The sequence below is a fragment of the Ferrimonas marina genome (genome assembly GCF_900129905.1).
Lineage (GTDB): Bacteria > Pseudomonadota > Gammaproteobacteria > Enterobacterales > Shewanellaceae > Ferrimonas > Ferrimonas marina.
This window is the reverse complement of record NZ_FQXG01000005.1, coordinates 179,604-291,058: the sequence shown is the minus strand read 5'-3', so window position 1 is coordinate 291,058 and position 111,455 is coordinate 179,604. Positions and strand designations below refer to the sequence as shown.

At 60.7% G+C, this 111,455-nt stretch carries 92 protein-coding genes and 2 tRNA genes; 58 read left to right on the top strand and 36 right to left on the bottom strand.

What is annotated here, in order from left to right:
- Positions 1 to 173: 173 nt before the first annotated feature.
- On the bottom strand, positions 174 to 341 hold the full coding sequence (locus BUC04_RS23970) for a hypothetical protein (protein ID WP_156480037.1): 168 nt from the start codon (positions 339 to 341) through the stop codon (positions 174 to 176).
- Between the two features lie 102 nt (positions 342 to 443).
- Here BUC04_RS23970 and BUC04_RS13655 point away from each other — a divergent pair, with 102 nt between their 5' ends.
- The 14 genes from BUC04_RS13655 to rlmB all read left to right on the top strand — a co-directional run bounded on the left by BUC04_RS13655 (position 444) and on the right by rlmB (position 15,639).
- Entirely contained in the window at positions 444 to 1,934 is a 1,491-nt protein-coding gene (locus BUC04_RS13655) for a bifunctional ADP-dependent NAD(P)H-hydrate dehydratase/NAD(P)H-hydrate epimerase (RefSeq protein ID WP_073325929.1), read from the top strand.
- Positions 1,931 to 2,398 (top strand): tRNA (adenosine(37)-N6)-threonylcarbamoyltransferase complex ATPase subunit type 1 TsaE, encoded by a 468-nt coding sequence (gene tsaE / locus BUC04_RS13650; RefSeq protein WP_067663889.1) that lies wholly within the window; start codon positions 1,931 to 1,933, stop codon positions 2,396 to 2,398. The genes BUC04_RS13655 and tsaE overlap by 4 nt, the downstream gene beginning before the upstream one ends.
- Positions 2,398 to 3,699 (top strand): N-acetylmuramoyl-L-alanine amidase, encoded by a 1,302-nt coding sequence (locus tag BUC04_RS13645; RefSeq protein WP_234977412.1) that lies wholly within the window; start codon positions 2,398 to 2,400, stop codon positions 3,697 to 3,699. The genes tsaE and BUC04_RS13645 overlap by 1 nt, the downstream gene beginning before the upstream one ends.
- A gap of 8 nt (positions 3,700 to 3,707) precedes the next feature.
- Positions 3,708 to 5,480: a DNA mismatch repair endonuclease MutL gene (mutL, locus tag BUC04_RS13640; RefSeq protein WP_067663895.1), complete on the top strand. Its 1,773-nt coding sequence runs from the start codon at positions 3,708 to 3,710 to the stop codon at positions 5,478 to 5,480.
- On the top strand, positions 5,473 to 6,399 hold the full coding sequence (gene miaA / locus BUC04_RS13635; protein ID WP_067663900.1) for a tRNA (adenosine(37)-N6)-dimethylallyltransferase MiaA: 927 nt from the start codon (positions 5,473 to 5,475) through the stop codon (positions 6,397 to 6,399). Before mutL ends, miaA begins: the two co-directional genes overlap by 8 nt.
- A 93-nt stretch (positions 6,400 to 6,492) precedes the next feature.
- Entirely contained in the window at positions 6,493 to 6,777 is a 285-nt protein-coding gene (hfq, locus tag BUC04_RS13630) for an RNA chaperone Hfq (RefSeq protein ID WP_067663901.1), read from the top strand.
- A gap of 23 nt (positions 6,778 to 6,800) precedes the next feature.
- A complete protein-coding gene (hflX, locus tag BUC04_RS13625; RefSeq protein ID WP_067663904.1) occupies positions 6,801 to 8,087 on the top strand; it encodes a ribosome rescue GTPase HflX in 1,287 nt (428 codons plus the stop codon).
- Between the two features lie 63 nt (positions 8,088 to 8,150).
- Positions 8,151 to 9,272: an FtsH protease activity modulator HflK gene (gene hflK / locus BUC04_RS13620; RefSeq protein WP_067663907.1), complete on the top strand. Its 1,122-nt coding sequence runs from the start codon at positions 8,151 to 8,153 to the stop codon at positions 9,270 to 9,272.
- Positions 9,273 to 9,275: 3 nt separating this feature from the next.
- A complete protein-coding gene (gene hflC / locus BUC04_RS13615) occupies positions 9,276 to 10,151 on the top strand; it encodes a protease modulator HflC (RefSeq protein ID WP_067663910.1) in 876 nt (291 codons plus the stop codon).
- Positions 10,152 to 10,218: 67 nt separating this feature from the next.
- Positions 10,219 to 10,395, top strand: a complete 177-nt coding sequence (locus BUC04_RS13610; protein WP_373277981.1) for a DUF2065 domain-containing protein — start codon at positions 10,219 to 10,221, stop codon at positions 10,393 to 10,395.
- Positions 10,396 to 10,458: 63 nt separating this feature from the next.
- Positions 10,459 to 11,754: an adenylosuccinate synthase gene (locus BUC04_RS13605; protein ID WP_067663916.1), complete on the top strand. Its 1,296-nt coding sequence runs from the start codon at positions 10,459 to 10,461 to the stop codon at positions 11,752 to 11,754.
- Between the two features lie 84 nt (positions 11,755 to 11,838).
- Positions 11,839 to 12,456: a tetratricopeptide repeat protein gene (locus BUC04_RS13600; RefSeq protein ID WP_067663919.1), complete on the top strand. Its 618-nt coding sequence runs from the start codon at positions 11,839 to 11,841 to the stop codon at positions 12,454 to 12,456.
- 57 nt (positions 12,457 to 12,513) lie between these two features.
- Positions 12,514 to 14,901 carry a ribonuclease R gene (gene rnr / locus BUC04_RS13595; RefSeq protein WP_067663922.1) on the top strand — a complete coding sequence of 796 codons (2,388 nt, stop codon included), beginning with the start codon at positions 12,514 to 12,516 and terminating at the stop codon, positions 14,899 to 14,901.
- Positions 14,902 to 15,639, top strand: coding sequence for a 23S rRNA (guanosine(2251)-2'-O)-methyltransferase RlmB (gene rlmB, locus BUC04_RS13590; protein WP_067663925.1), 738 nt, complete (start codon positions 14,902 to 14,904; stop codon positions 15,637 to 15,639).
- A 108-nt stretch (positions 15,640 to 15,747) separates the two neighbouring features.
- Here rlmB and BUC04_RS13585 read toward each other — a convergent pair whose 3' ends face one another.
- Positions 15,748 to 16,494: a DUF481 domain-containing protein gene (locus BUC04_RS13585; RefSeq protein ID WP_067663931.1), complete on the bottom strand. Its 747-nt coding sequence runs from the start codon at positions 16,492 to 16,494 to the stop codon at positions 15,748 to 15,750.
- Positions 16,495 to 16,710: 216 nt separating this feature from the next.
- Between BUC04_RS13585 and rpsF the strand changes: the two genes are divergently transcribed.
- Genes rpsF through rplI form a run of 4 tightly spaced genes read left to right on the top strand, consistent with a single transcriptional unit; the run spans position 16,711 to position 18,149 of the window.
- Positions 16,711 to 17,103: a 30S ribosomal protein S6 gene (rpsF, locus tag BUC04_RS13580; RefSeq protein WP_067663934.1), complete on the top strand. Its 393-nt coding sequence runs from the start codon at positions 16,711 to 16,713 to the stop codon at positions 17,101 to 17,103.
- A 9-nt stretch (positions 17,104 to 17,112) separates the two neighbouring features.
- A complete protein-coding gene (priB, locus tag BUC04_RS13575; protein WP_234977410.1) occupies positions 17,113 to 17,418 on the top strand; it encodes a primosomal replication protein N in 306 nt (101 codons plus the stop codon).
- Between the two features lie 11 nt (positions 17,419 to 17,429).
- Positions 17,430 to 17,657: a 30S ribosomal protein S18 gene (gene rpsR / locus BUC04_RS13570; RefSeq protein ID WP_013344048.1), complete on the top strand. Its 228-nt coding sequence runs from the start codon at positions 17,430 to 17,432 to the stop codon at positions 17,655 to 17,657.
- Between the two features lie 39 nt (positions 17,658 to 17,696).
- Entirely contained in the window at positions 17,697 to 18,149 is a 453-nt protein-coding gene (rplI, locus tag BUC04_RS13565) for a 50S ribosomal protein L9 (RefSeq protein ID WP_067663937.1), read from the top strand.
- A 226-nt stretch (positions 18,150 to 18,375) separates the two neighbouring features.
- Here the strand turns inward: rplI and BUC04_RS13560 are convergent, their stop codons facing one another.
- The 3 genes from BUC04_RS13560 to BUC04_RS13550 all read right to left on the bottom strand — a co-directional run bounded on the left by BUC04_RS13560 (position 18,376) and on the right by BUC04_RS13550 (position 19,680).
- A complete protein-coding gene (locus BUC04_RS13560) occupies positions 18,376 to 19,026 on the bottom strand; it encodes an START domain-containing protein (protein ID WP_067663940.1) in 651 nt (216 codons plus the stop codon).
- Positions 19,020 to 19,388, bottom strand: a complete 369-nt coding sequence (locus tag BUC04_RS13555) for a diacylglycerol kinase (RefSeq protein ID WP_067663942.1) — start codon at positions 19,386 to 19,388, stop codon at positions 19,020 to 19,022. Before BUC04_RS13555 ends, BUC04_RS13560 begins: the two co-directional genes overlap by 7 nt.
- 97 nt (positions 19,389 to 19,485) lie before the next feature.
- A complete protein-coding gene (locus BUC04_RS13550) occupies positions 19,486 to 19,680 on the bottom strand; it encodes a DUF551 domain-containing protein (protein WP_067663945.1) in 195 nt (64 codons plus the stop codon).
- A gap of 112 nt (positions 19,681 to 19,792) precedes the next feature.
- Here BUC04_RS13550 and BUC04_RS13545 point away from each other — a divergent pair, with 112 nt between their 5' ends.
- Positions 19,793 to 21,058 (top strand): GntP family permease, encoded by a 1,266-nt coding sequence (locus tag BUC04_RS13545; protein WP_067663948.1) that lies wholly within the window; start codon positions 19,793 to 19,795, stop codon positions 21,056 to 21,058.
- Between the two features lie 20 nt (positions 21,059 to 21,078).
- The gene (locus BUC04_RS13540; RefSeq protein WP_067663951.1) at positions 21,079 to 22,221 is read left to right on the top strand and encodes a glycerate kinase; all 1,143 of its coding nucleotides are present in this window, start codon (positions 21,079 to 21,081) and stop codon (positions 22,219 to 22,221) included.
- A gap of 152 nt (positions 22,222 to 22,373) precedes the next feature.
- Here the strand turns inward: BUC04_RS13540 and BUC04_RS13535 are convergent.
- Positions 22,374 to 22,460 (bottom strand) — tRNA-Leu (locus BUC04_RS13535).
- A gap of 132 nt (positions 22,461 to 22,592) precedes the next feature.
- Between BUC04_RS13535 and BUC04_RS13530 the strand changes: the two genes are divergently transcribed.
- Together BUC04_RS13530 and BUC04_RS13525 are read left to right on the top strand one after the other, a co-directional pair.
- Positions 22,593 to 23,105 carry an RDD family protein gene (locus BUC04_RS13530; protein ID WP_067663954.1) on the top strand — a complete coding sequence of 171 codons (513 nt, stop codon included), beginning with the start codon at positions 22,593 to 22,595 and terminating at the stop codon, positions 23,103 to 23,105.
- A gap of 57 nt (positions 23,106 to 23,162) precedes the next feature.
- Entirely contained in the window at positions 23,163 to 23,759 is a 597-nt protein-coding gene (locus BUC04_RS13525; RefSeq protein ID WP_067663957.1) for a carboxymuconolactone decarboxylase family protein, read from the top strand.
- Between the two features lie 23 nt (positions 23,760 to 23,782).
- On the opposite strand, the gene BUC04_RS13520 is transcribed toward BUC04_RS13525, so the two are convergent.
- On the bottom strand, positions 23,783 to 24,436 hold the full coding sequence (locus BUC04_RS13520; protein WP_067663960.1) for a TetR/AcrR family transcriptional regulator: 654 nt from the start codon (positions 24,434 to 24,436) through the stop codon (positions 23,783 to 23,785).
- 119 nt (positions 24,437 to 24,555) lie between these two features.
- Here BUC04_RS13520 and BUC04_RS13515 point away from each other — a divergent pair, with 119 nt between their 5' ends.
- A complete protein-coding gene (locus BUC04_RS13515) occupies positions 24,556 to 25,410 on the top strand; it encodes a LysR family transcriptional regulator (protein ID WP_067663963.1) in 855 nt (284 codons plus the stop codon).
- Positions 25,411 to 25,486: 76 nt separating this feature from the next.
- Here BUC04_RS13515 and BUC04_RS13510 read toward each other — a convergent pair whose 3' ends face one another.
- From BUC04_RS13510 to lptF, 4 genes are all read right to left on the bottom strand, one after another.
- Entirely contained in the window at positions 25,487 to 25,825 is a 339-nt protein-coding gene (locus tag BUC04_RS13510) for a cytochrome c3 family protein (RefSeq protein WP_067663967.1), read from the bottom strand.
- 10 nt (positions 25,826 to 25,835) lie between these two features.
- Positions 25,836 to 27,362, bottom strand: coding sequence for a flavocytochrome c (locus BUC04_RS13505; protein ID WP_067663970.1), 1,527 nt, complete (start codon positions 27,360 to 27,362; stop codon positions 25,836 to 25,838).
- A gap of 259 nt (positions 27,363 to 27,621) precedes the next feature.
- On the bottom strand, positions 27,622 to 28,683 hold the full coding sequence (lptG, locus tag BUC04_RS13500; RefSeq protein WP_067664121.1) for an LPS export ABC transporter permease LptG: 1,062 nt from the start codon (positions 28,681 to 28,683) through the stop codon (positions 27,622 to 27,624).
- Entirely contained in the window at positions 28,683 to 29,798 is a 1,116-nt protein-coding gene (gene lptF / locus BUC04_RS13495) for an LPS export ABC transporter permease LptF (RefSeq protein WP_067663972.1), read from the bottom strand. Before lptF ends, lptG begins: the two co-directional genes overlap by 1 nt.
- Positions 29,799 to 30,031: 233 nt before the next feature.
- Here lptF and pepA point away from each other — a divergent pair, with 233 nt between their 5' ends.
- The 4 genes from pepA (at position 30,032) to BUC04_RS13475 (ending at position 35,932) form a co-directional block, all read left to right on the top strand.
- A complete protein-coding gene (gene pepA / locus BUC04_RS13490) occupies positions 30,032 to 31,543 on the top strand; it encodes a leucyl aminopeptidase (protein WP_067663975.1) in 1,512 nt (503 codons plus the stop codon).
- Between the two features lie 188 nt (positions 31,544 to 31,731).
- Positions 31,732 to 32,172 (top strand): DNA polymerase III subunit chi, encoded by a 441-nt coding sequence (locus BUC04_RS13485; protein ID WP_067663978.1) that lies wholly within the window; start codon positions 31,732 to 31,734, stop codon positions 32,170 to 32,172.
- Between the two features lie 21 nt (positions 32,173 to 32,193).
- Complete coding sequence (locus BUC04_RS13480; protein WP_067663981.1) at positions 32,194 to 35,040, top strand: valine--tRNA ligase; 2,847 nt, start codon at positions 32,194 to 32,196, stop codon at positions 35,038 to 35,040.
- Positions 35,041 to 35,209: 169 nt separating this feature from the next.
- Positions 35,210 to 35,932 (top strand): YIP1 family protein, encoded by a 723-nt coding sequence (locus BUC04_RS13475; protein WP_067663984.1) that lies wholly within the window; start codon positions 35,210 to 35,212, stop codon positions 35,930 to 35,932.
- An 86-nt stretch (positions 35,933 to 36,018) separates the two neighbouring features.
- On the opposite strand, the gene BUC04_RS13470 is transcribed toward BUC04_RS13475, so the two are convergent.
- The gene (locus BUC04_RS13470) at positions 36,019 to 36,972 is read right to left on the bottom strand and encodes a DUF2167 domain-containing protein (RefSeq protein ID WP_067663987.1); all 954 of its coding nucleotides are present in this window, start codon (positions 36,970 to 36,972) and stop codon (positions 36,019 to 36,021) included.
- 249 nt (positions 36,973 to 37,221) lie between these two features.
- Between BUC04_RS13470 and BUC04_RS13465 the strand changes: the two genes are divergently transcribed.
- Positions 37,222 to 37,935 carry a Yip1 family protein gene (locus BUC04_RS13465; RefSeq protein WP_067663990.1) on the top strand — a complete coding sequence of 238 codons (714 nt, stop codon included), beginning with the start codon at positions 37,222 to 37,224 and terminating at the stop codon, positions 37,933 to 37,935.
- A 47-nt stretch (positions 37,936 to 37,982) separates the two neighbouring features.
- Positions 37,983 to 38,705 carry a YIP1 family protein gene (locus BUC04_RS13460; RefSeq protein ID WP_067663993.1) on the top strand — a complete coding sequence of 241 codons (723 nt, stop codon included), beginning with the start codon at positions 37,983 to 37,985 and terminating at the stop codon, positions 38,703 to 38,705.
- Between the two features lie 85 nt (positions 38,706 to 38,790).
- Here BUC04_RS13460 and BUC04_RS24240 read toward each other — a convergent pair whose 3' ends face one another.
- Together BUC04_RS24240 and BUC04_RS13450 are read right to left on the bottom strand one after the other, a co-directional pair.
- The gene (locus tag BUC04_RS24240) at positions 38,791 to 42,660 is read right to left on the bottom strand and encodes a S8 family serine peptidase (protein WP_073325927.1); all 3,870 of its coding nucleotides are present in this window, start codon (positions 42,658 to 42,660) and stop codon (positions 38,791 to 38,793) included.
- Between the two features lie 60 nt (positions 42,661 to 42,720).
- Positions 42,721 to 46,608, bottom strand: coding sequence for a putative Ig domain-containing protein (locus BUC04_RS13450; protein ID WP_067663999.1), 3,888 nt, complete (start codon positions 46,606 to 46,608; stop codon positions 42,721 to 42,723).
- Positions 46,609 to 46,935: 327 nt separating this feature from the next.
- On the opposite strand from BUC04_RS13450, the gene BUC04_RS13445 reads away from it, so the two are divergent.
- The gene (locus BUC04_RS13445) at positions 46,936 to 49,005 is read left to right on the top strand and encodes a winged helix-turn-helix domain-containing protein (RefSeq protein ID WP_067664002.1); all 2,070 of its coding nucleotides are present in this window, start codon (positions 46,936 to 46,938) and stop codon (positions 49,003 to 49,005) included.
- Between the two features lie 69 nt (positions 49,006 to 49,074).
- On the opposite strand, the gene BUC04_RS13440 is transcribed toward BUC04_RS13445, so the two are convergent.
- The 3 genes from BUC04_RS13440 to BUC04_RS13435 all read right to left on the bottom strand — a co-directional run bounded on the left by BUC04_RS13440 (position 49,075) and on the right by BUC04_RS13435 (position 50,512).
- Positions 49,075 to 49,500 (bottom strand): VOC family protein, encoded by a 426-nt coding sequence (locus BUC04_RS13440; protein WP_067664005.1) that lies wholly within the window; start codon positions 49,498 to 49,500, stop codon positions 49,075 to 49,077.
- A gap of 67 nt (positions 49,501 to 49,567) precedes the next feature.
- Positions 49,568 to 49,729, bottom strand: a complete 162-nt coding sequence (locus tag BUC04_RS23965; RefSeq protein WP_156480039.1) for a hypothetical protein — start codon at positions 49,727 to 49,729, stop codon at positions 49,568 to 49,570.
- Between the two features lie 147 nt (positions 49,730 to 49,876).
- Positions 49,877 to 50,512: a peroxiredoxin-like family protein gene (locus BUC04_RS13435; RefSeq protein WP_067664008.1), complete on the bottom strand. Its 636-nt coding sequence runs from the start codon at positions 50,510 to 50,512 to the stop codon at positions 49,877 to 49,879.
- A gap of 210 nt (positions 50,513 to 50,722) precedes the next feature.
- Between BUC04_RS13435 and BUC04_RS13430 the strand changes: the two genes are divergently transcribed.
- Together BUC04_RS13430 and BUC04_RS13425 are read left to right on the top strand one after the other, a co-directional pair.
- Positions 50,723 to 50,799, top strand: a tRNA-Ile gene (locus BUC04_RS13430).
- A 176-nt stretch (positions 50,800 to 50,975) separates the two neighbouring features.
- On the top strand, positions 50,976 to 52,217 hold the full coding sequence (locus BUC04_RS13425) for an integrase domain-containing protein (protein WP_067664011.1): 1,242 nt from the start codon (positions 50,976 to 50,978) through the stop codon (positions 52,215 to 52,217).
- A 489-nt stretch (positions 52,218 to 52,706) separates the two neighbouring features.
- Here the strand turns inward: BUC04_RS13425 and BUC04_RS13420 are convergent, their stop codons facing one another.
- The 3 genes from BUC04_RS13420 to BUC04_RS13410 form a co-directional block, all read right to left on the bottom strand.
- Positions 52,707 to 55,061 (bottom strand): DUF3987 domain-containing protein, encoded by a 2,355-nt coding sequence (locus BUC04_RS13420; RefSeq protein WP_067664014.1) that lies wholly within the window; start codon positions 55,059 to 55,061, stop codon positions 52,707 to 52,709.
- Between the two features lie 9 nt (positions 55,062 to 55,070).
- Positions 55,071 to 55,256 (bottom strand): helix-turn-helix transcriptional regulator, encoded by a 186-nt coding sequence (locus BUC04_RS13415; protein WP_067664017.1) that lies wholly within the window; start codon positions 55,254 to 55,256, stop codon positions 55,071 to 55,073.
- A gap of 169 nt (positions 55,257 to 55,425) precedes the next feature.
- Positions 55,426 to 56,133, bottom strand: a complete 708-nt coding sequence (locus BUC04_RS13410) for a hypothetical protein (RefSeq protein ID WP_067664020.1) — start codon at positions 56,131 to 56,133, stop codon at positions 55,426 to 55,428.
- A gap of 171 nt (positions 56,134 to 56,304) precedes the next feature.
- On the opposite strand from BUC04_RS13410, the gene BUC04_RS13405 reads away from it, so the two are divergent.
- The 6 genes from BUC04_RS13405 (at position 56,305) to BUC04_RS24290 (ending at position 65,646) form a co-directional block, all read left to right on the top strand.
- Positions 56,305 to 58,320 carry a type I restriction-modification system subunit M gene (locus tag BUC04_RS13405; RefSeq protein WP_067664124.1) on the top strand — a complete coding sequence of 672 codons (2,016 nt, stop codon included), beginning with the start codon at positions 56,305 to 56,307 and terminating at the stop codon, positions 58,318 to 58,320.
- Positions 58,320 to 59,726: a restriction endonuclease subunit S gene (locus BUC04_RS13400; protein ID WP_067664023.1), complete on the top strand. Its 1,407-nt coding sequence runs from the start codon at positions 58,320 to 58,322 to the stop codon at positions 59,724 to 59,726. The genes BUC04_RS13405 and BUC04_RS13400 overlap by 1 nt, the downstream gene beginning before the upstream one ends.
- Positions 59,716 to 60,609 carry a hypothetical protein gene (locus BUC04_RS13395; RefSeq protein ID WP_067664026.1) on the top strand — a complete coding sequence of 298 codons (894 nt, stop codon included), beginning with the start codon at positions 59,716 to 59,718 and terminating at the stop codon, positions 60,607 to 60,609. The genes BUC04_RS13400 and BUC04_RS13395 overlap by 11 nt, the downstream gene beginning before the upstream one ends.
- Before the next feature lie 167 nt (positions 60,610 to 60,776).
- Positions 60,777 to 61,676, top strand: coding sequence for a GIY-YIG nuclease family protein (locus BUC04_RS13390; protein WP_067664029.1), 900 nt, complete (start codon positions 60,777 to 60,779; stop codon positions 61,674 to 61,676).
- A 30-nt stretch (positions 61,677 to 61,706) separates the two neighbouring features.
- On the top strand, positions 61,707 to 64,862 hold the full coding sequence (locus BUC04_RS13385) for a type I restriction endonuclease subunit R (protein ID WP_067664032.1): 3,156 nt from the start codon (positions 61,707 to 61,709) through the stop codon (positions 64,860 to 64,862).
- A 175-nt stretch (positions 64,863 to 65,037) separates the two neighbouring features.
- Positions 65,038 to 65,646 carry a GIY-YIG nuclease family protein gene (locus BUC04_RS24290; RefSeq protein WP_067664035.1) on the top strand — a complete coding sequence of 203 codons (609 nt, stop codon included), beginning with the start codon at positions 65,038 to 65,040 and terminating at the stop codon, positions 65,644 to 65,646.
- A 198-nt stretch (positions 65,647 to 65,844) separates the two neighbouring features.
- Here BUC04_RS24290 and BUC04_RS13375 read toward each other — a convergent pair whose 3' ends face one another.
- The 3 genes from BUC04_RS13375 to BUC04_RS13365 form a co-directional block, all read right to left on the bottom strand.
- Entirely contained in the window at positions 65,845 to 67,827 is a 1,983-nt protein-coding gene (locus tag BUC04_RS13375) for a DUF2075 domain-containing protein (protein WP_067664037.1), read from the bottom strand.
- A complete protein-coding gene (locus BUC04_RS13370) occupies positions 67,824 to 68,051 on the bottom strand; it encodes a helix-turn-helix domain-containing protein (RefSeq protein ID WP_067664040.1) in 228 nt (75 codons plus the stop codon). The genes BUC04_RS13375 and BUC04_RS13370 overlap by 4 nt, the downstream gene beginning before the upstream one ends.
- Positions 68,052 to 68,170: 119 nt before the next feature.
- Positions 68,171 to 69,898 (bottom strand): class I SAM-dependent methyltransferase, encoded by a 1,728-nt coding sequence (locus BUC04_RS13365; protein ID WP_067664042.1) that lies wholly within the window; start codon positions 69,896 to 69,898, stop codon positions 68,171 to 68,173.
- Positions 69,899 to 70,114: 216 nt separating this feature from the next.
- On the opposite strand from BUC04_RS13365, the gene BUC04_RS24285 reads away from it, so the two are divergent.
- Positions 70,115 to 70,351, top strand: a complete 237-nt coding sequence (locus BUC04_RS24285) for a cysteine-rich CWC family protein (RefSeq protein ID WP_073325949.1) — start codon at positions 70,115 to 70,117, stop codon at positions 70,349 to 70,351.
- 490 nt (positions 70,352 to 70,841) lie between these two features.
- On the opposite strand, the gene BUC04_RS13355 is transcribed toward BUC04_RS24285, so the two are convergent.
- The gene (locus BUC04_RS13355) at positions 70,842 to 72,164 is read right to left on the bottom strand and encodes a winged helix-turn-helix domain-containing protein (RefSeq protein ID WP_067664048.1); all 1,323 of its coding nucleotides are present in this window, start codon (positions 72,162 to 72,164) and stop codon (positions 70,842 to 70,844) included.
- Between the two features lie 310 nt (positions 72,165 to 72,474).
- Between BUC04_RS13355 and BUC04_RS13350 the strand changes: the two genes are divergently transcribed.
- The 7 genes from BUC04_RS13350 to BUC04_RS13325 all read left to right on the top strand — a co-directional run bounded on the left by BUC04_RS13350 (position 72,475) and on the right by BUC04_RS13325 (position 80,383).
- Positions 72,475 to 72,939: a thioredoxin fold domain-containing protein gene (locus BUC04_RS13350; RefSeq protein ID WP_082766775.1), complete on the top strand. Its 465-nt coding sequence runs from the start codon at positions 72,475 to 72,477 to the stop codon at positions 72,937 to 72,939.
- Between the two features lie 291 nt (positions 72,940 to 73,230).
- A complete protein-coding gene (locus tag BUC04_RS13345; protein WP_082766776.1) occupies positions 73,231 to 75,204 on the top strand; it encodes a cytochrome c3 family protein in 1,974 nt (657 codons plus the stop codon).
- A gap of 48 nt (positions 75,205 to 75,252) precedes the next feature.
- Positions 75,253 to 75,723: a rhodanese-like domain-containing protein gene (locus BUC04_RS13340; protein WP_234977408.1), complete on the top strand. Its 471-nt coding sequence runs from the start codon at positions 75,253 to 75,255 to the stop codon at positions 75,721 to 75,723.
- Positions 75,724 to 75,782: 59 nt separating this feature from the next.
- Positions 75,783 to 76,634 carry an FKBP-type peptidyl-prolyl cis-trans isomerase gene (locus tag BUC04_RS13335; RefSeq protein WP_067664055.1) on the top strand — a complete coding sequence of 284 codons (852 nt, stop codon included), beginning with the start codon at positions 75,783 to 75,785 and terminating at the stop codon, positions 76,632 to 76,634.
- A 12-nt stretch (positions 76,635 to 76,646) separates the two neighbouring features.
- A complete protein-coding gene (locus BUC04_RS23690) occupies positions 76,647 to 77,066 on the top strand; it encodes a hypothetical protein (RefSeq protein ID WP_143165719.1) in 420 nt (139 codons plus the stop codon).
- Between the two features lie 56 nt (positions 77,067 to 77,122).
- Positions 77,123 to 79,201: a TonB-dependent copper receptor gene (locus BUC04_RS13330; RefSeq protein WP_082766777.1), complete on the top strand. Its 2,079-nt coding sequence runs from the start codon at positions 77,123 to 77,125 to the stop codon at positions 79,199 to 79,201.
- A 546-nt stretch (positions 79,202 to 79,747) separates the two neighbouring features.
- Positions 79,748 to 80,383, top strand: a complete 636-nt coding sequence (locus tag BUC04_RS13325) for a DsbA family protein (protein WP_067664058.1) — start codon at positions 79,748 to 79,750, stop codon at positions 80,381 to 80,383.
- Between the two features lie 97 nt (positions 80,384 to 80,480).
- Here the strand turns inward: BUC04_RS13325 and BUC04_RS13320 are convergent, their stop codons facing one another.
- Positions 80,481 to 82,445, bottom strand: coding sequence for a heme lyase CcmF/NrfE family subunit (locus BUC04_RS13320; protein WP_067664061.1), 1,965 nt, complete (start codon positions 82,443 to 82,445; stop codon positions 80,481 to 80,483).
- A 285-nt stretch (positions 82,446 to 82,730) separates the two neighbouring features.
- Here BUC04_RS13320 and ccmI point away from each other — a divergent pair, with 285 nt between their 5' ends.
- Positions 82,731 to 83,567, top strand: a complete 837-nt coding sequence (ccmI, locus tag BUC04_RS13315) for a c-type cytochrome biogenesis protein CcmI (protein ID WP_067664063.1) — start codon at positions 82,731 to 82,733, stop codon at positions 83,565 to 83,567.
- Between the two features lie 58 nt (positions 83,568 to 83,625).
- On the opposite strand, the gene BUC04_RS13310 is transcribed toward ccmI, so the two are convergent.
- Complete coding sequence (locus BUC04_RS13310; RefSeq protein ID WP_067664066.1) at positions 83,626 to 83,934, bottom strand: YqfO family protein; 309 nt, start codon at positions 83,932 to 83,934, stop codon at positions 83,626 to 83,628.
- Positions 83,935 to 84,207: 273 nt separating this feature from the next.
- On the opposite strand from BUC04_RS13310, the gene BUC04_RS13305 reads away from it, so the two are divergent.
- From BUC04_RS13305 to BUC04_RS13285, 5 genes are all read left to right on the top strand, one after another.
- Complete coding sequence (locus BUC04_RS13305; RefSeq protein WP_067664069.1) at positions 84,208 to 84,633, top strand: hypothetical protein; 426 nt, start codon at positions 84,208 to 84,210, stop codon at positions 84,631 to 84,633.
- A 179-nt stretch (positions 84,634 to 84,812) separates the two neighbouring features.
- Positions 84,813 to 86,426: a class II aldolase/adducin family protein gene (locus tag BUC04_RS13300; RefSeq protein WP_067664072.1), complete on the top strand. Its 1,614-nt coding sequence runs from the start codon at positions 84,813 to 84,815 to the stop codon at positions 86,424 to 86,426.
- A gap of 2 nt (positions 86,427 to 86,428) precedes the next feature.
- Positions 86,429 to 87,994 carry an autoinducer-2 kinase gene (gene lsrK / locus BUC04_RS13295; protein ID WP_067664074.1) on the top strand — a complete coding sequence of 522 codons (1,566 nt, stop codon included), beginning with the start codon at positions 86,429 to 86,431 and terminating at the stop codon, positions 87,992 to 87,994.
- Between the two features lie 18 nt (positions 87,995 to 88,012).
- Entirely contained in the window at positions 88,013 to 88,381 is a 369-nt protein-coding gene (locus tag BUC04_RS13290; protein WP_067664077.1) for a cupin domain-containing protein, read from the top strand.
- Positions 88,382 to 88,461: 80 nt separating this feature from the next.
- Entirely contained in the window at positions 88,462 to 88,896 is a 435-nt protein-coding gene (locus BUC04_RS13285) for a DUF3859 domain-containing protein (RefSeq protein WP_067664080.1), read from the top strand.
- Positions 88,897 to 89,242: 346 nt separating this feature from the next.
- On the opposite strand, the gene BUC04_RS13280 is transcribed toward BUC04_RS13285, so the two are convergent.
- The 6 genes from BUC04_RS13280 to BUC04_RS13255 all read right to left on the bottom strand — a co-directional run bounded on the left by BUC04_RS13280 (position 89,243) and on the right by BUC04_RS13255 (position 97,741).
- Entirely contained in the window at positions 89,243 to 89,770 is a 528-nt protein-coding gene (locus tag BUC04_RS13280) for a hypothetical protein (RefSeq protein ID WP_067664083.1), read from the bottom strand.
- A gap of 69 nt (positions 89,771 to 89,839) precedes the next feature.
- Positions 89,840 to 91,411 carry a tetratricopeptide repeat-containing sulfotransferase family protein gene (locus BUC04_RS13275; RefSeq protein WP_067664086.1) on the bottom strand — a complete coding sequence of 524 codons (1,572 nt, stop codon included), beginning with the start codon at positions 91,409 to 91,411 and terminating at the stop codon, positions 89,840 to 89,842.
- A 74-nt stretch (positions 91,412 to 91,485) separates the two neighbouring features.
- A complete protein-coding gene (locus BUC04_RS13270) occupies positions 91,486 to 93,903 on the bottom strand; it encodes a TonB-dependent receptor (RefSeq protein WP_067664089.1) in 2,418 nt (805 codons plus the stop codon).
- Between the two features lie 74 nt (positions 93,904 to 93,977).
- On the bottom strand, positions 93,978 to 94,844 hold the full coding sequence (locus BUC04_RS13265) for a carbon-nitrogen hydrolase family protein (protein WP_067664091.1): 867 nt from the start codon (positions 94,842 to 94,844) through the stop codon (positions 93,978 to 93,980).
- Positions 94,845 to 94,942: 98 nt separating this feature from the next.
- Complete coding sequence (gene pdxR / locus BUC04_RS13260) at positions 94,943 to 96,745, bottom strand: MocR-like pyridoxine biosynthesis transcription factor PdxR (protein WP_073325922.1); 1,803 nt, start codon at positions 96,743 to 96,745, stop codon at positions 94,943 to 94,945.
- Positions 96,746 to 96,820: 75 nt separating this feature from the next.
- Positions 96,821 to 97,741 (bottom strand): LysR family transcriptional regulator, encoded by a 921-nt coding sequence (locus tag BUC04_RS13255; protein ID WP_067664093.1) that lies wholly within the window; start codon positions 97,739 to 97,741, stop codon positions 96,821 to 96,823.
- 105 nt (positions 97,742 to 97,846) lie between these two features.
- Between BUC04_RS13255 and BUC04_RS13250 the strand changes: the two genes are divergently transcribed.
- Together BUC04_RS13250 and gabT are read left to right on the top strand one after the other, a co-directional pair.
- The gene (locus tag BUC04_RS13250; protein WP_067664095.1) at positions 97,847 to 99,307 is read left to right on the top strand and encodes an NAD-dependent succinate-semialdehyde dehydrogenase; all 1,461 of its coding nucleotides are present in this window, start codon (positions 97,847 to 97,849) and stop codon (positions 99,305 to 99,307) included.
- Positions 99,308 to 99,333: 26 nt separating this feature from the next.
- Positions 99,334 to 100,617, top strand: a complete 1,284-nt coding sequence (gabT, locus tag BUC04_RS13245) for a 4-aminobutyrate--2-oxoglutarate transaminase (protein ID WP_067664097.1) — start codon at positions 99,334 to 99,336, stop codon at positions 100,615 to 100,617.
- Positions 100,618 to 100,708: 91 nt separating this feature from the next.
- Here the strand turns inward: gabT and BUC04_RS13240 are convergent, their stop codons facing one another.
- From BUC04_RS13240 to BUC04_RS13230, 3 genes are all read right to left on the bottom strand, one after another.
- A complete protein-coding gene (locus BUC04_RS13240; RefSeq protein WP_067664100.1) occupies positions 100,709 to 101,113 on the bottom strand; it encodes a hypothetical protein in 405 nt (134 codons plus the stop codon).
- Positions 101,114 to 101,274: 161 nt separating this feature from the next.
- Positions 101,275 to 103,791, bottom strand: coding sequence for a choice-of-anchor D domain-containing protein (locus BUC04_RS13235; protein ID WP_067664103.1), 2,517 nt, complete (start codon positions 103,789 to 103,791; stop codon positions 101,275 to 101,277).
- Positions 103,792 to 103,969: 178 nt separating this feature from the next.
- Entirely contained in the window at positions 103,970 to 105,157 is a 1,188-nt protein-coding gene (locus BUC04_RS13230; protein ID WP_143165717.1) for an MFS transporter, read from the bottom strand.
- Between the two features lie 250 nt (positions 105,158 to 105,407).
- On the opposite strand from BUC04_RS13230, the gene bfr (BUC04_RS13225) reads away from it, so the two are divergent.
- Positions 105,408 to 105,872 carry a bacterioferritin gene (gene bfr, locus BUC04_RS13225; protein WP_067664106.1) on the top strand — a complete coding sequence of 155 codons (465 nt, stop codon included), beginning with the start codon at positions 105,408 to 105,410 and terminating at the stop codon, positions 105,870 to 105,872.
- A 34-nt stretch (positions 105,873 to 105,906) separates the two neighbouring features.
- Positions 105,907 to 106,374 carry a bacterioferritin gene (bfr, locus tag BUC04_RS13220; RefSeq protein WP_067664109.1) on the top strand — a complete coding sequence of 156 codons (468 nt, stop codon included), beginning with the start codon at positions 105,907 to 105,909 and terminating at the stop codon, positions 106,372 to 106,374.
- 67 nt (positions 106,375 to 106,441) lie between these two features.
- On the opposite strand, the gene BUC04_RS13215 is transcribed toward bfr (BUC04_RS13220), so the two are convergent.
- Positions 106,442 to 108,619, bottom strand: coding sequence for a S46 family peptidase (locus BUC04_RS13215; protein WP_067664112.1), 2,178 nt, complete (start codon positions 108,617 to 108,619; stop codon positions 106,442 to 106,444).
- 81 nt (positions 108,620 to 108,700) lie between these two features.
- Between BUC04_RS13215 and dnaB the strand changes: the two genes are divergently transcribed.
- Together dnaB and alr are read left to right on the top strand one after the other, a co-directional pair.
- Positions 108,701 to 110,110 carry a replicative DNA helicase gene (gene dnaB / locus BUC04_RS13210; protein WP_067664115.1) on the top strand — a complete coding sequence of 470 codons (1,410 nt, stop codon included), beginning with the start codon at positions 108,701 to 108,703 and terminating at the stop codon, positions 110,108 to 110,110.
- 3 nt (positions 110,111 to 110,113) lie between these two features.
- Entirely contained in the window at positions 110,114 to 111,190 is a 1,077-nt protein-coding gene (gene alr, locus BUC04_RS13205; protein WP_067664118.1) for an alanine racemase, read from the top strand.
- The last annotated feature ends 265 nt before the right edge of the window (positions 111,191 to 111,455 follow it).

Sequence of the window (111,455 nt, the reverse complement as noted above, 5' to 3'; positions counted from 1 at the left end):
AAACCACCCGTCAGGGTGGTTTTTTGCTCTCTGGGAGTGGGCATCGTGCATTGCGGCGATGCCTTTGGTGGGGGAGGTGACAACTGGAGTCGGGTTGATACCGGGGCTGTTTCAGAGGGAGAGGGGGCCTCACACCGCGGCGAAATGCGGTGCGGTTTGTTGCCCGGCCTCAGCTAGAGGTCAAACTCGCTTTCAGCGGGCGGTTTGAGCGCGGACAGCAGGTTGGCGAACACCAACAACACGCAGATGATGGCCATTGCTTCCTTCAGCCAAGCCATTTGCATCGGCATGGATGAGAGGAAAGCGGTGAGGCAAAGTACGCACATCGTGAACAGCATCATGAGCCCATTCCCTGTCTCTGTACTGCATAGTTGCTTCATTCGCTGAAGCTATACAAACTTGAGTATAGATATGAATTTCGAATCTGCCGGAAACTCAGTGATATGCGAGCCGATCTAGTTCAGCTTCCCCGGGCCTTGTTCCGTGCATCGACCATTCGCGAGCAAGAGCCAAGGCTGGCCGAGCAGTTGAATATCCCGCTGTACCAGGTGATGGAAGCGGCTGGCGAGGCGGCCTGGCAGCAGCTGCTGCGGCGTTGGCCACAGTGCCAGGCGCTGGTGGTGTTGTGTGGCGGCGGCAATAACGCCGGTGACGGCTATGTGCTGGCCCGCCTGGCCAAGGCGCAGGGGCGACAGGTTCGGTTGCTGCAAGCCCAGCCGGAGCGGGCACTGACCGGGGACGCCGCCCGTGCCCAACAGGCCTGGTTGGCCTCGGGCGGCGAGGTGTTGCCGCTGCAACAGATCCCGGCCGATGGGTCGCTTTATGTGGATGCCCTGGTCGGTACCGGATTGCGAGGGCCGCTGCGCCAGGAGATGGCGCAATGGGTCGAGCAGCTCAACCGGCTGAATGCACCGGTACTGTCGCTGGATATCCCCTCGGGCCTCAATGGCGAAACCGGCGCTGTCACTGGGCTGGCAGTGAAGGCAACTCACACCATCACCTTTGTTGGGGTCAAGCCGGCCCTGCTAACCGGGGCTGCCCGCGAGTACGTGGGGGAGTTGAGCTTTGCGCCGCTGCAACTGGGTCAGGCTCTGGCGGCCAGGCCGGCGGATGTGCTTCTGGGGTCACCCCGACAGTTGAAGGATTGGCTACCGGATCGCTCAGTGGCCAGCCACAAGGGGCAGCATGGCCGGGTTTTGTTGCTGGGCGGCGAGGCCGGTATGGGCGGCGCCCTGTTGTTGGCGGCTGGCGCGGCCCTACGGGTGGGCACCGGCCTGGTCGCGGCCATGGGCCATCAGAGTGTCGTTGCGCCCATGTTGGCACGTCATCCGGAGGTGATGGTTGAGGCGCTGGAGTCCGAGGCGCTAGCGCAGCGATTGGCCTGGGCCGACGCGATCGTACTGGGACCTGGTCTGGGGCAGGGGGCAGTAGCAGCCCAGTGCCTGCCTCAGGTGTTGGCGCAGTCTCAACCTGTTCTGCTGGACGCTGATGGCCTGAACTGGCTTGCCGAGCACCCTCGCCACCAGGATAACTGGGTGCTGACCCCTCATCCTGGCGAGGCGGCTCGACTGCTGGGTTGCTCCGTGGCGGAGATCGAAGCCGACCGCTTCGGCGCCGCTCGCCGGTTGCAGCAGCGCTACGGCGGGGTGGTGGTACTGAAGGGGCCCGGTACCCTGATCGACGGCGGCGATGGCCCGCAGCTACTGCTGCCTGTGGGCAACCCAGGCCTGGCCACAGGTGGCAGTGGCGATCTGTTATCTGGCATAATCGGCGGCTTACTTTCGCAAGGGCTGGCGCCCATGTCTGCGGCGTGTGCCGGGGTGTTGATCCACGGTGAAGCGGCGGACGATGCCTTGGGGCCGGGGCCCAAAGGCATGCTGCCGTCTGATCTGCTGCCACACATCCGAAACAGGGTTAATCAAGGGGACGTATGAGCCAACATCAGGTGAACCTGGCCGACGAAGCGGCCACATTGGCGCTTGGCGCGCAGTTAGCCGGTGTGATCCGGCCGCCACTGGTGGTTCACCTGGAGGGAGACCTGGGGGCTGGCAAGACCACCTTCACCCGCGGTCTGGTGCAGGCACTGGGCCATGGCGGTGCGGTAAAAAGCCCGACCTACACCCTGGTAGAGCCCTATGAGCTGGGCGACATACAGGTCTATCACTTTGATCTGTATCGCTTGTCAGACCCTGAAGAACTTGAATTTATGGGGATCCGTGATTATTTTGCGGACAATACCCTGGCGTTGGTGGAATGGCCGAGTAAAGGCGAAGGGATCCTGCCGCAGGCCGATGTGCACCTCCATATGCAGTACCTGGAGCGTGGGCGCGAGGCAACCCTGACCGCATTGTCACCCGCTGGAGAACGAATACTCGCTGAACTTGCCTCTGAGGGATGATGCTCGCTCGATTGCTGCAACCGCTTGGTGTGGTGTTGTTGATGCTGGTGCTTTGCCAGTCGGCCTGGGCCAACCAGGTTAACAACATCCGGATCAACCATAGTGCCGATAAGACTCGGGTGGTGCTGGATATGGCGTCCAGCCCGGACTACAAGATCTCGCGCCTGACCGGGCCGGATCGGGTCGTGATCGATCTGACCAACACCAAGCTGGCCACCAAGCTCGATGGCTTGGGTGAGGAGTCGCCGATGATGCGACGGATCCGGGCCAGCTCCCCCAGTGCTACCGGCAATCTGCGTCTGGTGCTGGATATGTCGGTTTCCGCTGGGCACAAGGCGTTCCGCCTGGGCCCCAGTGGCAGCGCGCCCCATCGCCTGGTGGTCGACCTGTCCCCCTCCGGCGGCAACCCGGTGCAGGGCGCCAAGGCCCAGCCCGGCCGCAAGGTGGTGATCGCCATCGATGCAGGCCATGGCGGTAAAGATCCTGGCTCCATCGGCCCCAGCGGCGTCTACGAAAAGAACGTGGTGCTGCCCATCGCGCAAAAGCTGCAGCGTGACCTGGATGCCCACAGCGGTTTTGAGGCGGTGATGGTGCGCAGCGGCGACTACTTCGTCAGTCTCGACGATCGCAGCGCCAAGGCTCGCACCAGCAAGGCCGATCTGCTGGTCTCCATCCACGCCGATGCCTTCTCCACGCCCCAGCCTAAAGGGGCCTCGGTGTGGGTACTGTCGCTGCGTCGGGCCAACTCCGAAATGGGTCGCTGGCTGGAGCGGGACGACAAGCTGTCGGAACTGCGTGGTATTGGTGAGGTGATCTCCCAGACCAGCCAGGATGATCCTCACCTGCAGCGCACCTTCCTCGATCTTGCCCGGGAGAACTCCATGATGGAGAGCCAACAACTGGCCGGGCGGATGCTGGGGGAGCTGGGACGGGTGACCACCCTGCACAAGCGTCGACCGCAGTCCGCTTCGCTGGCGGTGCTGAAGTCACCGGACTTCCCCTCGCTGCTGGTGGAAACCGGCTTTATCTCCAATCCTAGTGAAGAGGCCAAGCTGCGGACCCGCGGTCATCAGCAAAAGCTGGCCAACGCGCTGTCCACCGCCATCGTTGCCCACTTCAGTGAGAACCCGCCGCGGGATTCGCTGCTGGCCCAGCGCCAGGTGCATAAGGTCCGTCGGGGCGAATCCCTGTCGGTGATCGCCTCTCGCTACCAGGTCAGCCTCAGCGCCCTGCGAAGCGCCAACCAGCTGCGCTCCGACACCCTGGCGGTGGGCCAAGAGCTGGTGATCCCCAAGCTGTAGGAGGGGCCATGCCCATACAGATACTGCCACCGCAACTGGCTAACCAGATTGCCGCCGGTGAGGTGGTGGAACGCCCCGCCTCCGTGCTCAAGGAGCTGGTGGAGAACTGCCTGGATGCCGGTGCCAGCAAGATTGAGATCGACGTCGAGCGTGGCGGCAGCAAGGCCCTGATTGTCAGAGACAACGGCAAGGGGATCCCCAAGGCCGAGCTGGAGCTGGCACTGGCCCGCCATGCCACCTCCAAGGTCAGTTCACTGGAAGATCTGGAATCGATCCTCAGCTTCGGCTTCCGCGGTGAGGCATTGGCTTCCATCAGCTCGGTGGCCCGCCTGACCCTGAGCTCACGCACCCAGGACGCCTCCGAGGCCTGGCAGGCCTACGCCGAAGGGCGGGAGATGGCGGTACAGGTCAAGCCCACGGCGCATCCGGTGGGCACCACCGTGGAGGTGGTGGACCTGTTCTTCAATACCCCGGCCCGGCGCCGTTTCCTGCGGGCGGACAAAACCGAATTTACCCACATCGAGGAGCAGCTGCGCCGCATCGCTCTGGCCAAGGACGAGGTGCACTTTACCCTGCGCCACAACGGCAAGCTGGTGCGCCAGTATCGGCCTGCCCGCAACGAGCGGCAGAAGCATCAGCGGCTGGCTTCCATCTGTGGCAGCGCCTTTGCCGAGCGGGCCTTTGCCCTGCGCTGCAGCAACGATGATCTGGCCCTGACCGGCTTTATGGCGCTGGATGACGATCGTGCCCGGGTCTCCGATGTGCAGTACTTCTACGTCAATGGCCGGGTGGTGCGCGACAAGCTGGTCAACCACGCGGTGCGTCAGGCGCTGGAGGAGTGTGGCCTGAGCCAGGCGGCGGGGTATGTGTTGTACCTGACCCTGGATCCGCACGAGGTGGATGTGAACGTACACCCGGCCAAACACGAGGTGCGTTTCCATCAGGCCCGCTACGTTCACGACTTTATCCTCACCGCACTGCAGCAAGGCCTGGTGGCTCGGCTGGAGGCAACCGGTGGTGTCGTGGCCGAACCGGCGGCCATCGAACCGACCCGCTATGAGCCGGTGGCCACGATGGAGGCTCCGACCGCCCCCGGTCAGGTTCGCAGTGAGTCGCCCGTCTATGGCGATCGGGTCAGCCGCGGTTCAGGCGGCGGTGGGCACTATAGCCCTCCGCCGCTGCGTCCCAGCGCCCCCAGTGCCGATGCGGTCAGCGTCTACGGTGAGCTGATGCGCACCGAGGCACCGGCGGCGCAACAGGGCAGCGACTGGCGCTGGATGACCCAGCTGGATGAGGACACCGCACTGGTGGCCCAACAGCAGGAGCTGCGGCTGCTGTCGATGACGGCACTGCACCGGCATCACCAGAAGCAGGCCCTGTTGGCCCGGCTGCCACAAGGGTTGGTGGGGCAGCCGCTGTTGCTGCCGGTCAGCATCCCCGCTGATGTCAACTGGCTGGGGGTATTGGAGCAGCGTCAGGAACTTCTGCGTCGCCTGGGCATCGAAGTGGTGCCCCAGGGCAAACGCCTGGTGGTGCGCACTGCACCGGCGGTGTTGCGCCAGGCGGATCTGGTCAAGGCGGTGAGTGAACTGCTGCAGTGGCTGGAGCAGGATGAGCCGGAAACGGCGGCGCTGGCCCACTGGTTGTCGGGCTGGAGTCAGCCCGAACTGCCGGGGCAGGCGTTATGGCAAGGATTGGCCAGCGAAGAGCAAGATAACCTGGTCAGTCAGTTGGGCATCGCCCTTCCCTGGCGTCACCTTTTGGAGCAAAACGATGAGTGATCCACGCCCATTGGCGATCTGCCTGATGGGACCCACCGCCTCCGGCAAAACCGACCTGGCCATCGCCCTGCGTCAACGTCTGCCGGTGGAGTTGATCAGTGTGGACTCTGCGTTGATCTACAAAGGGATGGATATCGGCACCGCCAAGCCCTCTGCCGAGGAGCTGGCGGCGGCACCGCATCGCTTGATCGACATCCTTGACCCGGCCCAGAGCTATTCGGCAGCCGATTTTGCCGCCGATGCCCTGCGGGAGATGGGCGAGATCACCGCGGCGGGGCGGATCCCGCTGCTGGTGGGCGGCACCATGCTCTATTTCAAGGCGTTGCTGGAGGGGTTGTCGCCCCTGCCTGGCGCCGATCCCGCGGTGCGGGCTGAGATTGAGCAGGATGCTGCCGAGCGGGGCTGGCAGGCGCTGCACGACGAACTTCGGGCGATTGACCCGGTGTCCGCCGAGCGCATCCATCCTAACGACCCGCAGCGATTGTCCCGTGCTTTGGAAGTCTATAAAATATCTGGACAGACACTGACCACCCTGACACGGCAAAAGCGTCCCCCGCTGCCGTATCGAGCCGTTCAGTTCGCCATCTCCCCTGAAAAGCGCGAAACCTTGCATCAACGCATCGAGCAACGCTTTATGGCGATGCTCGAGCACGGGTTCGAACAGGAAGTGCGAGCGCTGCACGCCAGGGACGATCTGCATCCGGGGCTCCCCTCCATTCGTTGCGTGGGGTACCGCCAGATGTGGTCGTACTTGGATAACGAGATTTCACATGATGAGATGGTGGCCCAAGGTGTGGCCGCCACCCGTCAATTAGCGAAACGTCAATTGACCTGGCTGCGAGGCTGGGAGGGCGTTGAGTGGCTGGAGTCTCAGGATAATGTTAATGTAGATAAAGTGTTGAGAAAATTAGCCTTGTAATTCAGTCTGGGCTATAAGTAACTTGCGCCTGCGTTTTCAAAACGCCACTCATACTTTATTGAAAGCTAAAAACAATTTTATAAGGAATTCAGAATGGCTAAGGGGCAATCTCTCCAAGACCCGTTTTTGAACGCACTGCGCCGTGAGCGCGTTCCGGTTTCCATTTACCTGGTGAATGGCATCAAACTTCAAGGCCAGATTGAATCATTTGACCAGTTCGTGATTTTGCTGAAAAACACGGTAAGCCAGATGGTGTACAAGCACGCCATCTCCACGGTAGTTCCGGGCCGCCCCTTCAACATGGGCCACAGCCAACAGGGCCAGCAAGGTGGCCAGGGTAACTACAGCAATCAGGATCACGGTGACAACAACACCTGATCGTCAATTAGGAGTCTGTCTGCTTGTTTGAGCGGTATGAAGCAGGCGAACGCGCGATCCTCGTTCACATCGATTTCTCACAAGAGGGTGAACGGGAAGACCTGGAGGAGCTGAAACTACTTGTCAGCTCCTCTGGCGTTCAGTCTTGCGGCGTCGTAACCGGACGTCGCTCCCACCCCCATCCCAAATACTACTGTGGCGCCGGCAAGGCGGAAGAGATAGCCGCCAGCGTGCAAGCTGAGCAGGCCGACGTAGTGATCTTCAACCACGCCCTCAGTCCCGCCCAGGAACGTAACCTCGAGCAGCTGTGCCAATGCCGCGTGCTCGACCGTACCGGCCTCATCCTCGATATCTTCGCCCAGCGCGCTCGTACCCACGAGGGCAAGCTACAGGTGGAGTTGGCCCAACTGCGCTACCTGTCCACCCGGCTGATCCGGGGCTGGACCCACCTGGAGCGGCAAAAAGGCGGTATCGGCCTGCGTGGCCCCGGTGAAACCCAGCTGGAGACCGACCGTCGACTGCTGCGGGAGCGGATCAAGACCATCCTTAAGCGCCTGGACAAGGTCGCCAAGCAGCGCGAGCAGGGCCGTCGGGCCCGTCAGCGTCGCGAAGTGCCGACCCTGTCGCTGGTGGGCTACACCAACGCCGGCAAGTCGACCCTGTTCAATCGGATCACCGACTCCGGGGTGTACGCCGCGGACCAGCTGTTCGCCACCCTGGACCCGACCTTGCGGCGCATCGAGCTGTCCGAGGTGGGGCCGGCCATCCTGGCGGACACCGTGGGCTTTATTCGTCACCTGCCCCATGACCTGGTAGCGGCCTTTAAGGGCACCCTGACCGAAACCCGCGAAGCGGACCTGCTGCTGCACGTGGTGGACTGCGCCGACGAACGGGCGGCGGAAAATATCGAATCGGTGCAATCGGTACTCGAAGAGATCGAGGCTGATCAGATCCCCACCTTGCTGGTGTATAACAAGATAGATGCGTTGGAGGAGGCAGGCCCGCGCATCGACCGGGACGAAGAGGGCAACCCGGTCCGGGTTTGGGTTAGCGCCCAGGCGGATCAAGGCATGGATCTGCTGTTCGCCGCCCTGACCGAGCGCCTCGGCGACGCCATGCTGGATCTGAGGCTGGCACTGCCGCCAGTGGCCGGTCGCTGGCTGTCCCGACTGCACGAACTCAACGCCGTGATGGCCACCGACTACGATGAACAGGGCCAGACCCTGGTCACCTTGCGGTTGCCTGAACGGGACTGGCAGCGCCTGCTGAAAGCCTCTGACGGCCAGCTCGCTGACTTTATCCGCGAGTAATTGGCTGATAAATTAGCTAGAGTTACAACAATCTAGCGATCCTACACCTATGGAGCTGTATTAATGGCCTGGAACGAGCCTGGTAATCAAGGCAAAGACCCCTGGGGTAACCGGGGCGGTAAGGATCAGGGGCCGCCTGATCTGGACGAAGTGTTTCGCAAGTTCTCCTCCCGCTTTGGCGGTGGGGGCGGCAACTTCAACAAAATGGGCGTGTTGCTGGTGCTGATCGGCGCCATCATCGTCTGGGGCCTGTCCGGCCTGTACAAGATTGAGGAAGCCGAGCGTGGCGTGGTGCTGCGTTTCGGAGAGTTCCACGAAATCGTCGGCCCCGGCCTGAAGTGGAAGCCCACCTTCATCGATGAGGTCTACCCGGTCAACATCCAGCGGGTTAACCGCCTCAACGCCTCTGGCCTGATGCTGACCCAGGATGAGAACGTGGTGACCGTGCAGATGGAGGTGCAGTACCGCATCGAGGATCCGCACAAGTACCTGTTCAGAGTGACCAACCCGGATCAGTCCCTGAGCGAAGCGCTGGACAGTGCGCTGCGTTACGTGATCGGCCACACCACCATGGACAACATCCTGACCGTGGGCCGTGACAAGGTACGTCGCGACACCTGGGAAGAGCTGGAAGGGATCATTGAGCCCTACGACATGGGTCTTCGCGTGGTTGACGTGGCCTTTAAAGAAGCCCGTCCGCCGGAAGAGGTGAAGCCCGCGTTCGATGACGCCATCGCCGCACAGGAAGATGAAGAGCGTTTCGTCCAGGAAGCCACCGCGTACAGCCGTCAGGTTGAGCCGCAGGCCCGTGGTCGCGCCGAGCGTATGCTGCGCGAAGCCAACGCCTACCGTGAGCGTGTCGTTTTGGAAGCCGAGGGTGAGGTCGCCCGCTTTACCCAACTGCTGCCGCAGTACGAGGCCGCCCCTGAGGTGACCCGTGAGCGTCTCTACCTGGAGACCATGGAGCAGGTATTCTCCAACACCTCCAAGGTGATGGTGGACAATAAAGACGGTGGTTCCATGTTCTACCTGCCGCTGGATAAGATCATCCAGGGTGGCGGCAGTGCGCCGATGGTGGAACAGGCCCCGGCCAACCGCCAGACCAGCACCAGCAGCTCCGGCGCCCGTACTACCTCCAGTGACAACAGCACTGGCCGCAGCTCCGTTCGTCAGGGGAGAAACTAAGTCATGAACCCAAGAAACCTGATTATTCTGGTCTTGCTTCTGCTGGTGGGCTTCTCCTCCATCTTCGTGGTGCAAGAAGGCGAGCGTGCCATCGTTAAGCGCTTCGGTGTGATCCAGAAGGACGCCGAGGGTGAGAACCGGGTCTACGAACCGGGCCTCAACTTCAAGATGCCGATCTTCGACCAGGTGTTCACCCTGAACGCCCGGATCCTGACTCTGGACGCGCCGGCGGATCGCTTTGTGACCTCCGAGCAGAAGGACTTGATGGTGGACAGCTTCGTGAAGTGGCGCATCGTCGACTTCGGACAGTTCTACCTGGCCACCCAGGGCAACCAGCTGATGGCGGAATCCCTGCTGCAGTCCAAGATCAATAACGGCCTGCGTAGCGAATTCGGTAGCCGCACCATCCGCGAGATCGTCTCCGGTAGCCGTGATGAGCTGCAGAAGGAGGCCCTGCGTGCCACCCGTACCGATGCCCGTGAACTGGGTGTTGAGGTAGTGGACGTGCGGGTGAAGCAGATCAACCTGCCCCGTGAGGTGAGTGAGTTCATCTACGACCGGATGCGTGCTCAGCGTGAGGCGGTAGCCCGCGCCCACCGCTCTGAAGGTCAGGAGAGAGCCGAGGTGATCCGCGCTGGTGCCGATGCCAACGCCACCGTGATCGTGGCAGAAGCGGAGCGTGAGTCCCGTACCATCCGTGGTGAGGGTGACGGTAATGCCGCGCGTATCTACGCCGAGGCTTATGGTCAGAACCCGGACTTTTACAGCCTGCTGCGCAGCCTGGACGCCTACCGTACCTCGTTCCAGAGCCGTGAGGACGTGCTGGTACTGTCGCCGGACTCCGAGTTCTTCCAGTTTATGAAGAGCAAGCAGCCGTAAGGCTGGCATGAATCTAAGGCCCGGCTTATCGCCGGGCCTTTCTTTTTGTGAGGATAGAATGACCACAATGATGCTGGTGATCGCCGGTGTGCTGGTGATCGAAGGATTGGGGCCGCTGCTGTTTCCCCGCCAGTGGAAAAAAATGCTGACCGAATTGTTCCAGTTGGAAACCCCGGTGCTGCGCCGCTTTGGCGGGGCCATGGTGACCGCAGGATTGGTATTGTTCTACATTTTTTCTACTTAGCCGGTGTTTTGACCAATTGGGATCTGCTAAAATCCCGCTTTAACCACAAACTGCGATCGAAACATGGGTAAAAATGTAGTTGTTCTGGGCACCCAGTGGGGTGACGAAGGTAAAGGCAAGGTTGTCGACCTTCTCACCGATCAGGCCCATTACGTGGTGCGCTACCAAGGCGGCCACAACGCCGGTCACACCCTCGTGATCAATGGCGAGAAAACCGTTCTCCACCTCATTCCGTCAGGCATCTTGCGCGACAACGTTACCTGTTTCATTGGTAACGGCGTGGTTCTGTCGCCGGAAGCTCTGAAAAAAGAGCTGACCATGCTGAAAGAGCGTGGCGTACCGGTGGAAGAGCGCCTGAAGATCTCCGAAGCCTGTCCGCTGATCCTGCCGTTCCACGTAGCGGTAGACCAGGCCCGTGAGCGTGCTCGCGGCAACGACGCCATTGGCACCACCGGTCGCGGTATCGGTCCGGCCTACGAAGACAAGGTGGCCCGTCGTGGCCTGCGCGTCGGTGACCTGATGGACGCTGAGCGCTTCGCCACCAAGCTGAAGGACGTCCTGGCGTACCACAACTTCATGCTGACCGAGTACTTCAAGGCCGACGCCGTGGACTACGACACTGTGCTGTCCGAGTCCCTGGAGCTGGCTGAGATGCTGCGTCCGATGATCGTCGACGTCACCGACATGCTGGACAAGGCCCGCAAGGCCGGCAAACCCATCATGTTCGAAGGCGCCCAGGGCACCCTGCTGGACATCGACCACGGTACCTACCCGTTCGTGACCTCCTCCAACACCACTGCCGGCGGCGTCTCCACCGGTTCCGGTTTTGGTCCGAGCCACATCGATTACGTACTGGGCATCGTTAAGGCCTACACCACCCGTGTTGGCGGCGGTCCGTTCCCCACTGAGCTGGACTGCGATGTTGGCCAGCACCTGGGTGTGAAGGGCCACGAGTTCGGTGCCACCACCGGTCGTAAGCGTCGCACCGGCTGGTTTGACGCCGTTGCCATGCGTCGCGCGGTTCAGATCAACGGCATCACCGGCTTCTGTCTGACCAAGCTGGACGTGCTGGATGGCCTGAAAGAGCTGAAGATCTGTACTGGCTACCAGATGCCGGACGGCAGCGTGCTGGACGTTCCGCCGATGGACGCCGAAGGCTACGAAGCCGCCACCCCGATCTACGAGTCCATGCCGGGCTGGGACGACACCACCTTTGGTGTCACCGAGCACGACAAGCTGCCCCAGGCGGCGCTGGACTACATCGCTCGCATCGAGGAACTGCTCGAGGTGCCGGTGGACATTATCTCTACCGGTCCGGACCGTGTTGAGACCATGATCCTGCGCCACCCCTTCGCCTAAGGGCAGGGCAGAGATCCAGAGCGGGGCCGAATGGCCCCGCTTTTTTTGAGTAAAGAATGGGCAAAGCCCGCCGATACCCCGGTTATGAAACGAATACTCCTTCCCCTATTGCTGTGGTGCCTGCCGTTACAGGCCGCCGAACCGTTGGAAGCGGTGGAGCTGTACACCCAGGATCAGTTGCTGACCATGCTGCGCAGCAACAGCCACCTGGCGCAAGTGCGCCGGGATGACTGTCAATTGGTGGAGGACATCGAGGCGCGTGCCAAGGTACTGAAGGTACCGGCCTACCAGATGTTGTGGGCTGATATGCTTTTGTACGGCGTTTGCGTCGAGCGTGACGTCGACCTGGGATTCGACTTTCTTTACCAGTCGGCCCGCCAGGGCCTGCCCGATGCACTGGAGCAGCTGGGTCGTTACCACATCGAAGGGCGCTTCGTGGTGGTGGACGAACCGCACGGCTTGCGCCTGCTGTACCAGGCGGCTTCACTGGGGCACGAGCGTGCCCTGCTGAGCCTGGCGGCCCACTACGCCCAGGGCAAAGGCAGTCCCCGCGACTACCCCCAGGTGTACCTGTGGCTGCATGAAACCGTGTACGATCGCGCCGAGCAACGTCAGCAGGCCCAGGAGTACAAAGACCAGTTGGCGCAGCGACTGCCACCGAGCGTGCGGGAGCACACCCGCCGCACGGCCTTGGGCCGTTAGGGCGTTAAGCCCTATTTCCGTTATACTTCCAGCGATTTCCATTCCTTTGGTAGACCAATGAGTCAAGACCCCCATTTTCAACGGGAGGCGGAAAAGTACGCCAACCCGATCCCCAGTCGTGAATTTCTACTGGATTACATGCGCTCCCAGACCGCACCGGTGGCTCGCGAAGAGCTGGCGGCCGAGTTCGATCTCGAGGGCGACCAATACATTGCGCTGAGCCGCCGACTGCGTGCGATGGAGCGCGATGGCCAGGTGGTGTACACCCGCAAGGGCCGCTATGGCCTGCCAGAGCGGATGGACCTGCTGACCGGGACCGTGATCGGTCACCGCGATGGCTTCGGCTTCTTCCGTCCCGACGATGGCAGCGACGATCTCTACCTGTCCGAGCGCAGCATGTATTCCGTGCTGCACGGTGACCGGGTGCTGGCCCAGGTGGCCGGTGCCGATCGCCGTGGCCGCAAAGAGGGTCGCATCGTCCGCTTGGTCGAGGGCCGTTCCGAGTCCGTGGTCGGTCGCTACTTCAATGAAGACGGCATCGGCTACGTGGTGCCGGACGATTCCCGCCTGTCCCAGGACATCCTGGTACCGGAAGACGGACGCAGCGGCGCCCGTGCCGGTCAGGTGGTTGTGGTGGATCTGGTTAAGCGCCCGGCGCGCAATACCCACGCCATTGGCCGCATCACCGAGGTGCTGGGCCACGAGATGGCACCGGGGATGGAGATCGAGATTGCCCTGCGCAGCCACGATCTGCCCCACGTGTTCAACGACGCCCTGTTGGCGGAAACCGCCGCCATCGCCGATGAGGTGCTGGAGCAGGACAAGGTAGGCCGCCGCGACCTGCGCGATCTGCCGCTGGTCACCATCGACGGTGAAGATGCCCGTGACTTTGATGACGCGGTCTACGCCCAGCGTAAGAAGAGCGGTGGCTGGCGCCTCTACGTCGCCATCGCCGACGTCAGTCACTACGTGCGCCCCGGCAGTGAGCTGGACCGTGAGGCCCGCGCTCGCGGCAACTCGGTCTACTTCCCGGCCCAGGTGATCCCGATGCTGCCGGAGAAGCTCTCCAACGGCCTCTGCTCGCTGAACCCCAAGGTAGACCGCCTCTGCATGGTGTGTGAGATGACCGTCTCCGCCGCCGGCAACCTGTCGGGCTTCCAGTTCTACCCGGCGGTGATGCACTCCCACGCTCGCCTGACCTACACCAAGGTGGCGGCGATGCTGGATGGCGACGAGGCCCTGCGCGCCGAGTACGCCCAGGTGTTGCCGGATCTCGAGCAGCTGCACCGTCTGTACCAGACCCTGGATGCGGCCCGGGAGAAGCGCGGTGCCCTGGTGCTGGATACCGAAGAGACCCAGTTCATCTTCAACGACCAGCGCCGCATTGAGCGCATCGTGCCGCGTACCCGTAACGTGGCCCATAAGATGATCGAAGAGTGCATGATCCTGGCCAACGTGGCCGCCGGTCGCTTCGTTAAGAAGCACAAGGGTGAGGTGCTCTACCGGGTGCACGAAGGCCCCAGCGAACAGAAGCTCACCACCCTGCGTGACTTCCTCGGCCAGCAGGGCCTGGCCCTGGGTGGCGGCCTGGAGCCGACCCCACAGGACGTGGCCAAGCTGCTGGAAGACAGCCGCGATCGCCCCGACGCCGAGTTGATCCAGACCATGGTGCTGCGCTCGATGAAGCAGGCGGTCTACAGCGCCGACAACCTCGGCCACTTTGGCCTGGCATTGGAGCACTACGCGCACTTTACCTCGCCGATCCGTCGCTACCCGGACCTGGTGCTGCACCGGGTGATCCGCTACCTGCTGGCCAAGCAGGAGAGCCCCGAGCTGCCGCTGCAGAAGCTGCAGGCAGACGGTGGCTTCGGCTACGACGAAGCGCCACTGGCGGAGCTGGGCGAGCACTGCTCGCTGACCGAGCGCCGTGCCGATGACGCCACCCGTGACGTGTCTGACTGGCTCAAGTGTGAGTTCATGCTGGACCACGTGGGCGACGAGTTTGAGGCGGTGATCAGCGGTGTTACCAGCTTTGGCCTGTTCGTGCGGCTCAAGGATCTGCACATCGATGGCCTGGTGCACATCTCCTCGCTGGCCAACGACTACTACCACTTCGATCCGGTGCGCGCCTCCCTGGTGGGCGAGGCCAGTGGCCGCCGCTACCGCCTGGGCGATCCCGTCTCGGTGAAGGTATTGGCAGTGAAGCTGGATGAGCGTCAGATCGATCTGGGTCTGGTGGATGCCGATGCCCCGGCGGGCAAGGGTAAGAAGCCGGCCAAGAAGTCCGCGAAAAAGTCCGGCAAGAAGCCGAGCAAGGGCGGCAAGGCCCAGGCGGATGACAAGGCGGACAAGTCCAGCAAGCGCGGCAAAGGCCGTGGCAAGTCGGACCGCGGTGGCGACAAGCGCGCAGCGGATAAGCGGCCCAAGAAGCGGAACAAGAAGTAGATGAAGCACGAGATGGTGTTTGGCCTCCACGCCGTGGAGGCCCTGCTGAACAAGGCGCCGGAGCGGGTCAAAGAGCTCTGGCTGATGAAGGGCCGTGAAGACGAGCGACTGCAGCAGATCGCCGATCTGGCTGCCCAGTTTGGGGTTAAGGCCCAGATCGCAGCCCGTAAGGTGCTGGACGACAAGGCCGCCTCCGGCCAACACCAGGGGGTGGTTGCTCGCTGTGTGGCGGAGCCTATCAAGGGCGAGCATGAGCTGGATGCGTTGCTGGACGAGGTTGAGACCCCCTTCCTGCTGGTGCTGGATGGCGTGACCGATCCCCACAACCTGGGGGCTTGTCTGCGCAGTGCCGATGCCGCCGGGGTGCACGGCGTGATCGTGCCCAAGGACCGCTCAGCCGGTCTGGGTGGCATCGTACGCAAGGTGGCGGTGGGGGCAGCAGAGAGCATTCCGCTGTTCCAGGTCACCAACCTGGCTCGCACCCTGCGTCATCTGCAGGAGCGCAACGTCTGGATCGTCGGTGCCGCCGGAGAGGCCACCCACGACCTGTATCAGAGCAAGCTCAGCGGCCCGCTGGCCATCGCCATGGGCGCCGAGGGCAAAGGCCTGCGTCGTTTGACCCGTGAGGTGTGTGACGAGCTGATCTCCATCCCCATGGCGGGGGCGGTGAGCAGCCTGAACGTCTCAGTCGCTACCGGGATCTGTCTGTTCGAGGCGGTACGTCAACGCCAGGGCTAATCGGCCCGCAACCGGATCAGAAAAGCCCCCGACCTTCGGGGGCTTTTTCATGCTCTTTGCCTAGCACCTAGCACCTAGCACCTAGCACCTAGCATCGAGCACCTGGCTTTAGCGGAAGGTGTAGAGCAGGTTGACCGTGGAGATCACGTCGGTGTGTTCGGTACCCTCTGGGATCACGTCGGTGTACTTGATATCCATGCCGATCTTCAAAGCCAGGTCGGCCCACAGCTGATTACGGTAGGACAGGTTGAGGTTAGCGACGGTGTTGAGGCTACCGGTCTCAATGGTGGCATCGGCGTTGAAGCTGGTGTACTCCTGCAGCCGATGTTCCAGCTTGCTGGCGATACGGACAATGGCCTCGTCGTCGGTGGCGTTCTGATCCGGGTCTTCGGTGTTGGACAGGTTGGCCTCGTTGTAACGGTAACCAACACCGCCTTCCAGTGTCCATTTGGTGTGCTTGCGGTCCACTGGGTTGTAACCGTAACCCACCGAGGCGATGTGCTGCTGCACGTAGGAACCGAAGCGGTCCCACAGCATGTCGGCCCGGCCAAACACGTAGCGGGTGCCTTCCAGTTTGTAGTCGAGCTGGTACTGAACCTGGTACTGCTCCGCCGAGGTGGTCTCGTTATCGGAGGCGAAGTAGCCGCGCAGGGTGGTGTCGTGACGGGCGTTCTCCATGTCGTAGATCAGCCGGCCACGGCTGTTGAAGCTGGAGGACTCGGTGTTACCGCTGTTGTACTGCAGGCCCAGCTCCAGCTCGGCGGTGAAGTCCGTGGTGGGTTCCTTGTAGTCCGGCGGCACCAGGGCAAACGCGGGCCCGGTGGCGAACAGCAGCAAGAAGGAGTAGTGGCGCATAGAGGCTTAGGGGACTGCCTTGGTGAAAAGGGGGTTGCTAAACAGTGTACTGCCCGTAGCGGCACAGTCAAAACCCGTTCAGGCGACTGGCGAGTGCTTGTACTAAAGTGGGCTTTCCGGTAACATGCGCCGGCTAATCGGCCAAACCCCTTTTTGTTCCTTGCCTCTTAGGCCCGGCCGAGCCATACGAGGCTAATTAACCGTAAGGAGCGATTCATGCGTCATTACGAAATCGTCTTCATGGTTCACCCTGATCAGAGTGAACAAGTACCTGGCATGGTAGAGCGTTACACCGCTACCTTGGAAAAGGACGGTGGTAAAATCCATCGCCTGGAAGATTGGGGCCGTCGTCAACTGGCTTACCCGATCGAGAAGCTGCACAAAGCGCACTACGTGCTGATCAACGCTGAAGCCTCCGCTGAAGCTGTTGCTGAGCTGGAAACCGCTTTCCGCTTCAACGACGCCGTTATCCGCAACATGGTCATCCGTACCAAGAAAGCGGTTACCGAAGCTTCTCCGATGGCCAAGGCCAAAGAAGAGCGTCGTGAGCGTGAAGAGCGTCGTGAGCGTTCTGACAGCAAGCCGGCTCCGCAAGCCAGCGCTGAGTAATAGGATTTCGTGATCACCAACCGCCTGGAGCTCGCAGGCCATGTACTGAGAGCCCCAAAAACCGCCACCGGGATTAACGGCGTTCCCCACAGTTACTTTCTGTTGGAACACCGTTCACAGCAGCGCGAAGCGGGCTTGTCTCGCCCCGTCTACTGCAAGATCCAGGTGGTGTTAAGCGGTCAGGAGTCACAAACCTTACTGAGATTTCTCGAGCCGGGAAGCAATATCCACGTAGGCGGGTTTCTCGCCTGGCAACAGGGCCGAAATGGCCAAAGTCGCCTGGTATTGCATGCCGACACGATAGAACCGATTTAGGAGACTGCCCAATGGCACGTTATTTTCGTCGTCGCAAGTTCTGCCGTTTCACCGCTGAAGGTGTAACTGAGATCGACTACAAAGACATCGCTACTCTGAAGAACTACGTTACTGAGAGTGGCAAAATCGTACCGAGCCGTATCACTGGCACCAGCGCAAAGTACCAGCGTCAGCTGGCTCGCGCTATCAAGCGTGCTCGTTACCTGGCTCTGCTGCCGTACACCGATCTGCAAGGCTAAGCCCTGCATTTCCAACTTACTTAAGTAGAGGTAAAGGTAATGGACGTTATTCTGCTGGACAAGATCGCCAACCTGGGCGGCCTGGGCGACAAAGTAACCGTTAAAGCGGGTTACGCGCGTAACTTCCTGCTGCCGCAAGGCAAAGCAGTTGTAGCTAACGCAGCTAACCTGGAAAAATTCGAAGCTCGTCGTGCCGAGCTGGAAAAGAACATCGCTGACGCTCTGGCTACTGCCGAAGCGCGCGCCGAGAAGATCGCTGCTCTGGAAGCTGTTGTAATTGCTTCTAAAGCTGGCGACGAAGGCAAGCTGTTCGGTTCCATCGGTACCCGCGACATCGCCGACGCTCTGACCGCGGCTGGCGTTGAAGTGGCTAAGTCTGAAGTTCGTCTGCCGGAAGGCGCTCTGCGCGTTACCGGTGAGTACGACATCGCCGTGCAGCTGCACAGCGAAGTGACTGCGACCGCTAAGATCGAGATCGTTGCTGCCGAGTAATTCGTTACTCAGCCAACAAGAAAACACCGCCTCCGGGCGGTGTTTTTTTATGTCTGCTGTAGAGGCGCTAGGTACTGGGTACTAGGTGCTGGGCTCTAGGTACTAGGCGCGAAGAGCGAAGAGCTCGAAGTCAGCTATGGTGCAACGTGAGCGGCAATGGGCAGTGCGTCAGGGGTAGGTTTGGCCCCGGCGGCCCTAGCGACCCAGAGCCTCGTACCTCAACAACCTAGTCGTTGCCTTCTTGCTGCCAGCTCAGGTCTTGAGCGCGGCGCTCCACCGCCTTGAGGATGTCATACAGTCCCACGGTGTTGGCCCGGTTGGCCAGCCAGGCTGGGATGCTGCCGCCGGGATCGGTGTAGACCCAGTAGGTCGCCTGGGTACGGCCATCCTCGCGCCGGCTCAGCGCCCAGCTGCCATCGCAGATCTCCAGCCGCACCACGCCACTGCGCGGCTCCGGGCCTTGTTCGTTGCGGGGGGTCCAATAGCGGTAGTACTGGCCCTGCTCCGGGTCCTCTTCATTGACGATCAACAGGGTGTAGTCACGCTTGCTCACCAACGGTGGGCTGACCCGGTGATAGACCAGCTCTCCATCCTCATCGCTGCCCACCACCTCAATGGCGTCGATGTAGGGCATGAAATCGGGGTAGGCCTCGATCTCGGCGATGGTACGCCAGACCTGCTCCACCGGGGCGTCGATCACCGCCTCCAGCTTCACCTCTTTGACTGCGGTGCCGGGCACCTCGCGGGTCCAGACGCTGTTATCGCCCTTGCGAGACGCGCGCTGCCAATCGTCTCCCGGGGCTGGGGCGATCCGCTCCGCCTGAACCGGTGCCAGCCACATCAATCCAGCCAGCAGCAGGGTGATGGCCCTTACCATAGGATGATCCCTGCCCAGACCACGGCCACCAGCAGCAGCGACAGGAACACCGCCGCCGAGCCGATGTCCTTGGCCCGACCGGAGAGTTCGTGATGCTCTGGGCCGATGCGATCCACCACGGTTTCCACCGCGGAGTTGAGCAGCTCGACGATCAGCACCAGCACCACCACGGCGATCATGAACAGCCGCTCGAGTACGGTGACATCGAAGGCGAAGGAGGCACAGATCAGCAGGATCGCCAGGAACAGCTCCTGACGAAAGGCTTCCTCGTTCTTGTAGGCCGCCTTGAGGCCCTGCATAGAGTAGATCCCGGCCTGAACAAAACGTATCGGGCCGCGGTTTTTATTGACCGGTTGATTCATAGCTGAAGGTGCATTGCGGAGTTTGGCGTAATAGGACCAATGATAAGCCAAAAACAATATGTTAGAGAGACTTTATCGATGCCGGTTCAAGCTGGGGTCAGGCTTTGCCCGGTGGCTCTACCCGCATCCAGTGGGTCACGTTACCGTGGGCTTCCCAGTCGTTTTCCAGGTCCCAGAAGCCCCTGGCCTCCTCGTATCGGACGATCTCCATGTGGTTCATGCTGTCGGGCATCCACACCAGCACCACGTCACCATCGTCGGGCGTTTGCTGGGCTAAATCGATCCATTCCATCCTGCGCTCTCCAAGCCAACGTTTGTCAAAGAATAGCCCAGTCAAAGCCCCACCGAAGATGGGGGAATTGGCTACCCTTTAGGGCACGCTCTCGACATGGGTGTACGCAGTTATGGCGGACGTATCCACATTGGGTGCCCTGGTGGCACTGGTTCTTGCGATAGTTCTGATCCTCAAACGAGTCCCCCCGGCCTACGGCATGATGCTCGGTGCCCTGATTGGTGCCCTGGTAGGTGGTGCCTCGCTGACTGACTCGGTGGCGCTGATGATCGGCGGAGCCCAGGGCATCGTCACCGCGGTGATGCGGATCCTCGCCGCCGGGGTGCTGGCCGGGGTACTGATTGAGTCCGGTGCCGCCACCTCCATCGCCGAAACCATCGTCCAGAAGGTGGGGGAGGCCAGGGCACTGCTGGCGCTGGCGATGGCCACTATGATCCTCACCGCCGTCGGGGTATTCGTGGACGTGGCGGTGATCACCGTCTCCCCCATCGCCCTGGCTATCGCCCGGCGTACCGATCTGTCCAAGATGGCAGTGCTGCTGGCGATGATCGGCGGCGGTAAAGGGGGCAACATCATGTCGCCCAACCCCAATACCATCGCCGCTTCCGAGGCCTTTGATGTGCCGCTGACCTCGCTAATGGCCGCCGGCGTGGTGCCGGGCCTCATTGGCATGTTTGCCGCCTACCTGCTGGCCAAGAGCCTGTCCCAGCGCGGCTCCAAGGTGGCGGAGTCTGAGGTGATCCAGATTGAGCAGAGCGCCTTGCCCGGCTTTGGCCCCGCCATTGTGGCGCCGGTGGTGGCCATCGGCCTGCTGGCCCTGCGCCCCATTGCCGGCATCGCGGTAGACCCACTTATTGCACTGCCGCTGGGGGGCCTGCTCGGCGCCCTGGCCATGGGTAAGGCTAAGAGCGTTAACCACTTTGCCGTGGCGGGCCTGACCCGAATGGCGCCGGTGGCAGTCATGCTGCTGGGGACCGGCGCCTTGGCCGGGATCATCGCTAACTCGGAGCTGCGCGGCGATCTGATTGCCGTGCTGGAAGCCACGGGCTTGCCGGCTTATCTGCTGGCACCGATCAGCGGTGCGGTGATGTCCCTGGCCACCGCCTCCACCACCGCCGGTACCGTGGTGGCGTCCAATGTCTTTGCCAGCACCATCCTGGAGGTGGGGATCTCCGCGCTGGCCGGCGCTGCCATGCTCCATGCCGGTGCCACTGTGCTGGATCACATGCCGCACGGTAGCTTCTTCCATGCCACCGGCGGCAGTGTTCATATGGACATCAAAGAGAGGCTGAAATTGATCCCTTATGAGTCGGCTGTGGGCTTGGTCATCGCCATCCTCGCAACCTTGCTATATGGTGTCTTTGGCCTGTTGGGATAACCGCTTTTGGGATGACCGTTATGAAGATTGTGATTGCCCCGGACTCGTTTAAAGAGTCCCTGACCGCGCTGGAAGTGTGCGACGCCATTGAGAAAGGCTTGAGCCAGGCGCTCTCTCAGCTGGACTGCGTTAAGCTGCCGATGGCCGATGGCGGCGAAGGCACGGTGCAGTCGCTGGTGGACGCCAGTGGCGGCTCTATCCACCCGGTGCGGGTCACCGGCCCATTGGGCGATCAGGTCGATGCCTTCTTCGGCATGATGGGCGATGGCAAGACGGCGGTGATCGAGATGGCCGCGGCCTCCGGCTTGCACCTGGTGCCGCCTTCCCAACGCAACCCCCTGCTCACAACCAGCTACGGTACCGGTGAGCTTATCAAGGCGGCACTGGAGCACGGTGCAACCCACCTGATCATCGGCATTGGTGGCAGTGCCACCAACGATGGTGGCGCCGGCATGGCCCAGGCCCTGGGCATTAAGCTGCTGGATGGGGAAGGGCGCGAGATCGGCTATGGCGGTGGTGCCCTGGCTCGCTTGGCCAGCATTGATGTCAGCGACAAGGACCCGCGCCTGGACGCATTGAGCATCGAGGTGGCCTGTGACGTCGACAACCCGCTGTGCGGCACCACCGGCGCTTCCGCCATCTTTGGTCCGCAAAAGGGCGCGACCCCCGATATGGTGATGCAGCTGGATACCAACCTGGCCCACTACGGCACCCTGATCCAGCAGCAGCTGGGGGTGGAGGTGACTACGGTACCCGGTGCTGGCGCCGCCGGTGGTATGGGCGCGGCATTGCTGGGCCTGCTCGGTGCGCAGCTGCGACCGGGCATTGAGATCGTCATCGATGCGGTGGACCTGGCCTCGGCGGTCAAGGACGCCGACCTGGTGATCACCGGGGAGGGACGTATCGACAGCCAGACCATCCACGGCAAAACCCCATTCGGCGTGGCCAAGACCGCCAAAGCCGCGGGCAAGTCGGTGATCGCCATCGCCGGTTGCATGTCGGAAGACTATGCGGTGGTGCACCAGCACGGCATCGATGCGGTGTTTGCGGTGGTACCGCGCTCGGTCAGCCTGGAGGAGGCGCTGCGCGACGCGGCGCTGAACGTTGAGATGACCGCCCGCAACGTGGCCCACGCCCTGGCGGTGGGTAAGCAGATGGGTTAGCACCTCTGCCAGTAACAATGAAAAAGGGGCCTGATGGCCCCTTTTTCAGTTAACGACATTAAGCAGCCAACCGATGGACCAATGAACCGCTCGCAGCTATTCAGAAACGAAAAAGCCCCGAAGCGTTTCCGCTTCGGGGCTCTCTCTGGATATGGTACCGGGAGGGGGACTTGAACCCCCAAGGTGTCACCACCGGCGGATTTTGAATCCGCTGCGTCTACCAATTCCGCCATCCCGGCTTAGTGACGTTGCATTATATAGAAAGCGGTGGGGGCAGCAAGGGGAATCGGCCCAACTGGGCAAAAACTGCACGTTGCTGGGGGCTTGGGTCTGGTAGACTGCGGCTCACTGATTTGCACGGAGAGCGCACCATGTCCTTTGCCAACGCCCCGCGGGCCTCATTCTGGCGTCGCCTGGCGGCCTGGGTTTACGACTTCCTGCTGGCCCTGGCGGTCTACATGCTGGCCGGCACCCTGCTGTTCGCCCTGTTTGCCCTGCTGGTGGGCACCGGCCTGATCGATCGCGGTGGCCTGGAGCACACCTCGGATGTCCTGCAGCACAGCACGGTGTGGAGCAGCCTCTATTACTCCGGCTGCCTGGCAGCGGTGATCGGGCTGTTTGTCTGGAGCTGGACCCGCAGCGGCCAGACCCTTGGGATGCGTGCCTGGCGCTTGCGGGTGCAGCGTCGCGATGGCGGCCTGATGAACCGGCAACAGAGCCTGTATCGGGTGCTGTATGCCTTTGGCGGCCTGGCAAATATCAGCCTGTTGTGGGATGACGAGCGATTGGCGATGCACGACCGCCTCAGCGGCTCCGAGGTGGTGCAGCTGACCCTGGAACAAAACCGCGAGCTGATGGAGAAGCGGGCGAAGGGTCGAAGCTAACCCCCTGCCATCTCGCGTGTTAACTTGGGGCTTTCACACCATGACAAGGAAAGCCCCATGCCTCTTCTCTCCCCCCTCCCTGCGGATCACAGCCCCGAACTGGCCGACGATTTTGCCCTGTTTGTCCGGATCCTTGGTTTTGTCCCCAACAGCCTTCTGACCATGCAGCGGGTACCTGCCATGGTGTCCGGCTTCGGTACCCTGACCCGGGCGGTGATGGATCCCAACGGCACGGTGGATCCGGGCTTTAAGCGCTTGCTGGCGCATTTCTGTAGTCGCGCCGCCGGCTGCCAGTATTGCGAGGCGCACTCGTTGATCGCCGCGGAGCTGCACGACGTGCCCCATGACAAGGTACTGGCGTTGTGGGAATACCAAACCAGTCCGCTCTACAGCGAGGCGGAGCGAGTGGCGCTGGATTACGCCCTGGCGGCGGGCAGCGTGCCCAATGCGGTGGATGAGCCGCTGATGGCGCGACTGCGTCAGCACTGGGATGAGACCCAGATCGTTGAGATCACCGGGGCCATTGCTCTTTATGGCTTCTTAAACCGCTGGAACGACTCCATGGCCACCGAGATCGAGGCCCCGGCCCAGGCGATGGGGGAGGAAGCCCTGGCCAAGGGCGGCTGGACCGGTGGCAAGCACCGGCCCAAGTAACACCGCCCGATTAATTCAGGGGCCTAGGCGCAGAGGCGTGGGCTGGCCGGCTCACCTTGCCATTGAGCCAGCTGTTGGCTTAGTTGCTCCTGGTCCAGCGGTCGGCAGTCGGAGCGGCCCAGCAGCTGCAGCAGACCGTAGCAGTACTGGCTGTAGAGCGAGGCGTCCTCGCTGGCCCGGGGCGATTCGCTGCACTGCAGCAGCGAGCCACGGACGTAGCTGGCGATCAGTGGCACCCGGTCAAATGCACGGTCCTGGCTCAGGGCGGCGATGGCCGCCTCCAGCTGGGCCATCATCTGCTCGCGCAGGCGCCGATAGTGGCTCAGATGGGGCTCACTGCCCTGGGCGTCGTTACCCGGGTCCTGCCGGAGGATCTGTTGCTGCCCGGGGCGCTGGCAGTTCCACAATAACCAGCAGTGCAGCAACTGGAACGCCACCAACGGATCGGACTGCTGCTGGGCGAAGCGTGCCCGTTGCTGCAGCGCGCGCTCATAGCGGCGACAGCACAGCGCCAGCATCAGATCCGACTCCTGGGGAAAGTGGTTGTAGACGGTACCACGACTGATCCCGCTGGGGGCCACCAGGTGCACCCGACACAGCGACAAGTCCGGCTGTGCCTCCAGCAATCGCTCGGCCACATCGGTCAAGAAGCGGTCCCGTTTGTTCCAGTCAGTCATGATTTTCTCTCTTGTCTGCGCGATCCGCGGGCGGGGTCACAAAGCCAAGATAGGGGGCTCCGAGCCTGTCGTAAATTGACTTAATATCATCACGACATTTGCATTGTTAATACCGGCCCATGCTGAAGATAGAGCTGCTAGAAAGTTTCATTGCCATCGCTGAATGCGGCAACCTGTCGCGGGCAGCAGAGCAGGTGCTGCGCACCCAGTCGGCGGTCAGTCTGCAGATCAAGCGGCTGGAAGGCACCGTGGGCAAGCAGCTGCTGTTTCGTGACAACAAGGGCGTGTCGCTGACCCCGGCCGGGGAGACGCTGCTGGTGTACGCCCGCCAGATGGTGCAGCTGAACGTAGCCGCGCTGGATGATCTGAACCGGGCCCAGCACACCGAGGTGATCCGGCTGGGTTTGCCCACCGACTACGTGGCACGCTACCTCAACGCCTCTATCCTCCAGTTCATTCGCGATTTCACCAGCATCGAGCTGGTGCTGGATACCGACGTCAGCGGCAACCTCTACCGTCGCCTGGAGCAGGGCGAGCTGGACCTGGTGGTGGGCACCCACTGGGAGCATCAGCCCAACGCCGAGCTGCTGTTTGAGCGTCGCTTTCACTGGGCGGGCAGCAAAGGCGGCTCAGCCTGGGAGCGCAGTCCTATCCCGGTGGCGCTCTATCCGGAAAACTGCCCCATTCGCACCCAGGTATTTGCCCGCCATCACCTGAGCATGCCGCCGCTGCAGGTGGTGCTCTCCTCGCCCTCGCCGGAGGCGCTGTGCCTGGCGGTGGAGAACGACCTGGCCATCGCCCCCATTGCGGATTTTCGCATCGGTGAGCAGATGCAGGTACTGGACGATCTGCTGCCGTTGCCCAAGCTGCCGGTGTTCAACGAGTCCATCTACCAGGGCCGTACTGAATTGACCCCGGCGATGCGCCAGCTGATCGAGCTGTTGCGCACCCAGCGCCGGGCGCTGACCCACTGAGTGGGCCTCGGCTCCAAAGAGCACAGAACAAGAAAGGGCGCCTTGCGGCGCCCTTTTTGCGTTTTAACCTTGTGGATTACTGCTTGTGATCCGGGTAATCGAAGGTGTGGCACTGGGCACAGAGGTGCTCCTTGGGCTGGTGCTCACCGTGACACTCGGTGCAGGGGGTTTCTTTGCCAAAGTGCAGGTTGTTGTGCGGGTTTTGCCATTTGTCCTTACCTTCCCGAGCGGTGGCCTCGGCCAGGTCATCGACGTTGTGGCAGCTCAGGCAGGCCTGGTCACTGGGGTACTTTTTGATCCCCTGGTCGTGGCAGTCCTGGCAGGTCAGGCCATCGTGCCAGCCTCGAACCTCGACGGCTTGTGCGGTGGTTGCCAGGCCCAGGGCCAGCAGGGCGACAGTCAGTAGCTTCTTCATTCTGTTCTCCTTAGGCCTTGCGGCTGGCCAGGGTACGGGCGGCGGTCATGCCCATCACCATGCACTCGGGGATGGAGCAGCTGCCCAGGCGGCTGACCCCGTGGATCCCACCGGCTACCTCGCCGGCGGCGAACAGGCCCGGGATGGGGGCACCGGTGAGGGAGTCGATCACCTCGGCATCAGGGGTGATCTGCACACCGCCCTGGCAGTAGTGCACCTTGGGCCAGAGGCGGACCACCATGAATGGGGCCTCCACCTTGATGCGGTTGGAGTCGGCGATGATCTTGCCAAACTGCTTGTCTTCGCCGGCCTCGATGTAGCCGTTGTACTCGGCCAGCTGGGCCTTGAGCGCATCCTTGGGGGTGCCGAAGTGGTCGGCCAGCTCCTCCAGGGTGTCGAACTTCCAGCCGACGTTGTAGCGCAGTACCTTAGCGCAGTTGGGGTGCTTGTTGGCCTGCTCGTAGCTGGTGATCAGCAGTGGCGGCTGGGCTTCGCCCTGGGCATCCCGGTTCTCGATGATGGCGTCGGCGCGGGTCTTGCGGTCGGCGATCTCGTTCATAAAGCGACGGCCGGTGGCACGGTTGACCGCCATGGAGTGCGGGAAGTTGAAGATGCAGTAGTTGGAGACGTAGCCGAAGCCGCCTTCATCCGGGGAGGCCCAGGGGCCGGACTGGATGTGAGCCAGGTGCACCGGCACGCCGCCGAGGCGGAACATCTGCAGCATCGCTTCGCCGGTGGCCCCTTTCATGTTGGTGCTGCCGATCTCGTCGGTCAGGGTCGGATCCTGGGATTGGCGCAGCGGTACGTTCTGGGCAAAGCCGCCGGTGGCGACGATCACGCCTTTGCCGGCCTTGAGGCGCTCGCGCTTGCCCTCGGCCAGTTTGCGCTCGTAGTAGTAGCCATGCTCCACCTCGATGCCGGCCACGCCGCCCTTGGCGTCGGTGACGAAGTTGAGGAAGTTGGCGCGAGTGATCACCTCAACGCCCTCTTTGCGGGCCAGTTTCAGCAGCGGTTGGGTGATGCCGGCGCCACAGCTGACGCTGGTCTGGTAGGTACGGGGCACCGAGTGACCGCCCAGCTGCTGCAGGTAGGGGTGGAACTCCGCCCCCGCCTCGATGCACAGCTCCAGCGCCTCGTTGGCGTGTTCGGCCACGTGGCGCAGCAAGGTCTCATCGGCAATGCCACGGCCGGCGGCCAGCTGGTCTTGCACCATGGCTTCCACGGAGTCGGTGACGCCGTCGCGGCGCTGCATCTCGGTATTGGGCGCGGCGAACAGGCCGCCGTTGATGGCGGAGTTACCACCGATGGTGGGCATCTTCTCCAGGATCACCACCTTTTTGAAGCCCTTGCGCTTGGCCTCGATGCCGGCGGCCAGGCCGGCGAAGCCGGAGCCGATGATGATGATGTCGTATTCGCGGTCGAAGCCTTGCTCCGCCGACGGGCTGGCGGCCAGGGCCGGTGCGGCGGCCATGGCCACCCCGGTGATTCCCAGGCCCTTGATCAGCTGGCGGCGTGTTTGGTTGTGTTGGTCACTCATGGGAGCCCCCTCAGTCATGTTTTCAGCGACTAGGGTAGCGATGGAACCGGTTCCAGAATGCCGGTCGGGGCAGCTATGAGCCTGTTTACCCCAGTCGCGACAGAACTGACGACGGGGGAGCAAAATTGGCCAAATTGTGCCCGCCCCTCCGCTTTGGAACCGGTTCCAAACAGGACTTGGCCGAAGCGCAGGCACAAAAAAGGCCGGCCTGTTGATAAACAGTGGCCGGCCTTTGCCGTGGCTATCGCCTCTGCGTTGTCTATCGCCTCTGCAACAGCACGTAGGCGGCGAGGGCGAACAAAATACTGGGCAGGAAGGCGCCGAGGAAGGTGGGCAGCCCCATCACCAGGCTCATCGGTCCGAAGATCTCGTTGGTCAGGTAGAAGGTGAAGCCGGTGACCACCCCCAACAGCACCCGCGCCCCCATGGTGACGGTACGTAGCGGGCCGAAGATAAAGGAGAGCCCCAGCATCATCATCACCCCGACGGTGACCGGCTGGGCCACCTTGCGCCATAGCGCCAGCTCGTAGCGGGTGGTGTCCTGGCGGTTGGCCTCCAGGTAATCCAGGTAGCCCATCAGCCCCTGGATGGAGAGCGACTCCGGCTTCACCGTCACCACCTGCAGCTTGTCCGGGGTGAGGGTGGATTGCCAGCGGTCCTGCTCCTCTTTGTGGGTCTCCACCCACTCGTCAGTCAGCCGGGTCTTGGTGACGTCCACCAGACGCCAGGCACGGCCATCAAAGGCGGCCCGTTCGGCCTGGGTGACGTGACGCAGGCGGTTGCCCTCGTCGAAGTCGTAGATGGTGACGCCGTTGAGGTTCTCGGCGTCGCGCACCTCGGTGATGTTGACGAAGAGATCACCGTCCTTGGCCCAAGTGCCGTTACGGGCACTGATCAGGCTGCCGCCGGAGGTCTTCTGTGCCCGCATCTCCCGGGCGGTCTGCTCCGCTACCGGCGCCACGTATTCGCCGATCAGCATCGCCATCACCATCAGCGGTACCGCGGTCTTCATCACCGAGCTGGCGATGTTAAGGCGGGACAAACCGGCGGCCTGCATCACCACCAGCTCGGAGCTGGAGGCCAGCATGCCCATGCCGATCAGCGAGCCGAGCATGGCGGCGATGGGGAAGAACATCTCGATGTCACGGGGGACCAGGAACAGCACGTAGAGCACCACGTCCCAGGTGGTGAAATCCCCCCGGCCCACCAGTCGCAGCTGGTCGACGAACTTGATCAGGCCCGACAGCCCGGTCAGCACCAGCAGACACAGCGCCGAGGTGCTGATGATGGTGCGGGAGATGTACATATCAAGGATGCGGATCATTTCGCGCGCCTCCGGGGTAACAGGCTGCGCAGGTAGGCGATCACCTTCAAGCCACTGGGGCGGCTGCGGCCGATCAGCAGCAGGCCGATGATCAGCGCCATGATGTGGATCCACCACAAGCCCAGCTGGGGCGGCAGGGCCTCGTTCTCGATCGCCTTGCGACCGGCCATCAGCAGGCCAAAATAGCCCAAGTAGATGAGGATGGCGGGCATCAGCTTGGCGAACTTACCCTGGCGCACGTTTACCCGGGACATGGGCACGGCGATGAGGATCAGCAGCGGTAGGGCGATGGGCACCGCCAGACGCCAATGGATCTCGGCCCAGGCATCGGGGCTGCCCTCTTCCATCAGCTGGGTCATGGAGTAGGCGGACATCTTGCGGCGCTTGTAGGAGGCCTCCTGGGATTTGATCTCCATCTCGTAGGCACCAAACTCCAGCTGGTTGAACTCCTTGCTGTTGATGACGCCGGCCACCCGGGTGCCATCGGTCAGCTGCAGGCGCTGAGAGCCGTCGGCGGCCTCGACGATACGGCCGCCGTCGGCCAGCACCAGCGCGGTCTGGGGATCGCTGTCTTCCCGTGGCAGCTGGGCTACGAACACCTTCTCCAGGTTGCCCTTGGACAGGCCCTCAACGTAGATCACCCCTTTGCCGTTGGCGGCACGCTGGAACCGGCCCTGCACCAGGGCGGCCAGGCCAGCCTCGGACTCGGCCTTCTCCAGCACCTGGTACTCCTTCTCCTGGGCCCAGGGCGCCACGTAGATGGCGGTGACACCGGCGATGGCGGCCATGATAAAGCCCAGCACCAGGGTCACCCGGGTGACATACCACTCGGAGATCCCCACTGCGTGCAGCACCGTCATTTCGCTTTCGGCGTACATCCGGCCGTGGGCCATCATCACGCCCAGAAACAGGGAGAGGGGAAGAATAAGGGAGAGCAGTTCCGGCAGGTTCAGCGCCAGCAGGGTCACCACCAGCTTGCCAGGAAATTGTCCCTCGGCGGCATCAGCGAGGATCCTGACGAATTGTTGGCTGATAAAGATGGTGACCAGCACCGCCAATACGGCTATCTGAGCTCGGAACGCTTCCCGAAGCAGGTACCTGAGTACAATCAAAGCCTGTGTCCGTTGAGTAAACTTGTAATTTCTGTGGAAACGGAGTGTGATTTAAGTAAGATAGTTACTTTTACACATTTTTAAACAGTCCCAGGGCCAAATCGAGGTAGAAAATGTATGAAAATACAGCGAACTACCCGAGGCTGCGAACCCTTTCCAGCCAGCGCTGGGGCCAGCGAAGCGCGTATTATCTAACAATAATACAGCCATGTCTTTAAGAACCGGGAGATGCCATGGAGTTCAGTGTAAAGAGCGGCAGTCCAGAAAAACAGCGTAGCGCATGCATTGTGGTTGGCGTGTTCGAGCCGCGCCGACTGTCTGCGGTAGGCGAGCAACTGGATAAGATCAGCGACGGCTACATCAGCAACCTGCTGCGTCGCGGTGATCTGGAAGGAAAACCGGGGCAGATGCTGCTGCTGCACCACGTACCCAATGTCCTGTCCGAGCGTGTACTGCTGGTGGGCTGTGGCAAGGAGCGTGAGCTGGACGAGCGCCAGTACAAGCAGATCATCACCAAGACCATCAATACCCTCAACGACACCGGCTCCATGGAAGCGGTCTGCTTCCTCACCGAGCTGCACGTGAAGGGCCGCGATACCTACTGGAAGGTGCGCCAGGCGGTGGAAACCACCCAGGCGGGCCTGTACACCTTCGATGCGATGAAGAGCAAGAAGGACGAGACCCGTCGTCCGCTGCGCAAGCTGGTGTTCAATGTACCGACCCGTCGCGAGCTGCCGGTGGGCGAGAAGGCGATCAACCACGGCCTGGGTGTGTCTGCCGGGGCTAAGCTGTGCCGTGACGTGGCCAACATGCCGCCGAACATCTGCAACCCTGCCTACCTGGCCAGCCAGGCCAAGCAGGTAGCTGAGACCAACAGCAAGCTGTCCGTCACCACCATCGGTGAGGAGCAGATGGCGGAGCTGGGCATGAACGCCTACCTGGCGGTGGGTCGTGGTTCTGAAAACGAATCCATCATGACCGTGATGAAGTACCAGGGCGCAGCGGATGCCGAGCAGAAGCCGATCGTGCTGGTGGGTAAAGGCCTGACCTTCGATTCCGGCGGCATCAGCCTCAAGCCGGGCGCGGGCATGGACGAGATGAAGTACGACATGGGCGGCGCCGCCGGCGTACTGGGGACCATGAAGGCCCTGGTGGAGCTGGACCTGCCGATCAACGTGGTGGCCATCCTGGCGGGCTGTGAAAACATGCCTGGCGGCAAGGCTTACCGCCCCGGTGACATCCTCACCACCATGTCCGGCCAGACCGTGGAGGTGCTCAACACCGACGCCGAAGGCCGCCTGGTGCTGTGTGACGCCCTGACCTACGTCGAGCGCTTCGATCCGGACGTGGTGATCGACACCGCCACCCTGACCGGCGCCTGTGTGGTAGCCCTGGGTAAGCACGCCTCTGGCCTGCTCTCCAACCACAACAGCCTGGCCCACGACCTGCAAAACGCCGGCGATACCTCCGGTGATCGCTGCTGGCGTCTGCCGCTGTGGGAAGACTACATGGAGCAGCTGGACAGCCCGTTCGCCGACATGTCCAACCTGGGCGGTCGCGACGCCGGTACCATTACCGCGGCGATGTTCCTGTCCCGCTTTGCCAAGAAGTACCACTGGGCCCACCTCGACGTGGCCGGTACCGCCTGGATCAGTGGCGGGAAGGCCAAAGGCTCGACCGGTCGTCCGGTGCCGATCCTGACCCAGTACCTGCTGGCCCGCGCCGGCGAGATGGATCAGGATTGATTCTAGGTGCTAGGTGCTAGGTGCTAGGTGCTAGGTGCTAGGTGCTAGGTGCTAGGTACTAGGAAGAGCAGATGTTGGGTTTGAGCGAGGCTTTTGCTTTTCGAACCTAGTCTTTTCCCAGAACCTAGTAACCTAACGTAGAATGCGGAGCTTCAGGCTCCGCTTTTTTATTTCTGATTGGGAACCGAATGGCTAACGCGCTTTTCTACATTCTGTCTGACGCCCGGCTGGAGGCCTTCGCCTGCGAGGTGGTGGCTCGTGCCTACCGCAAGGGCCAGGGGGTCTACCTGCACTGTGCCGATCAGGCCCAGGCCCATCGCATCGATGATCTGCTCTGGCAGTTCGATCCGGACCGCTTTATCCCCCACAACCTGGTGGGCGAGGGCCCCCGTGGCGGTGGCCCGGTGGTGGTGGGCTGGCAGGATGGTGATCACGCCAAGATGGAAAAACGGCCACTGTTGGTAAACCTGAGTCCCGACGTGCCGCAATTTGCGGTACAATTCACCCAAATTATCGATTTTGTTCCGGCTGATGAGCAGGCAAAGGCACAGGCACGCAAACGTTTTGCGGCCTATCGCCAACTGGGGGTGAACCCAACCACCCAGGATCTCGCCCGTCAGCCGTTTTGATTTTTCTAGAGTCCGAGATCCATGGATAAGACCTACAACCCCCAGTCGATTGAACAGCGCCACTACCAGCGCTGGGAAGAAGCGGGCTACTTCAAGCCCCACGGTGACACCAGCAAAGATCCCTACTGCATCATGATCCCGCCGCCGAACGTCACCGGCAGCCTGCACATGGGTCACGCCTTCCAGGACACCATCATGGACACCCTGGTGCGCTACCAGCGGATGCAGGGCAAGAACACCCTGTGGCAGGTGGGCACCGACCACGCCGGCATCGCCACCCAGATGGTGGTGGAGCGTAAGCTGGCGGCGGATAACATCACCCGTCAGGACCTGGGCCGCGAAACCTTCATCGATAAGGTGTGGGAGTGGAAGGAAGAGTCCGGTGGCACCATCACCCAGCAGCTGCGTCGCATGGGCGCCTCCGTGGACTGGGAGCGTGAGCGCTTCACCATGGATCCGGGTATGTCTGCCGCAGTGCAGGAGGTGTTCGTTCGCCTCTACAACGACGACCTGATCTACCGTGGCAAGCGCCTGGTGAACTGGGATCCGAAACTGCACACCGCGATCTCCGATCTCGAGGTGGAGAACAAGGACAAGAAGGGCCACATGTGGCACTTCCGCTACCCGCTGGCGGACGGCGTTAAGACCGCCGATGGCAAAGACTACATCGTGGTGGCCACCACCCGTCCGGAAACCATGCTGGGCGACACCGGTGTGGCAGTAAACCCGGAAGATCCGCGCTACAAAGATTTGATTGGTAAGGAGCTGATCCTGCCGATCGTTGGCCGTCGCATCCCCATCGTGGGTGACGAGCATGCCGACATGGAGAAGGGCACCGGTTGTGTGAAGATCACCCCGGCCCACGACTTCAACGATTACGAGGTGGGTAAGCGTCACGCCCTGCCGATGATCAACGTGTTGACCTTCAACGCCGAGATTCGTGCCGAGGCCGAGGTGCTGGACACCAACGGTGAAGCCTCCGACGTCTACTCCGCCGAACTGCCGGCCAAGTACCAGGGCATGGAGCGCTTTGCCGCCCGTAAGGCCATCGTCGCTGAGTTCGACGAGCTGGGCCTGCTGGACGAGATCAAAGACCACGACCTGACCGTGCCTTATGGCGACCGCGGTGGCGTGGTGATCGAGCCGATGCTGACCGATCAGTGGTACGTGCGCGTGGCGCCGATGGCCAAGACCGCCACCGAGGCGGTGGAGAACGGCGACATCCAGTTCGTGCCCAAGCAGTACGAGAACATGTACTTCGCCTGGATGCGTGACATCCAGGACTGGTGTATCTCCCGTCAGCTGTGGTGGGGCCACCGTATCCCGGCCTGGTACGACGAATCCGGTAAGGTCTACGTGGGTAACACCGAGGCCGAGGTGCGTGCCGCCAATGGCCTGAGCGCCGATGCGGTACTGCGCCAGGACGACGACGTACTGGACACCTGGTTCTCCTCCGCGCTGTGGACCTTCGCCACCCTGGGCTGGCCGGAAGACACCGATGCGCTGAAGACCTTCCACCCCACCGACGTGCTGGTGACCGGCTTCGACATCATCTTCTTCTGGGTAGCCCGGATGATCATGATGACCATGCACTTCATCAAGGATGAGAACGGCAAGCCGCAGGTGCCGTTCAAGACCGTCTACGTGACTGGCCTTATCCGTGATGAGCAGGGCGACAAGATGTCCAAGTCCAAGGGCAACGTGCTGGACCCGCTGGACATGATCGACGGCATCGATCTGGAAACCCTGGTACAGAAGCGCACCGGCAACATGATGCAGCCGCAGCTGGCCGCCAAGATCGAGAAGAGCACCCGCAAGCAGTTCCCGGAGGGGATCTCTGCCCACGGTACCGATGCGCTGCGCTTCACCCTGGCTGCCATGGCCTCCACCGGCCGTGACATCAACTGGGACATGAACCGGCTGGAAGGCTACCGCAACTTCGCCAACAAGCTGTGGAACGCCAGCCGCTACGTGCTGATGAACACCGAAGATCAGGATTGTGGCAAAGACGGTGGCGAGATGGAGCTGAGCCTGGCGGATCAGTGGATCCTGGCCCAGTACAACGACACCGTGAAGGCGATCCGCGAAGCGATGGACACCTACCGCTTCGACATCGCCGCCAACATCGCTTACGAGTTCACCTGGAACCAGTTCTGTGACTGGTACCTGGAGCTGACCAAGCCGGTACTGCAAAACGGCACCGAAGCCCAGCAGCGTGGCACCCGCCACACCCTGCTGACCGTGCTGGAATCGCTGCTGCGCCTGATGCACCCGCTGATGCCTTACATCACCGAGGAGATCTGGCAGACCGTGGCGCCGATGGTCGGCAAAGGCGGCGACACCATCATGCTGAAGGCGTACCCGCAGTTTGATGCCGCGCTGGTGAACGAAAGCGCCAAGGCTGACCTGGAGTGGGTGAAGCAGTTCATCGTCGCGGTGCGTAACGTCCGCGGTGAGCTCAACGTGGCCCCGTCCAAGCCGCTCAACGTGCTGCTGAAGAACGCCTCCGAGCAGGACCTGGCTCGCGTCAGTGCCAACCAGATCATGCTCAACAAGCTGGCTAACCTGGAGTCCATCACCGAGCTGTCCGGTGACGCGCCGATGTCCACCACTCAGCTGATTGGTGAGATGGAGCTGCTGATCCCGATGGCGGGCCTGATCGACGTTGAGGCCGAGCTGGCCCGCATCGACAAGCAGATTGCCAAGCTGGCGCAAGACGCCGAGCGGGTGGAGAAGAAGCTGTCCAACCAGGGCTTCCTGGCCAAGGCACCGGAGGCGGTTGTCGCCAAGGAGCAGGCCAAGCTGGATGACGCCAAGCGCGACATCGCCAAGCTGGAAGAGCAGAAAGAGCAGCTCAAGGCGCTGTAAACCACCGCCTCAAGCTTGAGAATCAACGCCCCGCCATCGTGCGGGGCGTTTTGTTTGGCCACGATTTTGTTTGTAAGCGCTGCATCCCCCGTGCGGATTCTCACGGCAGTGTTCGCAGCAACGTGGTACAACGGCATCGAATTTTGCTTCACGACAAGACGAGACCCCGATGCTGTTCAAACGCACCCCGCGTGCCCCTGCCGTTCCCACCCCCGAGTCCATTGCCGCCGCCTTTGCCCAGGCCGAGCTGGCCAGTCGGCCCTTTCCCCACCAGGCCCCGCTGGCGGTCATGCTGGAGCCGCGTCAGACCCTGCGCGGGATCCTCGACAGCAGCGAGCCGCGCCGCTGGTTCTGGTGGCTGCTGGTGCTGTCACTGGTGGTGGGCCAAATGGATGACGTCATCAACCTGGTGTCCGAGGGGCTGATGGGGCCCGCAACATTGGCAAAGACCCTTGGCGTGTTCCTGATCGCCATCCCGGCCACCTACCTGATCATGAAGCTGGCGGCCTGGGGCTATCAGCACATAGGCCGCTGGCTTGGGGGCAAGGGCGATACCGAGTCGATCCTGGTGGGCATGATGTGGGCGACGGTACCGCAGCTGTTGTTGCTGCCGGTGGCTCTGCTGCTGGCGCTGTGGGTGGGGTTGGATGCGGTTTTCGACCTGGGATGGCTGGCGGCCGAAGGCTGGCTCTTCCCACTGGCGGTGGGGCTTTACGTCATCCTGCAGACGGTGTTTGCCATCTGGGCCTTCGGCCTGGGCATCGTTAACCTGGCCACCTGTCATGGCTTTGCCATCTGGCGAGCCCTGCTGAGCTTTGTGCTCTTTATTCTGATGGTGATCGTGATAGCCCTGCCCTTGGTGTTGCTGCTGGAGTGGCTGTTCGCGCTCTAATGGCACCCACGCCTAGAGACAACAAAGCGCCGTGGCCAGAAGCCGCGGCGCTTTGTCATTTCAAGGCTGGTGTTTGAGCGCAGCTGTTAGTCCGCTTTGTTACCGCCCAGCAGCCGGCCTATCCCCTTGAACAGGCCCCAGATCGCCGCCAAGGCCACGAACCAGAACTTCTTCAACAGCATCAGGATGGCCGCCAGAACACCGGTTTTTGCCAGGGTTTTGCCGGCGATCAGGCCGCCAATGCCATAGGCCGCCATCTTGTCGGTGCTGGCATCAAAGTCACTGTACTGGTGGCCAGGGCTGAACTCGGCCACCGCCAGGATCTCCTCCATCTGCCCCTGGATCTGCTCCAGCTGGCTCATGTGGGCGATAAAGCCCATCTGCAAGAAGCCCTGCCGGCCCAGCACCCGGATGTCGTAGTTTAGGGTATTTTCCTCGTAGCCGACAAAGTGAAGCTCCTGCGCCCAGTGCAGCTTGTGGGTCTCGCCATCGTAGTAGGGCGCCGAGGCCCAGCCCACCAGGCTGATGGCCGGATAGCCCTGCTCAGCACGCTGCATGCTTTCTTGCCGGGTGTCGGCTTGCATCTCGCTGAGCAGCGCGTCGTAATCGATGGTCTGCGCCTCGCTGTCATCGATGTAGCCATCCTCGACGTAGTGCAGTGTGGTGGCCCAGGACGCGTCTGCCATGGGGTCAAAAGCCACTGGCATCAGCAATCCATGACTGTTCAAGCCGGTGCCCGGGACGTTCTGCCACAGCTGGCTGAGAATGAGCTCGGCATCCTCGGGGGAGAAGTAGTAGAGATGCTCCGGCACATTGAGGACGATGCGCTGCTCCGCCAGGGGGATCTGCCCCTGTTGGGGCGCCAGGGAGTTGAGCTGAGCAAGGTAGTCGCGAAAAAAGCCGTGGTCTTCCGCGCTGTATTCCGGGTCTTCCAGTGCCTGGGTGAGCTCCTGTTGCAGCTCAGGCCAGGCCGGCATCGCCTGGGTGGGGGCCAGAAAAGCCCATAGGGCCCAGGGAGCAAGGCTAAGCAGTGTTCTCATGGTCAATATCCTTATCAACGACCCCACTAAGCTGACAGTATTTGGTCTTACGTGCAATCGAAGGTGACTGATTTGGCGTGACTTTGGCGTAGCCCATGGGCTGAGGCCGGTGGTTCTCAACAGCCTGGCGCTCGCCTGAGTTCATGCGTCGTAGGAAAAAGCCTAAGTCCCTGTCAGAACTTGTCCTTTTGTCGTTTTTCTGGTGTTTTGGTTGGATAGACTGAGACAAAACCATGCCAAGGATGCGCTATGAACGACACGGATGCGGTAAAACCACCCCACAACTCTCCCGACACTGAGCCATACGGTAATGAGTCTCCGGCTCAGCCCTTTCCCAAACAGGCCTTTCTGGCGATGATGCTGGAGCCTCGTGCCACCTTGAGTGCGGTGCTGGCCAGCGACACCCCGCGCAAGGGCTTTGTGTTCCTGTTAGTGGTGATCGTGCTGGCCAGCGGCCTGGAGACCTTGTTTAGCGGCGACATGGCCGAGGCCTCCAGCCCGGAGCTGTTTGGCTTTGGCTTCGGCCTGCTGGTTGCCGCTCCTATCGCCTTAGGGTTTATGTATCTTTCGGCGTGGCTGACCCGATTGGTTGGCCGTCTGTTTGGCGGGGAAGGGGAACTGGGGGACATGGTCACCGGCATGGTCTGGGCCCAGGTGCCTGCCCTGATTTCGTTGGGATTGTCTATTTTGCTGTTCGCACTGTTCGGCACCGAGCTTATCACCAATCCCGATGCCATCACCGAGGGGGGGACACTCAAAGGGCTGCTGGCGGTGGGCATTGGCTTGCTGCAGATCGTGTTTGCCGTTTGGGGATTGGTGCTCAGCGTGGCAGCGCTGTCGGTTACCCTGAACATCAGCCTGTGGCGCTCGGTCGGGGTGCACCTGGTGATCATCCTGTTCTTCATCCTGTTGGCCGTAGCTGTGGTGATGATGATGGACGACCCCTCAGTGCTGTGGAGCTAAGCTTCAGCTCACGGTGTGTCCACTAAAAAGCCATGGAGTGACAATCAATGTCTGCAGAGCAACCCGCCGGGAATACAGATCCCACAGGACCGGCCACATCTGGAGAGCTGGGCGAGGCCACCGTGTTTCCGTCACAGCCCTTCCTGGCGATGATGCTGGAGCCGCGTAAGACCCTGAGGGCGATCCTGGCCAGCGACACACCAAGGCGTTACTTCTGGTGGCTACTGGCGCTGGGGACCTTCGCCGGGGTGCTGCAATCGGCGCTGGACCCCAGCCTGCAAAGCGGCGCGACTGCGGCAGGCGAAGGGGGCAGCGGCTGGCAGGCGTTGGCCATCTTGATGGTTGGCTCGGTGGTGGCGATCCCCCTGGCTTGGATCATCATCCATCTCATCGCCTTTCTCTACCGGTTGGTGGGGGGCTGGCTCGGCGGCACCGGCAGTCTCAACAACATCGCCACCGGCATGGTGTGGGCCCAGGTACCCAGCATCCTGGGCTTGGGCCTCTCCTTGGTGCTGCTGGTGATCTATGGCCCCTCGGTGTTGGTGGACCCCAGCCAGCTGGGCCAGGCGGCGCTGTGGCAGAACCTGGCCTACGTGGCCATCGTGTTTTTGCAGACGGTGTTTGGGGTGTGGGCCTTGGTGCTCAGCGTTGCCAACCTGTCGGCGGCCCATGACTACGGCATCGGCAAGGCGCTGCTCACTGTGTTGCTGGTGATCCTGCTGCTGGGCGCCATCGCCATCGCGGTAGGGGCGGTGCTTTACGGCGGCTGATTCTGCCGCCTGCACATACCCCAAAATGAAAGCGCCCCGTAGGGCGCTTTTTTACTGCTTGAGCATTGGCGTTGCTGGCGTGACCTTAGTGACGCTGTCGCAGCAGGCGCACCAGCACCAGCATCAGAGACCACCAGGCCAGGCTACCACCGCTGCTGCCCTTGTCCTCAACCGGGGGGGCCGGTTGAGGCTCCGGCTCAGGTTCCGGTTCTGGCTCTGGCTCGGAAACAACCTCAGCGGCCAGGTTCAGGGTCGCCATCACCGGCAGGCTGCTGCCCGCTTCGGTGGTGATCACCAGGCTGATCTCCGCCACCTGGTCGCGAGCCAGTGCGGGCACCTCGATGCTGAGGGTGGCGCCATCGTTGTCGCTGAGCAGCAGCTCCGGCCCGGATTGTTGTTGCCACTGGTAACTCAGGATCTCGCCGTCGGCTTCCATCCCGGCTTGCAGCTCGAGGGTCGCCGGGCTTTGTACCGACAGCTTCAGAGCCGCTTCACCGTTGATCAGCGCCTTGGGTTTTTCCGGCGCCATCACGCTGACCGGGGTTGCCTCCACCGTCACACCGCTATCGGCGATCTGGGTCAGCGCGTGGGTCAGGGCCAGTACCAGCTCGGCATCGCTGTCGGTCACGGCGCTGGTGTCGATCACCAGCTCCAGGCTTTGCGCCTGGGCACCCGCCACCTGGCGGACCTGCCACTGCACCTGGTTGTCGCTGATTGCTCCGTCGGTCGCCTCGACCACCGCGAAGGGTTCGGGCACCTCCACACTCAGGCTATAGTCACGGTCTTCGGCGCTGTCGTTGGCCATCAGCTCGATGCTGTAGCTAACGGTTTCACCGGCAGTGACGGCGCTTTGCTCGGTGGCGAAGCGGACGTCATCGGGACCACGGTCCAGTTCAAAGTAAACGGTGCCGACGTTATCCGGCTGCTCGGCATTGGTGCCCACGGTGATGGCACCGAAGTAGCGCTCACCTTCGGTCATCGGGTGGTCCCAACGGACGTCGATGGCGAACTCTTCTCCGGTCTCGACACTGGCTGGCGCGCTCAGGCTGAAGGTCGGTTCATGATCCTTCACATTGGCGATGGACAGGGTGTGCGAGTAGAGCGTCATTGGCTCGGCACTTTCGTAGTTGTGGACCACCACCAGGTAACTGCCCGGCATCGGGTCTTCCATCACACAGTTCTCCTGGCTGTCGAAGCGACCGCTCACACAGAAGGCGTTGTTGATCTCGAACATCGAGGGCTCACCGTTGCCATCGGAGTCGTGGACGATGAACAGGTCCAGATCCAGGGCGTCAGCGTCGCTCAGCCAGGCGGCAAACACCTCGGTACTGGCACTGATCCCCACCGGGACAACATGGAGGCTGGCGGAGTTCTCGGTGCGGTAGCGGGCATCCGGATCCCACAGGGTGTCGGCCTTATGGGTTTCTACCTGGGTCAGACCACGGGGCGTCAGCTGCAGATCGTTCGAGCCGATGGTGACAAAGCCCTCGATGGCATGGCTGTCGGCATCACGGTTGGCGGTGATCACCTCGCGGTTTTCCAGATCGCCGGGCACGCTGCCCCCCTCGAAGTTGACCACCACGGTCAGGTGCTGCTGCGGCAGGCCGCTGGCGGTCAAGGCGATCTCACCAAACACCCACTCGGAGGTCAGCTCCTCGTTGGGTGACGCGGTGATGGTCAGCTCCTGGCTTTGGCCTTCGCTCAGGCTGAAGCTGGCGGGGCTGATCTCGATGGTGAAGCCGGCGCTCTGGTAACTGGCCGCGGTGGTCCAGCTGGCATCGGCGGTGGCGGTGACGGTCCGGGTCCAGCTGCACTGGCCCACACAGTTGAGGCCAACCACAGAGGGCAGGTTCAGGCTGCTGGGATCGCCTTGCTCATCCGGGTTGGCATCCAGGTACTCCTGCTCGGAGATATCCAGCAGCAGACCGGCGTCCACCGCCTGGTGCACCTGGATCATCCCCATACCACCATCAAACGGGGTGGAGGGGGTGAGCTCGCCGTCGTAATCGTCGTCGGTGAAGGTGGTGTAGTTGGCGGTGGTCATCAGCGCGGATTGCACCTGGGCTGGGGTCCAGTCCGGACGCAGCGCCGCCATCAGCGCCAGTGCCCCGGCCACATGTGGGCTGGCCATGGAGGTGCCGCTCATCAGGGTGTACTCCGGCGGGATGGTGCGGGAGTAAGGCCACTCGGTGGTGTGGGCGGCGAACACGTCCACCCCGGGAGCGGCCAGATCCGGTGCCAGGCTGCCGGCATAGGGCAGGTTCGGGCCACGGGAGGTGAAGTCGCCGGCGATGTTGCCCAGCGCCGCATCCTTGATCATCTCCGTGGTGCCGATGGTGGCCAGGTGGTCCTCACCGCTGCTGAGCCAGTCCAGCAACAGCTCGCCACTGGCTTTGTCGAGCTGGATGGCGGGCAGGACGTGCAGATCGGCCACCACGTTGTCGACCTCATCGTCGACATTGACCAGCACCAGGCCACCGGCTCCGCCGGCCAGGACGTTATCGCCCTTTTCGACCCGGGCGATGTCCCCGCGGCGGCAGACAACGATCTCACCGCTGAAGGTGTCCTCGGCGAAAGGGGTGTTACACAGGCCATCGCCATAATCGTCGGCATCGACGATGGTGGCACTGATCCCTTCGGTTGCCCCTTTACCGGTCAGCGGCGCCGGCGGCGTGGTGTCGCCTCCGCTGAAGCCGTTGAGCTGCTTGTCCAGGTAGCCACGGTCGTGGGTGTAAGCGGCCACCGTGGTGATCCAGGGCGCGTTACCGGGCGTGCCGACGGTCCCGGCATTGGGGCCGGAGTTGCCGGCGGAGGTGGCCACGTGGATGCCGGCAACCCGGGCGTTGAGGAACGCCTCGGTATCGTAGCGCAGCCAGGGGCTATCGGCCGGACCGCCCACCGAGTAGTTGATGACGTTGACGCCGTTCTCAATGGCGTGCTCCAGCGCCTTGATGGTCAGGTCGGGGTAGCAGCCGCCGTAGTTCGGGTCATCGCTGTGGGGCAGACAGACCTGGTAGGAGACGATGTTGGCCCGGGGGGCCACGCCACTGATGGCGGGCATGCGGAACTGGGCCAGGCCACCGATGACGTTGTACATGGGGAGATCGGTCAGGGGGTTACCGGCCGCGGTGGCCGCCACGTGGGTGCCGTGGCCCTGGAAGTCCCAACCGGTGTCCAGCAGCTCGGTGCGGGTAAAGTGATCCTGCGGGGTGCTGGGGTAACGCAGGTGCAGCTCAGGGTAACTGACGATGCCGATCAGCTTGTCGTTACACAGCTCGGTACGGATCTCACAGTCACCCAGGTAGACGCCATCGCCCAGCGGGTTGGTGTGGACATAGCCGTCGCTGGCAGTGGCGGTAAAGGAGGGGTGATCGCCATCGATGCCGGTATCGATGATCCCGACCACGACCCCTTCTCCTTTGGTGGCCAGGTGCGAGCCCAGGCCCGCCCAAAGTTGGCTGGCACCGATAAAGTCCGGGCCGGCGTCGGTGTGCAGCTGGTGCATCTGCACCTTCTGGATGCCGGCAATGCTGCTGTCGGCGGCCAATCGCTCGGCCTCGGCCGGGCTCAGGTGCACGGTGGCGGCGTTGAGCACGGTGCCATATTGGTTCTCGAATTGGAGCGGACGCCCCAGCTTGCTCGACAGGCTCTGGCGGCTTTGCTCTCGTTCTGTGGCCAGGCGGTTGAGGTAGGTCTGGCTGGCGGGGGCTTGCACATTCAAGCGGCCGCTGGCCTGTTTCATCGACAGGATGCCGAACTGCTGCAGGCCATCGGCGGCAACGGCCAGCGGTTCGGCGTGGAATTTGACGAAGTACAGATCGCTGATATCCCGCGCCTCTTTGGCGGACAGCGCGGACATGGAGTTGATAGGGCCGGCCTGGAAGTTGCCGGTATGGTCGCCAGCCTGGGCCGACGCTGCAGCCGCCAGGGCTGCCAATACACTGAGTCTCAACACAACATGAGTCCTTCTAGATGCAGAGAGAGGGGGCCGACCAGGGCCGGCCCCGTAGTGGGCTTAGCGACGGCGACGCAGCGCCAGCCAGGCCAGCAGCGGCAGGGCAAAGCCCAGGCTGCCGCCATCGTCGGATTTCGGCACGGGTGCCGGGGCAGGCGCCGGGGCCGCAGCGATGCTCAGGGACATCTCGGCACTGGCCTCGAGTGCACCGTCACTGGCGGTAACGGTGACGGTGTAGTCGCCTGCACTGCCAGCGGTACCGGTGATCATCATGCTGTCCGAATCAAAGCTCAGGCCTTCAGGCAGGCCGGCCACGCTCAGCATCAGGTTGTCGCTGTCGGCATCCGCGAAGTAACCGTCCAGCGAGAGCTCCACTGCGTCCCCTTCGGTGAGGCTCAGGCTCGGCAGCTCGCTGATCAGTGCCGGTGCGGCAAGCACGGTGATCACCAGCTCAGCGGTGGTGCTGTTGACGCCATCGTGGACAACCACCTTGGCGATGTACTCACCCGCCGCTTCGACGGTGCCGGACAGGGTCAGGCTGTCGGCCTCGAAGCTCAGGCCCTTGGGCAGGCCCTCGATGCTAAAGCTCATTGCATCGCCCTCGGCCTCACTGAAGTAGCTGGCCAGTGAAAGCTCCAGGCTGTTGCCTTCGATCAGCTCGAAGCTGGGCAGTTCGCCATGCTGGATGGGGGCAACATCGTTGACGTTGGTGATGCTGATGGTCACCTCAGCCGCTTTAGAGGTGATGTTTTGACCCATCTGGGTCATCACTTCGAAGGTAAGGGTGTGCTGGTTTTCAAAGTCCAGCGCCGCCGGGTTGGCCACGGTGATGGTGCCGTCTTCGGCAATCTCAATGGGATTGCCCGGGATGGCGGTCATCAGCTTGACCACAAAGGGACTCCACTCACTGCCGACCTCACCAAAGAAGCCCGGTGTGGTCAGCGCGAGCTGGCCAATCACGCTGCCGGCGCTAACATCTTCGCTGACGATGAAGTGCTGGCCCGGGGTGACCTGCGCCACGGAGTAGGCACTGTCGTAGCCCATCCCGTAGGTGGCCTCCAGCGAGTAGTCACTGTGCAGGTCCATCAGGACAAAATGCGCCTGGGTGCACTGCTCAAAGCTCGGGGCCTGGATGCTGGCATCGGTGTTGATGTTGCTGTCAGACCAAATGCCGAAGCTGCTGCAGGCACCATCGGTTTGCGAGTAGAGCATCGCGCTTTCACCGGGCGCCAGCTCCATCTGATGGGTCCACTCATCCCCTTCCATGCCCTCGGCATCGATGCGGTTGAGCTTTACCTCGTTGGTGCTCCACTGGGTGCCGCCCCAGCCGTCGTCATGCTGCATGCCCCACTTGGAGGGGTTGAACATCAGGATCGGATCGCCCACATCGGGCAGGGCATCGCGGTCGGTGCTGAAGATCATGCCCAGGTTCTGGTCAAAATCGTCGGGGCTATCGATCTCGTGGTGATACAGCTCCTCCAAACAGAACTGACCCACCACCTGGTTGGTGCCCGGGGTGAAGTGCACCGGCAGCTGCGACGGGGTGTAGCGGCCATAGGGGTTGGACGGGTCATAGGTCAGGTTGTAATCGGTGTAGTAGCTTCGTGGCTTGCCTTCGGGATCCATGGCGATCCAGACCTGGGCAAAGATATCCTCGTCGTTCAGCCAGGGTTCCCAGTCGATCCCCTCCGCCAGGTTGTAGTCCTCGACGATCCGCTCGAAGTACAGCTTATGCAGCAGCAGGGTGTCGCCGGATTTGTCGAAGTAGTTGGCCGCCGAGATATCCGCCGGCTGGTGCAGGATGGCGCCAAACACGTACTTCTTGCCGGAGCTACACATGGCTTCGTCATAGATGCCGGCCATGGTGTGGTTGAGCAGGTGGGTGGCATTGGTCTTGTCGGTGGGGATCTCTGTACGAGAAGCGACCACCGGCAATGCGGTTGCCAGCATATTTTGCGCACTGGTGTTGGTGAAGCTTTGCTTGCGGGTTGCTGTGCTGAAGGACCACGGTAGCGGATGGGCCAAGTCGGACCAGACATCCTCAAAGGTGTCGAAGTTACGCTGGATGCTGCCGGCGTGCTTGGGCAGGATAGCCCAGCCCAGGCTCAGGGTCGGTTGACTGTCGCTGGTCAGCTTCAGGTAGCCATTGAGCTCTGCCTTTTCCCAGTTCTCCAGGCTGTAATCGTCGCTGTTGTGCAGCCCGATGGAGGGCAGTGAGGCGGCGTCGATCTCCAGCACCAGCGGAACGGTGATGGTGGTGTTGGCCGGTACGGTAACCGAGGCCGGGAAGCTCCAGGACAGGGCAGCGTTACCGTCGCGCTCGGCGTGCTCCATGCTCAGGCTGTAGGTTTGCGCCTGTTCGGAGAAGTTACGCAGAGACACCTCTTTCACCACACGGTGGCTGCCGTCTACCGTTACCTGGCCAAAGCGCAGGTGCGGCTGGTAGCTGCCCTTCTCCCAGGCGGCCACCGGCGAGCTCAGTGCGGCGTCGATGTTCTCCACACCGCCACCGATCTGGGTGACGGAGGCCTGCATGCCGCTGTCGCCACGCATCACCATGGCATTGGCGGTATTGGCCAGCAGGGCTTTCACCTCCACATTGGACAACCCATCGCGGTCGCCCTTGACGATGGCGGCGGCGGCAGCGATGCGCGCCACGGTGAAGTCGTAATGGGCTTCATCACCAAACTCGGTGGCGGTGCCCACCAGCGCCACATTCTCGGTGCTGGCGTAGCTGACCAGATCCGGCTTGATGGTTTGTGAGCCCCGTACCGGGCCGTGCGGGGTCCACTCGGTGGTGACCAGGTCGGCGCCATTGGTTTCAACCGCACCCACGGTCAGCGCGCTGTCGGCGGCCCCCAGGGTGGCGATGTTGTACTTGGAGGGGAACTCACCGAAGTAGCCGGCGGTGGTGACAACGGTGACGCCCTTGGCAGCCGCCGCATTGACCATCTGGGTCTCCATCTGGGCGCCGGAGATGTTGTCGCCCTTGGGATCGTAGTAGGCGGCGTAGTGGCCGCCGTAGAGGCTGTGATCCACCAGGATGATGTCGGCGCCTTCAGTAATGGCCTCTTCAAAGGCCTGGGCCAGACGGGTGCGGTCGACCACGGTTTCCAGGATGGCACCATCCCAGCTGCGCTCGTACACGGTGCCGATCTTGTAGGCGAGGAACTTTGCCCCGGGGGCTTGCTGATGGATCAGCGATGCCAGCATGGTGCCGCGGCCGGTAGGGAACTCCCAGCCATTGATGTTGACCAGCTCATCGTTGCCATCCAGCGGGTTCTCATCGATAGCCCCGTTGAATTCGGAGGCGTAATCGTGGCCACCGATCACGGTGTCGGTGGGGAAGCCGTCATAGGGTGCAGTACGGTTGGCATAGGCATCGGCGTAGGCCTCTGCGGTGCCGGCACCGCCCAGGCTGGCGTGGGTGTAATCGATACCGGTGGAGAAGATGGCGACGGTAACGCCGGCGCCGGCATCCGGGTTGTCAGACAGCTTGGGGGCCGCCTCGGTCATCTCGTTGATTTGTGCCTTTTTGACCAGCTTGTTGAGCTTGGCCCCTGGCTGGGCTTTGCGAGCACCCTGCACCGCATCGACGCCTGCCACCTCCTGATGGGCTTGTAGAGCTTGCGCCGCTTCGTCGCTGAGGCTCAGGTGCAGGGTATTGGCGACCTTGCTGCTGCGGCCCAATACCTGCGCCTTGGGATCGAGCGACTTGGCCAGGGCGATGATGCGGTCCTGGGCCTGCTCGGCGGCGTTGAGATCGCCACCGGGTGCCCAAGCGGCGGGAGTGGTTAAAGCAAAGACATAGCTTTCAACCTGTTGGTTCTGGCTGGCACCGACTGACGTGAGCTGGTCGGTGGCTTCGGTGGCGATCAACGCCGCCGGGGCGATGGCCATGCTGACACAGAGTGCCAGACGACTGAGGGTAAAGCGGTTCTGGTTCATCCCTGGATTCCTTCTGGATTGAGGAAGCTTTTAAGGCGCTGTTGTTGTTGTGGTACGCCCTGCTTTTTTTGTTCTGGCTGGTCAAGCCAACCAATCTCGTTGATACCCAAGGGCAACCGGGACGGGGAAGAGAATCGGGGTCAGATCCCTCTCCTGTTATTGTCTTTTTTTTATCATTTGCATTTAAATCAACATCTTACGCATTACCTTTTCGTGTCACTTTGCGACAAAATCATTTGCTCAAGCGTCGTGGGTTGACGGTTATTGCGTGGGCTGTGTATTCGTGGCTCCACAACAACAAGAAAAACAGTTCAAGGACGCACGATCATGGGGCATGAAGAGTATCGGGTTGGCGATTGGCACATCGTCACGTCAGAACTGTCATTGAGCCGGGAGGCCGACGGCCAAAGCCAGCAAGAGACCCTGCCACGCAAGGTATTTGAGGTGTTGCTGCTGCTGGTACAAAGCCATGGCCAGACCGTCAGCCGGGAGGCCTTGATTGAGGCGATCTGGGATGGCAACACCGCGGTGGGCAACCGGGGTATCACCAACGCCATCTACCAGCTTCGCAAGTTGCTGGCGGATGGCGACCAGGAGGTGATTAAGACCATCGCCAAGACCGGCTACCAGCTGCTGCTGCCGGTGACCATGCTGAATAAAGACGTGGTGCCGGATAAGCCGAAACGGATTCAACTGGGGGCGGATCTGCGCCAATGGGGACTGGTGGCCGGCTTAACGGTGCTGGCGGTGCTGGCCTGGTATCTGCCAAGCCCGCAGCCCGAGGCGCTGCGTTACGGCAAACCCAGTCCTATCACCTACCTGGAGGGGGTGGAGGAGAATCCAGCGTTGTCGCCGGATGGCCGTTACCTGGCCTTTATGTGGGAGCGCCACAACGAGCCGGCCCGGATCTTCATCCAGGATCTGCATCAGCCCGAGGCGCCGTTGCGCCAGGTGAGCTTTAGCCGCCACGCCGAGGCCAGCCCGGCCTGGTCGCCGGACGGTCGCCGTTTGGCTTTTGTCCGTGAGAACGACAGCGGCCAGTGCGATGTGTGGATAAAGCCGCTGGATACCCTGGAGGAGAGCCGGGTGGGCACCTGCGTGCTCAATCGCTTCCACAAGGTGCTGGACTGGTCACCCTCCGGCCGCTACCTGGCGATGATCGACAAGGTGCCGCAGCAGGACCACAGCGCGGTGTTCCTGTATGACCTGGAAAGCCATGAGCGGCGCCAGCTGAGCCAGCCCCAATCCGGCCAGCAGGACAACCAGCTGGCCTGGGCCCACACCGAAGACCGATTGGCCTTTATACGCTACCAGGGCGGCTACCAGGCGGAGCTGTTTACCGTCGACCTCACTGGCCGCGAACGCCAGTTGACCCAGGATCGCGCCTCTATCCATGGCCTGACCTGGAGCCGGGACGACAGCGCCCTGGTGTTCAACTCCATGCGTGACGGTGACCATAGCCTGTGGCAGCTGACCCTGACCACCGGCCATATCCAGCCGATGGTGCGGGACATGACTCCGTTTAATATCGAGGCCCTGGCCCAGCCCGGCCACTACGCCTATGTTCGCCATGCCTCGCTGGAATACCTGCAGTTGTGGCAGGGTGAGCGGCACAACAACATTGAGTCTGCCGGCCGTGACCTGTTTGCCGCCCTCTCGCCCGATGGCAGCCAGATGGCCTTTCTCTCCAACCGCAGCGGTCAGTTTGAGATCTGGCTGGCCCAGAGCGATGGTCGCTCGGCTCGCCCCTTAACCAACAAAGAGGGGCTGCCGGATCTGCCCGCCTGGTCGCTGGATGGCCAGCAGTTGGTGGCGGCGGTAACGGTCAAGGGCAAGGCCACCCGGCTGGTGCTGTTTGATCTGGCCCGGGAGCAGCGGCAGGTTCTGCTGCAGGATGAGCATCTGTATCGCAACCCGCAATGGAGCGCCGATGGCCAAAGCCTGGTGATGGCCAGCAACCGCAGCGGTAGCTGGCAGATCTGGCGGCTGGAGCTGGACTCCGGCCAATTAACCCCATTGACCGAGCAAGGCGGGGTGTTTGCCCGCCAGGATGGCGAGGGGCGGCTTTATTACACCCGTCTCAACGAGCCTGGGCTGTGGCTGAAAGGGGCGAATGAGCCCAAACGCAAGCTGATAGAAGGGCTGGCGGTGGACGATTGGGGCAATTGGCTGCTCACCGACGAGGGCCTGATCTACCTGCGTCGCGGCAGCGAACAGGATGAGTTGGTGCGCTGGTGGCCAGAGGGAGAGGAGGTGTTGCAGCTTTTTGAGCGCGGCAGCGTTAAGATCCACCGCAGTCTGTCACAGGATAACCAGGGCCAATTGCTGCTAACCCGGCTGGGCCGGCGCGAGGCCAACATCATGGCCATCGCGCCGCTGGAGCCAACGGCACTCTAGGCTGGCCGGCACCAGTTCAGGTCCTCGGCAGCCGCGCAAGGGCGAGGCTGGGCAGGGATTAGGGCAACGTTAGCTTTCCTGGTCGCCAGGCCAGGTGGCGAAGCTCCAGCGGTAGCCGTCGTTGTCTTTCACCGCGTACATGCGATCGCCCCAGAACATGTTGTCCACCTCTAGGGTGATCTCGGCGCCGGCCCGACGAGCCTGCTCGCAGTGGGCGTCGACATCTTCGCAGTAGAGGTATAACCCGGTGCCCTGCTCGATACCACTGCTGGCGGGGCTTTGTGCCTTGCTCTCCCAGGCGCCTTCGCGGCCCATCATGATGCGGGCCTCGCCGAAGGTCATCTCGGCGTGCTGCAACACCCCGTTCTCCTCCATCGGCTGATCAGCCAACTCAAAGCCAAAGGCCGCATGGTAGAAGTCGATCGCCTGCTGGACGTCCTTCGCCATCAGGTAGGGCATCAGGGTAGGCACCCCGTGGGGTTTGAACTGGCTCATGGGCGCTCCGTGTGGCCAACAGTGACTGCCTAGGGATAGCAGCCCAGCACACCAGCGGCAAGCAAGCTCACTCCGGGGCGAACTCGTCCCACACCGATAGGGTGATGATGCCGCCGATGCCGATATAGAGGCCGCAGGTGAGGTAGGAGTTGGTGAAGTCCTTGAGCAGGTAGCCCAGGGCAATCAGGGAAAACGCGGTAATAGCGGTAATGGAAGTTCGGACCAACATGATGACACTCCGAAAGTAGCCAAAGGGCCCTACTGGTATACCACCTTGGCCCAAAGTGCCCCGTGTTGGCCCTCATGAACCGCGAATCTGGCGGCGCGGCAGGCGCCGCCATGAATTGCTACTCCGCGACCTGTTGCTCGATGAACTTTACTCCATCAGCTGGGCAGCGGTCAGCAGCAGCTGCGGCGACACCCGCACCCGGTAGTTGGGGTTCACATAGGAGAACTGCACCAGTCCCTTCTCATCCACCAGGTAGGCGGCCGGCGCAGGCAGCACCACCAGTTTTTGGGCATCCTGCTTCATTCGGTCGGCGCCAAAGCGTGCCTTGTACTTGCCGCTGGTGCCCTTATCCAGGGTGTAGGCCAGGCCAAAGCCATAGCTGGCCTCGAGGTTACGATCCGACAGTAGGGTGTAGTTGCCCTTGCCTTCGCCCTCTTTGAGCTTCTCCGGCGGCTCCGGTGCCAGCGCCAACACCTGGATGTTCAGCTCAGCCAGCTCCTTCTCAATCTCCTGCAGCCCAGCCAACTGGGCGTTGCAGTAGGGGCACCAGCCACCGCGGTAGAACAGCACCAGTGAGCGCTTACCCTGCAGCAGGCCATTGAGCGACACCGCGTCGCCATCGCTGTTTTGTACCTCGATGGCGGGCACCGCCATGCCATTGAGCAGTGGTGATACCGCCTCCGGGCTGGCGGCGGGTTGGGTTTGGCGCGGAGCGTTATCGGCCAGGGCAGGGGCCAGGGTGCTAAGAGCCAGCAGGCCGGCCAATAAGGATTTGAACAACATGAAGTTACCTTCCAGTGGTGAATGTCGCCTCAAAAGACCGAACGGCACGGCATCTCATTTCACACCACGGGAACAAAACTTAAGCAGTTGAATTGGAACCGAGTCTGGCCCCTGGCTGCAGGGATGACACTGGCTTGGGGCTTGAGTATACTTGCCATCTCGTCGGGCCCCGGCCCGCAGTGTCAGCGTAACGCTGGCCCATCAGTTTCAGGCCCCTTAGCTCAGTTGGTTAGAGCAGGCGACTCATAATCGCTTGGTCGCGGGTTCAAGTCCCTCAGGGGCCACCATATTAGGACGTTGTCAGATTTGACCAGACAACGCATCAAGCCCCAAAGCATTGATAAACAGTGTTTTGGGGCTTTTTTCTTTCCGCTGCCGTCCCATGGCTTTCATTGACATCCGGCCTTTTTAGTAACACGGTATGTAACACGAGCACCCAGGGTTGCGAGGTCGTGTTACTAAAATGGCAAGGAAAGTAAATCCCCTTACGGCTACGGCAGTTAAGAACGCCAAGGCGACGGGCAAGCAGTACAATCTGGCCGATGGTGGTGGCTTGATGCTGCGTGTTAGTAACACGGGCTCGAAACGCTGGCTGCTGAACTACGCCAAGCCATATACCAAAAAGCGCACCAATCTTGGGTTGGGCGGCTACCCGGAGGTGTCTTTAGCGGATGCGCGTGAGCGTGCCGCAGAAGCCAAGCGACTTCTGGCCAATGGCATTGACCCCGTCGAGAACAAAGCTGAGGAGCTGCTGGCGAAGTGCCAATCGAAGCTGAGCACGCTCGAGGCCATCGGTGAGGAATGGCTCAAGGTAAAACGGACTCAGGTCTCTGAGCAGCAAGCGGACAAGATTTGGCGTCGGCTGGAGCTGCATGTATTGCCTGCATTGGGTAAGCGGCCCATCACGGAGCTGACTCGCCAAGAGGTCATCAAGGTCTTGCGTCCGATTGAGGCTGCTGGGACCTTGGAAACCGTAAAACGCTTGTGCCAGGCACTGAACCAGTTGATGACCTACGCAGCAAATGCGGGGTATGTGGGCGCAAATAACCTGACTGGTATCAATAAGGCATTTGAAACCCCTAAGCCACGCAACATGCCCTCCCTGACCCCAGAGCGCCTTCCAGAGCTGATGGCTAAGCTGCACGGCGGTTCACTGGCCACTCAGACACGGCTAATGATCGAGCTGCAGTTGCACACGATGACTCGTCCGAACGAGGTGGCAGAAGCCCGTTGGGAAGAGGTCGATTTAGAAGGTGCACTCTGGGTCATTCCCGCAGAGCGCATGAAGATGAAGCGTGCGCACAAGATCCCGCTGTCGGATCAGGCGTTGAATGCCTTCAATGACATGCAGGCGATCAGTGGCCATCGCGAGTATGTGTTCCCCAAGCGGGGCGATCCCCTCGGGCATGCCAGCACCCAGACGGCCAATCAAGCGCTCAAGCGCATAGGCTTCCATGGCGAGCTGGTATCCCATGGTCTGCGCTCGCTGGCGAGCACGACACTCAATGAGCAGGGGTTTGAACCAGACATCATCGAATCCGCATTGGCGCACATGGATGGCAACGAAGTGCGTGCTGCTTACAACCGAGCTGAATACTTGCAGCGTCGCCGGTTGATGATGGACTGGTGGGGAAAGCACATTGAGCGGGCTAAGCGTGGCGAGTTCGAGCTGACCAACCAGGCGGCGCTTCGTGTTGTCACTTAAACCCTATACGAAATGGCTGCAATTTGGCGCGGTGTGTGTCGGGGAAGTTGGTGTTTGCGCCAGAGCCAATGCATTGCGTGGGCGTTTTGTGGTCTGGCATCTGCAAAGGCCCTTAGGAAGGGGGCAGAGAAGGATCGCTGCTAAGGGGTAGGGGGAGGGTGCAAACGCCCAGAGGGGGTACCCCCCTTTTCATATATTGCCTAAGAAAATTCTCGGTTTTTTTGGCTTTTCCGACTGGTCGTAGTCTGTCGTAGCGGATCCCGGCAGCGGATAAGGCCCAAGCCCCCGATGCTCCTGTATTGTCGTAGATGTCGTAGATGTCGTAGATGTCGTAGGTGTGCTGGCTGTAGCGATGTGGGTGTGTGCCCTTTCTTCGATACGACAATTACGACATGCCCCCCACTGCCCTTTGAGTGGGGCCTGCAGGGGGCTTTTTAATGTCAGATGAGCACGACACCATACGACACGCTACGGCAACCGGCGATTGTTTTACCTCGGCATGTAGTAGACAGGCTTCCCGTTCGCGTCGGCCGTACGCACTAGATCCCCAGCTGCAACGCATCGAGCTAGCGCCTGTCTAATGACCTTTGAGCGGTTGCCCGTCATCTCTTTAAACGGGAGCACTCTTATTCGACTTTTGATGACGTCCCGCTCCGATATGGCCATACCCGGCTTGAACATCCTCATCACGGCCTCGCATTCGGTTTTTGCGCCTGCGATGCCTTTCTCATCCAGCAGTTCGGGAAGGTCTCGGAGCAGGGCATCGACAATCTGAATAGCCTGTTTTACCCAGGTGACGGGGATTTCCAACTTAGGTTGCTGGCCAAGCATGAGGGACTCTGCAACGTAGAGATTGACCGCGACCTTGATGATCTGGATATCGGCCTTCCCGAACGCTCCGCGCAGGATCCCATGGCTGTAGCACTCCCCATCGGCCAGCAACGGCTCAATCTGCTGTTGGTAGTCTCGGATGGCGAGCCAGCTCTCGTCGGTCAATGCCAGAGGGATGGTGTCTTCGAGGTTGTTAGAGGGCAGTTGCCCAAGTTTGAGGGTCAAGCCTTCCACGCCATGCTCATAACGATCTTGCAGCACGCTGCGCTTGGCAACCTGCCCATGACTGTAGTTACGCTTGCCAATCAGGTTGGGCTCAGAGACGAACAAGAAACGCTCTGCGATACCTTGACCATGGGAGCCCTCTACCACCTTCTCCATCGAGCCCGGTTGTGCCAGAAGGATAATGGCCCCATGGATCTTGCCCTCGTAGCCTGAGCGAGTGACGCGCAGAGACCAGTGGTGCTCTCCGCCAAAGCCCTTAAGGACAAGATCGTTGTCTTGATGGCGGTCTTTGCCTCGGGTGTTGCCAAGCAAGACATCAACGAGCCCTTGTTCTGCGCTGGCCAGCGAGAAGTGGCCGTTGTTCTTGGACACGACGGATTGCTCGATGGCCTCGACAGTGCCGTTGGTAGCGAACGCTCGAAAGCAACGTGCAGGTTCGTCATCACCTGAAGCTTCGGCGTTATCTCGCCACGACTTGTTCAGCGCCTGCACCGCTGTTTGAATAGGACTGGTGGCGCTGTTCAGCACTCGGGACTTTGCAGCTGAAGGCGGCTGCTCAACGACCACATACAGGCCCGTGTTTAGGCGCGTGCCATCCGGATAGAGTGCGCTGTAAACCGCACTGCTCAAGCCCGAGAAGACACCCAGCGTTGACATGACACTGCTCAGCACCGGGAACTGGGCGCTGCTCGCCACCTCGACGCCAAAGCGTGCAATCTGGCTGGCCTGAAAAACCTCCGCCAAGCCTGAGCTATTCGCTCCGACTGGTGATAGAGCACTCTGGGAACAGCTGGCGGACTCCGTCTGCTCTGGCTTTGGTGCAGTTTTCACGGCCTCTTTGTTAGTACGTGCACTGGTGGTGGGTAGGAGCTTGGCTCGCTCAACGTTGACCAAGGTCTTCATGCAGCCCCCATACTGGTAATGACGGAGGACATCGATCACGTCGAAGCTGTCGCCGCCGTTGTGCAGTGGGCAGCTACTGTTGTGACAAAAGCCCGCTTGGGAGTCGGTGAACAGCATCACACCGGCTACTCCACTCTCGCTCTCCGGCGGCAGGTACTTATAGCCAATACGGCGAAACCCGTTTTGAGTCAGCGCCGCTTCGAGGGGGTATGCAGCTTTAATCGCCTCGAAAAGGCCGTCCGAGGTGAGGTCCGTCGATCGGATAGGGGCGGCTGTTTGCTCGAAGCGCACCTGCTCCTGTTCAAAGGCGTGCTGTTGGTACTGGTGAACCTGCTGCACCCATTGTTGGCCTTTTGCATCGAGATCCCCCAGGTCAGACACCGACCATGAGTCGTAATGGCCACTTGGCGGCATGCCGGGCGCGAAGCTCAGCTGTTGTATCCGGGCGCAGCACGGGTCGGCTGCGTACTTATTAGCCAGGTATTCCTGACCTTGCACCCAGTCGCCAACCGGGATTGGCTCCGCGAGGGGCAGGATGACTCGCCACCGTGGGGCCTCTTCGGTGCTGGAGAAGGTGGAGTAAGCGGCATAGTTACAGCCGAGCTTCTCCAACTGCTGCTTAAGCGTTTCTGCCGACACTGCGCCGTCATCAATGTCGAGCACAAAGGCGGTTTGGGCATCCGCTGCCAGTACGGCTTCCTTGGTCTTCGCTTTGGCCAGCGACGGCAAAAACGCCGGGAGAGAACGCTTGTTGGTGTAGTTGCTAGGGATTTCGACGTGAGCCAGCAGCTCGTTGTAACAGCATTCGCCAAAACCATCGGTTTGGGACAAGTGCTCGGCCCAAAGAAAGCGGCAAGGCGATTGGGACACTGCTTTGGTTTGCATAAGCCCTCCTTAACCGCGTTGGTCTAGTTGTTGTTCCAGCCAGCTGTCGATCTCCGACTCAACCCAGCCGACACTGCGGGAACCGAGCTTGATCTGCTTGGGGAATTGACCCGCTTTGACAAGGGCGTAAATGGTGGCGCGGGACAGCCCGGTTTTGGTGATGACCTTAGGCAGACGGATTACGTTGATAGCCATGTTCGTACTTCCTCAGTAGGTGTTGGACTCGGGCTCAGGTTGCCCAAAGAGAACGGCACCAAACAGGAGGTGGGGGGAGGTAGAACCTGGGGGGAGGGGAGGTTTAAAAGTCTAACAAAAGTGCTGAAAAGCCCCATCGGATGGGGCTTCGGCTAGGGGAGGGCTGTTGCTAGTATTTTGGAGTACCGCCTTGAGGTTGCGCGTTCGCCACCATGGCAATCGCTTCCAAAGTAGCTTTGGGTACCTCTCCGCCCTCGTTGGCAATCCCAAGACGTTCTCCGTTCTCTACCAAAAAAGCCTTAATGGCCTGTTTATGAGAACGCCCTTTTTGGACTGTCGGATTTCTTGCGATATAAACGTGTGCTGCCACAGCTGCATTCAGCTTCGGGGCGAAGAACTCCGAATTCGGATCGGCATAAGGGGCCTCACCCAAGGAGGCGGCTGCATCGGTATGGGCCGATGGAACAAGATTTACACGGATCAAATCAGCAAATTTCCCATTGATCCCCCTTTGCTCTACCCACGCGGCCAGTGCTTGTTGGCGTACGACCGTTCCGGAGGCATCGATAAAGCCAGCGTAGTCATCTTCTGCACGTCCTGCGCCCTCCAATGGCAATCGGAGCCGCTGCGTTTGGTCATGCTCATCCACGTACGCAGGATACTTGCTCGCGTACTCGGTGAATCTGGTCGCCATGGCGGACAAGTGGCCATCGCATACTGCAGCCCGAAGTGTGCGAAGCAGGGCTTTGTAGCTCCGGCTCTTACGAGGGTCATCGGCGTAACTGCTGGGGTCAAAAGGCTCTTGGTCCAGCAGCAAGCAAGCTGCCTCGTGAAGCGTGTACTCCTCTTGCCAGGCGTAAACCTGCATCGGATCCATGATCGTCTCCTTACAACATTGGATGTGGGCCAATGTACATGAGAAAACTGCGCCAGTGGAGGGCCCTCCCACTTTCGGAATCTTGACGCAAAGGTCTGGTTGTTTGGGGGTATGGGCGGGGATAGACTGGGGCTCATATTGATCGCACTTAATTAACCGGCACGGATGCCCATGTTGTTAGAGACCCCCACCTCCATGAATGCCAATACCTCCTCTTTGGCGGGCCTGATCTGGTCTGTCGCTGATCTGCTGCGCGGTGACTTCAAGCAGTCCCAGTACGGTCGCATCATCCTGCCCTTTACCGTACTGCGCCGCCTGGAATGCGTTCTAGCGCCGTCCAAGGACAAGGTGCTGGCGATGGTCGAAACCACCAAGAACATGCCGGACGAGGCCGCTGATAAGCTCCTGCTCAATGCCGGTGGGCAGGCGTTCTACAACACCTCCAAGTTGGACCTGTCCAAACTGGGTGAGACCCAAATTTGGGACAACCTCGACGCTTACGTGCGTGGTTTCTCCAAGGAGGCGCGCGAGATTTTCGAGCACTTCAGCTTCGAGACCAGCCTGACCAAGTTGGATGAGGCCGATCTGCTCTATAAGGTGGTGCAGAAGTTTGCCCACTTCGATCTGTCGCCGGAGGCGGTGGACAACTACCACATGGGCCTGGTGTTTGAAGATCTGATCCGCCGCTTTGCAGAAAGCAGCAACGAGACCGCCGGTGAGCACTTTACTCCGCGCGACATTGTGCGCCTGACCACCTCGTTGGTGTTCGCCACCGACGACGATGCGCTGACCAAGCAGGGGATCATCCGCTCCATCTATGACCCAACTGCGGGCACCGGTGGCTTCCTCTCCTGTGGCATGGAGTACCTGCACGAGCTGAACGACAACGCCGTGCTGCGCACCTTCGGCCAGGAACTGAACCCTGAGTCCTACGCCATCTGTAAGGCGGACATGCTGATCAAGGGCCAGGACATCAGCCAGATCAAGCTGGGCAACACCCTGTCCAACGATCAACTGCGCGCCAACCGCTTTGACTACTGCCTCTCTAACCCGCCGTTCGGCGTGGACTGGAAGAAGATTGAGAAGACCGTTAAGGACGAGCACAACCAGCGGGGCTTCGATGGTCGCTTTGGGCCGGGCCTGCCACGGGTTTCCGATGGCTCCCTGCTGTTCCTGATGCACCTGATCAGCAAGATGCAGAAGCCGACCGCCGACACTGTGGGTTCCCGTATTGGCATCATCCTCAATGGCTCCCCGCTGTTTACCGGCGGTGCGGGCAGTGGTGAGAGCGAGATCCGCCGCTTTATCCTGGAGCAGGATCTGCTCGATGCCATCATCGCCCTGCCCACCGATATGTTCTACAACACCGGCATTGCCACCTACATCTGGGTGCTGTCCAACCACAAGCCAGTGGAACGTAAGAATAAGGTGCTGTTGGTCAATGCTGCTGATCTGCACAGCCCGATGCGCAAATCCTTGGGTTCCAAACGTAAGTTCCTGACCGACGAGGTGTTGGCGGAACTGGTGGCCCTCTACAGCCGTTATGACAAAGCCGAGATAGAACAGAGCGATATCGCCAAGCTGTTTAGCACCCGTGACTTCGGTTACCGCCGCATCACTGTCGAGCGTCCGCTCAAGCTGGCGTTTGAGCCTCACAATGCCGAACGTATTGAGGCCATGAAGGCCGATAAGCCGTGGGCCAAGCTGGATGGCACCCTGCAGTCCGCCATCCTCACCGCCTTGGGTCGCTTTACTCAAGACAAGCTGCTTTCTCGGGATCAGTTCAAGAAGGCGCTGGTAAGCCAAATGGACGGCATCAAGCTGCCTGCCCCGGCCTTCAAGTTGATCTGCAAACATATCGGCGAGCAGGACGACGCGGCAGAGGTGTGCACAAGCAAGGGCCAGCCGGAGGCCAACCCGGATCTGCGTGACAACGAGATTGTGCCGCTGTCCGAGGACATCAACGACTATTTTGCCCGCGAAGTGCTACCCCATGTGCCGGATGCCTGGATTGATACCAGCAAGGCCGATGAACTGGATGGCCAGGTGGGCATCGTGGGCTACGAAATCCCCTTTAATCGTCACTTCTACCAGTATCAGCCGCCGCGCTCACTGGAAGCCATTGACGCTGATCTGGATGAGGTCTCCAGGGAGATCATGACCCTGCTGGCAGAGGTGCACTCCTAATGGCTGAAGTAAAGGAGAAGGTGCAGGCTGGTCAAGGTAGATATATGCCGTACCCACGGTACAAGGAATCAAAAGTTGAAGGCCTTAGCGAGGTCCCTGAGCATTGGCAGGAGCCTACACGCGTCAAGTTTGAATCTTCATTAAAAGGCAGGCTTGGATGGCAGGGGCTTAAGGCGTCCGAGTACCGAGACGAAGGCCCCCACGTTGTTAGTAGCGCGCATTTCAGGAACTGCGCAGTTGAGTGGGAACGTTGCCCAAGAGTATCAATGGAACGGTACAACCTGGATAGCAATATTCAGCTCCGAGAGGGGGATATTCTGCTAATGAAGGATGGGGCTGCGATGGGGAAGATGGCATTTGTTGATAGCCTTCCTGGTCCGTCATGCTTGAATAGCCACTTGTTACTGTTTCGGCCATTGATAATAGATGGGGCAGAGCCATCCTATGTCCCTAAATTCTTGTTCTACTTTCTGCTGACCGAATTGTTTCAAGGTTTTATCAAAGTCAACGGTACGGGGGCTACTTTTCTTGGGATATCTCAACAAGCCATTGGCAATTACAGCTTCTATTTGCCGCCATACGATGAGCAGCGCACCATCGCTGCCTTCCTCGACTACGAGACCGCCCGCATTGACGACCTGATCGCCAAGCAGCAGCGCCTGATCGAACTGCTGAAGGAGAAGCGCCAGGCGGTGATATCCCACGCCGTCACCAAGGGCCTCAACCCCGACACCCCCCTCAAAGACTCCGGCATCGAGTGGCTCGGCCAAGTGCCTGAGCATTGGGAGGTAATGGCAATCAAGCGGTTATCGAAAGTGATGAGGGGGGCTTCACCCCGCCCAATTGATGATCCCAAATACTTCGATGATGAAGGCTCCTATGCATGGGTAAGGATTGCAGATGTCTCGGCATCAGGTATGTACCTAAATACAACGAAGCAGCAGCTTTCCCCTCTGGGCTCGAGCCTGAGTGTCAAACTCGAACCTGGAGAGCTTTTTCTCAGTATCGCCGGCACAGTTGGAAAGCCTTGTATTACAGGAGTAAAAGCCTGTATCCACGATGGTTTTGTGTACTTCCCGGAACTTTCGATTGAGCCTAAGTTTCTTTATTACCTTTTTGCGGCAGGGGAGGCATATAAAGGGTTAGGGAAAATGGGGACGCAGCTCAATTTGAACACAGACACAGTAGGCAACATAAAGATCGGAGTCCCCAAAAGTGAAAAAGAGATCGAGGGGATAGCGTCATACTTAGATGTAAAGTTCGAAGAATATGAGCGGTTAATCTCCGTAGCCCAAAGCGCCATCGACTTGATGCAAGAACGCCGTACTGCCCTTATCTCCGCCGCCGTTACCGGTAAAATCGACCTGCGCGACTGGGAGCGCCCCGAGACAAATCATGTCGCTTAGTGAAGAGCTAAAGCCGAAGTGGGTGTTCGCAATGGGCGTGCTGATAGGCTCCCATCTAATGGTTTGGACTGCTGGGTTCTTTGCCATTATCTCAGTTGCCAAGCTTTGGGGCTTCGTCTCGGGGGGATTATGGGACATTTTTCAAGGGCTCGGTGGTCTTGCAACCGCAATCACTGCGATCATCGCATATCGTAAATATCATCAGGAGCTAGAGACCCGCCGTATTGAAGAAAAGCGGGATCAAGAGCTACGCATAGATGAAAGTATTTTGATGTTGGCTAGAAACCTGAGGCCACCTAGTTTCCATAGTGAACTGCTTGTTTCTTACACCATGTTTCGTCGCATCAAGCACGAAATTTATGAACGTGAAGCTAAGACCGCTGCCGAAACCTTTGGAGTGGTTCTTCGCCAGTTCATCCGTAATGCAGATGCGGAACTACTAGCAGGTCCGCCACTACATGCTCATGCGAAGGTTGTATTTGATAACTATTTGCCAGATCGCGATTGGGTAGAAATGTTATGGCAAATTCCTGAAGAGGCGCACAATGAAGTCGTGGAGATAGCAATGCGCATGGTTGCAAACGGGCGGTTCACGCTCGTAGCAATTGATGACCGCTATTTTATTGCAGGCATCGATCCGCTTGAAACGGATTTCATCAATGAAATCGTTGCTGAGGCTCAGCCAATAACCACCAACTTTAAAGCCAATACAGCAGACTTTACTTGGGAACAGGAATATTTTTTGGATTTGTTCTTTGCGTTACAGAACAACTGGCTGTCAGCTTACATCTATTTAACGCAAAGCCCAAATGGGAGAAGCCTATTGAGTGCTATGAAGCAATACTACGACCAAGGCAATGAGCACAATGATCATGGACGCTAAAGCCCTAGAGCTGAACTTCCAAAATCATATCGTTATCTCCCTGGCGCTACAGGGGGCAGTGGGTCCAAGCGTTTCCGGATCTACCCGCCGAGCGTCAACGCATCGCCAAGATCGTAAGGAACCATGTCATACAAGGCACATCCGCCTGAAAAGTTAAGGACTGAGTTATGAGTGTGCAGGGACGCAGCATCCGTTTATTTTTAGTCGATGGCAGCCCCCACGGACTTCTTACTGCCGAGATTGTTAACTGGACGGGTCACGTATTGACGGCTCCCCGCAGTCGCCTGGCGGAGTTGGTAAAGCGTCCAGAGTGTGCCCGCACCGGGGTGTACTTTCTGGTGGGGCCGGATCCAGACAATAGTAGTCGGCCAAAGGTCTACATCGGCGAGTCCGACAATGTGGCTGATCGCCTTCGCCAGCATAACCGGCCAGAGGGAAAGGGCGGCAAGGACTTTTGGGAAAAGGTGTGTTTGGTGACCAGCAAGGATCAGAACCTGACCAAGGCCCATATAAAGTATCTGGAGTGTCAGTTAATGGCGATGGCTAAAGGCTCAGGACGATGCAGCCTGGTTAATGGCACTGAGCACCAGTACGACGCCTTGCCCGAGGCGGACTTGGCCGATATGGCGTTCTTTATTGAGCAGATAAAGACCCTGTTGCCGGCCTTGGGTTATGACTTTTTACGTGAGCCCGGCGCAAAGGTTACGGCACTAGCGGAGAAGTCTGCTCCACGTTTTGAATTGGCCGTAACTAAACATGGTGTCAGTGCGGTAGCGCAGGAAGTGGATGGCGAGTTTGTGGTGTCTGCGGGAGCGGTTGCGAAGATGCAGGGGCGAAACAGTCACAGCAATTACCATGGACTGTGGTTGTCACTGTTGGAGAGTGGTGTCATCGAGCAGGATGGAGACAGTGCGAAGTTCATTGATGACCATGCCTTCAACAGTCCTAGTGCCGCCGCTGCGGTGCTGTGCGGGTACAACTGCAACGGTCGCAAGATGTGGGTTGTTGAAGGTAAGGCGCAAACCTATGGCGAATGGCAGCAGCAACAATTGGATTCGCCGGAATAACACTGAATCATGTGATTTGAGAATATGGGAATGAACAGTAATACCAAAGCCCTGGAGCTGACCTTCCAAAACCACATCATCGCTGCTCTGGAGTCTCAGGGCTGGCAGGTGGGCAATACCGCCAACTACGACAAAGAGCGGGCGCTGTACCCGGAAGACCTGCTGGCCTATGTGCAGGAGACCCAACCGGACACATGGGAGCGCTATACCGCCGTCTATGGCAAGGAGCCGGAGCGCCATCTGCTTAATGCCGCTGTGCGCCAGTTAGAACGTGAGGGCACGCTGTGGCTGCTGCGCAATGAGATCAAAGATCGCGGCGTGCGTATCAAGGTGGCCAGCTTTAAGCCGGACTCTGAGCTCAACCCCGAGCTAAGCCTGCGCTATCACAAGAACCGCCTTAGGGTGGTGCCTGAGCTCATCTACAGCCCACATGGCTACGATGGCCGCATCGATCTCACCCTGTTCTTGAATGGCCTGCCCGTCGCTACGCTGGAGCTGAAGTCCTGCTTCAAGCAGAGCCTGGAGAACGCTAAGAAGCAGTACCGCTATGACCGCAAACCTAAGACGGACAGAAAAGATGAGCCGCTGCTGAAGTTTAAGCGCGGTGCCCTGGTGCACTTTGCGGTGAACCAGTTCGAGGTGGCGATGACTACCAAGCTGGCAGGCAAGGACACCTTCTTCCTGCCCTTTAACCGGGGCACAGAGGCGGGCGGCGCGGGCAACGACACCCCTGCAGATGAGAACCGCTACGCCACCGAATACCTGTGGGATGAAGTGTTCCAGCGCGACAACCTGCTGAAAATCCTGCAGCGCTTTATGCACCTCGAGGTCAAAGAGAAATTCGACGCAGTGGGCAATCAACAGCGCAAGGAGACCATGATCTTCCCGCGCTATCACCAGTGGAGTGTGGTGAACTCTCTGTTGGATGCGGTGCGTTTTGAAGGCACGGGCCAGAAGTATCTGATCCAACACTCTGCTGGTTCTGGTAAATCCAACTCCATTGCCTGGCTGTCCCATCAGGCCGCATCGCTGCGCAACACCCAAGGTGATAAGTACTTCAACTCTGTGATCGTTATTACCGACCGTACCGTGCTGGATAGTCAGCTGCAGGACACTATCGGCCAGTTCGAGCACGCCGATGGAGTGGTGGGTAAGATCAACCGGGATGAGGGGCAGGGCAGCAAGTCGGCCAAGCTGACCGAAGCACTGGCCAGCAACACGCCAATCATCATTGTCACCATTCAGACCTTTCCGCACGTGCTCAAGGCCATTCAGGAAAGCACCGGCTTGAAGGATCGTACCTTCGCAGTGATCGCCGATGAGGCTCACTCCAGCCAAAGCGGCAGCACGGCTCGCCAACTGCGTGAAGTGTTGATGGCCGAGCAGCTGAAGGAAGACGAGGAGTGGTCAGCCGAGGACGTTATGAACGCGACGCTGGCGGCACGGGGAGGTTCGGACAAGATCAGTTACTTCGCCTTTACCGCGACGCCCAAGGCAAAGACCCTGGAGCTATTTGGCCGCCCGGATGACCCGACTATCCCGCAAAGCGCTGAGAACAAGCCTAAGCCCTTCCACTGCTACACCATGCGTCAGGCCATCGAGGAAGGCTTCATCCTGGATGTGCTGAAGAACTACACCAACTACAAGCTGGCGTACCGCTTGGCGATGAAAGGCCAAGAAGCGGACGAGGAGGTGGACAGCAAAAAGGCCAAGTCTAAGCTGTCAAAATGGGTGGCACTTCATCCACACAACATTGGCCAGAAAGCCAAGATCATCATTGAGCACTTCCGTGAGAACATCATGCACCTGCTGGCCGGTGAGGCTAAGGCGATGGTGGTGACGTCCAGCCGGATGGAAGCGGTGCGCTACAAGCTGGCGTTCGACAAATACGTGAAGGAGCAGGGCTACAAGCGCATTCAGGCAATGGTGGCCTTCTCTGGTGAGGTGAACGACCCGGAAAGCGGCCCGGTGCCTTTTACCGAGTCCAACATGAATCCAGGGCTGAAGCCGAGCGAGATGCGGCAGAAGTTTGATACCGATGAGTATCAGGTCATGCTGGTGGCCAACAAATTCCAGACCGGCTTCGATCAGCCCAAGCTGTGTGCAATGTACGTGGATAAGAAGCTGACCGGGGTGGACTGCATCCAAACCCTATCGCGTCTTAACCGCACTTATCCGGGCAAGGACAGCACCTATGTGCTGGATTTCGTCAATGAGCCACAGGACATTCAAGACGAGTTCCAAGAGTACTTCGAGGTCGCAAAGATCGAGACGCCGACCGATCCCAATGTGGTGTACGACCTGCAACACAAGCTGGAAGACAGCACCATCATTGTGCGCAGTGAGGTGAAGGCCTTTGCTGATGCCTACTTCGATCCCAAGCGGGGTGCGCAGGCCCTGACCGGCTATATCAAGCCTGCAGCCGATCGCTTTATCAAACGCTATCAGCACGCCAATGAGACCCTCAGAGAGACCAGGAAGACCCTGAAGGCCATTGCGCTGAAGGGGACGGAAGCAGACAAGGCCAATGCCGAGCGCAGCGTCAAAATGGCGGAGGAGGCGCGCAGTGAGCTGGACATCTTTAAGAAGGATGTGGGCAGCTATGTGCGCTTTTATGAGTTTGTCTCCCAAATCACCCCGTTCAACGACGAGGAGCTGGAAGAGCTGAACGTGTTCGCTAGGCACTTGGCTCCGTTGCTTCGCCAGGAAGTGATCGAAGAGGAAGAGATCGATCTCGATGCCGTGGTGCTCAGCCACTACAGCCTGAAGGAGAAGCGCACCCAAGACCTTAAGCTCAAAGAGGGCGAAGGTGGTGGCCTGATAGGCGCTACGGCCATGGGCAGTGCGGCTCCCAAAGAGCAAAAGAAGGATATGCTGTCGGAGATCCTGGAGCGCATGAACGACCTGTTCGGCGCTGAGACCACCGACGGCGACAAGCTGACCCTGCTGCAGGGGGCTGTGTCCAAGATCAGCGAGAACGAAACCGTGATGGCCCAGGTGGAGAACAACAGTGAGGCCCAGATCATGATGGGGGATTTCCCGCAGGCGATGCAGACAGCCATGATCGAAGCGATGGCGTCTCACAAGCAACTGACGACCGAGTATCTCTCGAATGATGATGTGGCACGGGAGTTCAACAAACTGGTGCTGGGGATGTTGGTTAAGGGGATACAGGCTGGCATTTAGTCGAGCGTTTATATGCGACAAAAAGGCAACGGCATGTCCGAGCCTACCGAGTGAGGAGGGGTATGCACGATGGGATGGTTACCCTTATTCTTTAACGTAATCAGCCTGTTGTACTAGGATTTAGAATTAGCATGCTAGAGCAAAGGGATAAGACCCTATCAAGGAATGATGCCTAATGGCTGGTTACGTATATCACTTGCGGCCCAAGTCTAACGCTAGGTTTTGCAAAGTTGGGATGACGCATGGCCGCAGCGTGGAGAAGCGGCTTAGAGAACTCAACACTCAAGGCTATGGCGGCTTCACTGACTGGGAAGTTGTTTCATCAGTACTTGTCGATGACCCTGTGGAAGTCGAGAGGAGCATCCATAAGCGATTTGTTCGTTCGGGCGTCCCTTCCGAAAGAGAGCAGGAGTTTTTCTACGCTACGCTTGATGAGGTGGAGTGCGCGCTAGAACCCTTCAAGAAAATATCGCTGGACAAACATGTCAGGGAGCTAGGGAAGTGGCAAAAAAAGTGCGCTCACTTGGAAAGGCAAGTGGCGGAGCTTGAAGAGCAAGTCAGAGACCTTCAAGGTAAGCACCCGCTAAAAGAACTACTTCGGGCATCGACAGACGAGATCCAAAAGCGAGTTCGGGAGCGCATTGAGGCTGACCGGCTAAGAGCAAGAAGCGTGAATCAACGGAGTTACCAACGGAATTGTGAGGGGTGTGGGCGTAGCATATCGAAGAAGACCGGTCTTGGGTTTTACCGCCAATGCCCAAGCTGCGGTCGGAAAGCAACTTAGCGTAGTTCATAGCATTGCCAAAAGCACAAAACTCCCAAGCGCTCACTTTTAGTAACACAGTTAGTAACACGGGCCGGGTCTTCTATGTGCTAGGTGATGATATGGCGGGCGCTTCAGCGGTGGCTTCAAGTCCCTCAGGGGCCACCATATACAGAAAGGCGCAGCAGGTTAGTAACCGCTGCGCCTTTTATGTTTGAGCTACCCAATAGCTAGCTCTGGTATACCGCAGGCCTTGAGATAGTGATACGTTTCGTCGTAGAACGAGCATTTCCGTGTGCTGTCCTCGTCGTTGCCAGCCGGAATGAAGATCACCATACCTTGGCGAGCTCTGGTCAATAGCACGCGATAGGCGTTTTCTAGGTATCGTTGCTTTGCTTCACCGCGTCTGTGTTGCCATTTAGTACCGGCAAATTGCCATTGCTCAAATTGTCCATTGGTGTAGCGGTAGTTAGCGTCCCATGCGACTAGCACCCAGTCCAGTTCCAACCCCTGAACATCAAACTCTGTTGCTACATCCTCGAGAAAATGGCTAGACCGAATGTCTTTCGGATCGTTGAGAAACCAAACGGCCGGGTCGATCTCATTTTTGACGAAAATCCCTTCCGCTTTGAGTCGCTGACTGTCGGAAGCGGCCACCATGCCTAGGCTATCCACGCCGCGGGCCATCGATTTCAACCAGGCTTTCGCCCTCGTGAGGTCGCGGGTCAACTTTATGGGGTAGTTGCCTCTTAATTTGGCGAAGTACTCAGCGGCCTGGTAGCTGTCATTGTGAATCAAGTGATGAACAAAGTGCGATAGGTACTCCGCCCTGAATGAGCGCATAGAGGCAGCCAAATGAAGCGCATTAGTACTCTGTCCACGACTGCCCAATAACTTTAAGTCAACACTGCCCCCGGCATACTCAGCTTGCTTCAATTGGTTTGAGTAATGCACCTGCCAATCTGGAAACCTAGAAGCTAGCGCATCTATCCAGCCAGACAAACCGGCTTCGCCTTTATTTATCTCCTGGCCACCGCCGATCAAGGTCACGATGGCGCACCAGTCGCTGTGGCGATCCATTACCTCAATCAGAAACTCTGGCTCCGATTTATCGAAGTTTCGCTGTCCTCGCTTTCTTCGCATAAAGTCTGAAGCGATCGCTCGATCCCAAGCACGTTGCGCTTCATCAAAGATGACCACTTTATCTTTTGGAGCATCGTTGTTTTGCACATACTCGTCACGAAAGTGGTGAATGTTTTGGACCATGGACTCCACCTTCCGGCGTGCCTGTGTCTTACTGATGGCACCACCTAGTCGTTGCACTTCATCACGAGCCAAAGCTTCTCTGAGAACCGAGACCAATGGTCCATTTCCAGAAAGGAATACAGCGTGCTCTTCATCCTCAGGGTTGGCATGGTTGGTGGCTACATTCAGTCCGACCAAGGTTTTACCCGCGCCTGGAACACCGGTGACAAAGCAGATGACTTTTCTTTTTTCCAGACGAGCTTGATGGATGATGCTGTCGAGGCATTGAGAGGTTTGGTTTAGATTGATCGCTCCCGCATCGTGTCGGGCGATCTCCTCGACCTGGTGGTCGCCATAGAGGGCTTGTGCGGCTTCGATAATCGTGGGGGTTGGCATGTAAGGTGACGACTCCCAACCACTGACTTCGGTGATCTCTGGCAAGGCGAGCGTATCCGCGATCTGATCTATGACTTGGTGCAAAGCCTTGGCATTGGTACAGATTGGCTTCGCCACTCTTCCCCCAAACCCTTGATCGGGAAAGTCGAGTTGCCAACTTGCCGTTGGGGCATCCGTTGCGACCAGTATCGGTACGATGGTCTTGTCATGGCTGCCTTGATGGAAATTTCTGAGATCCAGTGCGTAGCCTTCGGCTTGTCTTATGTCCCCTGAGCGGTAGGCCTTTTCACCTGCCTTGAATTCGATGACATAGAGAACACCACGATAAAGAAGCACTACATCGGCTCGGCGACCCATCCGAGGAATTAGGAATTCGAAGAAGATATGTCCTTCTGGTGAGAACAGCTGCTCTCGCCGTAACACTTCAACCTGTGTCAGCCATGCGCCGGTCTGCTCATGCACGATCTCCTGTGTGTGGCCCGTGGTGATGGTCCCACAGACTTCTTCGGCGGAGGTTACATAAAACTGTGGCAGAGAGGCGGAGTACAGGGCGCGCTTCATGGCTGCATCCGCTCAAATCGAAACAGCTCAGCCAGCGTAATTTGTAGTGCATTCGCCAGTTTATCGATGTTAACTAACCCGACATTGCGTATACCGCGCTCTATACCACTGATATAGGTGCGGTCTAACTCGGCAATATCGGCAAGTTGCTCTTGGCTCAGTCCCTTGGCTTGGCGCAACTGTTTTATTCGGGCACCAAACTCATGGCAAACATTTGATTTCAATCTACATACCCCATATGTCTATGGGATAGATAGTCTGCGTGTGTAGCCTATTGGTCTACGGACTATGAGTCACATTTCTAGATGACGAATCAGGTCGATTGTGTATGCTAAATCGGTTGCTACCACTCCAACAGTTGTTGCATCTCTCTAAGGCGAGTGCGCTGCAATTGCATCGCTTCGAACACGTCACTTACCGATTGGTTGTCTCGGTTAAGGCCGGGCAGCGCGAGGTTGGCTTCGGCAAAGAAGCGTCTCTGTATAGCGTCTGAGTCAGGGTCATTCAGCCAAGCTTGTTGCCACCATCCTTGAATCCAGTCTTTGGATTCCGCCAGTCGAGCGACTGACGGCAGTTTGTCGCCCTTTTGTCGATTGATGCTGTCGCCACTGGGGCACAGGTTCCAAAGATCGTTATTGGGCCAACGAGCGAATGGGAAGCAGTGGTCGATGTCGTAGCTGGTTGGCAACTTGCGGTGCTTCCAGATGCAGTTCACCTGTTCACCTTGGTCCAGCAATGTTTTCACTCTTTCTCGAACGAAGGCGGTTTGCCGGTTGGGCTCGGCCCACACCAGGCTCTGGTGCAGTTGTTGCGAGGACAGATGCTCATTGCCTTTGTAGCCTTGCACCACACTGATCCATTCGTTGATCAGCACAGGCTCAATCCAGCAGGCATAGCGAGAGAGCGCCAGCCACACCGATTCCGGGAGAATGAAATCACCCCAGCGACTCAGGCTATCGAAATCCAGGAAAAGGGTATCGCTAGCTCTAACTGAGCGAGACTCCACCTCAAACACCTGTCGGTTCGCCTCATTAGGCAGGGTGATGTAGCGGCAAGGCATATCACGGATGGTTTGAGCGGAATGCGATAGCGTTCGATAGAGTGCCCTGGCATCTTCGCCGATAAAGCCGTTACCAATGGCGTAATCATCAGCTGAGCGGTTGGTGAGCATCTGCCAGCCATTGGGTTTGATAAACCCCAGCCCTGCATTGGGGTTGGCGTTTTGCCTTACCTGGTAGTGGTCGATGGCTTGCTTGAACTGTCGGCACCAATAGAGCGCCACCAGCCCCATTGGAAGCTTGATGGTGTCACTGCCATCGCGCACGGCTGCACCAGGGTGGCCGTCGGCAATACGCAGTAGCACTCGCAGCAGCGCCAGCTTGTAGGACGAAGATTTGTTGTCGTTGATGGCGATGTGGCGAAGCAGGGGAAACGCCCCAGTGCCTTCATCGGGCAGTTGTAGCACCGCCGTTTGCCAGTGCACCTCATTGCGCCCCAGCTTATCCGCGTCAGAGCTGGTCGAACTGACAAGTGACAAGCCCAAGCCACGGCCGAGCTTCTTGAGCTCATCCAGGCTGACCGGGTGCATCTGTCTTTGGTCAGGGGATTGGCCGTGTCTCAGGGTAACGACGATCGAACCACCTGGCTTGAGCAGATTGGACAGCTTACGCAGTGCGCGAGGGCGTTCTGAGGGGGCAAGATGCATCCAGACGGCGCTGAGCAGGATAAGGTCAAAACATTGCTCTTGAGCACTCACCTTATTGAGAGCGGGAAGCGCGTCATCTATCCACTTTACGGCCAAGCCTTTGGTGAAGCTTCTACCCAGATCCGCCAGAGCTTTGCAGGGCTCAGCCGCCACAACTTCTGCTCCCATCAGCGCCAAATTGCGTGCATCGCGGCCGCAGCCGGCGCCCACATCCAAGATGCGGCAGTTGTCTTTACCAAGCGCTGCGCTCAGAGCGGATCGCCAGCCCTGATGGACCTGATCAAACTCCACCGAGCGATACTGTTCGCTGAGTTGCTCGGCGTTTTGTTCGTAGAACAAGCTTGTGGGATCAGAACGGTCCGTCATCTGTGCACTTCTTTCTCTTGGAATCTTTGGCGTTGCTTTTTTGAACGCCTAGATGTTCCCATGGGAAACGGCTGATTACCATTAGCGATGCCGCATTTATGCAGGCGGTGTTAAGAAGCCTGTTAGTTATCTTGGTTGTTGAGTGCCGGTAGCTTTGTCGTTTCTTCCTCCAGCCGCTACAGTGGCGAGACTGCTCAGCCATTGCCCTTTGCCTCTATGTCATCAACTCCTACCCCTAGCTCTTCCAATACCTCAGTATCCAGCAAAACCTGTCCGCGTTGTGGCGCGGCGTTCTCGTGCAGTAGCGATGAGAGCTGCTGGTGCATGTCGCTGCCCAAGTCGATGCCGTTGACGACGGAGGCGGTGCAGGCGGGGTGTCTGTGTCCGGATTGCTTGGCATCTGAGCTAGCGAAGGGGGTGGCGCAGGCCAAGCGGGCAGGGGAGGGTAACTGAGCCCGTATGAGCAGTTGCATGACGTGAGAGCCCCGAAAAAAAGAAACGCCGTCCATGGCGCTTGGCCGTTCGATAGGTCTCGCTTTGGGGTGGTAGGGCCCCGTTCGGCCGCTGGGCAATAGGGCGCTCTCGGGCATTGCGTACCTCGTACCCTGCTAGAGTGAAGAGCGCCTTGATAGCGTTGGCAGTGCTTACCCAAAAGGTGCTTTGTCCATGAAGCGAAAGGCGATCCAACCAGAGGGTTCTTGGGTGCTCCGGACAGATCGTTGCGTATGCCAGGAAGTCACTACGGGTGAGGCCCGAAGCGGTGCGTGTGACAGTAGCAGGGCGCACTCTAAGGCCCGGTAGTAGCGGCGCATAGGTCACTTTCCGTCAAGCGGGGTTCAGTGATTGCGGCGGTGCTGAGGGTGTGATCTATGTGGCCCTTTTAGGCTCGATAGGGATAAAGGGCTTGGGCCAACTCTGGCCTAAGCCCCTCATTGATTGAGAGTTACAGCGGCAGTCGCGAGCGCTTGGCCCAGAACAGGAAGTCCTGATCCAGTGCCCATAGGGCGCTATTGCTGTCGGTGTTGAGGCGATACAGCAGCAAGCTCTCGGTATTCACACTGTGGCGTTTGAGCGCACGATAAAAGGGCAGGGTACCCTCGGTAACTCGTTCGGGCCGTTCCAGCGCCGTTTCAAGGTTAAACACCTCAAACAGCTCCACCTGATGGCCCGCCTTGGCATCCTGGTAGCGGCGGAACTCGCCATCGATGCGGTACTTGATGGGTGTGGTGATGCAGTCTTCATCGGTCAGGCACAAGGTGGCGCTGAATATGCCGTGACCAGCGTCGGCAAACACCAGTGACAGGGTGATGTCGGCGCGGATCAGTAAGCGACGATGGTCCGGGAAGTACACGTCCGCCTGGTAGATCTCCTCGTACAGCTGAACATCCTCGGCGAAGAACTCCGGCAGGTTTTCCGGCAGATTGATGCGGTTGAACTGGTGGCGCAGCTCCATGGTTTTAGCCAGTTCAAGGAAGCTGGGCATATTCAGGGTTTGTGGCTGTTCCTTGGGGAACACCAGGTTAATCAGACCCTGGCCCAGGCAGTGGTTCTGCTGTGAGTTGGGGCACAGCGCCATGCTGTCGCCCAGGTCAGAGCGCAGGCCAAAGGCGGTGAAGTCGAGGATGCGATAGCCATCCCAGTCACTGTCTACAAAGTGCTGCTGCCAAGGCTGGTTGTCGTGCTGTTCGCTGCTGAACACCGACAGCGGCCCCTTTTGTTGACCGATAGTGAGTTGATGTTCCTGCTGATGATTCCAGCGCAGCAGGTCGGCATCGGCCGGCAGCCCGGGGCGCATCAGAAAAAGCAGCACCAACACAGCGGCTATCAAGGCCAGGGTGGCGTACTTTAGGGCGGAGAAGCTGCGGCGTGAAGCTGCCGCCTGAGTTGACGAGTTAGCTGATGAAGCCAAGCTGGCGCTGAACGCGGAGGACGAAGAGGCGGCGACCAAGCGCTCGGGGTGCTCCGGCTCCGCCATCATCAGGTTGAGGCGATAGCCTTTGCGCGGGATGGTTTGCAGGCTCAGCTGCGGGCACACCTCCAGCTTTTTACGCAGAGTGCAGATGCATTGCACCAGCGAGGAGGTAGCAACAATCCGATCCGGCCAGCCGGCGTCCAGCAGTGCGTTCTTATCGCAGATCTCACCCTCATGCTGGTATAGGTGGTGCAGCACCGCCGCCTCGGCGCTGGTGAGCTGCACCGATTGTTCGGGGGTGTGTAAGTAAAAGCCTTGCAGGTCCAGCTGGATCTCTTCAGTTAACTGGATCATGTCATGCTCCTGGCCGGCCGCCGCAGGGTGTTTTATGAAATAAAAGTTCATTTATGTCATAAGATTTTATAGGCAATCTAATCTAATAAACCGGGGCGGTCACGGCAGGAAAAAGAACTTTACCCTGATGCTGAAAAATCTGGAATCCGCCTCCTGTCTGTGGTTCAATTTTCTCTCTTGGTAGATTCGATTTTGTGGATGGAATTACTCGCTTTTTATTTACCTTCCATTTGGTGTTGTTTCATTATGGTCAGATGGCTTCAAATCGAAGCTTAAGCGGACGTGCACAATATATAAGAAGGGCGTACTGATGAGTAAGGCAACACCCTTGTACCTAGCCTCGGTTCTGGCACTGGCTGCTTCCGTTCCAGCCGTGGCGTCGGAAACGGCGCACAACTCAGATGCAACCTTGGTGATCGACAGCCTGGCTCAATGGCAAGCGCTGTGGCAGCAGCCTGCGGGGCAGCCGGTGGTGCTGGATATGTACGCAGACTGGTGCTCCAGTTGTGTCCGCATCAAGCAGGAGGTATTGCCTCAAGCCCAGGTACAGCAGGCGCTGCAGCCCTACACCCTGGTAGTGGCCGATCTCACCGCCATGGAGACAGAGCAAACCGAGCTGTTTGATAGTCTGGAGCTGATTGGCCTGCCGACACTGCTGTTCTTTGATGCCCAGGGCCAAGAGGTGCGCGCCGCGAGGATGGCGCAGGAGCCCAGCGCGGAGCAGCTCATATTGCACCTGCAAGAGGTTCAGCAATACCTGCAGTCTCAGCCTTAACTTTACCCTTCTTGTAATTGTTATCAGCGAGCCCGTTTGCTTCAACGCAGAATACTGGCTGATGAATATCTAGAGTAATAAGTTTTATACCCGCATAGCCTCTTTTGAGCCCCGCCTCACTCCTGCTCTTTTATTTATTTTCATTTATATCATTAGCCAGTGGTGCGTGATTTAGATCACAAAATATTGGCTTGTTCCCTTTGATAGTGGCCCTGCAGTTATCTCCCGCCAAGGAGGCCCATCACTTAAAACCGATGAGATGAACTGTAGTGAAAAAACTATGAGGGATAGATGATGAAAAAACTAATCAGCTCCGTAACCAGCCTAATGGTGGCCGGAGCGCTGTTCGCTGGTGCGCCCGCTGTGGCCAACACCGATGCGAAGAACATCTCAGAGCAGCCCCCACGGGACCTGCTCGAGAACGTGGTGTACGAGAAGGAATATTGGGAGTTCCTGCTCGAGAATCACCCGGTGTTCCAGTACGAAAAAGAGGGCCGCTTGATCGGTAACATCCACCTGAGCGATCGCCAGGAGGAGTTTATCGATTTCCGCAGTGCCGATGTCTACGCCGAGCGCCACCCGGAGCTCGACCGTGCCGCGGTTACCTACCGCTTGGGCAAGGAAACCTTCCTGGATTTCCCCAACAAGTACGTGGGGCCGAAAACCTGTGGTGAGTGTCACCCGGCTCAGTACGAGAAGTGGACTCGCTCCCGTCACGCCAACACCTTGCGCTTCCCCGATGAGATGGTGGAGATCGAGAAGTTTGGTCTGGAAGATCTGAACTCACCGGTATTCCCGGAAGTGGGGCCTGCCTCCATCCTGCCGGAAGGGGTGACCGCCGATGCGGTGTACGCGGTGATCGGTACCCCCCGGACCAAGTACGGCTTCCTGGATGCCTACCTGGTGCGTGGTACCTACCACGTGCGTGATGGTCTGCTGTCGGAAGGCACAGGTACCATCGTCGCCGGTACCAACCAGTTCTCCCGTGGCTGGGCGGAAAGCATCACCCCGGAAGTAGCGAAGCAGATCGCCTCTTACGTGGAAGGCTTCCCCACCACCATCGAGGAGTTCGCCAAGAAGGGCACCACCGGCTCTGACGTTTGGGGTGTGACCTCCTACGGCTCCAACTTCGAGAACAAGTTCATGTTCCAGCCCGCCTCCTCCTACTGCGAGGTGTGCCACACCATGAAGTTCAACTTCGCCAACAAGGACGAGTTCTTTGATGCCCTGGGCGATGCCAAGAAGCTGCAGGACGCCACCATCTCCCGCGGGATCTCCTGTGAGGAGTGCCACGGTGCCGGCGGCCACATGGTCGATGGTAACGGCGGCGGCATGCCTTCCAACTGTGAGCGTTGTCACCAGCGTTTCGTTTGGAACGAAGTGGCCCAGGAGCGCGACGAGCGTAATCCGTTCAACTCCTACTTCAAGTCCTCTTGCCCCTCTTGCGGTACCGAAGGGTCGCAGATGTACTTCTCTGAGCACTACAGCAAAGGGATGCGTTGTACTACCTGTCACGATCCGCACGAAGTGACCAAGAACGACTGGACCTCCAACGTCACTTACGCCGGCATGAAGAAAACCTGTGAGGACTGCCACAGCGTCCAAGCGGAATTCTACGCCAACTCCGGCAAGCACCAGGCGGGCGGCTGCCGTGGTTGTCACATGCCCAACCTGGGTTCCTGTGAGAACTTCGCCACCATCCAGTTCCCGGATCAGGCAGGCTTCGACAACGTGCGTGCCTCCCACATCTGGAACATCAAGGTCGACAAGGACGCCAAGACCCTGAATCCGCCGGAAGGTGAGCCGCGCGAGAACACCGTGAAGGGCTGGACCATCGCCCGCGATGACAACAACAACAACTACCTCGACCTGATGTGGTCCTGTGGTCGTACCGCCTTTGCCGATGCCTCGGTACTGGACGGTGGCGGTTGTCACTCGCCGGTGCAGTCCAAGCTGCCCAAGTCCCTGCACTTCGAGAACCAGGAGCAGGTGTATGAGCGCGTGATGAAGTGGCAGACCCCGGTGAAAGACGGCTATGACCACGTTCGCAACACCCTCAAGCAGATCGACAACAAGATCGGCAAAGCCAACCTGACCAACTCCGAGAAAGCGAAGATCCTCGGCCTGGCCCGCCAGGCGCGTGACATCGCTGACAAGGTGGAGAAGGACGGTGCCTGGGGTGCTCACGGTGCCCGCTACACCCAGCGTCTGATGGACGAAGCGGTGGTGTACGTCGATGAGGCTGCAGCCTTGATGAAGCTGTAAGTCGCAGTGGGGCCCGCCTACGGGTGGGCCCCCTTTCTGGGAGGAAACATGAAAACACGAGTATTCCTGATGCTGGCCTCGGTGGTGTTGCCCACCATGGTCAACGCCACCGAGGCACCCCGCACACCCTCCAAGGCGGAGTTGCTGGCTCAACTGGAAGCCAAGTACGCCACAAAGCCGGAGAAGATCAGCCTGCGCGAGGCCCATGGGATCTGGCAGCAAGGTGATGCCCTGTTCTTTGACGTCAACACCCCGGAGCTGTGGGAAGACGGTCGCGTCCCCGGTGCTGTCTTCTTCAACGTAGCGGATTGGCAAGCGCTGCTGCCGGAGGATAAAGAGCAGCTGATGGTGTTCTACTGCGCCAACCGCATGTGCCTGGCCAGTGATTACGCCGCCGAAGCGGTATGGGAAATGGGTTACACCAACATCAAGCTGATGCCCGATGGCATCTATAACTGGCGCCGGGATGGCTACCCCTACGAGAACGACGAAAAACTGGCCAGCAAACAGAATCAATAAGACAGCGGTCGGCCCATGCTGGGCCCTGCCTCTAGAGTGACAAACGAGTAGGAATAATTATGAAAGCGGTATGTAAGTGGTCTTCAGTGGCGTTGGCGGTGATGGTGTCGGCTCATGTGGCAGCCGAGCCGGCTTTTGACAGCGACAGTTCGGCGTACACCATGGGGGCTGCCCTGGGTGAGCACCTGGCGATGCAACTCGATGGCCATCAGGCCCTGGGGCTGAGATTTGATCAAACGCGCATCGTCAAAGGCTTCGCCGATGCTTTGGCCAACAATAACCAACTGGATGAAGAGGCGATGGCCCAGGCGCTGCATGGTCTGACCCTGGAGCTGCACCGGCTGTCTCTGGCCAAGACCGAACAGGAAGCCCAGGCGGCACTGGAAGCCGGCCAGGCGTACCTGGCCCAGAACCGCAGCAAGCCCGGCGTGACCGTGACCGAGTCCGGGGTGCAGTACGAAGTGCTGCAGGCGGGCAGCGGCGATAAGCCCACCGCCGAGGACATGGTCAAGGTGCACTACAGCGCCCAGACGGTGGAGGGCCACCAGATCGGCAGCACCTACGACAAAGAGCCCAACATGTTCACCGTTGGTCGCGCCATCCCCGGCTGGGCCGAAGCGATGCAATTGATGCCGGAAGGCGCCAAGTACCGGGTGGTGATCCCCTCCGAGCTGGCTTACGGCGAGCGCAACCTGGGGGCCTTCCCCGCCAACTCCACCCTGGTGTTTGAGGTGGAGCTGCTGGAGATCCTAGACCCTGACGCCATCATTGAAGCCGCCAAGGCCGCCGGCCATGGCCCGAAAGAGCGCCACCACTCCGAGGGCGGCATGAGCTTTATGAATGGCATGGGTGGTATGGGGGGCATGGGCGGTCAAACCCGCAGCCCCTCGATGTGGGATCAGATCCAGTAAGGGCCCACGACCATGGCATCCGGTATTACCCTCATCCCGCGTCGCTCTCTCCCAGGCTGGGCCTGGGGGCTGGTGTGGCTGTGTTGGGGGCTGATCACCTCGATGCCGGTGCTCAATGCCCATGCCAGCAGCATGGGCGCCTGGATGCAGCTGTGCCCACTGCACGCCGGTGCCGATACCCGCCCGGCAGAGCAGCGGCCCTCGTTCCTACCCGAGGTTGAAACGGCTGCATCCCTTGGTGAACTGGCTGACAGTGATTGGCTGCAACCGACTTGCCCGCTGGCCAGTCAGGCTGTCACCAGCCCGTTTTCGCTCATTCCCCCGGCTCAGTACAGGATCCCTTTCCATCCTCATCACTCCTCGGAAGCCCCGTTATCTGAGCCGCCGGGAATGGGCACCTCTCGCGCTCCTCCCGCAATGACTCCCTGCTAACTCAACGCCTTTTTCTGATGTTGTCCTGGGCTGCGTGGCCCGGGAGGAGTCATTCCATGTCCAAATTATCCTGCCAGGTGCGCTGGCCGCGTCGCAGGGCGCAGCCTCGGGCACTGACCTGGGCGGTGGCCGCGGCGCTGGCCAGCCCGCTGGCTTTGGCAACGCCACAGGCATTCGCCGCATCACAAGCTTTGGCCGAGCCAGAAGACATAGACGAGCCGCTGCTGGCCAGTGACATCGAAACCCTGGTGATCACCGCCGAGCACATGGCCCTGCCGGGCCTGATCGTCACCGATCCCAAGCAGCCCCGTCAGCCGTTGCCGGCTTATGACGGCGCCGATTTTCTCAAGACCATTCCCGGCTTTAATGTGGCCCGCAAAGGCGGTGCGGGGGGCGATCCCAGCTTTCGTGGCATGGCCGGCTCTCGCTTGGGGATCAACGCCGGCGGCATGATGCTGCACACCGCCTGTGGCGGCCGGATGGATCCCCCCACTGCCTACCTCTACCCGGAAGCCTACGACCGGGTCACGGTGATCAAAGGGCCGCAATCGGTGCGCTACGGTGGCGGAAACTCTGCTGGCCTTATCCTGTTTGAGAACGACACCGAGCGGATGACGGAGCCGGGTGCCGAGGGGCGGGTCAGCCTTACCGGCGCCAGCTTTGGCCGCCACGATGAGATTGTCGAGGTGAAGGTGGGCAACCCCAGCCACTACCTGGACGTTACCCTGAGCCAGGCCCAGGGCGATCACTACACCGACGGCAACGGTGAGACGGTGCAGTCCAGCTACCAGCGCCACAACTACCGCGGCGCCCTGGGCTGGACCCCGGATGACGACACCCTGCTGGAGCTGTCGGTGGGCGTATCCGATGGCGAGGCGGAGTACGCCGACCGCGCCAATAAGGCCCGCAAGATCGCCAACGAGAACGTCAGTTTGCTGTTCAAGCAGCGCTACCGTACCGATTGGGTACGCGCGCTGGAGGCCCAGGTGTTCTACAGCGAGGTGGACCACATCATGGACCAGTTCGATCAGGGCATTGCCATGGGCACCAACCCGGTGGTGGACAACGTCGGTGGCCGTTTGGTGCTGGATCTCACCACCCAGGTCTACTGGGGCGCGGCGGTGGGAGCAGACTACAACGCCTCCCGACACCGCAGTCGCAGCGTCTCACCCAGCAGCGGTGACGGGCTGGACGATCTGCTGGCGATGCCGCTCTCCGACAACACCGAGTTCTCTGACTTGGGGCTGTTCACCGAGGTGGAATTCTACCTGCCGGCGGGGATCCTGTTCACCGGGGCCCGCATCGATTGGCGCGACACCGAGTTGTACGTGGCCCAGCAAGGCCAGCACAGCGACACCCTGCTCAGCGGTTTTGCCCGCTACGAGCAATCTATTGGCCTGAACCAGCTCTACGCCGGCATCGGCTACGTTGAGCGCGGTGCCGATCACTGGGAGATCTGGAAGGTGGATGCCGACACCCCTGGCCACAAGGCGCTGGATCTCGACCCGGAACGCACCGCCCAGCTGGATCTTGGCTGGATCCACCAAAGTGATTGGTACAGCCTGTCGGCGTCGCTGTTCTACAGCGACGTGCAGGACTACATCCTGGTGGAGACCGGCGTACCGGTGGGGGATAAGTCCGTCACCGTGGCGCGCAATGTCGATGCCCGGGTGTACGGCGGCGAGCTCAGTACGGTGACCCTGTTCAGCGACGCCTGGAGCCTCACCAGCACCCTGGCCTACACCCACGGCGACAATCTCAGCGACGATCTGCCGCTGGGACAGATCCCGCCGCTGGAGGCCAACTTCAGCCTCAACTACGACAGCGACCGCTGGGCCTTTGGCACCCTGTGGCGCGTGGTGGCGGCGCAGGATCGCATCGCCCTGGGCCAGGGCAATATCGCCGGCCAGGACTTGGCGCCCAGTGCCGGCTTTGGTGTTCTGTCGATGTACGGCGGCTGGATGCCCAGTGAGGCGGTGATGGTCACGGTAGGGGTGGATAACCTGCTGGACAAGGCCTACGCCGAACACGTGGCCCGCAGCGGTGCCGGCAATGACCTGCCCGGCTCTGAGCCGCTGTTCCAGGTAACGGAACCCGGCCGCACCGCCTGGGCCAAGCTCAATTATCGTTTTTAGTGCTTCTGGCGCTTCTAGCGCTTCTGGCAATTGAGCTTTTGCTACCCCAAGTAGCATCCTTTGGCCCCATCGCGGTGATGGGGTCCTTTTTTCTTCGTTGTGCTGCCGCCGCTTTATTGTTGTCCCACCAAACTGTGCAATACGTCCTTGCCGGGTTGCCGGCTGCAACCATGGGGGCTCCGCCCCCTTGGAACCCCCTTTGCCTCCAAGGGAACGCTAATCCTCTCTTTCGTAACCAAAGCCTGCGGTTCAGTCTCGAGTCGACATCCCTGCCTCCGCGAGCCACTCAGGCCATCCTGGCCTTCAACCTTGTCTTTGGTCACTTCGTTCGGGCGTCCCCAAGTCGGCCAAGAGCTGGCGGAGCATCAAATCCCGGTGGCTGCTATGAGATTGCATGCTTTTGACGCTTTTGGCTTAGCTCCCAGTTTTTCAGTGATTCTGGACCTGGCTCGCAGCCCCGACGGATAAGCTGCTGAATGGCAGAACAAAAGCGGTTTGTGTTGGTCCTATCGGCATCTACTTTGGTTCCAATATGAAAGGCGACACATGCTGAAAAGAGAATCCCGCGCCGGCCAACTTCTGGCAGCGGCCATGCTGATGTTCACCACCGCGTTTTCCGGTCACGCCCTGGCGGCGGAGCGCTTCACCGAAGGCGCCCACTACAGCGTGGTGGAATCGCTAAAACCCTCTGAGAGTCTGCCCTCCATCACCAAGTACATCTGGATCGGCTGCCCCTACTGCATCGATGTGAACCCATTGCTGGCTCAAGCCCAGGCCAACCACGAGGGCCTGAGCATCGACGTACGCCACTCGGTGCGCAACCCCAACTGGGAGCGTGACGCGCGGATCTTCAGCGCATTGCAGATCGAAAATCGCACCGACACCGTGGACGGTCTGATGGTGCACTATGTGGAGCGACGTCGTGGTGGTGAGGCGATCGATGAGATTGATCTGCTGCCCTACCTGGCCAAGCAGGGTGTCGACGCTGAGGCGGTGAGCCAGCTGATGTACGGTGAGCAGGTCAACGCCATGATCGAAGAAGCCAAGCGGGAAGACCGGGTGATCGACATCCAGGCGGTACCCACCCTGGTGATCAACAACCGCTATGCGATTAAGCAGCACGACGACATCAAGACAGTTGCTGACCAGCTGGCGCTGATCGATTACCTGCTGGCTAAGTAAACGCTCAGAGGAGCACCCCTAACACGGGGGTGAGCCCCGAATAGCGACCAGCCTGAATAGAACCAAGCGGGTATGCCTAGGCATACCCGCTTTTTGTTTACGCCGCTGCGGTGGCGACCGGTTGGCTAACGTGGCGACGTGTTGGTACCCGGGCGTGGGCACTGATGGCTAGGCCGGCGCCCACCATCATCAGCAGGGAGCCGATCCAGATCCAGCGGACGAACGGCTTGTAGGATAGCCGCACCGCGTAGAGATCCCGGTCGATGGGGTCGCCCATGGCGACGTAGAGATCCCGGGTCAGGCCCCAATCGATCCCTTGCTTGGTCATGGTGTTGCCGCGCACATGATAGGTGTTGCGCTGCGGGGTGACGGTGGCGATGTGGCGCTCGTTGCTGTCGAGGATGCGGATCACCCCCTGCTTGGCGCTGTAGTTGCTGCCCTCGTAGGCCAATGTGCGGTCGTAGACGAAGGTGTAGCCGGCCAGTTCGGCGCCATAACCGGGGCCCATCTGCACCGAGCGTTCGGTCTCGAACCAGGACACCATGGTGGCGCCAAACACGCTAGCGGCGACGCCGATGTGGGCGATCCACATCCCCATGTAACTGCGGTTGAGCCGCTGCAGGGTCCAGCCATCGTTATTACGCAGCTGGGTGAACAGGTGCAAGCCGTGGGTGAGCAGCAACCACACCGCGGTGGCGATCCCCGCCACCACCCAGAGGGTGAAGCCACTGGGTACCCGGGAGGCCACGGCGATGCCCGCTGCCAGGGAGATGCCCGCCGGCAGCAGCAGCGGTATCAGGCTGCGCCCCTCGGTGCGACGCCAACGCAGGAACAGGGTCAGGCCCATTAGCACGAACAAGGTCAGGGCGATGGGGTTAAACACCGCGTTGAAGTAGGGGGGCCCGACCGACACCTGGCCACCGCCCAGGGAATCCAGCAGCACCGGGTAGAGGGTGCCCAACAGTACCGAGGCGGTGGCGATCATCAGCAGCACGTTGCCGATCAACAGTGCGCTCTCCCTTGAGAGCAGCTCAAACCGGGCCGGGCTGAGCAGATCACTGGCCCGCAAGGCAAACAGCAGGAAGGAGCCACCGACCGAGAGGCCCAGCAGCGCCAGGATAAACATCCCCCGGGCGGGATCGGCAGCGAAGGCGTGCACCGAGGTGATGATGCCGGAGCGAACAATAAAGGTGCCCAGCAGGGTCAGGGAGAAGGCGCAGATCGCCAGCAGGATGGTCCAGTTGCGGAAGGTGCCGCGTTTCTCGGTGACGATCAGCGAGTGGAGCAGGGCGGTCCCCACAATCCAGGGCATAAAGGAGGCATTCTCCACCGGATCCCAGAACCACCAGCCGCCCCAGCCCAACTCGTAATAGGCCCACCAACTGCCCAGGGCATTGCCGGCGGTGAGGAAGATCCAGGCTGCCAGGGTCCAGGGCCGTGACCAGCGTGCCCAGGCGGCGTCCAGGCGGCCCGACATCAACGCGGCGATAGCAAAGGCAAAGGTGACTGAGAAGCCCACGTAGCCCAGGTACAGCGCCGGTGGGTGGAACACCAAACCGATGTCCTGCAGCATCGGATTGAGATCCTGACCGTCCATCGGCACCTCCGGCAGGATCCGGTCAAAGGGGTTGGAGGTGAGCAGGGCGAATAGGGCGAAGCCGGCAGTGATCATCCCCAGCACCGACAGCACCCGAGCGGTGTAGACCGCTTCCAGATTGCGGCCCAGCAGGGCGATGGCGGCGGCCCAGATGGCGATGGAGAACACCCAGAACAGCAGTGAACCCTCGTGGCCGCCCCATACCGCTGCGAGCTTGAAGATCAGCGGCAGCTGGGAGTTGGAGTGGCCCGCAACATACGCCACTGAAAAGTCGTCGACATAAAAGCAATAACCAAGAATAAAGATGGCCATCGCAAAGCTGACAAACATGCCGTAGGTGAGTGGGTTGCGGTAGCTGATCAAATAGGCGTCTTGGCGCGCCGCGCCCCACATTGGTATCACCGACAGGGCCAACGCGAATAACAGCCCCAGGATCATAAAGACATGACCAATCTCCGGGATCATAAGTTCCTCTCTCTTATCTGCCTGGGATCTCTCCCTTTAGAAAAATTAAACCCTTGGTGATAAAGAGAAAATGTTGGCTATGTCGCGTTTTCTAAAGGGCAAAAAAGGATTGCCAAGATTGCAATTGTGAGCGCCAATGGCGCTTTATCGGATTGATAAAATAAGTCTTCAATTCAGCCTTTTTTATCTTTTTTATCCGTCGCTTTTGGCCTGAGGTCACATTTTTTCCCCGACCATTTTTCTAGCGTGGTGCTGTGCTGCATGGATTACGAGGGATAAGTGGCAATGAATGCGATCTGGTTGTTGGCGTTGTTGGCATCGGTATTGATGCTGTCGTTGGTTTGGCTTCATCACTGGCGCTACCAGCGGCGACCACCCTGCAGTGATGAATCCCTGCGACGGGAAACTAACCTCAGTCTGTTTCGGTTGCGTCAGCAGGAGCTTGAGCGGGCCTATGCGCTGGGTGATATGACGGCCGAGGAGAAGGCGGTACGCCTGCGTGAGTTGGAGCTGGCGCTGCTGCAGGATGTGCAGGACCCGCCCCGCCCACTGCGTCAACGGGTGGGCAAGGGGCTGCCGTTCCTGATGACCTGCATCATCTTGGTGGGGACGCCGGTGCTGTACGGCAAATACGGTGAGCCGGTGGCCTGGCAGGACGCCACCATACAAGACCCGCAGGCAATCGCAATGCAGCGGGAGATCAACCAACTGATTGAGGTGTTGCGGCGGGAGCCGGAGAACGTGATGGCCTGGTACTCCCTGGGCCAGGCCAGTATGGCCATTGGTCGCTATGATCACGCCATCAGCAGCTTTGATCAGTTGATGGGGATTGTCGGCTCTCACCCTGAGCTGCTGGGCCATCGCGCCACGGCAATGTACTACCTGGGCGATCAGGTGATGACCCCGGAGATCCGCAAGGTTACCGACGAGGCGCTGTCGCTGGACAGTTCCGATCCCACCACCCGGCTATTCCTGGCCACCCACGAGTACCTGGCGGGCAACCTGGGAGACGCCATCGACCATTGGCAGGTGCTGCTGGACTCCCCACGCGGTGGCATCGATCTGGAGGCTATCCGCAACGCCCAATCCCGGGCCAAGGCTAAGCTGGCGCAGCAGTCCTAACAGCGGACACCTCATGGGATAACGTTACGCAGCCCGATTTCAGGGCTGCTTTTTTTGCTCAGAGCTCGACGCTGAGGATCTGGTAGGCCGGGGTCTCGTAGGGGTGGGCCTGCTTCAGCGCGGCGACCACCTCGGCTTGTAATCCGGCATCGAATACCAGCTCCACCTTGGACTCCGGCTCCTGATGGGTTTGGTCCTGCTGACCCAGGTGCGGGTTGCTGCCAGGCAGTGGCCGGAACTGGCCCGTGCCCTCCACAAACCAGCAGCAGCGATCGTAGTTGCCAATGCGGCCCGCGCCGGCGGCAAACAGCGCCTCCAATACCGTATCGCGATCGGCACTGGGGACGTAGAACTCCAACTTCTTCATAACGGTTCACTCAATTGTGTCGGGAAAATAATTCGTGCCAAATCAGGGCACTGTGACCTGATGTATATGACACCTGGATGACCACCCTTTGCAACGCTTTGTTATTGCGACCATCGCTCTAAACCGGTGATAGAGCGGCCTAGGCGCTGTCGCTGGCAACCTGGCTGCGCCTCACTAGACTCCCCCTTGGATTTTTGTGCAATGTCTGCCCCTGAACACCGGAGTGGTGCTGCATTGGGCGGCAGGCATGGCGTCATGTAAATGGAGGCAAACATGAAAGCGTTACGTGCTGCAACCCTGGGGGCCGCCATGGCCCTGGTTCTTTCCCCGCTGCAGGCCCTGGCTGATCCGGATGGCAACCAGGAGATCAAGTACGACAACCGCACCTTGAAGGCATGCTTTTTAGATGAGAACGACAGCGAGGTGAATATCTCCATCGTACTGGACGAGCTTTGGCTGCGTAACGGCACAGACCATAGCGTGTTCTATAAGCCCGAATCCCATAAGCTGCAGAAAGACAGCTTCTCTGGTCGACTGACCTGTCCCAAGATCTCCGGTCCCGGAGTGAAGTTTATCGGCGGCGGTAAAGTATCGGTAACGGTGGACTGTGACTACAAGTGGCCGAGAAATGGTGATGCCAAATACGAAACTTCAGTGGTAATGGTGCGAAACGGCCCCGCGTGCGACGTGCCTGAATAAAGCAGCTCGAATACCAAGAAACGCCGGAGCTTTTCTCCCGGCGTTTTTTTGTTCCCGCGCCGTGGCTTAAGCCCTTGGTGGTTTGCGCAACCCGGCCCCCTCTCCTAGGCTCAAATCAGTGTTTTGGGCACTTTCCAGGCTCGCCGAGGCGGGCCTGTCTTACTCAAGGGACCACATCCATGGAGAGTCGATGGAACGAGGCCGAGGCGGGTCAACACGACAGCCTGCTGGCCCAGCGAGTGTACAGCTCGCGCTTGCTCGGAGCCGAGCCGATGCTGGTGCTGCAAGGCGGCGGCAATACCTCGGTTAAGGAGAGGCTGGCGGACGAGTTCGGCCAGCCCTGCGATATTCTCTCGGTGAAAGGCAGCGGCTGGGATCTGGCCACCATCGAGGCGGCGGGCTTTGCCCGGGTCAAGATGGACACCCTGATGGCCCTGGCTCAGCTGGAGCAGCTCACCGATGCCCAGATGGTGGCCAAGCAAAAGGCCGCCATGCTCGATCCCAACGCCCCCAGCCCCTCCATTGAGGCGATCCTTCATGCGGTCATTCCCTTCGCCTTTGTCGATCACTCCCACGCCGATGCGGTGGTCACCCTGACCAACACCCCGGACGGTGAGCGCTGGATCACCGAGGCGCTGGGGCCGCAGATCCTGGTGGTGCCCTACGTGATGCCGGGGTTTGACCTGGCCCGCACCGTCTATCGTATGACCCGCGACGTCGACTGGCAGCAGCTGCAGGGCATCGTGTTGATGAACCACGGCCTGTTCACCTTCGGCGACGATGCCCGTAGCAGCTACGAGCAGCACATCGCGCTGGTCAGCAAGGCCGAGACCTACTTGAGCCAGCACGGCACCCCGCTGCCCGAGAACGGTGAACCCTCCGAGCCAGATCTGCTGGCGCTGTGCCGGTTGCGTCGAGAGGTTAGCGAAGCGTGCGGCCTGGCGGTGATTGCCCGCTTCGATGGCAGTGCGCTGGCACGACAATGCGCAGCACTACAGCCCGATACCATCCCCAATTACGGCCCGCTCACTCCGGAGCACGTCATTCGCACCAAGCGCCTGCCGCTGCGGGTGCCAAACGATGAGGCGCAACTGCCCAAAGCCCTGGCCGATTTCCAGCAGGCCTACCGGGATTACTTTGACCGTCATGCCGATGGCCAGACCCTGCTCAATACCGCCCCCAACTATGCGCTGTGCCCCGATGTGGGGGCTGTGGCCTTTGCCCCCTCCGAGTCGGCGGCAGCGGTGGTGGCCGATATTGTTGAGCACACCCTGGCCGCCATCTGGCAGGCCCAGGGGCTCGGTGGCTACCAGGCGCTGCCGGACGATGCGCTGTTTGCCATCGAGTACTGGCAGCTGGAGCAGGCCAAGCTGGCCAAGGCAGGAGCACCGCCGCCGCTGCAAGGCAGGGTGGTGGCGCTGGCCGAATCAGATCTGGGCATTCGCGAGCTGCTGCAGGCGGAGCTGAAGGAGCAGGGCGCTACCGTGGTGCTGGCGCAGTCGCTGGCTTCTAACTCTGAGCTACGCGCCCTGGTGCATCGACTCGGCGGCATCGACGACCTGGTGGTGAACCGACTGGCCCAAGGTGCCGATGTATTGCTCGACCGGCTGGTGCCGGTGCTGCAGCAGGGTGTGGCACCGCGGTTTATCGCCCTGGATGACCTGGCCGGCCTGCCGCAAATCGACGGACTGCGCTTTGCCCATGTGCCCCGCGAGGGCAGCCCGGAGGAGCTGGCCGAGGATGTACTGACCCTCCTCCTTTCCAATCCCTACCCATCCGACAAGGAAGCCTGACCATGTCTCAATACCTGATGACCATCGATGCCGGCACCGGCAGCGTCCGTGCCGTGGTGTTTGACCTGCAGGGCCGGGAGCTGGGTATCGGCCAGCAGGAGTGGACCCACCGCAGCGAGTCCGGCGTGCCCCACTCCATGTCGTTTGATTGTGCCGCTGACTGGCAGCTGGTGGCTCAGTGTGTACGCCAGGCCATCGCGGTTGCCGGTATCCAGCCGGAGCAGCTGGCGGCGATTACCGCTTCGAGCATGCGCGAGGGCATCGTCCTCTATGACCAGCAGGGCAAGGAGTTGTGGGCGGTTGCCAACGTCGATGCCCGGGCCGATACCCAGGTGCGGGAGCTCAAGGAGATGTTCCCCGGCATCGAGGCCCAGTTCTATCAGCGCTCAGGGCAGACCTTCGCCCTGGGGGCGCTGCCCCGGCTGCTGTGGGTCAAGGAGAACCGGCCGGAGTTATATGAGAAGGCGGATAAGATCTCGATGATCAGCGACTGGGTGCTGGCTCGACTCAGCGGCGAGATCGCCACCGAGCCCTCCAACGGCGGCACCACCGGGATCTTCGATCTGGCCCGGCGCCAGTGGTGCCCGGAGATGGCCGCTGATGTGGGCCTGAGCCATTGCCTGTTCCCGCCGGTACTGGAGCCGGGTCAGGTGGTGGGCCAGGTGACCCCGGAAGCGGCCGCGGCCTGTGGCCTGGCGGTGGGCACCCCGGTGGTGATGGGCGGCGGCGATGTGCAACTGGGCGCCGCCGGCCTGGGCGTGGTGGAAGTGGGCCAGGGCGCGGTGCTGGGGGGCACCTTCTGGCAGCAGGTGGTGAACATCCCCGCCGATACCCCACCGCCGGCGGACATGGGGATCCGGGTCAATCCCCACGTGATCCCTGGCCTGTCCCAGGCGGAGGGGATCACCTTCTTCTCCGGCCTGACCATGCGCTGGTTCCGCGACACCTTCTGCCATGAAGAGGTGGTAGCGGCCGAGGCGGCGGGGCGTGACCCTTACGACCTACTGGAGGAGATGGCCTCGAAGGTGCCGGTGGGCAGCCACGGCATCATGCCGATCTTCTCTGATGCGATGCATTACGACCGCTGGTACCACGCCAGCCCCTCCTTTTTGAACCTCTCCATCGAGCCTGGGATCTGCACCAAGGGCAGCATGTTCCGCAGCCTGGAGGAGAACGCCTGCATCGTTTCGGCGGTAAACCTGGAGGCGATCGCCGCCTTCAGTGGCCACGACAGCGACACCCTGGTGTTTGCCGGCGGCGCCAGCAAGGGCTGGCTATGGCCGCAGATCCTGGCGGACGTGACCGGCAAGCGGGTGCGGATCCCCAAGGTGTGCGAAGCCACCGCACTGGGCGGCGCCATGGCCGCCGCGGTGGGGCTGGGGCACTTCTCCAACATCGCCGAGGCCGCCGGCCAGTGGGTACGCTGGGATCGAACCCTGGAGCCGGATGCCGAGGCGCATCGGGCCTATGATGAGGTAAAGGCGCGCTGGCAGGAGCTCTATCCCAAGCAGCTGGCGCTGGTGGACGAAGGCCTGACCCAATCCATGTGGAAAGCCCCGGGGCTTTAATCAATCAAGGAGTGCAGCATGTACCTGACCAAAGAGAGTGACCACGACTACCGCTTCGGCGACTACGGCCCCAAGTACCTCACCGTCGGGCCCCGGGTCGACCTGGGCGTGGTGGTGATCACCCCCGGCGAAGCCCACCCCTGCCATAAGCACGAACGCCAGGAGGAGTCCTTCCTGGCGCTGGAGGGGGAGTGTGCGGTCTACGTGGATGGCGAGCGGGTGTTGTTGCAAGCGGGGGACTACCTGCGCTGTGAGCCGGGGGAGAGCCACCTGTTTCGTAATGAGAGCAGCAGCAACTTTAAGGCGGTGTTCATCAAGGCGCCGCACCTTGAGGAGAAAGACAGCGTCTACATCGACTGGGAACCGGGCCAGCCCTTCCCGCGTTAAAGCGTTAAACAGACAACCTGCTTGGCGAGCGGGCCAGCCTTCGATAGGCTTGGCCCGTTTTTCATGATGGCAGGTACCCCATGTCCAAACTCAAGCCCGATGTCAGCATCGTCCGCTACGGGATCTTCACCCGCTGGGATGAGCAGAGCAGTGAGCTGCCCCGCCTGCTCAAGTCCACCATACACGTGCCGGCGGAGCTGGACATCGAGTTTGGCTTTATTGCCCAGATCAAAAAGGCCAAGAACCAGAAGCTGCGTTACTGCATCGAACACCCAGGCATTCCCGACGAGGAGGGCATACCCCAGGCTCCTTTTGATGGCGAGGTCTACGTCGAGTCCAACGACTGGACCTTCTACCTGGGGGACTGTATCTGGGCGCCGGTGGAGAACAAGGCCGGCACCTGGCGTATGACCTTGGAGCTCGGCGGTAAGGTGGTGGCGGAGAAACGCTTCAAGGTGCACCTGGCGGACGAGGAGCAGCAGATCGCCCAGTTCTGGAAGCAACGCGGACTGTAGCGACGAGCAACGATTCGGCGTGGTGCCACCCGCTCTTGGCCGACTTTGAGGTGCCTGAGCAAAAGTGACATCGACAAGGCCGAGGGCCAGGATGGCCGGAGTGACCAGCGGAGACAGGGAGGTCGACTCTGGTCTGTGCCGCTAGTTGATGTCACTGGAGCGAAGAGATAGCACCGATTGGAGGCAGCGGGGGTTCCAAGGGGGCGAGTAGCCCCTTTGGTTGTCGTCGCCAACGCGACAAAGAAATCTAGTGAAGCATGGGTACTCGAACTGTCGAGAAAATATAAAAGTGAAGAACAAAAAAGCCGCAAGGATTAGCCCTTGCGGCTTTTTCTGTTGAGTCGGTTTACTCGGTAAGCGCGGCTAAGCGTTCCGCCATGGCTCGGCGCTGGGCTTCCAATCCTTCCCGGCCCTTGCGAGCCTGTTTCTCGCTGCCGCGCAGGTCCCAGTAAGCAAAGCCGCCCAGTTGCGCCGCCTGGCCCAGCAGGGCCCGGTACAACTGCCAGCGCTGCTCGGTTTCGGGGCAGCGGGGAGCTAGCTCGGTGAGAGTGGCCATGAGCGCATCGCAATCGGCCTGCTGCAACGCGGTGAGGCGGCCACCGGCGGCCCCTTTGCGCGGGTTGCTGTCGAAACCGGCCTGGTGGGCCTGCTGCAGGCTCTGCCACAACTGGTTCTTGAGGCTGCGCCCCTCCAACGCCTCGGCGTCCAGGGTCACCCCCTCCGCTTGCAGCGATTGCACCTGTTTATCCAGCTGAGCCTGTAGCGCTTCGCTGTCTTGCTTGAGCTTTTGTCGGTGCTTGCGGGCGATGTGGGCGATGTAGAGCAGCAGCACGCTGGCAAAGCAGGCGAACACGATCAGGGCAGGGTGGCTCATGGAAACTCTCGGTCTGGAACAATGGCCTGAGTTTACCTCAATTCCCCCGCTGGTGGATGGGATGTGAGGCTACAGGTATCCCATTTCCGTCAGTCGCTTGGCCAGTGGGGCCAGCTGCTGGCGGTAGTGCTGCCACTGCGCCTTAGAGCTTTGATAGAGCGGCTGACGCACCTGGCTGGCACTGGCGGTGGTGCTGGCCTGGGTTTGGCGGTGGAACGCCAGTACCGCCGGGTCCCAATCCAGGCCGCAGTGACTGAGCAGTGCCCGACAGGTCGCTTCCGGCGCCTCCAGCAGGGTCTCATATTGGACGCTGTGGATGCGTTCGCCATAGTGCTGCTGCCAATGGGCCATCAACTGGCGGTAGCCATGGTAGTACTGGGCCAGCTCCTGTTGGTCGTAGGAGAAGGGGTAGGCACGGTCAAACCACTGCTTGTAGATGGCGTAACAGGTGGCCATGGGGTGGCGCTGGATATGGACGATGCGGGCGTTGGGCAGGGCCTGCAGCAGCCAGCCGATGTAGAGAAAATTCAGCGGCATCTTGTCAGTAAAACAACGGGCCTGCTGCGCTTCCGGCGGCAGTGAGGCCAGGTAGTGCTGTCCCAGCTGAGCCATGTCGATGCTGGCGCTCTGGTGCACCAACTCGAGCTGATTGCTGACGCGAACGCCTTGTTGTTGAGCCTGGGCCAGGGTCAGTCGACTCAGGCACTGGGCAAAGTCGTTGAGCTCGCCGGCGGCGTAACACTCCGGGTGACTGCCCAGCATCCGCTCCACCAGGGTGCTGCCGGTGCGGGGCAGGCCCAGCACAAAGATGGGCCCAGGTTCTTCAGAGTGGGCGTTGAAATCCGTTTTCAGCGCCGGAGTCGGCAGCTGGCGGATCGCCTGAATGATGGCGAGATCCTGCTCCACCTGGTACTGGATCTCGGCCCGGCGCTGACCGGCACCGGTCTGCAGGCTGGTAAAGGCTTCGTCGTAGCGCTCCAGATCTTCCAGCTCCTTGGCCTTGGCAAAGTGCAGGGCGGGGCAGGGCCGTTGGCGCTGGCTGATCGCCTCGGTCAGCTCGGTCAGGTGATGTCGGTCTGGCTTTTGTTTGCGCAGGCTGGAGCGCAGCTGCCAGGCGTCGTCGTCTTCCGGTTGCAGCGCGATGGTGCGGTCCAGCGCCTGTTCCGCCTCCTCCAGCTGGCCTAAGTGGCGCAGTACGGTAGCCAGGTTGAAATGCAGGTGAGCGGCGTCGGGATGATGTTGCAGCAGGTAGCGATACTGCTTAGCGGCGGCGTTGGGGCAGCCAAGCTCGGAGAACAGCCAGGCCCGCTCGCTGCCCAGGTTTAGATCGGTCAGCATGCCCTGCTGGGCCAGTTGCTGGCGCGCAGCTTGGTAGCGATTAAGGGCGCGCAGGCAGCGAACCTGCTGCAGCTCGGCCTCGGTGGAGGGGGCCAGCTTCAGCGCCCGTTCTGCCAGGGCCAGGGCGTTTGACGCCTGGCGTCGGGTCAGGGCGATCTCGCTGGCCAGCAGCCAGCCGGGGGCAAAGCCCGGGGCCTGCTGGTTAAGTTGGCGACAGAGGGTGATCGCCTCTGCCTTCCTTCCCTGTTGCCAATGTTGCCGGGTCGCCTGGTACAGCGCCTTATCCGATAGCGTCGCCGTCATACCGCTCCATCCTTTGGTGTCAGCCTCTCCACTGTAAAGAAAAAAGCCGGGCAGCGCCCGGCATAATGCCTCGTTTAAAAACGCCAGGTCAGCGCCGCGCCGATGGTACGGGGCAGACTGATGTAGTCCTTGGAGCTGTTGCCCAAGTAGCGCTCCACCTCAGGCTGAGTGCCCATATGGGGCTCCAGCAGGGCACCGGTGACCCCCTCTTCGTTGAACAGGTTCTTGACGTAGAGGGTGACGTCCCAGGCGTCGCCACTGAGCTGCGTCTGCAGGTTCCACAGCGAGAAGCCGTCTAGGGTGCGGTTGAACTTCTCGCTCTGGCTCAGGGAGTTCTCGGTCTCAGACTGGTAGTAGCCGTTGAGGCTGGTGACCCAGTAAAGCCCGCTGTCGAACTCGTGGGTGTAATCCAGCCCCAGGTTGAGCGCATGCTCGGCCTGACCCGGCAGTCGGGCGCCCTTTTCGGCGTAGACGTAGGCCACATCGGTGCCCGGCAGCACGATAAAGTCGTCGGTCAGCTCGGCATCGACAAAGGCGTAGCCAAAGTTGTAGGAGATGGCGTCGGTCAGGTAGCCACGCAGCTCCAGCTCCAGGCCCTGGGTTCGGGCGCTTTCGCCGTTGACCGCGGCGAAGAAGCCCCAGTTGTAGGTGGCGATGTTGAGCTGCGGATCACTCCAGTCCATGTAGAAGGCGGACAGGGTGTAGCTGTGGTTGGCCACCGCACCCTTGACCCCCAACTCGTAGTTGACCACCGAGTCGGAGTCGTACTGCTGGTAGGCCGGATCTTCCGCCAGGAAGCCCTCCAGCGGTACGGCGTTGGCGCCGCCACGGCGGTAGCCTTCGGAGACGGTACCGTACACCATGTGGCGGTCGGTCAGGTCGTAGGAGAGGTTGCCCTTGAACAGCACGTCGTCGTCTTCGGTCTTGAAGTTCGGGGTGCTTTCAAAGCCCGGCCAGACCGGGAAGGACATTACGGTGTCGTTGGTGAACTCGTTGTCGAACCAGCGGGCACCGACGGTGGCGCGCAAGCGGTCGCTGATGTGGAAGGTCAGCTCGCCAAACAGGGCCAGATCCTTGAAGTTTTGGTTACGGCGGTAGTAGAAATCCTGGTCCTGGATGTTAGCACCCCAGCTGGTCCAGAGATCGGCCTGATCCGAGGCCACCATCCACTCGGCCCAGCCCGGCATCAAGCTGTCCTGGGAGGCCTTGAGGTCCTGATCCATGTAGTAGGCACCGGCCACCCAATCCAACCAGCCATCATCCGGGTTGGAGACCAGGCGCAGCTCCTGGACAAAGGCCTCATCCTCGTAGCCACGATTGGCCTGGGCCATGGGCCGTGGGGTACCGGCGTAGAGGCCGGTGAACCAGAAGTTCTTGGCATAGAAACCGGTGTTGTCGCTGATTGAGGAGCCTTTGTGGGAGTAGACGGAGCTGGAGGAGCTCAGGGTGGCAAAGCCCATATCCAGTTCCAGCTCCAGTGCCGCCAGTTCGACCTCCCGCTCTGCCGGTTCCAGCAGGATGGCGCCGTTCTGGTAATCACCGTAGGGCTGCTCGGTGCCGTCGACCCAGTTGTTGCCTTTGGTGACCTGGCGACGGGCGCCGATGTCGTCGTCCTGCCATTGGTAGCTCAGCTGGGCATTGAAGCGGCCGCCGGTATCAAACAGCAGCGAGGCGCGGCCGTAGGTGATGTCGACGGTATCGGCGTCCTCGACGTAGCGGAACTCCGGGCCGCCGTTGGCCAGGTCGCCGCCGGCGGCGGTGGGGGCCCCATTGCCATTCAAGACATAGACATTGGGGTAATCGATGATGCCGTCGTTGTCGATCTTGCCGACGTTGGCGCGGAACGCCAGCATCTCACCGATCGGCACGTTCACCAGGCCATCGTAGTTAAGGTTGAAGCCCTCGGAGCCATCGGTCTGGCCAAAGTTGACGCTGGCCTGGCCGGAAAACTCCCCCAGTACCGGCTTGTTCATCAGGTAGCGTACGGTACCGGCCAGCGAGCCGGAGCCGTACAGGGTGCCCTGGGGGCCACGCAGTACTTCCACCTGGGCGATGTCTTTGAGCACAAAGTTGGCGTACAGGGGGGTGTCGTCGATGTAGGTGGCGACAGTGGGAACGGCCGATAGGGCCACGTCACCCTGGGTGGCGGAGTCGACGTTCATGCCGCGGATCATGATGCTGTTGGTGGTGCCGGAGTTGCGGTAGCCGCGGTCGATAACGGTAATACCGGCGACGTTACGCAGCAGGTCAACGGAGTCGACGATCTGTTTGGACTCCAGCTCCTCGCCGCTGACGGCGGAGATGTTGTAGGGGATCTCGTGGATCGATTGCACCCGGCGGGTGGCGGTGACCTCGATCACCTCCATCTGGCCCTCGGCCTCTTCGGCTACCGCCTTGGTGGGTAACGCATTGGCGCAGATCAGCGCGCTGCCGATGGCCAGGGCCAGGGGAGAGCGGGTAAATACTGCCTTACGGTTGTCCTTAACTGCCATGTTGATTCCCTCTAATTTTGTTCTGTAGCCAACCTAGCCTGCGAACGACTGGCTGGGTAAGTGCCAGCCTGGCCTCAGGATTGGGTCCAGTTTCTGGGGTTTGGCTTGGTTAATGGGCCCAGTTGGTCCAGTGCGTCGGAGCGGGCCCCGGGCTGGTAGGGCGGATAGGCCAGGGGGTGGTCGCGGAAGCTCTTGAGCGGTTGCCCCAGCCCATTCCAGCCCTGCTCCCGGGTACGACGCAGGTAGTCCAGATCCAGTTCCACCGGGATCAGCTCCTGGTGTTGGCCCGACTGGTGGATCACTTCGCCACCGGGGCCAGCGACAATGGACTGACCCACCCCGAGATCGCCGGCGGCGTTGATGTCCAGCATGTAGACCTGGTTCATGGTGGCGTTGGCCCGGGTCAGCGCCAGCTCGGCATTGCGGTCGATGGTGTTGGTCAGGGTCGGGTGCAGGATCACCTCTGCGCCCAGCCAGGCCAGGCTGCGCACCACCTCGGGGAACCACATGTCGTAGCAGATGGCGATGCCAAAGCGGGCTATCCCGGGTACATCAAAGGTCACCAGCTCACGGCCGCTGCTGACCCCGGTCTCGTAAGGCAGGAAGGGGTAGATCTTGCGGTAGCGCTGCACCACCTCGCCGTCGGGGCTGATGATGGGGCTGGTGTTGTAGATGTTGTCGCCGTCGCGCTCGTACAACGAGCCGGGGATCAGCCAGATCCCCAGCTCCAGCGCCAGCTCGCAGTAGCGCAGCTCGGCATCGCCGGGCATCGGCTGGGCAAAGCGCGGGGCGCTGCCAAAGGTGCAGAGCTCCGGCAGCAACACCATGTCCAGGTGGGGGAAGCGGGCTTTGGCCAGCACCACCTGCTGGCGGATCTGGGCGAAGTTATCGCGGTGGTTGCCCAGGGCCAACTGCAACCCGGCAACGGTGAAAGTGGTCATAGGCGCACTCGTTCGTCGGTTGGGGATTGGCTTCAACCTAAGCCAGCCATCTGGCTGCCAGTAGTACCAGTTGGCAGCCAGTGTCTGGACCAGAGGGGTTAGCTCAACCGACTGAAGAAGGCGGAATCCACCAAAGTGCCGTCGCGGAACCAGAGGATGCGGTTGTGCTCCAGCACGATCTGGTAGCCGGCCACCTCACCGTAGGACCAGTTGTGCCACTGACGGAACCAGCGGTCGCCCTCGATCCACCATTGGCCCTGGTCGCTGCGCTCATCCCGGCGTCCCTCCCAGCCCTCCATGGTGCCGTCGGGGTAGAGCCGGATGCGGTAGGGATCGCCAAACACGGTGCGGCCGATGAACTCGCAGTTGCCCAGCTGCTTGGGCAGGCTGGCGGCATCGAGCCGTTCGCCCTGGGCCTCCTGCCACTGGGGCCGGGGTGCCTCGGACAGCGACCAGTACAGCTCCGCCAGGGCGGCGATGCCGGGTCGGATCTGCTCGGTGGGAATGGAAGACACCCCCAGGCGCAGAGCATTTTGCGGGGTGCGGGGATCGCCGAAGAAGCGTTGTACCGGCTCCAGCAGGATCCCCCGCTTGGCCGCCTCGTTGGCCAGCTCCTGGCTGCCTAGTTCACTGGGACCCTGGATCCAGCAGCTGCTGCCACCGACGGTGCGGGAGGTGACGATGGCGGTGGGCAGGTAGTGGTTGAGTGCTTCGCGCAGCTCCTGCCAGCGCTCGGCCAGCTGCTGGTTGATCTTGCGCATCATGGTGTCGTAGTGGCCCAGCGACAGGAACAGCCCCATGGTGCGTTGGTTGTTGCTGGGCGGGTGGCGCAGGATCTGGCTGCGCAGCGCCCGGGCCTGGGCGATCAGCGGCGCGGGCCCTACCAGGTAACCGAGCCGCAGCCCCGGTGCCAGTACCTTGGAGAAGCTGGAGAAGTAGAGCACCCGGTCGTGCTTATCCAGGCTTTTCAGTGCCGGGTGGGGCTGGCCGACAAAGTTGCTTTCGCTCTCGTAGTCGTCCTCGAAAATCAGGAAATCCTCGGCCTCGGCCCGGGCCAGCAGCGCCTCGCGCCGGCCCATTGAGAGGGTGACTGCAGTGGGCACCTGGTGGCTGGGGGTGACGTAGAGCAGATCGACCCCGGCGGGCAGGCTGTCCACCTCGATCCCCTTGGGATCCACATCCACCAGGGCCAGACGGCTGCCCTGCAGCTGCACCAGCTGGCGCATGCCGGGAAAACCGGGCTCCTCCATGGCGATCAGGCTGCTTTCATCGGCAAACAGCTGCATCAGCAGGTAAAGCGCCTGTTGCGAGCCCAGGGTAATGAGGATCTCCTCCGGCTCCGCCTGGATCCCCCGTCGCGGCAGTACCTTGGTGCGGATCTCCTCCACCAGCAGCGGATCATCCCGGTTGGCACCATCACTGGCCCACTCGTGGATGGCATCGACGCTGAGGCTGAGGCGGGAGCATTCTCGCCAGGGCTGGGTGGGGAACAGCGAGGGGTCGAACTGGCCATCGATAAAGGGGTAGGGGTACTTGTGCCAGTTGTCCGGGTAGCTGCGTGCCGGCGTGGCGGGCAGGCGCCGCTTCAGGTAGGGCTGCCAGTCCCGCTGCGGTGCCTGGGCTTGGGCCTGGCTGGCCAGGCGCACCGGCTGGGGTGCCTCACAGACGTAATAACCACTGCGTTCGCGGCTCTCCAGGTAGCCTTCGTCCACCAGGGCGGCGAAGGTGTGGACCACGGTGTTACGGGCCACGCCGAGCTGATCGGCCAGCTTACGGGAGGAGGGCATGCGGGTGCCGGCGGGATAAAAGCCGTCGGCGATGGCGTTGATCAGTTTTTGCTTCAGCTGCTGCTGCAGGCTAAGGCCACCTTCGTTGTCCAGCTGGAACAGGTGATTCTGCATAGTGCACCGTTGTGATTGTTATTTGCACAATTGTTACACTATCGAGAAAAATTCACTTCGGCAAATCGCTCATTTTTATGACGTTTGTTCAAGAATCATCCCCTTGAGCAGGGCCGCCTTCTGCCGCTCCCGGGCACCGGCCTTGCACACCAGTGCATGCTGAACCGGGTAGCAAAAGCGCTCCGGCTGAAGCAGACGCAACTGGCCCTGGGCCAGGTAGGGCTCCAGGTAGCTTTTCGGGAAGAAGCCCAGGTGGGTGCCGGCCAGCACCAGCGCCGCCCGGGTCTCGTAGTGGTAGGCCCGGGCGGTCAGGTGCATCTTGCGCAGGATCTTACGGCCCGCCTCGTTGAGCTCGACCCCGGGGTGGACGGTGCCGCAGGCCAGCACCTCGCTGTCCTCTATCTCGCTGTCGGTGCGGGTAAACAGTGGGTGGCGACGGCCGCAGGCCAGGTACATGGTTTCGCTGAACAGCGGGTAGTACACCAGGCCATCGATGTTGCGGTAGTGGGGCAGCACCCCAACGTGGGCCTGCTCCGACAGCACCGCCTGTTCGATCTCAGGGATGGTGGCGGTCTGCAGCACCAGCTGCAGCTGGGGTTGCTGTTTCGCCAGCTGGGCGATGGTGTCCGGCAGCTTCAGCGGCGATGCCAGGGCCAGTTCATCGCTGCAATGGAGGATAAGATCGCCGCGCAGGGTGGGGTCCATGTCGCCGACCTGGTGGCTGAACTGGTCCAATGCGCGCATCAGCTCCAGCGCCGCCTGGTAGGTCTTCTCTCCCTGTTCGGTCAGGCGAAAGCCGCGACGTCCGCGTACGCACAGCACCAGTCCCAGACGCTGCTCCAGGTTCTTGATGTGGATGCTGATGGTGGAGCGGGTCAGGTTGAGGGTCGACTCGGCCGCCGCGAGGCCGCCGCACTCCACCACGGTGAGAAAGATCCGCAGCAGCTTGATCTCGTAATCCCCCACCGGCTTGGGCAGGGAGGGCGCCCGGTACATAAGTTAGATTCCTTTCAAACATTCTGTTTAAAGTTTTATCTTTACCGGATCCTGATCCCTGGCACAAATTGAATCTCACCGTGGTTTTCTCACAAGGAGCAGAGGATGCAAGGGATCCAGGACAGAGCACTGATCCGCACCGGATCGTTTATCGATGGCCAGTGGCACCAGGCGCCGCAGACCTTTACCGTCACCAACCCGGCCAATGGCGAGGCCCTGGCCGAGCTGGCCCAGGCCGGTCGTGCTGAGACCGAACAAGCGGTGGAGGCGGCTTACCGGGCGCAGAAGGCCTGGGCGGCGAAACCCGCAGCTGAGCGGGCCCGGCTGCTGATGGCCTGGCACGATGCGATGTTGGCGGCCCAGGAGGACCTGGCCGGGATGCTCACCCTGGAACAGGGCAAGCCGCTGGCGGAAGCCAGAGGCGAGATCGCCTATGGTGCCAGCTACGTGAAGTGGTTTGCCGAGGAGGCGGTGCGGGTGTACGGCGATACCATTCCGGCTCCCTCTGCTGATAAGCGCCTGCTGGTGGTGAAGCAACCGGTGGGCGTGGTGGGCTCCATCACCCCCTGGAACTTCCCCAATGCCATGATGGTGCGCAAGGCTGCCCCAGCCCTGGCGGCGGGCTGTGCCTTTGTCGCCAAACCTGCTTCGGAAACCCCGTTGTCGGCCCTGGCCGTAGCGGAGCTGGCCCAGCGGGTTGGTCTGCCCGATGGCCTGTTCAACGTGGTGGTGGGTACTGACTCACAGGCGATCGGTGAGGTGCTCACCGGCCATCCCAAGATCCGCAAGTTCTCCTTTACCGGTTCTACCGGCGTCGGCCGTCGGCTGCTGGCCCAGTGTGCCGAAGGCATTAAACGCACCTCGATGGAGCTGGGGGGCAACGCGCCCTTTATTGTCATGGCTGATGCGGATCTGGATGCCGCCGTGGCCGGCCTGATGGCCTCCAAGTTCCGCAATGCCGGCCAGACCTGCGTCTGCACCAACCGGGTGCTGGTGGAGCGTCCGGTCTATCAGGCCTTCACCGACAAGCTGGTGGCGGCGCTGGAGCAGCTCACTCTCGGTGATGGCACCCAGGAGGGGGTTCAAGTCGGGCCGTTGATCACCGCCAAGGCGGTGGCCAAGGTGGAGCAGCTGGTGGCCGATTCCCTGGCCCAGGGGGCGCAGCTGCGCGCCAGCTTGCCGCTACCCAGCTCGCTGGCAGGGCACTTCTGCGCGCCGCGGGTGCTGACCGAGGTGGGCAACGCCATGCCCATTGCCCAGGAGGAGATCTTCGGCCCGGTGGCGGCGCTGATCCCATTCGAGGGAGAGGCAGAGGCGATCGCCCTGGCCAACGACAGCGAATATGGCCTGGCGGCCTATCTCTACAGCCGGGATATCGGCCAGGTGTTCCGCCTCAGCGAGGCGCTGGAGTACGGCATGGTGGGGATCAATGAAGGGATCCTGTCCAACGCCGCTGCGCCCTTTGGTGGGGTGAAGGCCTCCGGTCATGGTCGTGAGGGCTCCAAGTACGGCCTGGATGATTACCTCGACATCAAGTACCTCTGCCTCGGCGGTATGGATAAGTAGCGCTTCCCACTGAAAGGACATCGAACATGGAAAACCAACAACTTCAGGCCCGCAAGCAACAGGCCATGGCCCAGGGTATGGGTAACCTCTATCCGCTGTACGTGGCCAAGGCGGACAACGCCGAGATCTGGGATGTGGAGGGCAACCGCTACGTGGATTTTGCCGCCGGTATCGCGGTGACCAATACTGGCCATCTGCACCCCAAGGTTAAGGCGGCGGTCTCGGCGCAGCTGGAGCAGTTCAGCCACACCTGCGCCATGGTGACCCCCTACGAATCCATGGTGACCCTGGCGGAGCGGCTCAATGCCCTGACCCCGGGGGAGAGCCAGAAGAAGTCTATTTTCCTCACCACCGGGGCTGAGGCGGTGGAGAACGCGGTGAAGATCGCCCGGGCCCACACCGGTCGACCCGGGGTGATTGCCTTCCAGGGGGGCTTTCATGGCCGTACCAACCTGACCATGGGGCTGACTGGCAAGATTGCCCCCTACAAGGCCGGCTTTGGCCCCTTCCCCGGTGAGATCTACCACGCCCCCTACCCGGTGGCGTTCCATGGCCGCAGCGAGGCTGAGTGTCTGGCGGCGCTGGAGTCGCTGTTCCACTGCGATATCGAGCCGAGCCGGGTGGCGGCGATCATTATCGAGCCGATCCAGGGGGAGGGCGGTTTCTATATAGCGCCGCCGAGCTTTATGCAGGCCCTGCGTCGGCTTTGCGATCAGCACGGCATTGTGCTGATCTGCGATGAGATCCAGACCGGCTTTGCCCGCACCGGCAAGCTGTTTGCCACTGAGTTCAGTGGCATCGAGCCGGACATGATCACTCTTGCTAAGGGGTTGGCGGGGGGCTTCCCGCTGGCGGCGGTGACCGGCAAGGCGGAGATCATGGATGCCGCCAATCCCGGTGGGCTTGGCGGTACCTACGCCGGCTCGCCGCTGGGCTGTGTTGCGGCGAACGCGGTGCTGGAGGTGATTGAGCAGGAACAGCTGTGCCACAAGGCGCTGGCCATCGGTGAGTACCTGACTGGCCGACTGGAACGGCTCAAGAGCATCTACCCGCAGTGGGTGGGGGAGATCCGGGTGCAGGGTGCCATGGTGGCGATGGAACTGGTGGAGCAGGGCGATGCGGACAAGCCCAACCCGGCGCTGACCAAGGCGATCATCGGTCAGGCCCAGGCCCATGGACTGGTGTTGCTGGCTTGCGGGGTGCGGGCCAACGTGATCCGCATCCTGGCACCGTTGACCATCCCCCAGGACACCCTGGCGGAAGGCGCCGACAAGCTGGAGGCGATCTTCGCAGCGGTGAGCGCCGGTTAGCGCCACTGACGCGATTCAACCTGCCAGTCAAAAGCTCAGCTCAACGCCCCCAATTATCACCCCGAATCAGCGCCCCCAAACTTTGGGGGCGTTATTCGTCGTCGAAGAACACCACCACGGTACGAAAGCGGCCTTGTTCATCCAACTCGCAGAAGTCGATGCCGGACCAGCTCTCGCTGCCATCGAGACGCTGGTAGCGCCAGCGGAAGCTGACGTAGCCGTTGTGAGCACGCACCGGCCCCTCTATCTCCATCCGGTAGCCCTGATGAAACTGCTCGGTCATCGCCAGCACCCCGGCAAAATCCAGGTCCTGACCGCTGGAGACAAAGCGTCCGTCCGGGCTGAAGCTGTCGCTGAGCAGGGCACGTTTGTCGGCCAGCTCCGCTGCATTGTAGGCGGCGATGTAATCGTGGGCGGTTTTAGTCGCCGCCTCCAGTGAGGTGGCCTGTGCCAGTGGGCAAAGCAGGATAAAAAGCAGGGCTAGGAGCAAACGCATCGTGGCGTCTCCTTGGCAGTATCGAGACAGTCAGTGTGGGCCAAAACCACGGATACGGTGGGAGAACTGCGATTTTTTGGTGTGAGTGGGCGGCAGTAACAAGACGGCTCACCGCGGTGAAGAAAGGGGGCCGATTGGCCCCCTTTTTTATCGCCTCAAGGTTACTGACAGAAGGCGCGTAGGCTATTGGACTCCGCTGCGGCCGAGGCCCACAGGTAGGTATCGTTGTCGCTGAAGTAGTAGTAGCTGGTGCCATTGGGCAACAGCAGCACGGTGATGCCGCCGTAACCGGACATAAAGGGCACCCAGGTGTCGTTACTGCAGCTCACCAGGGACTTCACCTCATGGGCCCAGAAGCCGTTGTTGTAGTAGTAGTCCGTCAACGGCGCCAGGCCGCGGTCGCTGCTGTCCCGCTGCATCGCCGCCTCAAACAGAGCGCTGTCGAACATCGCCTGGCCATTGATCTTGCCGTCGTCGGCATTGAGGAAGTTCGCCAACTTGGCCACATCGTCCCGCAGGAAGGTCAGGCCCCAGCCGGCAAAGGGCTGGGCCTTGGCATCGTAGGTGCGGCGGCTGACCTTGGCGGCGGAAGAGAGCCCCAGCGGCGCGTACAGATCCTGGACAATGACGTCGTCGAACAGGTCAGCACTGCTGCCCTGTTGCTGCTTGAGGTAGGCGTCCATGGCAGTGCCGAGGATATAGGTATCCGAGGTGTGGTAGACCCAGCGGGTGCCCGGCTGGGCCTTGCGGCTGTACTCGGTGCAGCTGTAGCTGATCTTGGAGGCGTGATCCTCTGGCAGGAACAGGTCGTTGGTGTGGCTGGCGCCTTCATCGCTCATGTAGCCGCTGAGGTTGTAGTTGCCGGTACCCATGTCGAGGTTGTCCTCGAAGCGCACATCATCCCAATTGCCATTGCTGTCACAATCGCTGACGTAGTCGGCGATCACCTCGTCTTTGATGCCGGGGTAGAGGGTCTCCATGCGCATCAAACCGGCTCCGGCGAACACCGTCTTAGCGGTGGAATAGGAGGGCACGGTAATGCGATCGCAATCGGGATGCGGGCCCTGGCGGGTGTTGCAGCCGCCGACGTAGTTAACGCCATCGATGACAAAGCCATACAGGGTCATGTAGTTGGGATCGGTCTCCGAGCTGGAACCGAACTGGGTGTAGTCGGTACCGGGGTAGTCCACCGCCAGTTCGCTGATCGGCTTGGTGGGCATCTGGCTGAGCTCTTGCGCCTGATGGTCTGCCTTCAAGGCATCGGCGTTGGTCACTGCACCTGGCGTGTAGCTGGCGCTGAGCTGACCCCACATGTCAAACTGGAAGTAGAGGCAGGTTTCCGAGGCGATCTGGTAGTGCACATCAGAGACGCTGCCATCGTCCTTGAACAGGAAGCTCATCAAGCCGTTGTGCTGACAGTTGGCGTTTTTCTGGTGCAGGCTGAAGGGCAATACCGCCCGGCTGTAGCCGTTGTCGCCGTTCTCATCCCAAACACGGCCCGCTTCCAGAATGTACTCCCACTCCGGGTGGCTACTGGCGATGTTACCCCGCTGGGCGGGTACCAGATGGCTGCCGGTCTGGACGAATTCGAAATCAAACTCCGGCAGATGTTTACGGGTGGTGTCGCTGTTACCGGTGTAGCGGAAGCTGTCCTTAAGCTCATCGAAGCCACCGCTGGTGGCCTCACCAAAGAGCTCGAGGCGTCCTTCAAAGGTGTTGCTGGGATGAGCGGCTGCGCTGGGCAGGGCGTGGGCACTGGTGTTGACCAGCGCGGCCGAGCCGGAGGTGAGCGTGGCGTAGCTCAACAGGCTACGGGACACGGCACCACTGCCGGAGAGCGGATCGAAATCGTCCACCACCGAGCCAGGCTCAACCCCGGTGCCCGCCAGTGTCACGTTGAGCGGGCTGTTGGCATCGTTGGAGGGGATGGTGAGGTCGTCACTCTGATAACCCACTGCATTGGGGCTGAACTGGGCACTGAGCTGACAGTTGGCGCCGGCGGTCAGGGTCTGGTTGGAGCAACCATCACTGGCCAGGCTGTAGGGCGCATTGAGGCCGCTGAGTTGGCCGATGACCAGATCTGCGTTGCCCGCATTGTTCAAAGTCAGGGTCGTTTGATTGCTGCTGCCCAGGTCGACACTGCCCAGGTTGGTGCTGCCGCTGAATGCCAGCTCTGGCGCAGGCGTGATGCCGCCGGCGGTGCCGGTGACACTGACGTTGTCGCCCCAGCAGTAGTCGCCCAGCAGGTTACCGGTGCTGCGAAAGCGCAAGCGCAGATCGGCGTTGTCTTCAGCATCGCTGGGGGTGGCACTGCCGCTGTAGAAGGTGGCGTTGTCCTGGCCGTCCATCAGCTGCACCAGGGTGACCCAGTTGCTGCCGCCGTCGGTGGAGTATTCGGCGTAGCAGGTGTCACCGCCTTCCAGGCCGGTGGCGGCCAGATGCATGGTGATGGTGACATCGGAATGGCCGCTGGTATCCACCGAGGTGGTGCCAGACGCAGTGCGCTTTAACCGCAGTGAGTAGTTGCCGATGGACTGGGTGCCGCTGGTCTGGGCATTACCCACCAGGGTCCAGCCGTTGGCGTTGTTGTCTTCGAAGTCTTCGTTAAACAGGGTGGCGGCCTGACTGCTGCAGCCGATGGTGGCCAGCACTAGGGTCAGGGGGATCGTCGCTTTCATCACGTTCTCCAATTGGTTAGGGATCAGTGAGGCCCCTCGTTCCCTTGAGTTCGTGATACCCGGACGTCCCTGTCCGGCCTGCGTCGATGTGCTTGGGAGACTCACGCTGTCCAACCTAGAGCGGCAACCAGATCGGAACCAGTACCAGTTGGCGGCCCGAAGTGGGGCCAAACCGGCGCTAGGCTTGGTCCAGTTGGCGAGCGGGGAGCACCGCCGCCACCAGGCACAGCACCAGGGCGATAACGGCCCAGCCAATCAGCAGCGGGTAGTTGCCATCCCCCACCAGCAGGGCTGCGGCCATGGGGCCGGAGGCCAGTCCCATCTTGGAGGCAAAGCCACCCAGTGCCGCCATCTGGCCGTGTTGATCGAAGGCGGAGGCCATCCCCAGCAGATAGGGGATGGTGAAGGCCCAAGTGATGCCGACCATCAGATTGGCCAGCCAGAAGATACTGGCCTGGTCGCTGTAGTTCAGCGCCCAGGTGGCGATTGCGGTGGTGGTGATCGCCAGCCCCAGTGGCCAGGCCCGGCCAAAGCGGGTCGACATCGCCACCACCAGGCCGGAACCGAGGATGCCTATCCAGGCGGCCTGGCCCAGGGTGCGGGAGGTGAACTCGCTCTCCAGCAAGGCCGCATCCGCCAAGGGAATGATGTAGGCATAGAGCCCCATGTTGGCGCCCTGGAACAGGAACAGGGCCAGCAGGGTCAGTAGCAGCGGGCCCTTGGCGATGGTGGCCGGCGTGTCGGTCTTGGCGGAATCGGAGGAGCGGGTGTCATAGGCTGCCAGAAAGGGCACCATCATTAGGGTCACCAGGGTAAAGGCAACCAGCGCCGCGAACAGTACCGGGGTGCCATAGACCGGCACCAGTCGGGGCAGGTACATCACCCCCAGGCCGCCTAAGCCGAATTGCACCAGCAGCAGCACGCCGAAGGTCTTATCCGGTTCGTGGGTGCGGGCAATCACGGCAAAGCCGACCCCCACCAGCAAGCCACCCACTACACCATGCAAGAAGCGCAGTGCCATCAACGGCAGCGAGCTTTGCAGCAGCATGGAACCCAGATCCAGCACCAGCAGTGCCAGCAACAGGCCGTAGCTCAGTGGCCGCCAAGCCAGGCGCTTGACCAGCCACACCGCCGCCAGTGCCCCGGCGGCAGCGCCGTAGACATTGAGTGAGCCCACCAGTCCAGCATCCCGTTGTGAGAAGCTAAGCCCGGTCATCAGGCCATCCACCAGGGCGGGCATGATGTTGACGTAGAACAGCCCAGCGGTGGCCAGAAACGCCAGCATGGTGCGGGCCCACAGGCTGTGCTCTGAGGCAACAGGCCAGCGGCGGGGTGGGGTGGACTCCAGGGTCTCGGGCATGGCCATAGGCGCTCCTTGCGATGACTGTATCCCTAACCTAACGGATTGAGAGAAAAGCGATAGGGCCAGAAATTGGCAGACGATAGGACCAATTCCCCCCTTAGCATGACGCTGCCTGAAACCGTGATGCAAATGAAAATGTAACGCAGACTTGTTTATAATCTGCTGATTTTAAAGCAAATATAACGATCCAGGACTGTCGCTTTCACGTAACTCAGGGTATTGTGACGCCAATCACGCAATCCAGGAGCGCCTAATGCAAGGGAACCCCCAGGTGATCGCCAGCCTCAATGCTGTGCTGACCCATCAACTTACCGCCATTAACCAGTACTTTCTCCACGCCCGCATGGCCAAGAACTGGGGCCTGTCCAAGCTCAATGACGCCGAGTACAAGAAGTCGATCCGCGAGATGAAGTACGCCGACGCGCTGATCGAGCGGATCCTGTTCCTCGAGGGATTGCCGAACCTGCAGAAGCTTGGTCATCTCAAGATCGCCGAGACCCCGGAAGAGCTGCTGGTGTGCGATCGCGCTTTCCAGCAGGAACAGATCGACGTCATGCGCGAGGCTGCGGCCATCAGTGAGCGGGCAGAAGACTACGTCTCCCGTGCCCTGATCAATGGCCAGCTGGAACAGGAAGAGGAACAGCTGGATTGGCTGGACACCCAGCTGCAGTTGCTGGAGCAACTGGGCAGCGAAAATTACCTACAGGCGCAGCTGTAAGCGGCCTGCATAACACCAAATTAAGGAGCATGACATGCAAGGAAATCAACAAGTTATTACTGCGCTGAACGAGCTGCTGGCCTGTGAGCTGGCGGCGATGGATCAATACTTTATCCACTCCGAGATGTACGAAGATTGGGGCCTGACCAAGCTGCAGGAGCGTATCGCTCACGAGTTTGACGACGAGAAGGGCCATGCCGCTGCGCTGATCAAGCGGATCCTGTTCCTGGAAGGCAAGCCAGATATGAAGACCCGCACCGGTCTGCAGATCGGCACCGATGTGGAGTCGATGCTGACCAACGATCTGAACCTGGAGTACGAAGTGGGCGCGGCCCTGCGTCGCACCATCACCCTGTGTGAAGAGGTGAAGGACTTCGTCACCCGGGATCTGCTGGTGGAGCTGCTGGACGACACCGAGCAGGACCACACCTACTGGCTGGAGCAGCAGCTGGGCCTGATCAAGCGCCTGGGCCTGCAGAACTACCTGCAATCTCAGCTGTAAGTTTTACAGATGTAGAAAAGGGGCCCTTTAGGGCCCCTTTTTGTTGCTGTGTTCGCAGTTTCACTGACTACTTTAACGTCAGCTCATTCAACAGCTCTTCGGCGTTGTCCACTTCGCTGAGCATCCACAACACGAAGCGGATGTCGACGTGGATCGCCCGGGTGATGCGCGGGTTGAAGTACCAGTCCTTGGTGATCGACTCGTAGGTGGAGTCGAAGTTCAGCCCTACCAGCTGGCCCTCGCCATTGAGCACCGGTGAGCCGGAGTTGCCGCCGGTGGTATCGGCGCTGGAGAGGAAGTTGACCGGCACCGAGTCAAAGGTGGGCCCCTTGGCCTGGGCGCAGGGCCAAACCCAGCAATACCAGGCTCGTTTGGGGTTGAGGTTGTGCTGGGCCAGCTCGCCATAGGATTGACCGCGGATCGCCTGCAACACCTCCGGCGGGGCATTGAAGGGCGCCTGCCCGGTGTGCTTCTCCAGGATCCCTTCGACCCGGGTAAAGGGCTGCTTGTAGAGGGCATCGGCGGCCTGGTAGCCATCGACGGTGCCGTAGCTGATCCGCAGGGTGCCGTTGGCGTCCGGGTAGATGGGACGGCCCTGCTCGGCGTACCACTCCAGCATTGCGGCCATCAGCGCCGGGCGCAGCGCGGTCAGCTCCCCTTGCAGGGTCTTGCTGGCCTTACGGCGCTGCTCGTTGCCGGGGTAGAGTGCCACCGCCATCGCCAGCAACGGATCCTTGCTGGTTTCAAAATCGGCGGCGGGGCGGTCCATCCAGGCCAGGCGCTGAGCCTGACTGCCCAGCTCGGTTTTACGGTAGACGTTGTCCAGGTTGAGCCGGGCCAGTTGACCGTCCAGCACCTCGTCCCGTTGGGACTGGGCCAGGTAGGCGTCGATGTCCATCTGCCACAGCTGGCGGTCCATGCTGGGCATAAAGCGCTGGTCGAGTCGTGCCATGCGGGCCTGGAACAGCTTGCGGTCGCGCTCCTGGAAGCCGGGCTCGCGCTCGGCGTCCGGCTTCTCCTGCTCCTTGGCCCAGCGATAGAGCTGGTTGGCCACACTCAGCAGGGCACCGGACTGGGCATTATTGAGGTAGAAGGTTTGCTGGTACTGACGCTGCTGCTCCACCAGTTTGGCCTGCAGGCTGGCCAGCAGGGCATGCTGACCCTGGGCCGCCAGGTATTCATCCAGCGCCGCTTCGCGCAGGCGTTTGATTCCCTCGATGTCGGTCTTGCGGAAGCCATCGAGCAGGCCATGCAGCTTCTTCATCCGGTTGGCGTAACCGGTTCGGGTCGCGGCGTAAGCGATACGCACGGCATCGTCGGTTTGTGATTCGATGGCGTCGATGCGCGCCTGGTAGCGGCCGGCCTGGGTTGGATAGAGCCAGTCGGCGGCAAAGGCCATCTCCATCTGCAACTGGTGGCGGCTGGTGCGACCCGGGTAGCCCGCTACCAGGATGCCGTCACCGGCACGCACGCCGTTACGGGCGATGGGTAGGTAGCCCGCCGGTTGGTAGGGCACATTATCTTCGCTGTAGGCGGCGGGGCTGCCATCCGGCGCCACATAGGCCCGCAGGAAGGTGAAGTCGCCACTGTGGCGGGGGTATTCAAAGTTGTCGATGTCACCACCGAAGGCGCCGACACTCTCCGGCGGGGCATAGACCAGGCGGACATCACGGATGATCAGCTGCTTAAGCAGGTAGTACTCCAGCCCGCCGTGGTAGCTGCGCACGCTGCAGCGGTAGTTGGGATCCGCTTCACAGGCCTTGATCAGCGCCTTCTGGTTTTGCTCCAGCAACTGGTGGCGCTGGTAGCCATCATCGAGTTCGGCGGTGCCCGCCTTCACCTGCTCACTGACGTCAGTGAGGGCCTCGGTGATGTAGAGTCGTTCCTGCGGGCCGGCGGAAAGCTCGTCCTGCAGGCGTCTGGCCAGGAAACCATCGGTCATGTAGTCACGGCCGGAACGGCTGTTATATTGGATTGCGCCGTAGGCACAGTGATGATTGGTGAGCACCAGCCCTTTGGGGGAGACAAAGGAAGCGGTACAATAGCCCAATCCCACCACCGCGTTCATCGGGGCGGCGGTCAAATCCGCCAGTTGCTTAGCCGGAACCTCAATCCCAACCCGCTTCAGTTCGCTTTTTAATTGCGGCATCTGGTTGGGTAACCATTGGCCTTCATCGGCCAGCGCGGCGGTGCTGCTGAGACTCAGCAACAAGAGAAGGGCGCTACGGCATGTCTTGATTGGCATCTTCGTTCCTTCGATGATTATGGTTTTCTCCGGTGCGTGATAACGCGCCGGACTTTTTCACGACAGTGTATCGGAATTAACATGGCGGAAACACGGGCTCGCAACAAATCGGACAATGCCACCGCGTCGGTAGACCAGCTGAAGGTGCCGCCGCACTCGCTGGAGGCAGAGCAGTCGGTGCTGGGTGGCCTGATGCTCAACAGCGACCTGTTCGACCAGGTGGCGGAAAAGGTGGTGAAGGAAGACTTCTACAGCCGCAGCCACCAGCACATCTTTGAGGCGATGACGAACCTGTTGGAACAGGGCCATCCGCTGGATCTGGTGACCGTGTCCGAAGAGCTGGACAAGGCCGGTGAGCTCGATGCCGTCGGTGGCATCCCCTACCTGTCCGATATCGCCCGTAACACCCCCAGTGTGGCCAACCTGACCGCCTACGCCGGCATCGTTCGTGAGCGGGCGGTGACCCGTGAGATGATCAAGGTGGCCAACGAGATCGCCGACGCCGGCTTCAACCCGGAAGGGCGCGACTCTTCGGCGCTGCTGGATCTTGCCGAGACCAAGGTGTTCAAGATCGCCGAGTCCCGCACCAACGCCAACGAGGGTCCTGAGGACCTCAAGTCGGTGCTGACCAAAACCGTGGATCGCATCGAGCAGCTGTTCAACAACCCCAACAGTGGCGGTGTCACCGGTGTCTCCAGTGGATACTCGGATCTCGACAAGATGACCGCCGGCCTGCAGCCTTCGGATCTGGTGATCGTCGCGGCCCGTCCCTCCATGGGTAAGACCACCTTCGCCATGAACCTGTGTGAATACGCGGCGATGAACGAAGACAAGCCAGTGCTGATCTTTTCCTTGGAGATGCCCTCCGAGCAGATCATGATGCGTATGCTGGCCTCCCTGGGCCGGGTCGATCAGACCAAGATCCGGACCGGTGAGCTGGACGATGACGATTGGGCCCGGGTCTCCTCCACCATGGGGCAGATGATGGAGCAGGGCAAGATGTACATCGATGACGGCTCCGGCCTAACCCCCACCGAGGTGCGCTCCCGGGCTCGCCGGGTGGCGCGGGAACACGGTGGCATCTCGATGATCATGGTGGACTACCTGCAGTTGATGCAGGTACCGGCACTGTCTGACAACCGGACCCTGGAGATCGCCGAGATCTCCCGCTCGCTTAAGGCCCTGGCTAAGGAGCTGGAGTGCCCGGTGGTAGCCCTGTCGCAGCTAAACCGCTCGTTGGAGCAGCGGGCCGATAAGCGTCCGGTGAACTCGGACCTACGTGAATCCGGCTCCATTGAGCAGGATGCCGACTTGATCATGTTTATCTACCGCGACGAGGTTTACCATCCGGATACCGCCGAGAAGGGCTTGGCGGAGATCATCATCGGTAAGCAGCGTAACGGCCCCATTGGTAAGGTGCCGCTGACCTTCCAGGGGCGCTTCTCCCGCTTTGATAACTACGCCGGTAACACCTTCGAGTACGACGAGTAATTCATGCGCTTTTCCCCGGTGGCGGAGATCCGCCGCAGTGCCCTGCACCACAATATTGCCCGGTTGCGCGCCATGGCGCCCAACAGCAAGCTGATGGCGGTGGTCAAGGCCAACGCCTACGGCCACGGTCTGGTCAAGCTGGCCAGCTGGATGGATCAGGTCGACGGCTTTGGCTTAGCCCGCATCGAGGAGGCGCTGGCGCTACGCGAGAGCGGTAACCGCGCCCGCCTGGTGCTGATGGAGGGGGTGTTCAGCGAGGCCGACCTGGAGCAAGCGGCCCAGCACAAGCTGGATGTGGTGGTGCACGACGAGCAGCAGGTGCGGCTGATTGAGCAGGCCAAGCTGTCCCAGCCCATCACCATCTGGCTGAAGGTGGACAGCGGCATGCACCGATTGGGGGTGATGCCGGCAGATTTCCAGCGGCTCTATGGTCGTCTTTGCGAGGCGGCCCAAGTCGCGCAGCCGATCAACCTGATGACCCATTTCGCCTCGGCTGACGAGCAGGACAACCCAGAGACCCAGCGTCAAACCGACCGCTTCGAGTCTTTGACCGCAGGCCTGCCCGGTGAACGTACCCTATGCAACTCCGCCGGCACCCTGACCCAGTCCGGGGCACACCAGCAGTGGGTGCGGCCAGGATTGGCACTGTACGGTGCCAACCCCATGGTAGGCGGCCGTGCTGCTGACTTTGATCTGCAGCCGGTGATGACCATGCGCTCCAAGGTACTGGCGGTAAGGGCCCTGGCAGCGGGTGAGCCGGTGGGCTATGGCAACACCTGGCGTACCGACAAGGACACCCGTATCGCGGTGGTGGCCATGGGCTATGGCGACGGCTACCCGCGCCACGCAGTGTCCGGTACCCCGGTGCTGATCAACGGCCAGCGCTATCCGCTGGTGGGCCGGGTGTCGATGGACATGATCACCGTGGAGGTGGGGCAGGCTCCGGTCCAGGTGGGTGACGATGCGGTGCTGTGGGGCCAGGGACTGCCGGTGGAGGAGATCGCCGAGTGCGCCGACACCATCGCCTACGAGCTGTTGTGCAGCACCACCGCACGGGTGCAATACCATTACATTGATTAAAAGCCTAGGAAGAGCCTAGGAAGGGCAGGCACTAGGGCGGGCTTCGCCCTGCTAGGAGCTAGGAAAAGCTTAGGAAAAGCAGGTACTAGGGCGGGCTTCGCCCTGCTAGGAGCTAGGAAGAGATTAGGAAGAGCAGGTACTGGGAAGAGCAGGTACGAGGGCGGGCTTCGCCCTTCTAGGAGCTAGGAAAGGCGTTGACGGCGATGATCCGGGTTTTAGGTTAGCTTGCCTAGCACCTAGCACCTAGCACCTAGCACCTAGCACC

What these genes read in the sequence shown, in the direction of transcription:
- bfr (WP_067664109.1), top strand. Translation starts at nt 105,907, where the DNA reads ATGCAAGGAAATCAACAAGTTATTACTGCGCTGAACGAGCTGCTGGCC.
- alr (WP_067664118.1), top strand. Translation starts at nt 110,114, where the DNA reads ATGCGCTTTTCCCCGGTGGCGGAGATCCGCCGCAGTGCCCTGCACCAC.
- BUC04_RS13425 (WP_067664011.1), top strand. Translation starts at nt 50,976, where the DNA reads ATGGCAAGGAAAGTAAATCCCCTTACGGCTACGGCAGTTAAGAACGCC.
- BUC04_RS13230 (WP_143165717.1), bottom strand. Translation starts at nt 105,157, where the DNA reads ATGGCCATGCCCGAGACCCTGGAGTCCACCCCACCCCGCCGCTGGCCT.
- BUC04_RS13610 (WP_373277981.1), top strand. Translation starts at nt 10,219, where the DNA reads ATGATGCTGGTGATCGCCGGTGTGCTGGTGATCGAAGGATTGGGGCCG.
- BUC04_RS13525 (WP_067663957.1), top strand. Translation starts at nt 23,163, where the DNA reads ATGCCTCTTCTCTCCCCCCTCCCTGCGGATCACAGCCCCGAACTGGCC.
- BUC04_RS13325 (WP_067664058.1), top strand. Translation starts at nt 79,748, where the DNA reads ATGCTGAAAAGAGAATCCCGCGCCGGCCAACTTCTGGCAGCGGCCATG.
- ccmI (WP_067664063.1), top strand. Translation starts at nt 82,731, where the DNA reads ATGAATGCGATCTGGTTGTTGGCGTTGTTGGCATCGGTATTGATGCTG.
- BUC04_RS13385 (WP_067664032.1), top strand. Translation starts at nt 61,707, where the DNA reads ATGAACAGTAATACCAAAGCCCTGGAGCTGACCTTCCAAAACCACATC.
- BUC04_RS13450 (WP_067663999.1), bottom strand. Translation starts at nt 46,608, where the DNA reads ATGAACCAGAACCGCTTTACCCTCAGTCGTCTGGCACTCTGTGTCAGC.
- rplI (WP_067663937.1), top strand. Translation starts at nt 17,697, where the DNA reads ATGGACGTTATTCTGCTGGACAAGATCGCCAACCTGGGCGGCCTGGGC.
- BUC04_RS13275 (WP_067664086.1), bottom strand. Translation starts at nt 91,411, where the DNA reads ATGACGGCGACGCTATCGGATAAGGCGCTGTACCAGGCGACCCGGCAA.
- dnaB (WP_067664115.1), top strand. Translation starts at nt 108,701, where the DNA reads ATGGCGGAAACACGGGCTCGCAACAAATCGGACAATGCCACCGCGTCG.
- BUC04_RS13290 (WP_067664077.1), top strand. Translation starts at nt 88,013, where the DNA reads ATGTACCTGACCAAAGAGAGTGACCACGACTACCGCTTCGGCGACTAC.
- pdxR (WP_073325922.1), bottom strand. Translation starts at nt 96,745, where the DNA reads ATGCAGAATCACCTGTTCCAGCTGGACAACGAAGGTGGCCTTAGCCTG.
- BUC04_RS13645 (WP_234977412.1), top strand. Translation starts at nt 2,398, where the DNA reads ATGCTCGCTCGATTGCTGCAACCGCTTGGTGTGGTGTTGTTGATGCTG.
- BUC04_RS13240 (WP_067664100.1), bottom strand. Translation starts at nt 101,113, where the DNA reads ATGCGTTTGCTCCTAGCCCTGCTTTTTATCCTGCTTTGCCCACTGGCA.
- BUC04_RS13515 (WP_067663963.1), top strand. Translation starts at nt 24,556, where the DNA reads ATGCTGAAGATAGAGCTGCTAGAAAGTTTCATTGCCATCGCTGAATGC.
- BUC04_RS13250 (WP_067664095.1), top strand. Translation starts at nt 97,847, where the DNA reads ATGCAAGGGATCCAGGACAGAGCACTGATCCGCACCGGATCGTTTATC.
- BUC04_RS13355 (WP_067664048.1), bottom strand. Translation starts at nt 72,164, where the DNA reads ATGATCCAGTTAACTGAAGAGATCCAGCTGGACCTGCAAGGCTTTTAC.
- BUC04_RS23690 (WP_143165719.1), top strand. Translation starts at nt 76,647, where the DNA reads ATGGCATCCGGTATTACCCTCATCCCGCGTCGCTCTCTCCCAGGCTGG.
- BUC04_RS13465 (WP_067663990.1), top strand. Translation starts at nt 37,222, where the DNA reads ATGAACGACACGGATGCGGTAAAACCACCCCACAACTCTCCCGACACT.
- bfr (WP_067664106.1), top strand. Translation starts at nt 105,408, where the DNA reads ATGCAAGGGAACCCCCAGGTGATCGCCAGCCTCAATGCTGTGCTGACC.
- BUC04_RS13270 (WP_067664089.1), bottom strand. Translation starts at nt 93,903, where the DNA reads ATGGCAGTTAAGGACAACCGTAAGGCAGTATTTACCCGCTCTCCCCTG.
- BUC04_RS13540 (WP_067663951.1), top strand. Translation starts at nt 21,079, where the DNA reads ATGAAGATTGTGATTGCCCCGGACTCGTTTAAAGAGTCCCTGACCGCG.
- BUC04_RS13335 (WP_067664055.1), top strand. Translation starts at nt 75,783, where the DNA reads ATGAAAGCGGTATGTAAGTGGTCTTCAGTGGCGTTGGCGGTGATGGTG.
- BUC04_RS13345 (WP_082766776.1), top strand. Translation starts at nt 73,231, where the DNA reads ATGATGAAAAAACTAATCAGCTCCGTAACCAGCCTAATGGTGGCCGGA.
- BUC04_RS13390 (WP_067664029.1), top strand. Translation starts at nt 60,777, where the DNA reads ATGAGTGTGCAGGGACGCAGCATCCGTTTATTTTTAGTCGATGGCAGC.
- BUC04_RS13655 (WP_073325929.1), top strand. Translation starts at nt 444, where the DNA reads ATGCGAGCCGATCTAGTTCAGCTTCCCCGGGCCTTGTTCCGTGCATCG.
- rpsR (WP_013344048.1), top strand. Translation starts at nt 17,430, where the DNA reads ATGGCACGTTATTTTCGTCGTCGCAAGTTCTGCCGTTTCACCGCTGAA.
- BUC04_RS13480 (WP_067663981.1), top strand. Translation starts at nt 32,194, where the DNA reads ATGGATAAGACCTACAACCCCCAGTCGATTGAACAGCGCCACTACCAG.
- BUC04_RS13350 (WP_082766775.1), top strand. Translation starts at nt 72,475, where the DNA reads ATGAGTAAGGCAACACCCTTGTACCTAGCCTCGGTTCTGGCACTGGCT.
- BUC04_RS13340 (WP_234977408.1), top strand. Translation starts at nt 75,253, where the DNA reads ATGAAAACACGAGTATTCCTGATGCTGGCCTCGGTGGTGTTGCCCACC.
- tsaE (WP_067663889.1), top strand. Translation starts at nt 1,931, where the DNA reads ATGAGCCAACATCAGGTGAACCTGGCCGACGAAGCGGCCACATTGGCG.
- BUC04_RS13410 (WP_067664020.1), bottom strand. Translation starts at nt 56,133, where the DNA reads ATGGATCCGATGCAGGTTTACGCCTGGCAAGAGGAGTACACGCTTCAC.
- BUC04_RS13560 (WP_067663940.1), bottom strand. Translation starts at nt 19,026, where the DNA reads ATGGTAAGGGCCATCACCCTGCTGCTGGCTGGATTGATGTGGCTGGCA.
- BUC04_RS13365 (WP_067664042.1), bottom strand. Translation starts at nt 69,898, where the DNA reads ATGACGGACCGTTCTGATCCCACAAGCTTGTTCTACGAACAAAACGCC.
- BUC04_RS13505 (WP_067663970.1), bottom strand. Translation starts at nt 27,362, where the DNA reads ATGAGTGACCAACACAACCAAACACGCCGCCAGCTGATCAAGGGCCTG.
- BUC04_RS13605 (WP_067663916.1), top strand. Translation starts at nt 10,459, where the DNA reads ATGGGTAAAAATGTAGTTGTTCTGGGCACCCAGTGGGGTGACGAAGGT.
- BUC04_RS13510 (WP_067663967.1), bottom strand. Translation starts at nt 25,825, where the DNA reads ATGAAGAAGCTACTGACTGTCGCCCTGCTGGCCCTGGGCCTGGCAACC.
- BUC04_RS13600 (WP_067663919.1), top strand. Translation starts at nt 11,839, where the DNA reads ATGAAACGAATACTCCTTCCCCTATTGCTGTGGTGCCTGCCGTTACAG.
- miaA (WP_067663900.1), top strand. Translation starts at nt 5,473, where the DNA reads ATGAGTGATCCACGCCCATTGGCGATCTGCCTGATGGGACCCACCGCC.
- BUC04_RS13310 (WP_067664066.1), bottom strand. Translation starts at nt 83,934, where the DNA reads ATGAAGAAGTTGGAGTTCTACGTCCCCAGTGCCGATCGCGATACGGTA.
- BUC04_RS13300 (WP_067664072.1), top strand. Translation starts at nt 84,813, where the DNA reads ATGGAGAGTCGATGGAACGAGGCCGAGGCGGGTCAACACGACAGCCTG.
- BUC04_RS13285 (WP_067664080.1), top strand. Translation starts at nt 88,462, where the DNA reads ATGTCCAAACTCAAGCCCGATGTCAGCATCGTCCGCTACGGGATCTTC.
- lsrK (WP_067664074.1), top strand. Translation starts at nt 86,429, where the DNA reads ATGTCTCAATACCTGATGACCATCGATGCCGGCACCGGCAGCGTCCGT.
- BUC04_RS13255 (WP_067664093.1), bottom strand. Translation starts at nt 97,741, where the DNA reads ATGTACCGGGCGCCCTCCCTGCCCAAGCCGGTGGGGGATTACGAGATC.
- BUC04_RS13265 (WP_067664091.1), bottom strand. Translation starts at nt 94,844, where the DNA reads ATGACCACTTTCACCGTTGCCGGGTTGCAGTTGGCCCTGGGCAACCAC.
- BUC04_RS13320 (WP_067664061.1), bottom strand. Translation starts at nt 82,445, where the DNA reads ATGATCCCGGAGATTGGTCATGTCTTTATGATCCTGGGGCTGTTATTC.
- BUC04_RS13235 (WP_067664103.1), bottom strand. Translation starts at nt 103,791, where the DNA reads ATGAAAGCGACGATCCCCCTGACCCTAGTGCTGGCCACCATCGGCTGC.
- BUC04_RS13470 (WP_067663987.1), bottom strand. Translation starts at nt 36,972, where the DNA reads ATGAGAACACTGCTTAGCCTTGCTCCCTGGGCCCTATGGGCTTTTCTG.
- hfq (WP_067663901.1), top strand. Translation starts at nt 6,493, where the DNA reads ATGGCTAAGGGGCAATCTCTCCAAGACCCGTTTTTGAACGCACTGCGC.
- gabT (WP_067664097.1), top strand. Translation starts at nt 99,334, where the DNA reads ATGGAAAACCAACAACTTCAGGCCCGCAAGCAACAGGCCATGGCCCAG.
- BUC04_RS13400 (WP_067664023.1), top strand. Translation starts at nt 58,320, where the DNA reads ATGGCTGAAGTAAAGGAGAAGGTGCAGGCTGGTCAAGGTAGATATATG.
- rnr (WP_067663922.1), top strand. Translation starts at nt 12,514, where the DNA reads ATGAGTCAAGACCCCCATTTTCAACGGGAGGCGGAAAAGTACGCCAAC.
- BUC04_RS13550 (WP_067663945.1), bottom strand. Translation starts at nt 19,680, where the DNA reads ATGGAATGGATCGATTTAGCCCAGCAAACGCCCGACGATGGTGACGTG.
- BUC04_RS13530 (WP_067663954.1), top strand. Translation starts at nt 22,593, where the DNA reads ATGTCCTTTGCCAACGCCCCGCGGGCCTCATTCTGGCGTCGCCTGGCG.
- rlmB (WP_067663925.1), top strand. Translation starts at nt 14,902, where the DNA reads ATGAAGCACGAGATGGTGTTTGGCCTCCACGCCGTGGAGGCCCTGCTG.
- BUC04_RS13475 (WP_067663984.1), top strand. Translation starts at nt 35,210, where the DNA reads ATGCTGTTCAAACGCACCCCGCGTGCCCCTGCCGTTCCCACCCCCGAG.
- BUC04_RS13375 (WP_067664037.1), bottom strand. Translation starts at nt 67,827, where the DNA reads ATGAAGCGCGCCCTGTACTCCGCCTCTCTGCCACAGTTTTATGTAACC.
- mutL (WP_067663895.1), top strand. Translation starts at nt 3,708, where the DNA reads ATGCCCATACAGATACTGCCACCGCAACTGGCTAACCAGATTGCCGCC.
- hflK (WP_067663907.1), top strand. Translation starts at nt 8,151, where the DNA reads ATGGCCTGGAACGAGCCTGGTAATCAAGGCAAAGACCCCTGGGGTAAC.
- rpsF (WP_067663934.1), top strand. Translation starts at nt 16,711, where the DNA reads ATGCGTCATTACGAAATCGTCTTCATGGTTCACCCTGATCAGAGTGAA.
- BUC04_RS23965 (WP_156480039.1), bottom strand. Translation starts at nt 49,729, where the DNA reads ATGTTGGTCCGAACTTCCATTACCGCTATTACCGCGTTTTCCCTGATT.
- pepA (WP_067663975.1), top strand. Translation starts at nt 30,032, where the DNA reads ATGGAGTTCAGTGTAAAGAGCGGCAGTCCAGAAAAACAGCGTAGCGCA.
- BUC04_RS13520 (WP_067663960.1), bottom strand. Translation starts at nt 24,436, where the DNA reads ATGACTGACTGGAACAAACGGGACCGCTTCTTGACCGATGTGGCCGAG.
- BUC04_RS24290 (WP_067664035.1), top strand. Translation starts at nt 65,038, where the DNA reads ATGGCTGGTTACGTATATCACTTGCGGCCCAAGTCTAACGCTAGGTTT.
- BUC04_RS13460 (WP_067663993.1), top strand. Translation starts at nt 37,983, where the DNA reads ATGTCTGCAGAGCAACCCGCCGGGAATACAGATCCCACAGGACCGGCC.
- BUC04_RS13395 (WP_067664026.1), top strand. Translation starts at nt 59,716, where the DNA reads ATGTCGCTTAGTGAAGAGCTAAAGCCGAAGTGGGTGTTCGCAATGGGC.
- BUC04_RS13330 (WP_082766777.1), top strand. Translation starts at nt 77,123, where the DNA reads ATGTCCAAATTATCCTGCCAGGTGCGCTGGCCGCGTCGCAGGGCGCAG.
- BUC04_RS13305 (WP_067664069.1), top strand. Translation starts at nt 84,208, where the DNA reads ATGAAAGCGTTACGTGCTGCAACCCTGGGGGCCGCCATGGCCCTGGTT.
- BUC04_RS13435 (WP_067664008.1), bottom strand. Translation starts at nt 50,512, where the DNA reads ATGTTGTTCAAATCCTTATTGGCCGGCCTGCTGGCTCTTAGCACCCTG.
- BUC04_RS13445 (WP_067664002.1), top strand. Translation starts at nt 46,936, where the DNA reads ATGGGGCATGAAGAGTATCGGGTTGGCGATTGGCACATCGTCACGTCA.
- BUC04_RS13215 (WP_067664112.1), bottom strand. Translation starts at nt 108,619, where the DNA reads ATGCCAATCAAGACATGCCGTAGCGCCCTTCTCTTGTTGCTGAGTCTC.
- BUC04_RS23970 (WP_156480037.1), bottom strand. Translation starts at nt 341, where the DNA reads ATGATGCTGTTCACGATGTGCGTACTTTGCCTCACCGCTTTCCTCTCA.
- BUC04_RS24285 (WP_073325949.1), top strand. Translation starts at nt 70,115, where the DNA reads ATGTCATCAACTCCTACCCCTAGCTCTTCCAATACCTCAGTATCCAGC.
- BUC04_RS13555 (WP_067663942.1), bottom strand. Translation starts at nt 19,388, where the DNA reads ATGAATCAACCGGTCAATAAAAACCGCGGCCCGATACGTTTTGTTCAG.
- BUC04_RS13440 (WP_067664005.1), bottom strand. Translation starts at nt 49,500, where the DNA reads ATGAGCCAGTTCAAACCCCACGGGGTGCCTACCCTGATGCCCTACCTG.
- hflC (WP_067663910.1), top strand. Translation starts at nt 9,276, where the DNA reads ATGAACCCAAGAAACCTGATTATTCTGGTCTTGCTTCTGCTGGTGGGC.
- BUC04_RS13280 (WP_067664083.1), bottom strand. Translation starts at nt 89,770, where the DNA reads ATGAGCCACCCTGCCCTGATCGTGTTCGCCTGCTTTGCCAGCGTGCTG.
- BUC04_RS13485 (WP_067663978.1), top strand. Translation starts at nt 31,732, where the DNA reads ATGGCTAACGCGCTTTTCTACATTCTGTCTGACGCCCGGCTGGAGGCC.
- BUC04_RS13585 (WP_067663931.1), bottom strand. Translation starts at nt 16,494, where the DNA reads ATGCGCCACTACTCCTTCTTGCTGCTGTTCGCCACCGGGCCCGCGTTT.
- BUC04_RS13420 (WP_067664014.1), bottom strand. Translation starts at nt 55,061, where the DNA reads ATGCAAACCAAAGCAGTGTCCCAATCGCCTTGCCGCTTTCTTTGGGCC.
- BUC04_RS13415 (WP_067664017.1), bottom strand. Translation starts at nt 55,256, where the DNA reads ATGGCTATCAACGTAATCCGTCTGCCTAAGGTCATCACCAAAACCGGG.
- BUC04_RS13405 (WP_067664124.1), top strand. Translation starts at nt 56,305, where the DNA reads ATGTTGTTAGAGACCCCCACCTCCATGAATGCCAATACCTCCTCTTTG.
- BUC04_RS13545 (WP_067663948.1), top strand. Translation starts at nt 19,793, where the DNA reads ATGGCGGACGTATCCACATTGGGTGCCCTGGTGGCACTGGTTCTTGCG.